General features: G+C 65.7%; 107 protein-coding genes and 1 pseudogene (1 of these 108 running past the window's edge). 63 read left to right on the plus strand and 45 right to left on the minus strand.

The annotated features are described in order from the left end of the window. The 5 genes from HMPREF1224_RS45405 to trpI all read right to left on the minus strand — a co-directional run. Positions 1 to 1,280: filamentous hemagglutinin N-terminal domain-containing protein (locus HMPREF1224_RS45405; protein WP_010793604.1), on the minus strand; the 1,280-nt coding region annotated here is incomplete at its 3' end. A 112-nt stretch (positions 1,281 to 1,392) separates the two neighbouring features. Beyond that, positions 1,393 to 3,081 carry a two-partner secretion system transporter TpsB2 gene (gene tpsB2 / locus HMPREF1224_RS27220; RefSeq protein ID WP_010793605.1) on the minus strand — a complete coding sequence of 563 codons (1,689 nt, stop codon included), beginning with the start codon at positions 3,079 to 3,081 and terminating at the stop codon, positions 1,393 to 1,395. Positions 3,082 to 3,377: 296 nt separating this feature from the next. Then, complete coding sequence (locus HMPREF1224_RS27225) at positions 3,378 to 3,605, minus strand: DUF1161 domain-containing protein (RefSeq protein ID WP_003097347.1); 228 nt, start codon at positions 3,603 to 3,605, stop codon at positions 3,378 to 3,380. 183 nt (positions 3,606 to 3,788) lie between these two features. Then, positions 3,789 to 4,004: a dodecin gene (locus HMPREF1224_RS27230; RefSeq protein WP_003097345.1), complete on the minus strand. Its 216-nt coding sequence runs from the start codon at positions 4,002 to 4,004 to the stop codon at positions 3,789 to 3,791. Positions 4,005 to 4,104: 100 nt separating this feature from the next. Next, positions 4,105 to 4,992 (minus strand): trpBA operon transcriptional activator TrpI, encoded by an 888-nt coding sequence (trpI, locus tag HMPREF1224_RS27235; protein WP_003114633.1) that lies wholly within the window; start codon positions 4,990 to 4,992, stop codon positions 4,105 to 4,107. 103 nt (positions 4,993 to 5,095) lie between these two features. Here trpI and trpB point away from each other — a divergent pair, with 103 nt between their 5' ends. From trpB to HMPREF1224_RS27255, 4 genes are all read left to right on the plus strand, one after another. Further along, complete coding sequence (gene trpB, locus HMPREF1224_RS27240) at positions 5,096 to 6,304, plus strand: tryptophan synthase subunit beta (RefSeq protein WP_003097340.1); 1,209 nt, start codon at positions 5,096 to 5,098, stop codon at positions 6,302 to 6,304. Then, a complete protein-coding gene (trpA, locus tag HMPREF1224_RS27245) occupies positions 6,301 to 7,107 on the plus strand; it encodes a tryptophan synthase subunit alpha (RefSeq protein ID WP_003115801.1) in 807 nt (268 codons plus the stop codon). Before trpB ends, trpA begins: the two co-directional genes overlap by 4 nt. Before the next feature lie 185 nt (positions 7,108 to 7,292). Beyond that, entirely contained in the window at positions 7,293 to 7,916 is a 624-nt protein-coding gene (locus HMPREF1224_RS27250; RefSeq protein WP_003111192.1) for a response regulator transcription factor, read from the plus strand. Positions 7,917 to 7,923: 7 nt separating this feature from the next. Beyond that, positions 7,924 to 8,289, plus strand: coding sequence for an Hpt domain-containing protein (locus tag HMPREF1224_RS27255; protein ID WP_003097330.1), 366 nt, complete (start codon positions 7,924 to 7,926; stop codon positions 8,287 to 8,289). Here HMPREF1224_RS27255 and HMPREF1224_RS27260 read toward each other — a convergent pair. Further along, positions 8,268 to 8,645, minus strand: a complete 378-nt coding sequence (locus HMPREF1224_RS27260; RefSeq protein ID WP_003114635.1) for a DOPA 4,5-dioxygenase family protein — start codon at positions 8,643 to 8,645, stop codon at positions 8,268 to 8,270. The two genes, HMPREF1224_RS27255 and HMPREF1224_RS27260, sit on opposite strands and share 22 nt — an antisense overlap. 10 nt (positions 8,646 to 8,655) lie before the next feature. Then, on the minus strand, positions 8,656 to 9,570 hold the full coding sequence (locus HMPREF1224_RS27265) for a choline sulfate utilization transcriptional regulator (RefSeq protein ID WP_016561462.1): 915 nt from the start codon (positions 9,568 to 9,570) through the stop codon (positions 8,656 to 8,658). 112 nt (positions 9,571 to 9,682) lie between these two features. On the opposite strand from HMPREF1224_RS27265, the gene betC reads away from it, so the two are divergent. From betC to HMPREF1224_RS27280, 3 genes are read left to right on the plus strand one after another with little or no spacing between them, the layout of a single operon-like run. Then, positions 9,683 to 11,194, plus strand: a complete 1,512-nt coding sequence (betC, locus tag HMPREF1224_RS27270) for a choline-sulfatase (protein ID WP_003097323.1) — start codon at positions 9,683 to 9,685, stop codon at positions 11,192 to 11,194. Positions 11,195 to 11,210: 16 nt separating this feature from the next. After that, positions 11,211 to 12,134 carry a choline ABC transporter substrate-binding protein gene (locus tag HMPREF1224_RS27275; RefSeq protein ID WP_003115797.1) on the plus strand — a complete coding sequence of 308 codons (924 nt, stop codon included), beginning with the start codon at positions 11,211 to 11,213 and terminating at the stop codon, positions 12,132 to 12,134. A 4-nt stretch (positions 12,135 to 12,138) separates the two neighbouring features. Further along, the gene (locus tag HMPREF1224_RS27280; protein ID WP_010793607.1) at positions 12,139 to 13,692 is read left to right on the plus strand and encodes a SulP family inorganic anion transporter; all 1,554 of its coding nucleotides are present in this window, start codon (positions 12,139 to 12,141) and stop codon (positions 13,690 to 13,692) included. A 3-nt stretch (positions 13,693 to 13,695) separates the two neighbouring features. Here HMPREF1224_RS27280 and HMPREF1224_RS0112250 read toward each other — a convergent pair whose 3' ends face one another. The 5 genes from HMPREF1224_RS0112250 to hemF all read right to left on the minus strand — a co-directional run bounded on the left by HMPREF1224_RS0112250 (position 13,696) and on the right by hemF (position 18,458). After that, positions 13,696 to 14,298: a hypothetical protein gene (locus tag HMPREF1224_RS0112250; RefSeq protein WP_014602328.1), complete on the minus strand. Its 603-nt coding sequence runs from the start codon at positions 14,296 to 14,298 to the stop codon at positions 13,696 to 13,698. Then, positions 14,295 to 15,581, minus strand: coding sequence for a peptidylprolyl isomerase (locus HMPREF1224_RS27285; protein WP_003114640.1), 1,287 nt, complete (start codon positions 15,579 to 15,581; stop codon positions 14,295 to 14,297). The genes HMPREF1224_RS0112250 and HMPREF1224_RS27285 overlap by 4 nt, the downstream gene beginning before the upstream one ends. Continuing rightward, complete coding sequence (locus HMPREF1224_RS27290) at positions 15,562 to 16,548, minus strand: phospholipase C (protein WP_003111200.1); 987 nt, start codon at positions 16,546 to 16,548, stop codon at positions 15,562 to 15,564. Before HMPREF1224_RS27290 ends, HMPREF1224_RS27285 begins: the two co-directional genes overlap by 20 nt. A gap of 110 nt (positions 16,549 to 16,658) precedes the next feature. Continuing rightward, positions 16,659 to 17,483 (minus strand): shikimate dehydrogenase, encoded by an 825-nt coding sequence (gene aroE, locus HMPREF1224_RS27295; protein WP_003111201.1) that lies wholly within the window; start codon positions 17,481 to 17,483, stop codon positions 16,659 to 16,661. Positions 17,484 to 17,540: 57 nt separating this feature from the next. After that, positions 17,541 to 18,458 (minus strand): oxygen-dependent coproporphyrinogen oxidase, encoded by a 918-nt coding sequence (hemF, locus tag HMPREF1224_RS27300; protein ID WP_003097311.1) that lies wholly within the window; start codon positions 18,456 to 18,458, stop codon positions 17,541 to 17,543. Between the two features lie 190 nt (positions 18,459 to 18,648). On the opposite strand from hemF, the gene HMPREF1224_RS27305 reads away from it, so the two are divergent. Further along, positions 18,649 to 19,626, plus strand: coding sequence for an NADPH:quinone reductase (locus HMPREF1224_RS27305; protein ID WP_003111202.1), 978 nt, complete (start codon positions 18,649 to 18,651; stop codon positions 19,624 to 19,626). A gap of 9 nt (positions 19,627 to 19,635) precedes the next feature. Here the strand turns inward: HMPREF1224_RS27305 and HMPREF1224_RS27310 are convergent, their stop codons facing one another. The 3 genes from HMPREF1224_RS27310 to HMPREF1224_RS27320 form a co-directional block, all read right to left on the minus strand. Then, entirely contained in the window at positions 19,636 to 20,193 is a 558-nt protein-coding gene (locus HMPREF1224_RS27310) for an L-threonylcarbamoyladenylate synthase type 1 TsaC (protein ID WP_003097300.1), read from the minus strand. A 40-nt stretch (positions 20,194 to 20,233) separates the two neighbouring features. Beyond that, entirely contained in the window at positions 20,234 to 21,322 is a 1,089-nt protein-coding gene (dprA, locus tag HMPREF1224_RS27315) for a DNA-processing protein DprA (RefSeq protein ID WP_003123764.1), read from the minus strand. A gap of 134 nt (positions 21,323 to 21,456) precedes the next feature. Then, positions 21,457 to 22,482 carry a LysM peptidoglycan-binding domain-containing protein gene (locus HMPREF1224_RS27320; protein WP_003097294.1) on the minus strand — a complete coding sequence of 342 codons (1,026 nt, stop codon included), beginning with the start codon at positions 22,480 to 22,482 and terminating at the stop codon, positions 21,457 to 21,459. Positions 22,483 to 22,620: 138 nt separating this feature from the next. Here HMPREF1224_RS27320 and def point away from each other — a divergent pair, with 138 nt between their 5' ends. From def to HMPREF1224_RS27350, 6 genes are all read left to right on the plus strand, one after another. After that, entirely contained in the window at positions 22,621 to 23,127 is a 507-nt protein-coding gene (gene def, locus HMPREF1224_RS27325; protein WP_003107059.1) for a peptide deformylase, read from the plus strand. Positions 23,128 to 23,181: 54 nt separating this feature from the next. After that, positions 23,182 to 24,126 (plus strand): methionyl-tRNA formyltransferase, encoded by a 945-nt coding sequence (gene fmt / locus HMPREF1224_RS27330; RefSeq protein ID WP_010793609.1) that lies wholly within the window; start codon positions 23,182 to 23,184, stop codon positions 24,124 to 24,126. Then, positions 24,123 to 25,427, plus strand: a complete 1,305-nt coding sequence (gene rsmB / locus HMPREF1224_RS27335; protein WP_003458403.1) for a 16S rRNA (cytosine(967)-C(5))-methyltransferase RsmB — start codon at positions 24,123 to 24,125, stop codon at positions 25,425 to 25,427. Before fmt ends, rsmB begins: the two co-directional genes overlap by 4 nt. 27 nt (positions 25,428 to 25,454) lie before the next feature. After that, positions 25,455 to 26,828, plus strand: a complete 1,374-nt coding sequence (trkA, locus tag HMPREF1224_RS27340) for a Trk system potassium transporter TrkA (protein ID WP_003107053.1) — start codon at positions 25,455 to 25,457, stop codon at positions 26,826 to 26,828. A 148-nt stretch (positions 26,829 to 26,976) separates the two neighbouring features. After that, positions 26,977 to 27,294: a tetratricopeptide repeat protein gene (locus tag HMPREF1224_RS27345; RefSeq protein ID WP_003120685.1), complete on the plus strand. Its 318-nt coding sequence runs from the start codon at positions 26,977 to 26,979 to the stop codon at positions 27,292 to 27,294. Between the two features lie 292 nt (positions 27,295 to 27,586). Next, on the plus strand, positions 27,587 to 27,859 hold the full coding sequence (locus HMPREF1224_RS27350) for a hypothetical protein (RefSeq protein ID WP_003114644.1): 273 nt from the start codon (positions 27,587 to 27,589) through the stop codon (positions 27,857 to 27,859). Between the two features lie 61 nt (positions 27,860 to 27,920). On the opposite strand, the gene HMPREF1224_RS27355 is transcribed toward HMPREF1224_RS27350, so the two are convergent. The 4 genes from HMPREF1224_RS27355 to HMPREF1224_RS27370 all read right to left on the minus strand — a co-directional run bounded on the left by HMPREF1224_RS27355 (position 27,921) and on the right by HMPREF1224_RS27370 (position 30,653). Beyond that, positions 27,921 to 28,574 carry a 7-cyano-7-deazaguanine/7-aminomethyl-7-deazaguanine transporter gene (locus tag HMPREF1224_RS27355; RefSeq protein WP_003097286.1) on the minus strand — a complete coding sequence of 218 codons (654 nt, stop codon included), beginning with the start codon at positions 28,572 to 28,574 and terminating at the stop codon, positions 27,921 to 27,923. 146 nt (positions 28,575 to 28,720) lie between these two features. Further along, positions 28,721 to 28,987 carry a PilZ domain-containing protein gene (locus HMPREF1224_RS27360; protein WP_003114645.1) on the minus strand — a complete coding sequence of 89 codons (267 nt, stop codon included), beginning with the start codon at positions 28,985 to 28,987 and terminating at the stop codon, positions 28,721 to 28,723. Positions 28,988 to 29,071: 84 nt separating this feature from the next. Beyond that, positions 29,072 to 29,959, minus strand: coding sequence for a lysophospholipid acyltransferase (locus HMPREF1224_RS27365; protein ID WP_003097282.1), 888 nt, complete (start codon positions 29,957 to 29,959; stop codon positions 29,072 to 29,074). Between the two features lie 142 nt (positions 29,960 to 30,101). Beyond that, on the minus strand, positions 30,102 to 30,653 hold the full coding sequence (locus tag HMPREF1224_RS27370; RefSeq protein WP_003097280.1) for a DNA-3-methyladenine glycosylase I: 552 nt from the start codon (positions 30,651 to 30,653) through the stop codon (positions 30,102 to 30,104). Between the two features lie 104 nt (positions 30,654 to 30,757). Here HMPREF1224_RS27370 and glyQ point away from each other — a divergent pair, with 104 nt between their 5' ends. Together glyQ and glyS are read left to right on the plus strand one after the other, a co-directional pair. Continuing rightward, complete coding sequence (glyQ, locus tag HMPREF1224_RS27375; protein ID WP_003097276.1) at positions 30,758 to 31,705, plus strand: glycine--tRNA ligase subunit alpha; 948 nt, start codon at positions 30,758 to 30,760, stop codon at positions 31,703 to 31,705. After that, positions 31,705 to 33,759 (plus strand): glycine--tRNA ligase subunit beta, encoded by a 2,055-nt coding sequence (glyS, locus tag HMPREF1224_RS27380; RefSeq protein ID WP_003114646.1) that lies wholly within the window; start codon positions 31,705 to 31,707, stop codon positions 33,757 to 33,759. Before glyQ ends, glyS begins: the two co-directional genes overlap by 1 nt. A gap of 56 nt (positions 33,760 to 33,815) precedes the next feature. On the opposite strand, the gene HMPREF1224_RS27385 is transcribed toward glyS, so the two are convergent. After that, a complete protein-coding gene (locus HMPREF1224_RS27385) occupies positions 33,816 to 35,522 on the minus strand; it encodes a di-heme-cytochrome C peroxidase (protein ID WP_010793611.1) in 1,707 nt (568 codons plus the stop codon). Between the two features lie 331 nt (positions 35,523 to 35,853). Between HMPREF1224_RS27385 and gmhB the strand changes: the two genes are divergently transcribed. Both gmhB and HMPREF1224_RS27395 read left to right on the plus strand, forming a co-directional pair. Further along, the gene (gene gmhB, locus HMPREF1224_RS27390) at positions 35,854 to 36,390 is read left to right on the plus strand and encodes a D-glycero-beta-D-manno-heptose 1,7-bisphosphate 7-phosphatase (RefSeq protein WP_003120688.1); all 537 of its coding nucleotides are present in this window, start codon (positions 35,854 to 35,856) and stop codon (positions 36,388 to 36,390) included. 11 nt (positions 36,391 to 36,401) lie between these two features. Continuing rightward, positions 36,402 to 37,175, plus strand: coding sequence for a lysophospholipid acyltransferase family protein (locus HMPREF1224_RS27395; protein ID WP_003100265.1), 774 nt, complete (start codon positions 36,402 to 36,404; stop codon positions 37,173 to 37,175). A gap of 311 nt (positions 37,176 to 37,486) precedes the next feature. Here the strand turns inward: HMPREF1224_RS27395 and gyrB are convergent, their stop codons facing one another. The 4 genes and pseudogenes from gyrB to dnaA all read right to left on the minus strand — a co-directional run bounded on the left by gyrB (position 37,487) and on the right by dnaA (position 43,699). After that, positions 37,487 to 39,907 (minus strand): DNA topoisomerase (ATP-hydrolyzing) subunit B, encoded by a 2,421-nt coding sequence (gene gyrB / locus HMPREF1224_RS27400; RefSeq protein ID WP_003097268.1) that lies wholly within the window; start codon positions 39,905 to 39,907, stop codon positions 37,487 to 37,489. 3 nt (positions 39,908 to 39,910) lie between these two features. After that, positions 39,911 to 41,013: pseudogene (gene recF / locus HMPREF1224_RS27405) on the minus strand (DNA replication/repair protein RecF). Between the two features lie 9 nt (positions 41,014 to 41,022). Next, a complete protein-coding gene (gene dnaN / locus HMPREF1224_RS27410) occupies positions 41,023 to 42,126 on the minus strand; it encodes a DNA polymerase III subunit beta (RefSeq protein ID WP_003097262.1) in 1,104 nt (367 codons plus the stop codon). A 28-nt stretch (positions 42,127 to 42,154) separates the two neighbouring features. Beyond that, positions 42,155 to 43,699: a chromosomal replication initiator protein DnaA gene (dnaA, locus tag HMPREF1224_RS27415; RefSeq protein WP_003109151.1), complete on the minus strand. Its 1,545-nt coding sequence runs from the start codon at positions 43,697 to 43,699 to the stop codon at positions 42,155 to 42,157. A 525-nt stretch (positions 43,700 to 44,224) separates the two neighbouring features. Between dnaA and rpmH the strand changes: the two genes are divergently transcribed. The 22 genes from rpmH to glmS all read left to right on the plus strand — a co-directional run bounded on the left by rpmH (position 44,225) and on the right by glmS (position 65,468). Further along, complete coding sequence (gene rpmH, locus HMPREF1224_RS27420) at positions 44,225 to 44,359, plus strand: 50S ribosomal protein L34 (protein ID WP_003100258.1); 135 nt, start codon at positions 44,225 to 44,227, stop codon at positions 44,357 to 44,359. Between the two features lie 14 nt (positions 44,360 to 44,373). After that, positions 44,374 to 44,781, plus strand: coding sequence for a ribonuclease P protein component (rnpA, locus tag HMPREF1224_RS27425; protein ID WP_003100251.1), 408 nt, complete (start codon positions 44,374 to 44,376; stop codon positions 44,779 to 44,781). A gap of 240 nt (positions 44,782 to 45,021) precedes the next feature. Then, a complete protein-coding gene (gene yidC / locus HMPREF1224_RS27430; RefSeq protein WP_003097255.1) occupies positions 45,022 to 46,758 on the plus strand; it encodes a membrane protein insertase YidC in 1,737 nt (578 codons plus the stop codon). 71 nt (positions 46,759 to 46,829) lie between these two features. After that, positions 46,830 to 48,197, plus strand: coding sequence for a tRNA uridine-5-carboxymethylaminomethyl(34) synthesis GTPase MnmE (mnmE, locus tag HMPREF1224_RS27435; protein WP_003100248.1), 1,368 nt, complete (start codon positions 46,830 to 46,832; stop codon positions 48,195 to 48,197). Between the two features lie 486 nt (positions 48,198 to 48,683). Then, a complete protein-coding gene (locus HMPREF1224_RS45655) occupies positions 48,684 to 48,908 on the plus strand; it encodes a hypothetical protein (RefSeq protein ID WP_003100246.1) in 225 nt (74 codons plus the stop codon). A 473-nt stretch (positions 48,909 to 49,381) separates the two neighbouring features. Next, entirely contained in the window at positions 49,382 to 51,274 is a 1,893-nt protein-coding gene (mnmG, locus tag HMPREF1224_RS27445; protein ID WP_003114649.1) for a tRNA uridine-5-carboxymethylaminomethyl(34) synthesis enzyme MnmG, read from the plus strand. Next, positions 51,274 to 51,918, plus strand: coding sequence for a 16S rRNA (guanine(527)-N(7))-methyltransferase RsmG (rsmG, locus tag HMPREF1224_RS27450; RefSeq protein WP_003100242.1), 645 nt, complete (start codon positions 51,274 to 51,276; stop codon positions 51,916 to 51,918). The genes mnmG and rsmG overlap by 1 nt, the downstream gene beginning before the upstream one ends. An 18-nt stretch (positions 51,919 to 51,936) precedes the next feature. Beyond that, positions 51,937 to 52,725 carry a chromosome partitioning protein Soj gene (soj, locus tag HMPREF1224_RS27455; RefSeq protein ID WP_003097243.1) on the plus strand — a complete coding sequence of 263 codons (789 nt, stop codon included), beginning with the start codon at positions 51,937 to 51,939 and terminating at the stop codon, positions 52,723 to 52,725. Between the two features lie 9 nt (positions 52,726 to 52,734). After that, positions 52,735 to 53,607: a ParB/RepB/Spo0J family partition protein gene (locus HMPREF1224_RS27460; protein WP_003100240.1), complete on the plus strand. Its 873-nt coding sequence runs from the start codon at positions 52,735 to 52,737 to the stop codon at positions 53,605 to 53,607. Positions 53,608 to 53,770: 163 nt separating this feature from the next. After that, positions 53,771 to 54,151, plus strand: coding sequence for a F0F1 ATP synthase subunit I (locus HMPREF1224_RS27465; protein ID WP_003097239.1), 381 nt, complete (start codon positions 53,771 to 53,773; stop codon positions 54,149 to 54,151). 16 nt (positions 54,152 to 54,167) lie between these two features. After that, entirely contained in the window at positions 54,168 to 55,037 is an 870-nt protein-coding gene (gene atpB / locus HMPREF1224_RS27470; protein WP_003100237.1) for a F0F1 ATP synthase subunit A, read from the plus strand. A 49-nt stretch (positions 55,038 to 55,086) separates the two neighbouring features. Continuing rightward, positions 55,087 to 55,344 carry a F0F1 ATP synthase subunit C gene (gene atpE, locus HMPREF1224_RS27475; RefSeq protein ID WP_003097235.1) on the plus strand — a complete coding sequence of 86 codons (258 nt, stop codon included), beginning with the start codon at positions 55,087 to 55,089 and terminating at the stop codon, positions 55,342 to 55,344. Between the two features lie 57 nt (positions 55,345 to 55,401). Next, on the plus strand, positions 55,402 to 55,872 hold the full coding sequence (locus HMPREF1224_RS27480; RefSeq protein WP_003100235.1) for a F0F1 ATP synthase subunit B: 471 nt from the start codon (positions 55,402 to 55,404) through the stop codon (positions 55,870 to 55,872). 11 nt (positions 55,873 to 55,883) lie between these two features. After that, positions 55,884 to 56,420 (plus strand): F0F1 ATP synthase subunit delta, encoded by a 537-nt coding sequence (locus HMPREF1224_RS27485; RefSeq protein ID WP_003097135.1) that lies wholly within the window; start codon positions 55,884 to 55,886, stop codon positions 56,418 to 56,420. 18 nt (positions 56,421 to 56,438) lie between these two features. Further along, complete coding sequence (gene atpA, locus HMPREF1224_RS27490) at positions 56,439 to 57,983, plus strand: F0F1 ATP synthase subunit alpha (RefSeq protein ID WP_003097134.1); 1,545 nt, start codon at positions 56,439 to 56,441, stop codon at positions 57,981 to 57,983. A gap of 50 nt (positions 57,984 to 58,033) precedes the next feature. Beyond that, on the plus strand, positions 58,034 to 58,894 hold the full coding sequence (atpG, locus tag HMPREF1224_RS27495; protein ID WP_003097132.1) for a F0F1 ATP synthase subunit gamma: 861 nt from the start codon (positions 58,034 to 58,036) through the stop codon (positions 58,892 to 58,894). 30 nt (positions 58,895 to 58,924) lie between these two features. Beyond that, positions 58,925 to 60,301, plus strand: a complete 1,377-nt coding sequence (gene atpD / locus HMPREF1224_RS27500) for a F0F1 ATP synthase subunit beta (RefSeq protein ID WP_003097130.1) — start codon at positions 58,925 to 58,927, stop codon at positions 60,299 to 60,301. Between the two features lie 41 nt (positions 60,302 to 60,342). Then, a complete protein-coding gene (locus HMPREF1224_RS27505) occupies positions 60,343 to 60,768 on the plus strand; it encodes a F0F1 ATP synthase subunit epsilon (protein WP_003097128.1) in 426 nt (141 codons plus the stop codon). Positions 60,769 to 60,888: 120 nt separating this feature from the next. Next, a complete protein-coding gene (gene glmU, locus HMPREF1224_RS27510; RefSeq protein ID WP_003114651.1) occupies positions 60,889 to 62,253 on the plus strand; it encodes a bifunctional UDP-N-acetylglucosamine diphosphorylase/glucosamine-1-phosphate N-acetyltransferase GlmU in 1,365 nt (454 codons plus the stop codon). Positions 62,254 to 62,266: 13 nt separating this feature from the next. Beyond that, complete coding sequence (locus HMPREF1224_RS27515; RefSeq protein WP_003114652.1) at positions 62,267 to 62,776, plus strand: M23 family metallopeptidase; 510 nt, start codon at positions 62,267 to 62,269, stop codon at positions 62,774 to 62,776. Positions 62,777 to 62,843: 67 nt separating this feature from the next. Then, positions 62,844 to 63,617, plus strand: a complete 774-nt coding sequence (locus HMPREF1224_RS27520; protein ID WP_003114653.1) for a DeoR/GlpR family DNA-binding transcription regulator — start codon at positions 62,844 to 62,846, stop codon at positions 63,615 to 63,617. 15 nt (positions 63,618 to 63,632) lie between these two features. Continuing rightward, on the plus strand, positions 63,633 to 65,468 hold the full coding sequence (glmS, locus tag HMPREF1224_RS27525; RefSeq protein WP_003114654.1) for a glutamine--fructose-6-phosphate transaminase (isomerizing): 1,836 nt from the start codon (positions 63,633 to 63,635) through the stop codon (positions 65,466 to 65,468). Between the two features lie 54 nt (positions 65,469 to 65,522). On the opposite strand, the gene HMPREF1224_RS27530 is transcribed toward glmS, so the two are convergent. Both HMPREF1224_RS27530 and HMPREF1224_RS27535 read right to left on the minus strand, forming a co-directional pair. Then, positions 65,523 to 66,728, minus strand: a complete 1,206-nt coding sequence (locus HMPREF1224_RS27530) for an MFS transporter (protein WP_003114655.1) — start codon at positions 66,726 to 66,728, stop codon at positions 65,523 to 65,525. A gap of 357 nt (positions 66,729 to 67,085) precedes the next feature. Beyond that, positions 67,086 to 67,709: an HAD-IB family phosphatase gene (locus HMPREF1224_RS27535; protein WP_004351894.1), complete on the minus strand. Its 624-nt coding sequence runs from the start codon at positions 67,707 to 67,709 to the stop codon at positions 67,086 to 67,088. Positions 67,710 to 67,946: 237 nt separating this feature from the next. On the opposite strand from HMPREF1224_RS27535, the gene cfaB reads away from it, so the two are divergent. From cfaB to HMPREF1224_RS27560, 5 genes are all read left to right on the plus strand, one after another. Beyond that, positions 67,947 to 69,131 (plus strand): C17 cyclopropane fatty acid synthase CfaB, encoded by a 1,185-nt coding sequence (cfaB, locus tag HMPREF1224_RS27540; RefSeq protein WP_010793612.1) that lies wholly within the window; start codon positions 67,947 to 67,949, stop codon positions 69,129 to 69,131. A gap of 163 nt (positions 69,132 to 69,294) precedes the next feature. Continuing rightward, positions 69,295 to 70,254, plus strand: a complete 960-nt coding sequence (locus HMPREF1224_RS27545) for a TAXI family TRAP transporter solute-binding subunit (protein WP_003118440.1) — start codon at positions 69,295 to 69,297, stop codon at positions 70,252 to 70,254. A 74-nt stretch (positions 70,255 to 70,328) separates the two neighbouring features. Continuing rightward, positions 70,329 to 72,353: a TRAP transporter permease gene (locus tag HMPREF1224_RS27550; protein ID WP_003099653.1), complete on the plus strand. Its 2,025-nt coding sequence runs from the start codon at positions 70,329 to 70,331 to the stop codon at positions 72,351 to 72,353. Then, complete coding sequence (locus HMPREF1224_RS27555; RefSeq protein WP_003099655.1) at positions 72,350 to 72,748, plus strand: DUF1850 domain-containing protein; 399 nt, start codon at positions 72,350 to 72,352, stop codon at positions 72,746 to 72,748. Before HMPREF1224_RS27550 ends, HMPREF1224_RS27555 begins: the two co-directional genes overlap by 4 nt. 86 nt (positions 72,749 to 72,834) lie before the next feature. Next, positions 72,835 to 74,079: a serine hydrolase domain-containing protein gene (locus tag HMPREF1224_RS27560; protein ID WP_003122311.1), complete on the plus strand. Its 1,245-nt coding sequence runs from the start codon at positions 72,835 to 72,837 to the stop codon at positions 74,077 to 74,079. Between the two features lie 44 nt (positions 74,080 to 74,123). Here HMPREF1224_RS27560 and HMPREF1224_RS27565 read toward each other — a convergent pair whose 3' ends face one another. From HMPREF1224_RS27565 to folE2, 3 genes are read right to left on the minus strand one after another with little or no spacing between them, the layout of a single operon-like run. Then, complete coding sequence (locus tag HMPREF1224_RS27565) at positions 74,124 to 75,461, minus strand: dihydroorotase (RefSeq protein WP_003122312.1); 1,338 nt, start codon at positions 75,459 to 75,461, stop codon at positions 74,124 to 74,126. Positions 75,462 to 75,463: 2 nt separating this feature from the next. Further along, on the minus strand, positions 75,464 to 76,024 hold the full coding sequence (locus tag HMPREF1224_RS27570) for a gamma carbonic anhydrase family protein (RefSeq protein ID WP_003099663.1): 561 nt from the start codon (positions 76,022 to 76,024) through the stop codon (positions 75,464 to 75,466). After that, on the minus strand, positions 76,021 to 76,917 hold the full coding sequence (gene folE2 / locus HMPREF1224_RS27575; RefSeq protein WP_003099665.1) for a GTP cyclohydrolase FolE2: 897 nt from the start codon (positions 76,915 to 76,917) through the stop codon (positions 76,021 to 76,023). The genes HMPREF1224_RS27570 and folE2 overlap by 4 nt, the downstream gene beginning before the upstream one ends. Before the next feature lie 99 nt (positions 76,918 to 77,016). Between folE2 and HMPREF1224_RS27580 the strand changes: the two genes are divergently transcribed. Next, positions 77,017 to 78,210 (plus strand): N-acetylmuramoyl-L-alanine amidase, encoded by a 1,194-nt coding sequence (locus HMPREF1224_RS27580; RefSeq protein ID WP_003114144.1) that lies wholly within the window; start codon positions 77,017 to 77,019, stop codon positions 78,208 to 78,210. Here the strand turns inward: HMPREF1224_RS27580 and HMPREF1224_RS27585 are convergent. Beyond that, positions 78,188 to 78,604 carry a hypothetical protein gene (locus tag HMPREF1224_RS27585; protein WP_003097088.1) on the minus strand — a complete coding sequence of 139 codons (417 nt, stop codon included), beginning with the start codon at positions 78,602 to 78,604 and terminating at the stop codon, positions 78,188 to 78,190. The two genes, HMPREF1224_RS27580 and HMPREF1224_RS27585, sit on opposite strands and share 23 nt — an antisense overlap. A gap of 112 nt (positions 78,605 to 78,716) precedes the next feature. Between HMPREF1224_RS27585 and dksA the strand changes: the two genes are divergently transcribed. Genes dksA through HMPREF1224_RS27600 form a run of 3 tightly spaced genes read left to right on the plus strand, consistent with a single transcriptional unit; the run spans position 78,717 to position 80,976 of the window. After that, on the plus strand, positions 78,717 to 79,121 hold the full coding sequence (gene dksA, locus HMPREF1224_RS27590; RefSeq protein WP_003097086.1) for an RNA polymerase-binding protein DksA: 405 nt from the start codon (positions 78,717 to 78,719) through the stop codon (positions 79,119 to 79,121). A 14-nt stretch (positions 79,122 to 79,135) separates the two neighbouring features. Then, on the plus strand, positions 79,136 to 80,338 hold the full coding sequence (gene zigA / locus HMPREF1224_RS27595; protein WP_003146840.1) for a zinc metallochaperone GTPase ZigA: 1,203 nt from the start codon (positions 79,136 to 79,138) through the stop codon (positions 80,336 to 80,338). Continuing rightward, entirely contained in the window at positions 80,335 to 80,976 is a 642-nt protein-coding gene (locus tag HMPREF1224_RS27600) for a DUF1826 domain-containing protein (RefSeq protein ID WP_003099676.1), read from the plus strand. Before zigA ends, HMPREF1224_RS27600 begins: the two co-directional genes overlap by 4 nt. Before the next feature lie 152 nt (positions 80,977 to 81,128). Here the strand turns inward: HMPREF1224_RS27600 and HMPREF1224_RS27605 are convergent, their stop codons facing one another. Beyond that, positions 81,129 to 81,497 carry a hypothetical protein gene (locus HMPREF1224_RS27605; protein WP_003099679.1) on the minus strand — a complete coding sequence of 123 codons (369 nt, stop codon included), beginning with the start codon at positions 81,495 to 81,497 and terminating at the stop codon, positions 81,129 to 81,131. Between the two features lie 102 nt (positions 81,498 to 81,599). On the opposite strand from HMPREF1224_RS27605, the gene HMPREF1224_RS27610 reads away from it, so the two are divergent. After that, positions 81,600 to 82,568 (plus strand): CobW family GTP-binding protein, encoded by a 969-nt coding sequence (locus HMPREF1224_RS27610; RefSeq protein WP_010793613.1) that lies wholly within the window; start codon positions 81,600 to 81,602, stop codon positions 82,566 to 82,568. A 92-nt stretch (positions 82,569 to 82,660) separates the two neighbouring features. Further along, complete coding sequence (tonB1, locus tag HMPREF1224_RS27615; RefSeq protein ID WP_010793614.1) at positions 82,661 to 83,692, plus strand: energy transducer TonB1; 1,032 nt, start codon at positions 82,661 to 82,663, stop codon at positions 83,690 to 83,692. 415 nt (positions 83,693 to 84,107) lie between these two features. Here the strand turns inward: tonB1 and HMPREF1224_RS27620 are convergent, their stop codons facing one another. Both HMPREF1224_RS27620 and HMPREF1224_RS27625 read right to left on the minus strand, forming a co-directional pair. After that, positions 84,108 to 85,415 (minus strand): MFS transporter, encoded by a 1,308-nt coding sequence (locus tag HMPREF1224_RS27620; protein ID WP_003097074.1) that lies wholly within the window; start codon positions 85,413 to 85,415, stop codon positions 84,108 to 84,110. 315 nt (positions 85,416 to 85,730) lie between these two features. Continuing rightward, entirely contained in the window at positions 85,731 to 87,488 is a 1,758-nt protein-coding gene (locus tag HMPREF1224_RS27625; RefSeq protein WP_010793615.1) for a cation:proton antiporter, read from the minus strand. A gap of 361 nt (positions 87,489 to 87,849) precedes the next feature. Here HMPREF1224_RS27625 and HMPREF1224_RS27630 point away from each other — a divergent pair, with 361 nt between their 5' ends. The 3 genes from HMPREF1224_RS27630 (at position 87,850) to HMPREF1224_RS27640 (ending at position 89,732) form a co-directional block, all read left to right on the plus strand. Then, on the plus strand, positions 87,850 to 88,704 hold the full coding sequence (locus HMPREF1224_RS27630) for a Tim44 domain-containing protein (RefSeq protein ID WP_003099685.1): 855 nt from the start codon (positions 87,850 to 87,852) through the stop codon (positions 88,702 to 88,704). Between the two features lie 196 nt (positions 88,705 to 88,900). Continuing rightward, a complete protein-coding gene (locus HMPREF1224_RS27635; protein WP_003099687.1) occupies positions 88,901 to 89,302 on the plus strand; it encodes an SMI1/KNR4 family protein in 402 nt (133 codons plus the stop codon). Between the two features lie 217 nt (positions 89,303 to 89,519). Next, the gene (locus HMPREF1224_RS27640; RefSeq protein WP_003097061.1) at positions 89,520 to 89,732 is read left to right on the plus strand and encodes a YgdI/YgdR family lipoprotein; all 213 of its coding nucleotides are present in this window, start codon (positions 89,520 to 89,522) and stop codon (positions 89,730 to 89,732) included. A 16-nt stretch (positions 89,733 to 89,748) separates the two neighbouring features. Here the strand turns inward: HMPREF1224_RS27640 and HMPREF1224_RS27645 are convergent, their stop codons facing one another. Both HMPREF1224_RS27645 and HMPREF1224_RS27650 read right to left on the minus strand, forming a co-directional pair. Continuing rightward, positions 89,749 to 90,429, minus strand: coding sequence for a GntR family transcriptional regulator (locus HMPREF1224_RS27645; protein ID WP_003097059.1), 681 nt, complete (start codon positions 90,427 to 90,429; stop codon positions 89,749 to 89,751). 64 nt (positions 90,430 to 90,493) lie between these two features. Then, complete coding sequence (locus HMPREF1224_RS27650; protein ID WP_003099690.1) at positions 90,494 to 91,276, minus strand: SDR family NAD(P)-dependent oxidoreductase; 783 nt, start codon at positions 91,274 to 91,276, stop codon at positions 90,494 to 90,496. 115 nt (positions 91,277 to 91,391) lie between these two features. Between HMPREF1224_RS27650 and HMPREF1224_RS27655 the strand changes: the two genes are divergently transcribed. The 3 genes from HMPREF1224_RS27655 to HMPREF1224_RS27665 all read left to right on the plus strand — a co-directional run bounded on the left by HMPREF1224_RS27655 (position 91,392) and on the right by HMPREF1224_RS27665 (position 95,008). Then, on the plus strand, positions 91,392 to 92,786 hold the full coding sequence (locus tag HMPREF1224_RS27655; RefSeq protein ID WP_003161094.1) for an aspartate aminotransferase family protein: 1,395 nt from the start codon (positions 91,392 to 91,394) through the stop codon (positions 92,784 to 92,786). 1 nt (position 92,787) lies between these two features. Then, positions 92,788 to 94,155, plus strand: coding sequence for a glutamine synthetase family protein (locus HMPREF1224_RS27660; protein WP_010793616.1), 1,368 nt, complete (start codon positions 92,788 to 92,790; stop codon positions 94,153 to 94,155). A gap of 94 nt (positions 94,156 to 94,249) precedes the next feature. After that, complete coding sequence (locus HMPREF1224_RS27665) at positions 94,250 to 95,008, plus strand: SDR family NAD(P)-dependent oxidoreductase (protein ID WP_003097046.1); 759 nt, start codon at positions 94,250 to 94,252, stop codon at positions 95,006 to 95,008. A 47-nt stretch (positions 95,009 to 95,055) separates the two neighbouring features. Here HMPREF1224_RS27665 and HMPREF1224_RS27670 read toward each other — a convergent pair whose 3' ends face one another. After that, positions 95,056 to 95,799, minus strand: coding sequence for a hypothetical protein (locus HMPREF1224_RS27670; protein ID WP_003114137.1), 744 nt, complete (start codon positions 95,797 to 95,799; stop codon positions 95,056 to 95,058). Between the two features lie 160 nt (positions 95,800 to 95,959). On the opposite strand from HMPREF1224_RS27670, the gene HMPREF1224_RS27675 reads away from it, so the two are divergent. The 3 genes from HMPREF1224_RS27675 (at position 95,960) to HMPREF1224_RS27685 (ending at position 99,110) form a co-directional block, all read left to right on the plus strand. Then, entirely contained in the window at positions 95,960 to 96,442 is a 483-nt protein-coding gene (locus HMPREF1224_RS27675; protein ID WP_010793617.1) for an acyl-CoA thioesterase, read from the plus strand. Positions 96,443 to 96,820: 378 nt separating this feature from the next. Next, entirely contained in the window at positions 96,821 to 98,524 is a 1,704-nt protein-coding gene (gene ybaL / locus HMPREF1224_RS27680) for a YbaL family putative K(+) efflux transporter (protein ID WP_003099695.1), read from the plus strand. Position 98,525: 1 nt separating this feature from the next. After that, positions 98,526 to 99,110 (plus strand): YqaA family protein, encoded by a 585-nt coding sequence (locus HMPREF1224_RS27685; protein WP_003097034.1) that lies wholly within the window; start codon positions 98,526 to 98,528, stop codon positions 99,108 to 99,110. A 37-nt stretch (positions 99,111 to 99,147) separates the two neighbouring features. Here HMPREF1224_RS27685 and pdxY read toward each other — a convergent pair whose 3' ends face one another. Then, a complete protein-coding gene (gene pdxY, locus HMPREF1224_RS27690; protein WP_009316037.1) occupies positions 99,148 to 100,014 on the minus strand; it encodes a pyridoxal kinase PdxY in 867 nt (288 codons plus the stop codon). A gap of 32 nt (positions 100,015 to 100,046) precedes the next feature. Here pdxY and HMPREF1224_RS0112255 point away from each other — a divergent pair, with 32 nt between their 5' ends. Further along, the gene (locus HMPREF1224_RS0112255) at positions 100,047 to 100,547 is read left to right on the plus strand and encodes a DUF3301 domain-containing protein (RefSeq protein WP_003121391.1); all 501 of its coding nucleotides are present in this window, start codon (positions 100,047 to 100,049) and stop codon (positions 100,545 to 100,547) included. A gap of 12 nt (positions 100,548 to 100,559) precedes the next feature. On the opposite strand, the gene HMPREF1224_RS27695 is transcribed toward HMPREF1224_RS0112255, so the two are convergent. Both HMPREF1224_RS27695 and poxA read right to left on the minus strand, forming a co-directional pair. After that, positions 100,560 to 101,348: an OXA-50 family oxacillin-hydrolyzing class D beta-lactamase OXA-847 gene (locus tag HMPREF1224_RS27695; RefSeq protein ID WP_010793618.1), complete on the minus strand. Its 789-nt coding sequence runs from the start codon at positions 101,346 to 101,348 to the stop codon at positions 100,560 to 100,562. 70 nt (positions 101,349 to 101,418) lie between these two features. Next, entirely contained in the window at positions 101,419 to 102,297 is an 879-nt protein-coding gene (gene poxA / locus HMPREF1224_RS27700) for an alpha/beta hydrolase PoxA (RefSeq protein ID WP_010793619.1), read from the minus strand. Between the two features lie 81 nt (positions 102,298 to 102,378). Between poxA and HMPREF1224_RS27705 the strand changes: the two genes are divergently transcribed. Both HMPREF1224_RS27705 and HMPREF1224_RS27710 read left to right on the plus strand, forming a co-directional pair. After that, positions 102,379 to 104,145 carry a sensor histidine kinase gene (locus HMPREF1224_RS27705; RefSeq protein WP_003097020.1) on the plus strand — a complete coding sequence of 589 codons (1,767 nt, stop codon included), beginning with the start codon at positions 102,379 to 102,381 and terminating at the stop codon, positions 104,143 to 104,145. Continuing rightward, on the plus strand, positions 104,142 to 105,485 hold the full coding sequence (locus tag HMPREF1224_RS27710; RefSeq protein WP_003099712.1) for a sigma-54-dependent transcriptional regulator: 1,344 nt from the start codon (positions 104,142 to 104,144) through the stop codon (positions 105,483 to 105,485). The genes HMPREF1224_RS27705 and HMPREF1224_RS27710 overlap by 4 nt, the downstream gene beginning before the upstream one ends. Positions 105,486 to 105,503: 18 nt before the next feature. On the opposite strand, the gene HMPREF1224_RS27715 is transcribed toward HMPREF1224_RS27710, so the two are convergent. The 6 genes from HMPREF1224_RS27715 to HMPREF1224_RS27740 form a co-directional block, all read right to left on the minus strand. Beyond that, positions 105,504 to 106,853: an APC family permease gene (locus tag HMPREF1224_RS27715; protein ID WP_003099715.1), complete on the minus strand. Its 1,350-nt coding sequence runs from the start codon at positions 106,851 to 106,853 to the stop codon at positions 105,504 to 105,506. A 101-nt stretch (positions 106,854 to 106,954) separates the two neighbouring features. After that, positions 106,955 to 107,623, minus strand: coding sequence for an N-formylglutamate amidohydrolase (locus HMPREF1224_RS27720; RefSeq protein ID WP_003121386.1), 669 nt, complete (start codon positions 107,621 to 107,623; stop codon positions 106,955 to 106,957). 67 nt (positions 107,624 to 107,690) lie between these two features. Further along, positions 107,691 to 109,022 (minus strand): glutamine synthetase family protein, encoded by a 1,332-nt coding sequence (locus HMPREF1224_RS27725; RefSeq protein ID WP_003097012.1) that lies wholly within the window; start codon positions 109,020 to 109,022, stop codon positions 107,691 to 107,693. Next, positions 109,019 to 109,672 (minus strand): cysteine hydrolase family protein, encoded by a 654-nt coding sequence (locus tag HMPREF1224_RS27730; RefSeq protein WP_003109125.1) that lies wholly within the window; start codon positions 109,670 to 109,672, stop codon positions 109,019 to 109,021. Before HMPREF1224_RS27730 ends, HMPREF1224_RS27725 begins: the two co-directional genes overlap by 4 nt. 4 nt (positions 109,673 to 109,676) lie before the next feature. Next, positions 109,677 to 110,534 carry a transcriptional repressor QapR gene (gene qapR, locus HMPREF1224_RS27735; protein ID WP_003099726.1) on the minus strand — a complete coding sequence of 286 codons (858 nt, stop codon included), beginning with the start codon at positions 110,532 to 110,534 and terminating at the stop codon, positions 109,677 to 109,679. A gap of 202 nt (positions 110,535 to 110,736) precedes the next feature. Beyond that, on the minus strand, positions 110,737 to 111,175 hold the 3' portion of the coding sequence (locus HMPREF1224_RS27740; protein ID WP_003099728.1) for a MetQ/NlpA family ABC transporter substrate-binding protein. The gene runs 344 nt beyond the window's last position; only the last 439 of its 783 coding nucleotides appear in the window; the start codon falls outside the window, past its right edge; the stop codon is at positions 110,737 to 110,739.

The following is a 111,175-nucleotide window of genomic DNA, read 5'->3' on the forward strand; positions in this document are numbered from 1 at the left end:
AGTTCGCCCTCGGCGAGCAGCTTGCCGCCACGGTTGTCCAGGTGCCCGGCGTCGACCCGGACGGTCGCCCCCTTCAGGCTGCCGCCCTGGTTGTCCAGCGCCTGGCTCGCCTTCGCTTCCAGCGCGCGGCTGGCCACCAGGCTGCCGGCGTTGCGCAGGGTGCCGCTGCGCAGCTCGAGGTCGCCGCGCGCGTTGCGTCGCTCGTCTGGCTCGACGCCGGCTTCGATCACCCCGGCGTTGTCGATATGCGCCGCCTCCAGCGCGATGCGTTCGCGCGCCGCCAGGCTCTGCCGGTTGACCAGTTCCTCCACGCTGCGAATCTCGGCGCTGCCGCCGGCGTAGGTCTTGCCGTTCAGCTCCACGGCCTGGGCCGCGATCTTCAGGTCGCCCTGGCTGGAGGCCTGGGCCAGGCTCAGCTTGCCGCTGGCGTCGATGCGGATGTCGCCGCCGCTGGCGGCCATGTCGCCGGCCAGCTTCACCCCCACGCCCTGCTCGGTGCCGACCAGGCGGATCGCCCCGGCGTACATCCCGCCCAGCGCCGAGCTGTCGATCGCCAGCTGTGGCTTCTCGCTGCCATCGGCGGCGCGCGGCGTGGCCTGCAGGCTGTCGGCCTGGACGTCGTTGCGGCCGGTGACGATGTTGAGGTTCTTCGCGTAGAGCTTGGCGTTGAGCTTGGCGCTGCGGGTGATCAGGTCGAACTGTTCGAGGTTGCCGACGTTCAGTTCGGCGCCTTCGACGACGATGTCGCCGCCGTCCACCTGGAAGCGCTCCAGGCGCTGGCCGTCCATGATCGGCTTGCCGGTGGTGAGGGTCGCGCGCGGCGTGTTGATGAAGCCGCAGCCCTGGCAGGTGATGCCGTGCGGGTTGGCGACGATCACCCGCGCCGGCTGCCCGGCCACCTCGGTGTAGCCGGCCAGGGTGCTGCGGTTGCCGCCGGTGACCTGGTTGAGGATCACCTGCGCCGCCTGGCCCTTGAGGTTGGGGTTGCCGAGGATGATCCCGCCGAGCTGGGTACCCTGGGTCTTGCCGGTGGCGTTGTTGAGGATCAGCCCGTTGGCGCCGACGTTGTAGTCGCGGAAATGGTTGTTCGACAGCCCGGCGCCGTTGGGCGTGGCGATATTGACGACGGGCACGCCGTTGCCCGCCTGGCCCAGGCCGGTGTTGCCGCCGGCGGCCTTGTCCAGCGCCAGCCCCGCCGCCGCGGCGACGATCGGGTTGAGGAACAGGATGCCGGCCAGGGACAGGGCGATGCACTGGTTCAGCGGGCTGCGGATGTCCATATCGTTACTCCTTGGCGGGTAGGGGCCCGGCGAGGTTAAGCAAGGTTTTCCAAGGAAAGGGCCTCGATGCAGGTAGGCGCTTTCCTAAAGCGTTCAGGAGGTCGCCGCGTCTTCAGAAGAACGCGTCGACCCGGAAATAGATCGGGTGCTCGCGCCGCTCGATGGCGCTGGGCCGCTCCAGCGAGCGGGCGAAGCCGACGCTGGCGGCGAAATAGCGGCCGCGGGCATCCAGTTCGATGGCGTTGCCGCTCATGCGCCCGCTGGCGCCGTCGTTGTAGCGGTCGTGGCGGATCACGCCGACGTCGTAGGCGAAGGCCACGCCGTATTCCTGCAGCCAGGGCCGCAGCGGCGCCCACTCCACCGCGCGCCGCCAGCGCAACTGGTTGCGCCAGTAGCCGCCGCTGTCGCCGGTCAGGGTCTGGTCCTTGAAGCCGCGCACCGAGCTGTTGCCGCCGAGGCTGATGCGCTGCGGGCTGAACAGCACGTCCTCGCTCCTTTGCCCGGTGGCCAGGCTGTCGAAGCTGAAGCGCTCGCCCCATAGCTGGAACGGCTGCAGGTAGCTGAGGGTCAGGCTGTACTTGTCGTAGCGCGCATGCGGATCGCCCGCGTGCGGGTGGCCGCGACCCTGCGCGCCAAGGGCGCCGATGCCCTGCTGCCAGCCGAGGTCGAGGTTGACGAAGCCGCTGCCGATCCGCCGGCCATGGTTGAAGCCGAGCTGGGTCTCGGTGATCCGCGTGCTCTGGTCTTCCAGGCGGGTGTCTTCGACATAGTTGTTGGTGCGCTGGTGGCTGAGCCCCAGGCTCATGGCGGTCTTGCTCACGCCGTCGCGGTGCAGCACGCGTTCGGCGCGGAACTGGTGGCTGCGGCTGTCGCCATCGAGCTTGAAGGGGAAGCCGCTGGCCTCGTTGCGCGTGCGGTAGTCGCTCTGGCTGTAGCCGTAGGTGAAGGTCCACCAGCCCCAGGGCAGGCTGTAGAACAGGCTCTGGCTGTCGGAATGGCGCCAGCGGTCGGTCACCGCGTCGCGGTTGGCGCGCAGGTTGAGCTGGTCGGCCAGGCCCAGCGGGCTGTCCCAGTCCAGGCCCAGGCCCATCTGCTGCTCGCCGGTACTGACGTCGCCGTCGTTGTTGCGCGTGGCGGAGACCCGCCAGGGCTTGTCGCGCTCGCCCTTGAGACGCACTCGGCTGCCGCCGACCTCGCTGCCGGGCACCAGCTCCAGTTGCGCCTGGCGCGACGGCAGGCGACTCAACTGGTCGACCAGTTGCTCCAGTTCGCGCAGGTCGAGCAACTCGCCGGTCCTGCCCGGAAAGCTCATCGCCAGTTCGCGCGGGCTGGCCAGCGCGGAGCTGTCCAGGCCCTCCAGGCGGCCTTCGACGACGATGATGCGCAGGGTCCCGGAGGCCAGGTCCTGCTGTGGCAGGTAGGCACGGGTGGTGACGTAGCCGCGATCCAGGTAATGGTCGGTGACGGCCTTGAGCAGCGCATTGAGCTGGCCGACGCCCAGGCAGCGCCCCTGGTAGGGCGCCAGCAGTTGGCGACGCGCGCTTTCGTCGAGGTGCCCGGCGCCTTCCAGCTCGATGCGGCGGATCTCGAAGCAGCGCTCGTCGTCGCCGGAGGCATCCGCAGCGGCGGGCGCTCCCTTGCCGGGCAGTTGCTGGAGTTCCTCCAGGCGCTTGCGCTGTTCGTCCAGCAGGCGCTGCTGGCGGTCGCGGATCAGGTCGCGGTCGCCGGGGGAGGTGAAGGGGGCGGCGCTGGCCATGAGCGGCAGGCACAGGAAGATAAAGGCCAGGCGATGGAGAGCCACGATTTCATTCCTTGAAATACAGAAAGGCGCGATGTTGGCCCAGCGGCTACAGCGGGTAAGCAGGAATATTCCGAAATCCGTCTTCCATGAGTCGGACAATCCGGAAGTAAGGCACAAGGCCATCTGGGCGTGCCGAAAAACCTAACACAGACTTTGGGATTAATCCGTTAGATGGCACGCTTTCTCGACGAGCTGCAACAAGACCCATCGTTGGCAGGGTACTCATCGCGGCAAAAAGAAAGGGCCGGCTCCCATGGGAAAGCCGGCCCCGGATACTGCTCGTCGCAGGCGCTGCATCAGCCGCGCTGGTAGACGATTTCCTTGGTGCCGCCGTCGCAGGTGCCGACTACCTTCTTGTCGGTGACGCTGCCCTTGTCGACGATTTCCAGGGTGTAGGCAGGAACGCCGTTGGCCTTGATCTTCGCATCGATCTCGGCTTTCAGTTCCTCACAGGGCTTGGCGGCGAATGCGCTGCCCGCCACGGCAAACAGGCCGACTGCCAACATCAACTTCTTCATGAACACATTCCCTCGTTGCATGGATGAAGACCCGAACGGGTCAGGCTTGCCAAATGCGGCAAGGTTGAGACGAGCGCGCCGCCCATGGAGGCACGCCGCCCTCATAGCCTGTGCATGATCCGGCGAAGCGGAAAGACACGGCGGCCTTTCCAGGGCGCAGGCGATCGTGGACAGGTTTCCAGGGTGCCATCAGCTATTGGCGATACGGAACCCTACTTTCAGGGTCACCTGGTAATGGCCGACGGCGCCGTTCTCGATGTGCCCGCGGGTATCCACCACCTCGAACCATTCCAGATGCTGGATGCTCTTCGCCGCTTCGGCGAGGGCGTTGTTGATGGCGTCCTCGATGCTGGTCTTGGACGAGCCGACCAGTTCGATCTTCTTGTAGGTGTGGTGATTGGACATGAACTCTCTCCCCGGACGATGCCTGGTTCTTCGCGCCCGACGGGCGCCTCTGTTCAATGGACACTAGCCGAGCCGGAAAAGTGCAGCAAATCGCCAGCGCTCAGCCTGCCAACTGCTCCCGCAACCATTGCGCCAGGCGCCCGGCACGCGGATCGTGGAGGCGTGCCGGTACCCACAGGGCCAGGCGCGCATCGGTCTCGATGAAGCCCCAGGGCGCCGCCAGGCGGCCCGCGGCGAGATCGTCGCGGACCAGCGGCTCCGGGGCGATGGCCACGCCGAGGCCCGCCACCGCCGCTTCCAGCAGGTAGTAGAGATGCTCGAACCCCTGGCCATAGCGCAGCGCCTCCGCCGCCAGCCCCTGGCTCGCGGCCCAGGCCGGCCAGGCCTGGGGTCGCGAGGCGGTATGCAGCAGCGGCTCCTGCAACAGCCGCGCGGCGGGCGCCTGGGCCAGGCCGGTTTCCTGCGCCAGGCGCGGGCTGACCACCGGGCCCATGCGCTCGGGCGCCAGTTCGAAGACCTGCATGTCCGCCGGCCAGGGCGGCTCGGCGAACCAGAGCATGGCGTCCAGGCCGGGACGACGCGGATCGAACTCGCCCTCGCTGGTGGACAGTTGCAGGCGCAGGTCGGGGAGGGCACGGTTGAGCTGGTCCAGCCGCGGGATGAACCAGCGCGCCAGCAGGCTGCCGGGTACGCCGAGGACGAACGGGGCCTCGGCGGTCTGCCGGCGCAGCTCGGCACAGACGCCACGCAGTCGCTCGAACGCATCGCCGCAGGCGTCACGCAGGCGAACGCCGGAATCGGTGAGTTTTACGCCGCGTCCATCCTTGCCGAACAGGGCCACCCCGAGATCGTCCTCGAGCAACCGCACCTGCCGGCTCACGGCGCCATGGGTAACGTGCAGTTCCTCAGCCGCCAGGCTGATGCTGTGCAACCGGGCAGCGGCTTCGAAAGCGCGCAGGGCATTCAGGGAAGGGAGGTCGCGGCTCATGGCTATTCGTGAGTTTTCCTGACAGGTTTGAGCAATCTTATCGGTTTCTTTTACCCGGCGGGGGGATTAGATTCTGCCCATACGTCATTTCCTGGAGCCCTCCATGACTTCCTATCGCAACGGCCCCGACGCCAAGGGCCTGTTCGGTCGCTTCGGCGGCCAGTACGTCGCCGAGACCCTGATGCCGCTGATCCTCGACCTCGCCCGCGAGTACGAGAAGGCCAAGGACGACCCGGCGTTCCAGGAGGAACTGGCCTACTTCCAGCGCGACTACGTCGGTCGGCCGAGCCCGCTGTACTTCGCCGAGCGCCTGACCGAGCACTGCGGCGGGGCGAAGATCTACCTCAAGCGCGAGGAGCTGAACCATACCGGCGCGCACAAGATCAACAACTGCATCGGCCAGATCCTCCTGGCCCGGCGCATGGGCAAGAAACGCATCATCGCCGAGACCGGCGCCGGCATGCACGGCGTGGCCACCGCCACTGTCGCCGCGCGTTTCGGCCTGCAGTGCGTGATCTACATGGGCACCACCGACATCGACCGGCAGCAGGCCAACGTCTTCCGCATGAAGCTGCTGGGCGCCGAGGTGATCCCGGTGACCGCCGGCACCGGTACCCTGAAGGACGCCATGAACGAGGCGCTGCGCGACTGGGTGACCAACGTCGACAGCACCTTCTACCTGATCGGCACGGTCGCCGGCCCGCATCCGTACCCGGCGATGGTCCGCGACTTCCAGGCGGTGATCGGCAAGGAAACCCGCGAGCAACTGGCCGAGAAGGAAGGGCGCCTGCCCGATTCGCTGGTCGCCTGCATCGGCGGCGGCTCCAACGCCATGGGCCTGTTCCACCCGTTCCTCGACGACGCCGGGGTGCAGATCGTCGGCGTGGAAGCCGCCGGCCACGGCATCGACACCGGCAAGCACGCGGCCAGCCTGAACGGCGGGGTTCCCGGCGTGCTGCACGGCAACCGCACCTTCCTGCTGCAGGACGCGGATGGCCAGATCATCGACGCACACTCCATCTCCGCCGGCCTCGACTATCCCGGCATCGGCCCGGAACACGCCTGGCTGCACGACACCGGCCGCGTCGAGTACACCTCGATCACCGACGACGAAGCCCTGGAGGCCTTCCACACCTGCTGCCGCCTCGAAGGCATCATCCCGGCACTGGAAAGCTCCCATGCCCTGGCCGAGGTCTTCAAGCGTGCGCCCAGCCTGCCCAAGGAGCACATCATGGTGGTGAACCTGTCCGGTCGCGGCGACAAGGACATGCAGACCGTCATGCACCACATGCAACAGGAGTCGAAAGCATGAGCCGCCTGCAGACCCGCTTCGCCCAGCTCAAGCAGGAAAACCGCGCCGCCCTGGTGACCTTCGTCACCGCCGGCGACCCGGACTACGCGTCTTCCCTGGAAATCCTCAAAGGCCTGCCGGCGGCCGGAGCCGACGTGATCGAACTGGGCATGCCGTTCACCGATCCGATGGCGGACGGCCCGGCCATCCAGTTGGCCAACATCCGCGCCCTCGACGGCGGCCAGACCCTGGCCAGGACGTTGCAGATGGTCCGCGAATTCCGCAGCGGCGACAGCGAGACGCCCCTGGTGCTGATGGGCTACTTCAACCCGATCCACCACTACGGCGTCGAACGCTTCATCGCCGAGGCGAAGGAGGTGGGGGTGGACGGCCTGATCGTGGTCGACCTGCCGCCGGAGCACAACGAAGACCTCTGCCACCCGGCCCAGGCCGCCGGCATCGACTTCATCCGCCTGACCACCCCGACCACCGGCGACCAGCGCCTGCCGACGGTGCTAGAAGGCAGTTCCGGGTTCGTCTACTACGTGTCGGTGGCCGGCGTCACCGGCGCCAACGCGGCGACCCTGGAACACGTCGAGGAAGCGGTGGCGCGCCTGCGCCGGCATACCGACCTGCCGATCGGTATCGGCTTCGGCATCCGCAGCGCCGAACACGCCGCCGCGGTCGCGCGGTTGGCCGACGGCGTGGTGGTCGGCTCGGCGCTGATCGACCGGATCGCCAAGGCCCGCGACAATGCCCAGGCGGTCAAGGATGTCCTCGCCCTGTGCGGCGAGCTGGCCGAAGGCGTGCGCAACGCACGCTGACAGACCCTGACAGCGGCATTCGCCAGGCGCAGGCAACCCGCTGCGCCTGGCCTTGCGTTGCACGCTGCCAGAACCGTGAGGAAAAATTCACGGTCACTTTCAGAAACGTCTTATTGTCCGCCGACTCTGCCGAAGCCTTGAATAGCGCCTCACCCAAATAGCCAACGCATTCAAAGAAGGTTCGCATGAGTAAGGTGCTGATCGTCGATGATCATCCCGCTATCCGCCTGGCCGTGCGCTTGCTGTTCGAGCGCGACGGTTTCACCATCGTCGGCGAGGCCGACAACGGTGCCGAAGCCCTGCAGGTAGCCCGCAAGAAGTCTCCCGACCTGGCCATCCTGGACATCGGCATCCCCAAGATCGACGGTCTCGAAGTGATAGCCCGCCTGAAGTCCCTGAAGCTGGACACCAAGGTCCTGGTCCTGACCCGGCAGAATCCGGCGCAGTTCGCCCCGCGCTGCCTGCAGGCCGGCGCCATGGGCTTCGTCAGCAAAAGGGAAAACCTCTCCGAGCTGCTGCTCGCCGCCAAGGCCGTGCTGGCCGGCTACATCCACTTCCCCACCGGGGCGTTGCGCAGCATCAACCAGCAGAGCCGCGACAACGAGGCCCGCATGCTGGAAAGCCTTTCCGACCGCGAGATGACCGTGCTGCAGTACCTGGCCAACGGCAATACCAACAAGGCCATCGCCCAGCAGCTGTTCCTCAGCGAGAAAACCGTGAGCACCTACAAGTCACGCATCATGCTGAAACTCAACGCCCATTCCCTGGCCGGCCTGATCGATTTCGCCCGCCGCCACGAGCTGATCTGAGGATCCCATGCGAACGTTCGACCTGACCGCCGCCCTGGGCGACCGCGCCAACCAACCGGAGATCAGCCGCCTGCTCGTCGCGCAGCTGATGACCAGCAACAACGAAGACACCCGCAAGCTGCGGCGCGCCCAGGAGCGCGAGCAGACCCAGGAACTCAACGAGCTGGCGCACCGCCTGGCGGGCATGGCCTCGCTGATCCACGCCCACGCCGTGGAACGCGCCTGCCACCAACTGGAGATCGCCTGCGGCGAAAGCTCCGTGCGCAAGCTCGCCGATGCCGTCGACGACCTGGTGACGGCACTGGGCGAGCTGCAATGCGAACTGCACGACTGGATGACGATGACCGCGCCTCAAGGCACGGCGAAGTCATAGCGTTGCGGGCCTTCGTCCAGGATCGACAGGTCCAGCGGGCGAATGGCTCCCATCCAGATGGCTCGGTCGCGATGGTCGAGCAGATCGTTGCCGGTGACCGGGTGGATGAACACCACCAGGTCCTGCCGATGGATGGCCAGCCAGGGCACCAGCTCGCCGAACACCTCGGGAGCGAATGCCAGCTGGCAGCTCCAGTCCGGATGCGGCCCTACCGGCCGCTCATGGACCCGCCCCATCTTCAGCGGAAAGCGCCGCGCCGCCTCTTCGCAAAGGGCGCGGGCTCGCTCGATGCTCTGCGCATCGAAATAGACGTGAGCATGGAAGCCCTGGATGCGGGGGGTGGAATACTCGTTCATCGTCAACTCTTCAAGCGCCGCCGGCCTGCAACTCGGCCTGCAGCCAGTCGACGAAACCGTCGACCAGCCGCTGGCGCCGCTTGCGCTCCGGCAATACCGCATAGTACCCGTATCGCGACAGGCAGCTCTCGCCAATGGGCCGGCAAAGCAGCCCCTGTTCGAGCAGGCCGTCGACCAGGTGGCGCCAGCCGATGGCCACGCCCTGGCCGGCGATGGCCGCCTGGATCAGCAAGGTGTAGTTGTCGAAGCTGAGCACCGCCGGAATCGGCTGCCGATCGATGGCCAACGCTTCGAACAACGCCGGCCAGTCGAACCAGCGGGCGTGCTGCGCCGGCTTCAGATGCAGCATCGGCAGGCGCGCCAGGTGCACCTTGGCCAGCGGCAACTGCAATCCCTCGACCAGGCGCGGGCTACAGACCGGGAACACCTCCTCGCGAAACAGCCGGTGCGCTTCGCCGTGCTTGGAACGACCGTCGCCGAACAGGATCGCCACGTCGATATCGCCGCGCTGGCCGGCCAGGCCGCGCTCGCTGGTCACCAGGCTCACGTCCAGATGCGGATGGGCCTGGTGGAAGCGCGGAAGGCGCGGCATCAGCCAGTAGGCGGCGAAGGCGTAGTCGGTGGCCACCTGGAGCACCTCGTGGCGCTGGCGCGCGCCCAGCGCGGCGATGCCGGCATCGATCGTCTCGAGGCCGGCGGCCACGTGGCGGAGCAGGAGCTGGCCGGCGTCGGTGAGCACGATGCCTCGATGGACGCGCTGGAACAGAGGGGTCGCCAGCTCCTTCTCCAGGCGTTTGATCTGCTGGCTGACCGCAGGCTGAGTGGTCCCCAGCTCCTCGGCGGCAGCGGTGAAGCTGAGCTGGCGGGCGGCGGACTCGAATACCCGGAGCAGGTCGAGGGACAGCGGCATGAGGCGTTCTCCCATAAGCCAGGCTTATCCAACGCATCCAGCCCCATGCGGTTTACCAGGGATTTCGATGCACTGATGATCGACGCAGCACTATCGCATAACCCAATCGCATGGGATAAGCCGCCCGATGAAGACCTCGCCGAACATCCTGTTCATCATGGCCGACCAGATGGCCGCGCCGCTGCTGCCGCTTCACGATCCGCGCTCGGTGCTGCGCATGCCTCACCTCTCGCGCCTCGCCGAACGGGCCGTGGTGTTCGACTCGGCGTACTGCAACAGCCCGCTCTGCGCGCCGTCGCGCTTCACCCTGGTCAGCGGTCGCTTGCCTACCCGCATCGGCGCCTGGGACAACGCCGCCGACTTCGCCGCCGATACCCCCACCTACGCCCACTACCTGCGCAACCTCGGCTATCGCACGGCGTTGTCGGGCAAGATGCACTTCTGCGGTCCCGACCAGTTGCACGGCTACGAGGAACGCCTGACCAGCGACATCTATCCGGCGGACTATGGCTGGGCGGTGAACTGGGACGAGCCGGAGGTGCGCCCGAGCTGGTACCACAACATGTCCTCGGTTTTGCAGGCCGGTCCCTGCGTGCGCACCAACCAGCTGGACTTCGACGAGGAGGTGGTGTTCAAGGCCCGCCAGTACCTCTACGACCATGTTCGCCAGCACGCCGGCCAGCCATTCTGCCTGACCGTGTCGATGACCCATCCGCACGACCCCTACAGCATCCCGGCGAGCTACTGGAATCTCTACCGCGACGAGGACATCCCGCTGCCGCGCCAGCGCTTCGCCCAGGAGGAGCAGGACCCTCATTCGCAACGCCTGCTGAAGGTCATCGACCTGTGGGACAAGCCGTTGCCCGAGGAGCGCATCCGCGCCGCCCGGCGTGCCTACTTCGGCGCCTGCAGCTACGTCGACGCGCAGATCGGTGCGCTGCTGGCGACCCTGGAGGAATGCGGGCTGGCCGACGACACCATCGTGGTGTTCTCCGGCGACCATGGCGACATGCTCGGCGAGCGCGGCCTCTGGTACAAGATGCACTGGTTCGAGATGGCCGCGCGCGTGCCGCTGCTGGTCCATGCGCCGGCGCGCTTCGCGCCGCGCCGCATCGGCGCTTCGGTATCCACCGTGGACCTGCTGCCGACCCTGGTGGAGCTGGCCGGCGGCCAGGTCGATCCACGCCTGCCGCTGGAAGGCCGCTCGCTGCTGCCGCACCTGCGCGATGGCAGCGGGCATGACGAGGTGATCGGCGAATACACCGCCGAGGGCACCCTCAGCCCGCTGATGATGATCCGCCGCGGCGACTACAAGTTCATCTACTCCGAGCAGGACCCCTGCCTGCTCTACGACCTGCGCAACGACCCGCAGGAGCGCGAGAACCTCGCCGCCAGTCCGGCCCATCGCGGAACGTTCGAGGCGTTCCTCGACGAGGCCCGGCGACGCTGGGACATCCCCGCGATCACCCGCGCCGTACTCGACAGCCAGCGCCGCCGACGCCTGGTGGCCGCCGCGCTGGCGCGAGGACGGCTGGCCAGCTGGGACCACCAGCCGTGGGTCGATGCCAGCCAGCAGTACATGCGCAACCATATCGACCTGGACGATCTCGAGCGCCGCGCGCGCTTCCCGCAACCCTGAGCACGAGGGCACCTCCATGAACCGGCTTCCCACCTGCCTGCTGGCCGCAACCCTGTTCCTGGGCAGCGCCTCGCTATACGCCGAAGACCCCGCCTGTGCCCGCGTCAGGCTGGCCGATCCAGGCTGGAGCGATATCGCGGTGACCAACGCCACCGCCGCGTTTCTCCTGGAAAGCCTCGGCTACCAGGTGAAGATCGATACCCTGTCGGTGCCGATCATCTATGGCGGCCTGCGCGACGGCCAGGTGGACGCCTTCCTCGGCGGCTGGATGCCCGCGCACCAGGACTATCACGACAAGTTCGTCGCCAGCGGCCAGGTCGAACGCCTCGGTCGCAACCTCGACGGCACCCGCTTCACCCTGGCGGTGCCGCGCTACGTCTGGGACGCCGGCGTACACCGCTTCGAGGACCTCGCCGCGCAAGGGCAACGCTTCAACCGCAAGCTGTACGGGATCGGCTCCGGCGCGCCGGCCAATCAGTCGATCCAGAAGATGATCGACGCCAACCAGTTCGGCCTCGGCGACTGGAAGCTGGTGGAGTCCAGCGAGCAGGCGATGCTCGCCGAACTCGGCCGGGCCGAGAAGCGCCAGCGCTGGCTGGTGTTCCTCGGCTGGACGCCGCACCCGATGAACATCCGCCATGACCTGCGCTACCTGGAAGGCGGCGAGCAGTACTTCGGCGACCGCGGCCAGGTCTACACCCTGGCACGCAAGGGCTACGCCGCGCAGTGCCCGAACCCGGCGCGGCTGCTGGCCAACCTGCGCTTCGACCTGGACATGGAGAACCGCCTGATGAGCGACGCGCTGGAAGGCACGGCGACTCCGGCCTCGGCGACCCGCGCCTGGCTCAAGGCCAACCCGCGGGTGCTCGAGGCCTGGCTGCAAGGGGTGACCAGCCGCGACGGCGGCGACGCCCTGGCCGCGGTTCGCGGCCAGCCATAGCGCCATGTGGACGCGCTTGCTGCCGTTCCTCGCCTGGCTACCGGGGCTGCACCGGGGCATGCTCGGGCGCGAGGCCTGGGTCGGCCTGAATGGCGCAATCCTGGCACTGCCGCAATCGATGGCCTATGCGCTGATCGCCGGCCTGCCAGCGGAGTACGGCCTGTACGCGGCGATGCTGCCAGTGGCGATCGCCTGCCTGTGGGGCTCGTCGCGCCACCTGGTGAGCGGTCCCACCGCGGCGATCTCGGTGCTGCTGTTCAGTTCGGTGGCCCCGCTGGCGCCGCTGGGCAGCCCGCAATACGTCCAGGCCGTGCTGCTGCTGACCTTTCTCGCCGGCGCCTTCCAGTGGCTGCTCGGCGTCCTGCGCGTCGGGTCGCTGGTCAATTTCGTCTCGCATTCGGTGATGCTCGGCTTCACCCTTGGCGCGGCGCTGCTGATCGTCCTCGGCCAACTGCCCTATCTTCTCGGCCTGGCCGCGAGCGGGGAGGGCGCAGCGCCGGGAAACGGCTGGCGGCTGCTGGCGCGGTTCGCCGAGTTCGATGGCCCATCGCTGCTGGTGGGCGGCTTCAGCTTCGCGCTCAGCCTGCTGGTCAGGCGCCTGCGACCGCGCTGGCCGGCCCTGCTGCTTGGCTTGCTGGGCGGTGCCACGCTGGTCTGGGCGCTACCCGGGACCTTCGCCTCGGTAGCCCATGTGCAGGCCTTATCGAGCGCACTGCCGGGCTGGAATCCGCTGGTCTTCGATTCCCGATCGATCCTCGACCTGCTACCTGCGGCGGTGGCCTGCGGCATGCTCGGGCTGGTCACCAGCCTATCGATCGCCCGCGCCCTGGCCGCGCGCCAGGGAGACGCGTTCGATGCCAACCAGGAGGTCCGCGCCCAGGGCCTGTCGAACCTGCTCGGGCCTTGGCTGTCGGCGAGCCTGTCGGCGGGCTCCTTCACCCGCTCCGGGCTGAATCTGGAAGCCGGTGCGCGCTCCCCGCTGGCGGGTGCGTTTTCGGCGCTCTGGGTGGCACTGCTGGCCGTGCTCGGTGCGCGCCTGATCGAGCATGTGCCGTTGCCGGCGATGGCCGCAGGCATCCTGCTGATCGCCTGGGGCCTGATCGACCGCCCAGCGCTCCGCGCGCTCTACCGCAGCGGCCGCGCCGAATGCCTGGTGGCCGGCCTAACCGCCCTGGCCACGCTGCTGTTGCCGCTGCAGAACGCCATCTACGCGGGAGTGCTGGCGTCGCTGGTCTTCTACCTGCGGCGCACCTCGACACCACGCGTACTGCGCCAGCACAACGACGAGGAAGAAGTGCTGCGCATCGAAGGCTCGATCTTCTTCGGCGCCTGCGACTACCTGCAACGCCTCATGCGCCAATGCGACAGGCCACGGCTGGTGCTGGACGCCCGCCAGGTGAACTTCATCGACTTCGCCGGCGCAGTGCTGTTGCAGCAGGAAGCCCGCCGCCTGCACGCCGAGGGCCGCCGCCTGGTATTGCGCCACGCCCGCCCGCAGGTCCGCGAAGCGCTGGGCCGGCAGGCCGACGAAGGCTGCCGCCTGCACTACGAAGGCTGACGCTCAGGGCGCCGCCGGCGATGTCGGTGCGCTGTCGCCGGGCAGCAGTTGCGGCGATTCCCGCTGCAGCTTGTCGCGCATCATCTCCAACTGTCCAAGGGCGGCGCGAGCCTCGTCGATTTCCTCGGCGCTGCGCTCGCCACCCTGTTCGGCCGCCTCGATCCGCGCGCGGATTTCCGGTATCTGCTGTACGCCGCTGGTGTAGGCCTGTACCAGTTCGCGGGTCTGTCGTTCCTCGAAGGCCTGGTACTGCTTCGGATCGGCCAGCTCCTGCGCCGTCGCGCCCTGGCGTGGTTGCAGGCCGCCGAGCGGCGGGCTGCGCGGGTCGCCCTCGTCGCGCAGCATCTGCATGAACTGGATCGCCTGCTCGCGATCCAGTTCCGCCGCCGGAGGCTCCGCCTCGTACGCCGGTGCTGCCGCTTGCGATCGCACCGGCGCCGGCGGCGGCGGACGGTCGTCGACCGCGGGCAGTGCCGCAACCGTCCTGGCTGGCGACGGAGAAGACGAGGAAGCGGCCATATCGGCAGGCGCCAGCAACACGCCGGCGCAGGCCAGGGCGATCGCCAGCCCGCTGCAGCCGAGGGCAACGCCGAGCCAGCGCTTCACAGGCCTTCCACCCTGGCGCCGGCCAGCAGGTTGCGCAGGCGCGTCTCGAACTGCGCTGCCAGTTGCTCGCGCGCCACCGCCTGGTTCACCTCGAAGCGCACGCTGCGGTCGTCGAGGGGCAACTGGCGATCCTCGCGGCTACGCACCCGGACGATCTCGAACGCGCCGTCGATGCGCATCGGCTGGGAAACCGTATCGGCCTTCTGGATCAGCGCAGTCTTGCGCAGCAGGTCGAGCCGGCCGTCCTGGGGCCGTATCAGGCCTAGGTCGCCGGGCGGGTCGCGGTCCCTGTCGTCGGCCAGGGAATAGCGGCGTACCGCCTCGTCGAAGGCCAGGCCGCCGCGCAACTCGGCGTAGACCTTGTCCGCGCTCGCCTGGTCGGCCAGGCGGATATGCGCCGCCTGCACCTGCGCGACGTTGCGGTAACGCTCCAGGTTGCGCCGATAGTAGGCCTCGGCGTCCTTGTCGCTGACCTTGCCGGCGAGTTCCCGCAGCGCATCGGACTCATGGTGGAAATCACTGTAGAGGCCGATCTGGTGCAGATAGCGATGGCGCACCAGCTTGTCCCGCACCAGGGTCCTCACGCCCTGCCGCTCTGCCGGGCCGAAGCCGTCCCGGGCCAGGCGGTACCAGAGGTAGTCGCGGCGGATGCGGGTCTGGACCTGGCGCGCCAGGTAAGCGAGGTTGCCCTGTTGCAATTCCACCTGGCCCTGGACGTTGTCGCCTTCGTACAGCGATAGCAGGTCGAGGACCTGTGCCGGCTGGCCGGGAAACTGCCAGCCGATCAGCTCGACCCCGGCCGCCTCGCGGCGCTGCGTCTCGTCCAGCAGCAGGCTGTTTTCCACCAGGCCGCGGCTCCTCGGCGCCAGCACCTCGCGCAAACGCTCCGCGCTCAGGGCCCGGGGCTGGCGCAGGTATGGCCCGAGGTCCTCGCGGTAGCGCCTGCCGTATACCTGTTCGAGCAGGTTGCCGGCCTCGATCTCCACGCTGGCGTCGAGATCGGCGCGGCTCTGCGCGGTGAGCTGGTCTTCCACCGCGCGCGCCAGCAGGCGGTTTTCCACCAGGCCACGGCGCAACTGCTGCGGGTCGGTGTTGAACTTGACCCGCGACAGGGCCTGCTCGAGCAAGTCGATGCTTCTCCCCGGCAGCACCTCGCCGTCGATCCGCAGATCCTGCGGCGCCTTGGCGGGGACGCCATGGGCGCTCCACGCCAGCAGCCCGAGGACGATCCCGCACAGTGCGCGACGCCAGCCCCGGGCGCGATCAGAGAGCAGTCGGTGCATCGAAGCTGTTGGCGCCCTTGGTCAGTACGGTGACGGTCAGGGCGATGGACTCGGGAATCAGCTCCTTCGCCACCCGCAGGCGCGTCTCGTAGCTGGTGTCGTAGAGCGGCTCGGGGCGCGCGTAGGCGACCTGGCCGGTCTGGGTGAGCAGGTCGCGGATGCTCTTGCTCGGGTCGTAGCGCCCCACCAGGTTGGCCACCGCCGCCGGGTCGTTGAGCTTCTCGCTGGCGTAGTGGTCGTCGACCCAGCCTTCCCAGCTGGAATGGCCGTTGGCCGAGGTGATCCACACATGGTGCGGCTGGGCCACGTCGCCGGTGGCATGCAGGGCATAGCCGATGGTCTGCAGCGAAGGCGCGGCGCGGAACTGCTCGAACCAGTAGGTGGCGAGGTTATCGATCGGCTGGAAGGCGGCGGTCTGGAAGTCGCCGTAGTGCTCCTGCCAGTCCGAGCGGGTGCCCTGGCGGTAGTGCGCCTCGGTGGTGTCGAAGTCCTCGCGCTTCAGCTCGCGGTTGTAGAGGTAGACCATGGCGTACCAGTCGACGTCGGCGATGCCGCCGTCGACCTTGTGGTAGCGGTAGTCGTAGCCGCCGTGGGGGTTGCCATGGGAGTCGCCGTCCCGGGCCAGGTTGAGGAAGTGCCAGTACGAGGTGTAGTTGACGATGCCCGAAGCCGCGCCCCACAGCGGCGCGTGTTCGTAGCCGACCCACCAGCCACCGAGACGGGTGTCCTTGAAGTCGTCCACGTCGAAGGCCGCCTGGCCGAGGATCTCCCCGGCCTGCGCCTCGCTGCCGGCGGCGCTCACGTAGAACCGGTAGGCCTGGCGCATCTCCTCGGTGGCGTAGGAGGAGTTCATGAAGGCCAGGGCATCCTTGACGATGTTCTTGTGGGTCGGTTGCGACCAGGCGTTGGCCTGGCTGGCGATGGCGCAGATGCAGAGACCGGCGGCCAGGCGGGCGAAGGTTTTCATCGGCAGCGCTCGAGAGTGAGTGAAGCCTGAAGTCTTAACCCGGTTTTGTGATTCCTACATGTCAGATGGAAGCCAATTTGAGACGTACGTCTCAAATGCCGCCTGACAACTCAGACAGTTGCCAACTGTCGGCGCAGCGTCTCCAACACTGGCGCCGAGGCAGGACGCACGCCGCGCCAGAGGAAGAATGCCTCGGCGGCCTGCTCCACCAGCATGCCCAGGCCATCCAGGGTACGCGCCGCACCGCGTTCGGCGGCCCAGCGGTTGAAGGCAGTCGGTTCCTTGGCATACATCATGTCGTAGCAGACGGTACGGCCGGGCTCGATCACGCTCTGCGCCAGCGGCGGCACGTCGCCGGCAAGACTGGCCGAGGTGCCGTTGACGATCAGGTCGAAAGGCCCTTCGACCTCGGCGAAACCGCAGCCGTGCACCGCGCCGAGGTCGGCGAACCGCTCGGCCAGGTCCACGGCCTTCCGCGCCGTGCGGTTGGCGATCAGCAACTCCGCCGGGCACTCGCCGAGGAAGGGTTCGAGCACCCCACGCACCGCACCGCCGGCGCCGAGCAGGAGAACCCGCTTGCCGCGCAGCTCGACCCCGGCGTTCGCCGTCAGGTCCCGCAGCAGGCCGGCGCCGTCGGTGTTGTCGCCGCGCAGGCGACCGTCGGCGAGGCGGATCAGGGTGTTCACCGCCCCGGCCCGGGTGGCCCGCTCGCTCAACTCGTCCACCAGACGATAGGCCTCTTCCTTGAACGGCACGGTGACATTGGCGCCCTTGCCCTGCTCGAAGAAGCGCCGGGCGAACCCGGGGAAATCGTCCAGCGGCGCCAGTTGCGCGTCATAGACCAGCGCCTCGCCGGTCTGCTCGGCGAACAGGCGGTGGATCAGCGGCGACTTGCTGTGGCCGATGGGGTTGCCGAATACGCAATAGCGGTCCATGGGTCGTTCCTTTGCCGGAGTGGGACGGGACGAGCGGACTCGTCCCCTGCGGGCGGGTCAGGGCTGGCCGGCGAGCCAATCGCGGTCGGCGAGGAAATACTCGGTCAGGCGCGCTTCCTCGCTGCCCGGCTCGGGTTTCCAGTCATAGCCCCAGCGCACCTGCGGCGGCAACGACATCAGGATCGATTCGGTACGGCCGCCGGACTGCAGGCCGAACAGGGTGCCACGATCGAAGACCAGGTTGAACTCCACATAGCGACCGCGACGATAGGCCTGGAACTCTCGCTGCCGTTCATCGAACGGCGTGTGCTTGCGGCGCTGGACGATCGGCAGGTAGGCGTCGATATAGGCATCGCCGATGGCGCGGATGAAGGCGAAGCAGGTGTCGAAGTCCCACTGGTTGAGGTCGTCGAAGAACAGGCCGCCGATGCCGCGCGGCTCGTTGCGGTGCTTGAGGTGGAAGTAGCGGTCGCACCATTCCTTGTAGCGCGGGTAGACGTCCGCGCCGAACGGCGCGCAGGCGTCGCGAGCGACCCGGTGCCAATGCACGCAGTCTTCCTCGTGGGCGTAGTAGGGGGTCAGATCGAAGCCGCCGCCGAACCACCAGACCGGCTCCTCGCCTTCCTTCTCGGCGCAGAAGAAACGCACGTTGGCATGGGAAGTCGGCACGTGGGGGTTTTCCGGATGGATCACCAGCGACACGCCGAGCGCCTGGAAACCGCGCCCGGCCAGTTCCGGCCGATGGGCGCTGGCCGAGGGCGGCAGGCTATCGCCGAAGACGTGGGAAAAATTCACCCCGCCCTTCTCGATCAATGCGCCGTCGCCGATTACCCGCGTCCGTCCGCCGCCACCGGCCGGACGCTCCCAGGCGTCCTCGGCGAAGCGGGCCTTGCCGTCCTCCGCCTCGAGGGCGGCGCAGATGCGGTCTTGCAGGTCGAGCAGGTAGGTTTTGACAGCGGCGATACGGTCGGTCACGGAGTTCACCTTGGAGCGGGGAGGCCGCGCGGGGCGCGGGCTGGCGACGAAACGAGGGCGCAAGCATACCACCCTGGATGGGTAGCCGGCGCTTGACGGCCGTCAAGGGGAAGGCTTGGATGAAGGCCTTTACCCAGGGTCGCCCACCCGGCGCGACCGTCCGAAACCCTGACGAAGCAGGAGTTCCAGCATGGCCAAGCGCATCCAGTTCGCTGCCTACGGCGGCCCCGAAGTCCTCGAATACCGCGACTACCAACCCGCCGAGCCGGGCCCCCGGGAAGTCCGCGTGCGCAATCGCGCCATTGGCCTGAACTTCATCGACACCTACTACCGCAGCGGCCTCTATCCGGCCCCCGGCTTACCCTCGGGACTGGGTAGCGAAGGTGCCGGCGAGGTCGAGGCGGTGGGCAGCGAAGTGACCCGTTTCAAGGTCGGCGACCGCGTCGCCTACGCCACCGGCCCGCTGGGCGCCTACAGCGAACTGCATGTGCTGGCGGAGGAGAAGCTGGTCCACCTGCCCGACGGCATCGACTTCGAACAGGCCGCCGCGGTGATGCTCAAGGGGCTCACCACCCAATACCTGCTGCGCCAGACCTACGAACTGCGGGGCGGCGAAACCATTCTCTTCCATGCCGCCGCGGGCGGCGTGGGCCTGTTCGCCTGCCAATGGGCCAAGGCCCTTGGAGTGCAGCTGATCGGCACCGTCAGCTCGCCGGAAAAGGCGCGCCTGGCCAGGCAGCACGGTGCCTGGGAGACCATCGACTATAGCCATGAGAACGTGGCGCGGCGGGTGCTCGAACTGACCGACGGGAAGAAGTGCCCGGTGGTCTACGACTCGGTGGGCAAGGATACCTGGGAAACCTCGCTGGACTGCGTGGCGCCGCGCGGCTTGCTGGTCAGCTTCGGCAACGCCTCGGGGCCGGTGACCGGGGTCAACCTGGGCATCCTCTCGCAGAAGGGTTCGCTGTACGTGACCCGGCCGACCCTGGGCAGCTACGCCGATACCCCGGAAAAACTCCAGGCGATGGCCGACGAGCTGTTCGGCCTGATCGAGCGCGGCGACATCCGCATCGAGATCAACCAGCGCTTCGCCCTGGCCGAAGCAGCCAGGGCGCATACCGAACTGGCCGCACGGCGAACCACCGGCTCGACCGTACTGTTGCCCTGAAGCGCGTACTCAGGCCGGGCGGATGACCTGTCCGGTCACCAGGTCGCGGATCAGGCTGGGGTTGCGGCGCCCGCCAAGGGCGCCGCCGAGGATAGCGTCCAGCTCGTCGTGGAAGTATTGCTCCACCCGCAGCCGCGTGCGCGCCGCCGGGCGCCCGGCCGGATTGGCCGAGGTGGAGATCAGCGGACCGGTGAGATGGCACAGTTCCTGTACCAGGGGATGGTCGGTGACCCGCACGGCGACGCTGTCGTGGACGCCGGTGACCCACTCCGGCAGGCGCTCCTGGTGCGGCACCAGCCAGGTGTTCGGCCCCGGCCAGGTACCGGCCAGGCGGTCCAGCCAGACGTCCGGCAGGTCTTCGAGAAGGAAGTCGAGCTGGTGGATGTTCGCCGCCACCACGATCAGGCCCTTTTCCACCGGCCGCGCCTTCAGCGCCAGCAGGCGATACACCGCATCCTCGTTCCACGGGTCGCAGCCGAGCCCCCATACCGCCTCGGTGGGATAGGCGATCACGCCGCCCTCGCGGACGACCCGGGCGGCGCATTGCGCACGAAAGCTGCTGATCATCGACTCACTCCAGCGGACAGGGTGCGCGAAGTGTACGGTTTCAGCCGGAGCGATGCACCCAGGTGCCGGCCTCGCAGGCGACCCGGCCGTCGAGTTCCAGTTCGCTGAGCGTCGCCAGCACATCGGGCAGCGTCATGCCGCTGGCGGCGGCCAGGCCTTCGCTGGTGTAGGGCGCGGCGCGCAGCAGCGCCAGCAAAGGGTGGGGCAGGGGCTGCGCCGGCGCTTCCGCTGGCTCCGCCTGCGCCCAGCCGCGCAGTGCTTCGAGCACGTGCCCGACGCTTTCCACCAGCAGCGCGCCATCGCGAATCAGTTGGTGGCAGCCACGTGCGCCGGGATGGTGGATGGAACCCGGAATGGCGTACACCTCGCGCCCCTGTTCCGCCGCCAGCCGCGCGGTGATCAGCGAGCCGCTGGCGGGACTTGCCTCGACCACCAGCACACCCAGCGAGAGTCCGCTGATGATGCGGTTGCGCCGGGGAAAGTTTGCCGGCAGCGGCGGGCTGTCCAGCGGCAGCTCCGAAACCAGCGCGCCGCCACCCTCGACGATGCGCCGCGCCAGCGCTTCGTGGCGCCGCGGATAGAGCCTGCGCAGGCCGGTGCCGAGGACTGCCACGGTCGCGCCGCCAGCCTCCAGCGCGCCCTCGTGGGCGGCGCCATCGATGCCCAGGGCCAGCCCGCTGGTGATGGCGAAGCCGCCCTGCGCCAGGCTGCGCGCAAAGCTCCGGGCGGTGCCCAGCCCGGCGGGGCTGGCGCGGCGGCTGCCGACCATCGCCAGTTGCGGCCGTTCCAGAGTCTCCGGAGCGCCTTCGACGTACAGCAGCGGCGGGGCATCGGCGACTTCGGCGAGCAGTGCCGGGTATCCCGGGTCGTCCCACATCAGCAGGTGCCTGCGCGGACCTTCCAGCCAGCGCAGGGCTTCACCCGCCGCTTCCCGCACCGCCGGGCTGCGCCGCGCGGCGGCGGCCTCGGCAGGCACTCCCAGGGTGCGCCAGGCGCCGGCTGGCGCGGCAAGCGCGGAAGAGGCCGAACCGAAGGCCTCGATCAAGCGCAGGAAGCGCATGGGTCCCAGTTCGGGCAGGCCATGCAGGCGCAGCCGTGCTTCCAGTTCGGCTGGAGAATGGTTCTTCATCGCGACTCATCCATAGCAGGCAGGTCCATCGCTGACAGGAAGAGGGGAAGGGTCCGGCTTCCATCCTGGAAACCGTCGTATGAAATTTCCTTCCCCCAGAAACGCGAAACCCCCGCCGAGGCGGGGGTTTCGAGTCAGGGATTCTGCACCCTGTCGGTTACCGAGAGCGGCCTGCTGGCCATCAGAACCAGGGCGTAGCTCAGCTTCTTGTAGGTACGGAACACCATCAGCAGGCCGGCGCGTTCGTCGGGAATCTTCACCGACTCACCGGTAACGCGGTCGCGCACCGTCTCGCCGACCTTGTAGATCGCCAGCACGTTGCCCTCGGCCAGCCCGTCGCGCTGGCCACGGTTCAGGGTGACCACGTCGAACTGGCCGATCTGGGTCACGCCGCGCGGTACGTCGATGATTTCGCCCTTCACCTCGCGGCTCGGCTCGCCGGGCATGAAGGTGGAATTCACCGCACGCTCCTCGGTGGGGAACAGGCGGTCGCCCAGGCGCACTTCCTGGGTGGTGCGGGTCAGCGCCAGGGTCGCGACGTCGCCTTCGGTGGCCACCACCTCGCCGCCGCCGATGTCGTCGGCGTTGATGCCGAGGACTTCCTTGGTCTTCGGATCGATGTAGACCTTGCCCTGGCGGAAGATGCCATAGGCCGGCTGGCCGTCGGCGAACTTGCCGCGGGCATAGATGCGGTCGCCGGTGCCGCTGACGATCCGCTCGGCGTTGCCGGCGACGATGTACGGCGCACTGGTGAAGGTCTTCTCGTCATCGACGATGCGGTTGGCCAGCAGGAAGCTGTTGATCTTGTCCAGCGGGATGGTCGGGATGGCCTCGGCGATCGGCGTGCTGCGGATCTTCGGCGACAGCTTGATGGTCCCGCGCGATTCGCCACGGTTCAGCACCAGGCGCGGCTGGCCATCGACGTAGACCAGGCTGAGTGTGTCGCCGGGGTAGATCAGGTGGGGATTCTGGATCTGCGGGTTGGCGTGCCAGAGTTCCGGCCACTTCCATGGCTGGCGGAGGAATTTCCCCGAGATGTCCCACAGGGTATCGCCCCTGACCACCGTGTAGCGGTCCGGATGCCCTTCCCTGAGGTCGACCTGGGCCTGCGCCAGACCGCTCGCGGCAAGGAGCAGAAGGGCGACTAGTGATTTCCTCATGCAGTGAATCCCTTTATCATGTCGACATACGCGAAACGCCCGAAGCCCGCGAGAATCGCGGTCTGAAGCCGTTTTCAAGCTGCGCGCCATCTTAGCAGCGGATTTTCAATCGATTCCACAAGTGCATCACAAACGCATATGGCCATCCTGAACATTCTCGAATTCCCCGATCCGCGCCTGCGGACCATCGCCAAACCGGTGGAGGTGGTCGACGACGCGGTGCGCCAGCTGATCGACGACATGTTCGAAACCATGTACGAAGCCCCGGGCATCGGCCTCGCCGCGACCCAGGTGAACGTGCACAAGCGCATCGTGGTCATGGACCTCAGCGAAGACAAGTCCGAGCCGAGGGTATTCATCAACCCCGAGTTCGAACCGCTGACCGAGGATATGGACCAGTACCAGGAAGGCTGCCTGTCGGTACCCGGCTTCTACGAGAACGTGGACCGACCGCAGAAGGTCCGGATCAAGGCCCTCGACCGCGATGGCAACCCCTTCGAGGAAGTCGCCGAAGGCCTGCTGGCGGTATGCATCCAGCACGAATGCGACCACCTCAACGGCAAGCTGTTCGTCGACTACCTGTCCACCCTCAAGCGCGACCGCATCCGCAAGAAGCTGGAAAAGCAGCATCGACAGCAGGCGTGACCCCATCCCCCAAAGGCTTGCCCCGGCAAGCCTTTTTCTTTTAGCGAGCCCCGCATGAGCCAAGCATTGCGCATCGTCTTCGCCGGAACCCCGGAATTCGCCGCCGAGCATCTCAAGGCCCTGCTCGACACCCCACATCGGATCGTCGCCGTCTACACCCAGCCTGACCGGCCGGCCGGCCGCGGGCAGAAACTGATGCCCAGCGCGGTGAAGAGCCTGGCCCTGGAGCATGGCCTGCCGGTCATGCAGCCGCAGAGCCTGCGTAATGCCGAGGCCCAGGCGGAGCTGGCGGCCCTGCGCGCGGACCTGATGGTGGTGGTCGCCTATGGCCTGATCCTGCCCCAGGCGGTACTCGATATCCCGCGCCTGGGCTGCATCAACAGCCACGCCTCGCTGCTGCCGCGCTGGCGCGGCGCCGCGCCGATCCAGCGCGCGGTGGAAGCCGGCGACGCGGAGAGCGGCGTCACCGTGATGCAGATGGAAGCAGGGCTCGACACCGGCCCGATGCTGCTCAAGGTGAGCACGCCGATTTCCGCCGCGGACACCGGCGGCAGCCTGCACGACCGGCTCGCCGCGCTCGGCCCGAAAGCGGTGGTCGAAGCCATCGCCGGCCTGGCCGCCGGCACCCTGCATGGCGAGATCCAGGACGACGCCCTGGCCACCTACGCGCACAAGCTGAACAAGGACGAGGCACGCCTCGACTGGAGCCGTCCGGCCGTCGAACTGGAGCGCCAGGTCCGCGCCTTCACCCCCTGGCCGGTCTGCCACACCAGCCTCGCCGATGCTCCGCTGAAAGTCCTCGGCGCCAGCCTGGGGCAGGGCAGCGGGGCGCCCGGAACCATCCTCGAGGCCAGCCGCGACGGCCTGCTGGTCGCCTGCGGCGAAGGCGCCCTGCGCCTGACCCGCCTGCAAGTGCCGGGCGGCAAGCCACTGGCCTTCGCCGACCTCTACAACAGCCGCCGCGAGCAATTCGCCGCCGGCCAGGTGCTCGGCCAATGAACCCGCGTCTCGCCGCCTGCCAGGCGCTGGCCGCGGTGCTCGCCGGACGCGCCTCGCTGTCTGGCGCGTTGCCGCCGCAACTGGACAAGGTCGCCCCGCGCGATCGCGGCCTGACCCAGGAGCTGGCCTTCGGCGCGGCGCGCTGGCAACCGCGCCTGCAGGCTCTGGCCGCGCGCCTGTTGCAGAAGCCGTTCAAGGCCGCCGACACCGATATCCACGCCCTGCTGCTGATCGGCCTCTACCAGTTGCTCTACACGCGGATTCCGCCGCACGCCGCGATCGGCGAGACCGTCGGCTGCGCCGACAAGCTGAAGAAGGGCTGGGCCAAGGGCGTGCTCAACGCCGTGCTGCGCCGCGCGCAGCGCGAAGGCGAGACGCTGCTGGCCGAGGTCGACCGCGATCCCTCAGCGCGCCTGGGACATCCGCGCTGGCTGCTGAAAGCGCTCAAGCAGGCCTGGCCGGAGCAGCTCGACGCGCTCTGCGCAGCGAACAACGCACACCCGCCGATGACCTTGCGGGTCAATCGGCGCCGCGGCGAGCGCGATGCCTACCTGGCCGAACTCGCCGAAGCCGGAATCGAGGCCCGCGCCTGCGACTACAGCCGCGACGGCATCCAGCTCGCCGCGCCGCGCGACGTGCGCGAACTACCGGGCTTCGCGGAGGGCCGCGTCAGCGTCCAGGACGAAGCCGCGCAACTGGCCGCCGAGCTGCTCGAAAGCGCGCCCGGCCAGCGTGTCCTCGACGCCTGCTGTGCGCCTGGCGGCAAGACCTGCCACCTGCTGGAAACCCAGCCGGAACTGGCCGAAGTGGTCGCCGTCGACCTCGAGGAGAGCCGCCTGGTAAGGGTCCGGGAAAACCTCCAGCGGCTCGGCCTGCAAGCCAGCCTGGTCGCCGCCGACGCCAGGGCCACCGGGGAGTGGTGGGACGGCAAGCCGTTCCAGCGCATCCTCCTCGACGCGCCGTGCTCGGCCACCGGGGTGATCCGCCGCCACCCGGACATCAAGCTGGCGCGCAAGCCGGAAGACATCGCCGCCCTGGCGCACCTGCAGGGTGAATTGCTCGACGCGCTGTGGCCTACCCTGGAAGTCGGTGGCGTACTGCTCTACGCCACCTGTTCGGTGATGCCGGCGGAAAACAGCGACAGCATCGCCGCCTTCCTCGCCCGCACGCCCGGCGCCCGCGAACTGGACCTTCCCGGCCCCTGGGGCATGAAACAGCCCCACGGCCGCCAGTTGCTGCCGCAGGTGGAGGGCCACGATGGCTTCTACTATGCCAAGCTGATCAAGATATCCGCCCGTTGATCGAAACCTGACGAGCCGTTTCCTGCCATGAAAATCATCATCCTCGGTGCCGGCCAGGTCGGCGGCACACTGGCCGAGCACCTGGCCAGCGAAGCCAACGACATCACCGTGGTCGACACCGACGGCGACCGCCTGCGCGACCTCGGCGACCGCCTCGACATCCGCACCGTGCAAGGCAAGGCCTCGTTCCCCACGGTGCTGCGCCAGGCCGGCGCCGACGACGCCGACATGCTGGTGGCGGTGACCAATAGCGACGAGACCAACATGGTCGCCTGCCAGGTCGCCTACACCCTGTTCAACACCCCGACCAAGATCGCCCGCGTCCGCGAGCCGGCCTACCTGACCCGTACCGGGCTGTTCGACAACGAGGCGATCCCGGTGGACGTGCTGATCAGCCCGGAGCAGGTGGTCACCAACTACATCAAGCGCCTGATCGAACACCCCGGCGCGCTGCAAGTCATCGACTTCGCCGAGGGCAAGGCGCAACTGGTCGGGATCAAGGCCTACTACGGCGGCCCTCTGGTAGGGCAGGAGCTGCGCCAGCTGCGCGAGCACATGCCGAACGTAGATACCCGCGTCGCCGCGATCTACCGCCGCAACCGGCCGATCATTCCCCAGGGCGACACGGTGATCGAGGCCGACGACGAAGTCTTCTTCATCGCCGCCAAGGCCCATATCCGCGCGGTAATGGGCGAGATGCGCAGGCTCGACGACAGCTACAAGCGGATCATCATCGCCGGCGGCGGCAATGTCGGCGAGCGCCTGGCCGAGGCCATCGAGAGCCGCTACCAGGTAAAGATCATCGAGCGCAGCCCGCTGCGCTGCCGGCACCTCTCGGATACCCTGGACAGCACCATCGTGCTCAACGGCAGCGCTTCCGACCGCGACCTGCTGCTGGAGGAAAACATCGGCGAGACCGACGTGTTCCTCGCCCTGACCAACGACGACGAGGCCAACATCATGTCCTCGCTGCTGGCCAAGCGGCTCGGCGCGAGCAAAGTGATGACCCTGATCAACAACCCGGCCTATGTCGACCTGGTGCAAGGCGGCGAGATCGACATCGCCATCAGCCCGCAACTGGCGACCATCGGCACCCTGCTGGCCCACGTTCGCCGCGGCGACATCGAGAGCGTACACTCGCTGCGCCGCGGCGCAGCCGAAGCGATCGAAGTGGTAGCCCATGGCGACGCCAAGTCGAGCAAGGTGATCGGTCGCTCGATCAACGAGATCAAGCTGCCGCCGGGCACCACCATCGGCGCGCTGGTGCGCGACGAGGAAGTGCTGATCGCCCATGGCGACACCCGCATCGAGAGCGGCGACCACGTGCTGCTGTTCCTGGTCGACAAGAAATACATCCGAGACGTCGAGCGACTGTTCCAGGCCGGCCTGACGTTCTTCTGAGGCACGCCCTATCGCGAACGGCGATAGGGCTTCGGCCTACGAACACCAAGGGGCCGCGTGCCTCCTTCGCAACGGCCGAATCCCTCTGTTCCGTGCAAAGCCTGGCCGGAGCCGGGCACAATGGCCGACATCGTTGGAAGAGGGCAGGATGATGATCGAAGGTCTGGAAAAGATGCTGGCCAAAGGCGTGGACAATGCGCTGCTGCGCTTCGGCCTGGGCAAGGGCTACCTGGACGCGGGCGACGCCGAACGCGCGGCGGAACACCTCCAGCGCTGCGTAGAGCAGGACCCGAAGTATTCCGCCGGCTGGAAGCTGCTGGGCAAGGCGCGCCAGGCTGCCGGCGATCTCGCGGGCGCCCGGCAGGCCTGGGAGCAGGGCCTGGCAACTGCCGCGACGCATGGCGACAAGCAGGCCGAAAAGGAAATGACGGTGTTCCTGCGCAAGCTCGACAGGGCGAGAACCTGAGCGTCCGGCCAAGGCTTGCGCAGCGCGTTCTCGCCACCCGCCGGCCGGAGTTCCGGCAGACGGGTCGGGCGTGCTCATCGAGCGCTGGCAGAACGGTTCGAGCACGCCCCGACGACACTTTTACAAAGACCTGTTCCACACATTCGTAGGCAACTTCTGTCAACGATGTAGCCTGCATCCCGAACGCCCAACACCCCATTGAGCGACCACTGCCGGCCCTCTAGCTTCGACTCATCGCTTCGGTCAAAGCCCGAACGCGACACCTGACTTCAACTACTTTTCCGGAGCCAACATGTCGAAGCAAGAGCGTTCAGTCCCGTCCTATGTCGAATACCCATACGAGCAAGCGATTCTCTACGTTCACCGGAACGCCTCCGCCAATGAGATGCTCGAATCCGTACAGGAGCGCCTCAGGGCTCTCCTCGGCCTCCTCCATGCCTTGGAAAGGATCGAAGTGCGGACAGGGCTGGGCGTTCCCATTCAGCGCGTGGCGCACATCCTGGTCACGCTCGGCGGCGATGCCCTGACGCTGCTCACGGCCGCGCACCGGGCTACCACCTCCTGAATGAAGAAGGGCGCAACGGTCACGGCCGTTGCGCCCTTCCTCCAGATTGCCTCGATAAGCCTCAAGCGTTGCTCTGCGGCCGCCCCGGCAGCATCTTCAGGATGCCGTTGAGTAGCATGCCGTAGAGCGGCACGAACAGCAGAAGGCTGATACTCAGCTTCACTCCGTAGTCCACCGTGGCGATTTCCACCCAGTGCTGCGCCATGAACGGATTGTCGCTACGCCAGAACGCCACGAAGAAGAAGGTGAAGGTGTCCAGCAGGTTGCCGAGGATGGTCGAGGCGACTGGCGCGGTCCACCAGTGCCGGGAACGACGGAGGCGGTCGAATACCTGGATGTCGAGGATCTGCCCGAGCACATAGGCGAGGAAGCTTGCCAGGGATATCCGTGCGACGAAGGTGTTGAACTCCAGCAGCGCGGAGAAACCACGGAACGCCGCTTCCTGGAACAACACCGAGACCACGTAGGAGGCGATCAACGCCGGGATCATGACCCGGGCGATGACCAGCCGGGCAGGGCCCTTGCCCAGCAAGCGCACGGTGAGGTCGGTAGCCAGGAAGATGAACGGAAAGCTGAAGGCGCCCCAGGTGGTGTGCCAGCCAAACAGGGTGATCGGCAACTGCACCAGGTAGTTGCTGGCGATGATGATGAAGATGTGGAAGGCGATCAGGCCGGCCAGGGTGCCGCGCCAGGCCGCCGGAGAAGAGGCTGACATGTGCTGTCCTTTTTGCGCGATGGGGTGAGGGAACCCATGCCCGGCACCATGCCGAGCGGCGCGCATTCTAGCCGATAACCGGCAGCGGTTTCGCCCACTCTGTGATCAGTGGCTCATGCCTGGGGTTCCACGTGGAACATCACCGTTCAGGCTTCGCTGAGAAAGCGCAGGCCGACGCCTTCCGCATCGACTCGCACGACTTCCATCTGCAGGATCGGCGCGTCGATCGGCAGATCCTGTACCTGGCCAGTAACGACACTGCCTGTTGGGAGCTGGGTCAGATCCGGGTGTTTGACATAGACCCCGGTGTCGGAGAGGTCGCGTGTCTGCGCCATCAGCTCGCCAAATAACGGGTGACTGATACGGATTCGGCACTTGAGCGGGGTTCGTGGGTATTGTCGTTGATTATCCATCGAGTCCCTCGGGACCTGCGGAGGAGGCGGCAGAGCTGAGCATAGTACCCGGATATGAAAAAGGCGTCTTCCGACGCCCTTTCCTCAATACCATTTTTTCTCGCCATCCGGGCGGTTCTTGAAGCGCTTCATGCTCCACATGTACTGGCTGGGATAGGCTCGTACATACTTCGCCAACTCGCGGCTCATGGCTGCTACAGACACTTCCAGGTCCTTGTCGTACATGTCCGCCGGAGCCGCTTCGAGGATCACCTTGTAACCGCTACCATCGGGCAGGCGCACCGCATGGAAGAACACTCCACGCGCCTTGCCGCGTGAAAGCAACTGCGGGACGAACTTGCTGATCAATGCAGTGGTGCCCAGGTAGGGCACGAAGAGCCCAGCGGTACGCGCGGGCTCGGGGTCGGCGGGAATCCCTACGCAACCGCCTTTCTTCACTTCCTTGATGACACTGAGGATACCCTCCGGAGTGGAAGGTGCGACGCGATTGCCCAATTGCACGCGTTGCTTCTTCAGCAACTCGTCCACTGCCTTCAGCTTGGGCGGACGATAGAAGATGATCGGCTTGGCGTAGGAGCAATAGAAGTGGTTGAGTACTTCCCAGTTTCCCAGGTGACTGGTAATGCCGACCAGGCCATCGCCGGAAGCCAGCGCTTCCTCCAGCACCTCCATGCCTTCGACCTCGCGGATGTATCTCAGCGACTTTTCAGGCGGCCAGATCCAGGCGCAGGCACTTTCGGTGAGGGTCCGGCCAATATCCATCAGGCTTTGTCCGACCAGCTTTTCCAGTTCGGTTTCAGACAACTCGGGGAAGCACTTGGACAGGTTGATCCGCACTACCTCGCGGGATCGATTCGGCAATTTCCACATCAGCCAGCCTATGCCGGCCCCGACGCCTTGCACGGCACGCCAGGGCAATAACGCGAACAGGCGTAGGGCCCCCACCACCAGGGCACCTTTGAATTTCTCCACGAAACACTCCTCGCTCGACTCGAACGCGCATTGTACGCCAGGAAGAAGGCGAGGGCGGCAGCCAAGGAAGCGGGGCGACCAGCTATGCTGCGCGCCGATGTTCCACGTGGAACATCCGAACGCATCCGTCAGGAGCGCCCGGCTAGCCGACGAGTTGGGCGTAACGGTCGCAGTCCTGGGTATGGTCCATGACCATGCCGCTGGCCTGCATGAAGGCGTAGCAGATGGTCGGCCCGACGAAGTTGAAGCCGGCCTTGCGCAGCGCCTTGCTCATGGCCTCGGCTTCCGGGGTAATCGCCGGCACCTCGGCGCGACCGGCGAAATGGTTGATCTTCGGCTGGCCGCCGACGAAGGACCAGAGGAACCCAGCCGGGTCGTCCAGCTCCAGCCAGGCCTGGGCGTTCTGCCGCGCAGCGTTGAGCTTGGCCCGATTGCGAATGATGCCGGGGTCGAGCATCAGTTCGTCGATCTCCGCGTCGCTCATCTGTGCCACCCGCTGCACGTCGAAGCCGAACAGCACCTCGCGGTAGCGCTCGCGCTTCTTCAGCACGGTGATCCAGGACAATCCGGCCTGGAAGCCCTCCAGCAGCAGAAGTTCGAACAGCGCGTCGGGATCGCGCTGCGGCACACCCCACTCCTCATCGTGGTAGGCCATGTAGAGGGGATCGTCGTTGCACCAGAAGCAGCGTGGCATAAGGCTTTCCGTGGTTTTCCAGGGATCGGGGGGACGGGCGAGGCGGCGCGGGAATCGGGTATACTTCCGCGTTTTGTATCGAAGCCTCAGCACAGGTGAATTTCGTGAGCCAGACTACGCCCGCCGTGCGCACCTTCCAAGACCTGATTCTCGCCCTGCAGAACTACTGGGCAGAGCAGGGCTGCGTGGTGCTGCAGCCCTACGACATGGAAGTGGGCGCCGGCACCTTCCACACCGCCACCTTCCTCCGCGCCATCGGCCCGGAGACCTGGAACGCCGCCTACGTCCAGCCGAGCCGCCGCCCCACCGACGGTCGCTACGGCGAGAACCCCAACCGCCTGCAGCACTACTACCAGTTTCAGGTGGTCCTGAAGCCGAACCCGGAGAACTTCCAGGAGCTGTACCTCGGCTCGCTGAAAGCCATCGGCATCGACCCGCTGGTCCACGACATCCGCTTCGTCGAGGACAACTGGGAGTCGCCGACCCTCGGCGCCTGGGGCCTGGGTTGGGAAATCTGGCTGAACGGCATGGAAGTCACCCAGTTCACCTACTTCCAGCAGGTCGGCGGCATCGAGTGCTATCCGGTCACCGGCGAGATCACCTACGGCCTGGAGCGCCTGGCCATGTACCTGCAGGGCGTGGACTCGGTCTACGACCTGGTCTGGACCGACGGCCCGTTCGGCAAGGTCACCTATGGCGACGTGTTCCACCAGAACGAGGTGGAGCAATCCACTTTCAACTTCGAGCACGCCAACGTGCCGAAGCTGTTCGAACTGTTCGACTTCTACGAAAGCGAAGCCAACCGCCTGATCGCGCTGGAGCTGCCGTTGCCGACCTACGAGATGGTCCTCAAGGCTTCGCATACCTTCAACCTGCTGGATGCGCGGCGCGCCATCTCGGTCACCGAGCGCCAGCGCTACATCCTTCGCGTGCGTACCCTGGCCCGCGCCGTGGCGCAGAGCTACCTGCAGGCCCGCGCGCGCCTCGGCTTCCCCATGGCCACCCCCGAATTGCGTGACGAAGTACTGGCCAAGCTGAAGGAGGCCGAATGATGAGCGCCAAGGATTTCCTGGTCGAACTGGGCACCGAAGAGCTGCCGCCAAAAGCCCTCAACAGCCTCGGCGAAGCCTTCCTCAGCGGTATCGAGAAGGGCCTCAAGGCTGCCGGTCTGAGCTATGCCGCTGCGCGTTTCTATGCGGCGCCGCGCCGTCTCGCCGTGCTGGTCGAGCAACTCGCCGTGCAGCAGCCCGACCGTACCGTCAACCTAGACGGTCCGCCGCTACAGGCCGCCTTCGACGCCAGCGGTAACCCGACCCAGGCCGCCCTGGGCTTCGCCAAGAAGTGCGGCGTGGATCTGCAGCAGATCGACAAGAGCGGTCCGAAGCTGCGCTTCATCCAGACCATCGCCGGCCAACCGGCCGCCGGCCTGCTGCCGGGCATCGTCGAGGCCTCGTTGAACGAACTGCCGATTCCCAAGCGGATGCGCTGGGCAGCTCGCCGCGAGGAGTTCGTGCGTCCGACCCAATGGCTGGTGATGCTGTTCGGCGACGATGTGGTCGAGTGCGAGATCCTCGCCCAGAAAGCCGGGCGCGAATCCCGTGGCCACCGCTTCCACAATCCGGACAATGTGCGTATTTCCAGCCCGGCAGCGTATCTGGAAGACCTGCGCGGCGCTCATGTGCTGGCCGATTTCGCCGAGCGCCGCGAGCTGATCGCCAAGCGCGTGGCCGAACTGGCCGCCGAGCAACAGGGCAGCGCCATCGTGCCGCCGAGCCTGCTCGACGAAGTGACTGCACTGGTCGAGTGGCCGGTGCCGCTGGTCTGCTCCTTCGAGGAGCGCTTCCTCGAGGTCCCGCAGGAAGCCCTGATCACCACCATGCAGGACAACCAGAAATACTTCTGCCTGCTGGACGCCAACGGCAAGCTGCTGCCTCGCTTCATCACCGTCGCCAACGTCGAGAGCAAGGCGCCGGAGAACATCGTCAGCGGTAACGAGAAGGTGGTTCGCCCGCGCCTCACCGACGCCGAGTTCTTCTTCAAGCAGGACAAGAAGCAGCCGCTCGAAAGCTTCAATGAGCGCCTGCGCAACGTAGTGTTCCAGGCCCAGCTCGGCACCGTGTTCGAGAAGGCCCAGCGCGTCTCCGGCCTGGCCGCCTACATCGCCGAACGTATAGGCGGCAATGCGCAGAACGCCTCGCGCGCCGGCATCCTGTCCAAGTGTGACCTGGCGACCGAGATGGTCGGCGAGTTCCCCGAAATGCAGGGCATCGCCGGCTACTACTACGCCACCCACGGCGGCGAAGCGGAAGACGTCGCCCTGGCCCTCAACGAGCAGTACATGCCGCGCGGCGCCGGCGCCGAGCTACCCTCGACCCTGACCGGCGCCGCCGTGGCGGTGGCCGACAAGCTCGATACCCTGGTCGGTATCTTCGGCATCGGCATGCTTCCCACCGGCAGCAAGGACCCCTACGCGCTGCGCCGCGCTGCGCTGGGCGTGCTGCGCATCCTCATCGAGAAGCAGCTCGACCTGGACCTGGTAGCCGCGGTCAACGCCGCCGTCGAGCAATACGGCGACAAGGTCAAGGCCGCCGGCCTGGCCGAGCAGGTGCTGGACTTCGTGTTCGACCGCCTGCGCGCGCGCTACGAGGACGAAGGCGTGGACGTGGCCGTGTACCAGTCGGTGCGCGCGCTCAAGCCAAGCTCGCCGCTGGACTTCGACCAGCGCGTACAGGCCGTCCAGGCCTTCCGCCAGTTGCCTGAAGCCGAGGCCCTGGCCGCGGCGAACAAACGGGTGTCGAATATTCTCGCCAAGTCCGAGGACGAGGTTCCGCCGAACGTGGATGCCAGCCTGCTGGTGGAAGCCGCCGAGAAGGCCCTGGGCAGCGCCGTGGCGAACGCCGAAAGCGAAGTCGCGCCGCTGGCAGCGGCACGCGACTATCGCGCCGCGCTGGCCCGCCTGGCGGCCTTGCGCGAGCCGGTGGATACGTTCTTCGCCGATGTGATGGTCAATGTCGACGACGCGGCGGTGCGCGCCAACCGCTATGCGCTGCTGGCCAAGCTGCGCGGGTCGTTCCTCGGGGTGGCGGACATCTCGCTGCTCGGCTGAGCCAGTCCCGCCTCGAAGAAAAGGCCCGGCGTCCTCGCGACACCGGGCCTTTTTCACTACAGGACCTTCAGATACTCCAGCAGCGCACGCTTCTCCTCGGCCGACAGGCTGGTGCCGTACTCATGGCCGCAGCGGCTGTTGCCGGAATCACGCTGCTCGCAGCCGGTGGTCTTCAGCACATAGCTGCCGAATTGGGTCTGCTGGGCGGCGAGGCCGACCTTGTCCACGTCGTAGGCCGTGCCCACCGGGAAGGATTCCACCCGCTCCGCGGCCGGCTTCAGCAACTCTTCCAGGGTCGGCACCGAGCCGTTGTGCAGGTACGGCGCCGCTGCCCAGATCCCCTGCAGGACCCGCGACTCGTAGGGGTAGGGGTCGGCCTGGGTACGCACCGGCTTCTGGAAGGCGGTCAGCAGTTGCCGGGTTTCGTCGGTCATCACGCTTTCCGGCTTGACCGCCGCCGCCTTGGCATCGTGCTTCTCACCGAGGATCGGCACGAAGTGCTGCAGGATCGAACCGGCCACCGCTACGGCGAGTACATCGAAGGCTCCGTCGGTCGCCTTCAGCGGCTGGCCGAACGGCATCCGCGCGCCCTCCATCACGCCGGTCTGCACCTGGCCATCGAGGATGGCGTGCTGGCGGCTGTCGCTGCCGACGTCCCTCAGCGGAGTGTCCCAAAGCACTAGGTCCTTGATCCGGATGCCGTGGCACTCCACGCAGCCACCTTCGTCGGTCTTGCGGGCGAAGATCAGCGCGCCTTTCCTGGCCAGGTGCTTGTCCACCGCCCAGGGCCACTTCGGCGGGCCGATCTTCTTGATCAGGTCTTCCAGCTTGCCCAGCCCGTGGAAGTTGGCCGAGTTGATCTTCAGGTAGTCCATGCCCAGCAGGTGGAACTTGCTCTTCTGCGGGTGGAAGGTGGCGAACACCCCGTAGACCTCGCCGACATTGCGCGCCAGGCCGAGCAGGTCGTTGCCGTTGGCGGCGAAGCCGGGCCACTGGGTCTTGTTCTGCCGCGCCGCGTTCCACAGGAACGGATAGCGCACCGGCGCATCGGCCGCCTTGATGTTGTCGGGAATCAGGTAGGGCGGCGCGGTGCCGATATCCAGCCCGGTAAGGCGGTTGAAGATCATCGATACCGCGTCCAGCCGCGCCGGTCCCCAGGTGTCCTTGGGCAGCGCGCGCTCGATCAGCGTGTGATAGGGCTCGTACCATTCCTTCACCGCCGCGAGCAGAGCGTCGCGCGCACCGGGAGGCGGATTGGCCCCGAGGATCGGCTTGGCGAAGGCGTCGAAGGCGGCGTCATCGCTGGTCAGCGGTCCCACGGCCCGATCGAGGTCGGCGAGGAATGCCTGGAAGTCGACGATCGCCGGACCGCCGTCGATCCGATAGGCAGTGCCCTTCACCTCGATCTGCCGGGTATGGCAGGCCGAACAGGTCATGCCGACCATCTGCCGGGCGCCCGTGCCGGCTACGGTGAAGCCCACCGGCAGGCCTTCCGCGGGCGCCTTGGGGTTGGGCAAATAGCCGTAGCGGGCCAGGCTGTCGGCGAGGAAAGGCGTTCCATCCGGCTGTCGCAACGCCTTGAGCCAGGGCAGGGGCATCACCTGCGAGCCCTGGTCGCGGCTGTAGAAGTCCTGGCGGTGGCTTTCGGTCCATTCCTTGCCCTGGTCGAGCATGACCGGAGCGGCCGCCAGGGCGGCGGAAGAAAGAGCCAGGGAAGCGAGGGACAAGCTTGAAAGGTGCAGTGTCTTTTTCAGGCGTTTCACGGTTACCGTCCTTGGGAACGGGCAGACGCCCCGGAACTCCCCGTCGTCATGCCCGCTCCACCTGTGGTGGAAACACGGCCGGTCGGCCGTGCTGGCATGCGATAGGCGCTTACTGCGTTACTCCGGTGATCCACCCGCCAAGGGGTTCGCACGTACTCCGAGACACCCACTGCTGCGTGCCAAATGACTCCCTGGCCTGGGATTGCCATTCCATTGCCATTATTGAATCTAGTACAGATTGTCCAGCGTAGGGGGCTCGTCGATCCATCCGCGATGCTCCGGCTGGCTGAGGTAGAATCGATCCTTTCCGTTCATGGCCAACTGCGCATCGATGTCCCGTTCCCTGCTGATTCTCGACCGCGATGGAGTCATCAACCTCGACTCCGACGATTACATCAAGACCCTCGACGAGTGGATCCCCATCCCCAGCTCGATCGAGGCCATCGCCCGCCTGAGCCAGGCCGGCTGGACCGTCGCGGTGGCTACCAACCAGTCCGGCATCGCCCGTGGCTATTACGACCTGGCAGTGCTCGAGGCCATGCATGCGCGCTTGCGCGAACTGGTCGCGGAGCAGGGCGGCGAGGTCGGCCTCATCGTCTATTGTCCGCATGGACCGGACGACGGTTGCGACTGCCGCAAGCCGAAGCCGGGTATGCTGCGGCAGATCGGCGAGCACTACGGGGTCGATCTGTCGGGTATCTGGTTCGTCGGCGACAGCATCGGTGACCTGGAGGCGGCGCGGGCCGTCGATTGTCAGCCGGTATTGGTAAAGACCGGAAAAGGTGTACGTACGCTGGGCAAGCCCTTGCCAGAGGGCACCCTGATATTCGACGATCTGGCGGCAGTCGCCAGCGCATTACTTCAGTAAGGTCAGAATACATGTCGACAGTGCAGGCCATCAGAACCGTCCTCTTTTACCTGCTGCTGTCCGCCAGCGCGTTCGTCTGGGGCACCCTCAGCTTCTTCATCGCGCCGATCCTGCCGTTCCGCGCCCGCTACCGCTTCGTGGTACAGAACTGGTGCCGCTTCGCGATCTGGCTGACCCGCGTGGTCGCCGGCATCCGCTACGAGGTGCGCGGACTGGAGAACATCCCGGAAAAGCCCTGCGTGATCCTCTCCAAGCACCAGAGCACCTGGGAAACCTTCTTCCTCTCCGGCTTCTTCGAGCCACTCAGCCAGGTACTCAAGCGCGAGCTGCTCTACGTGCCGTTCTTCGGCTGGGCCCTGGCCCTGCTCAAGCCCATCGCCATCGACCGCAGCCAGCCCAAGCTGGCCCTCAAGCAACTGGCCAAGCAGGGCGACGAGTGCCTGAAGAAAGGCGCCTGGGTGCTGATCTTCCCGGAAGGCACGCGTATTCCGGTGGGGCAGATGGGCAAGTTCTCCCGCGGCGGCACCGCCCTGGCGGTCAACGCCGGGCTACCGGTACTGCCGATCGCCCACAACGCCGGGCAGTATTGGCCCAAGGCCGGCTGGGCCAAGTACCCGGGCACCATCCAGGTGGTGATCGGCCCGGCCATGCACGCCGAAGGCGAAGGCCCGCGCGCCATCGCCGAGCTAAACCAGCGCGCCGAAGCCTGGGTCAGCGAGACCATGGCCGAGATCAGCCCCATCCAGCAGCGGGTCAGCCATCCGGAGCCGTCGGTGGTCTCGTGAAGGGCCGCAAAGCCCCCTGCAAGGCGCACTGTGCGCCGATTCGATAAAAGAAGCCCCGCCATAGCGGGGCTTCTTGTTTTCACGCGAGGCGCAAAGCAAGGCCGGCTGGAAACGATCGACCGAACCGACCGGCGACCGCTGCCCACAGAAGCGGTGCCACGCCGCCAGGAGGCCTGGGTCCAGGGTGCCAATGCTGGCGAGCAACCGGGGCTCGGCCACACCTTGGCAAGGCACATATCCAGGCTACCTGGCGCAAAAAGAAAACCCCGGCGCCAGGCCGGGGTTTCCATGAGGGTCGGTCTGCCGCCCCGTCACACGTCCAGGTTCGACACCGCCAGCGCGTTGCTTTCGATGAAGTCGCGGCGCGGCTCCACGGCATCGCCCATCAGGGTGTTGAAGATCTGGTCGGCGGCGATGGCGTCCTCGATGGTCACCTTGAGCATGCGCCGGACGTTCGGATCCATGGTGGTTTCCCACAGCTGCTCAGGGTTCATCTCGCCCAGCCCCTTGTATCGCTGGATGCTGTGGCGCTTGGTACCTTCGGCCATCAGCCAGTCCAGGCCGTCCTTGAAGGCGCTGATCGGGCGCTTGCGCTCACCCTTCTGCACGTAGGCGCCGTCTTCCAGCAGGCTGTTCAGCTGGTCGCCGAGCAGCGACACCGAGCGGTAGTCATTGCTGGCGAAGAAGTCACGGTTGAAGGTGACGTAGCTGGACAGGCCGTGGGCCACCAGCTCCACCTCGGGCAGCCACAGGTGGCGCTCGCGGTCTTCGCGCAGGCTGGCCTTGTAGGTCAGGCCGGACTTCTCGGCGGCGGTCAGGCGCGCCTGGAACTTCTCCAACCAGCCCTGCATGGCCGACTCGTTAGCCAGGTCGTCCACCGACACGGTAGGCAGGTAGATGAAGTGCTCGGTCAGCTCCTGGGGGTACAGGCGCGACAGGCGCTTGAGGGTGGCGATCACCCCGCGATACTCGTTGACCAGTTTCTCCAGCGCCGCCCCGGACAGGCCCGGAGCGTGCTCGTTGACGTGCAGGCTGGCGTCTTCCAGGGCCGACTGGGTCATGTACTCTTCCATGGCCTGGTCGTCCTTGATGTACTGCTCCTGCTTGCCGCGCTTGACCTTGTACAACGGGGGCTGGGCGATGTAGATGTAGCCACGCTCGATCAGCTCGGGCATCTGGCGGAAGAAGAAGGTCAACAGCAGGGTGCGGATGTGCGAACCGTCGACGTCAGCATCGGTCATGATGATGATGTTGTGGTAGCGCAGCTTGTCGATGTTGTATTCCTCGCGGCCGATGCCACAGCCCAGGGCGGTGATCAGCGTACCGACCTCCTGGGAGGAGAGCATCTTGTCGAAGCGCGCCTTTTCGACGTTGAGGATCTTGCCCTTGAGCGGCAGGATCGCCTGGGTCCGGCGATTGCGGCCCTGCTTGGCGGAACCGCCCGCGGAGTCACCCTCCACGATGTACAGTTCGGAGAGCGCCGGGTCCTTTTCCTGGCAATCGGCCAGCTTGCCGGGCAGGCCGGCGATGTCCAGTGCGCCCTTGCGGCGGGTCATCTCGCGCGCCTTGCGCGCGGCCTCGCGGGCACGGGCGGCGTCGATCATCTTGCCGACCACGGCCTTGGCTTCGTTGGGATTCTCCAGCAGGAAGTCGGCGAAGTACTTGCCCATCTCCTGTTCCACCGCAGTCTTCACCTCGGAGGAGACCAGCTTGTCCTTGGTCTGCGAGCTGAACTTCGGGTCCGGTACCTTCACCGAGATGATCGCGGTGAGGCCTTCGCGGGCATCGTCGCCGGTGGTGGCGATCTTGAATTTCTTCGCCAGGCCTTCGGCCTCGATGTAGTTGTTCAGGTTACGCGTCAGCGCCGAACGGAAACCGGCCAGGTGGGTGCCGCCATCACGCTGCGGGATGTTGTTGGTGAAGCAGAGCAGGTTCTCGTTGAAGCTGTCGTTCCACTGCAAGGCGACTTCCACACCCACGCCGTCCTCTTCACGCTGGACGTTGAAGTGGAATACCTCGTTCACCGCGGTCTTGTTGGTGTTCAGGTACTCGACGAAGGCCTTCAGACCGCCTTCGTACTTGAACAGCTCCTCCTTGCCGGTACGCTCGTCGCGCAGCAGGATGCCGACGCCGGAGTTGAGGAAGGACAGCTCGCGGATGCGCTTGGCCAGGATGTCCCAACTGAAGTGGATGTTGCTGAAGGTCTCCGGGGACGGCTTGAAGTGAACTTCGGTGCCGGAGCCATCGGTCTCGCCCACTTCGCGCAGTGGGAACTGCGGAACGCCGTGGTGGTAGACCTGTTCCCAGACCTTGTTGTGGCGACGGATGGTCAGGCGCAGTTCATGGGACAGCGCGTTCACCACCGAGACGCCCACACCGTGCAAGCCGCCGGACACCTTGTAGGTGTTGTCGTCGAACTTGCCGCCGGCGTGGAGGACGGTCATGATCACTTCCGCCGCAGAAACCCCTTCTTCCTTGTGGATATCCACCGGAATACCGCGTCCATTGTCGCGGACAGTGATCGACTCATCCGTATGGATGGTGATGCTGATTTCGCTGCAGTAACCGGCCAGCGCTTCGTCGATGGAGTTATCCACCACCTCGAACACCATGTGGTGCAGACCGGTGCCATCGTCGGTGTCGCCGATGTACATGCCGGGGCGCTTGCGTACGGCATCCAGCCCCTTCAGCACCTTGATGCTGGAAGAGTCGTACGTGTTGTTCTCGCTCATGCTTCACTCCCGATGGTCGTGGTCTGAGAGACTTTTCCATGTTCCACGTGGAACATGGATACCGGCGTATCCGTGCGCCAGCCGTCTTTCAATAGTTGCGGGTCCACGCAGGTGATGAATACCTGGCAACCCAAATCTTCAAGCAAGCGGCAAAGAGCCATTCGATGCTGCTCATCCAATTCCGAGGGCAGGTCGTCCACCAGGTAGACGCACTGTCCGCGCTTGGCGCGATTGATCAGATGGCCTTGGGCGATGCGCAGGGCGCATACCACCAGCTTCTGCTGACCGCGCGAGAGAATCTCCGCGGCGTTATGACCTGCCAACCGTATGCGAAGATCCGCACGCTGCGGTCCCGCCTGGGTGTGGCCCATCTGCTGGTCGCGCAACAGGCTGGAAGCCAGAACCTCCAGGAGGTCCCGGTCCTTGTCCCAGCCTCGGTAGTAGCTAAGGGTCAGGTCATCCAGTGAAACCAATTCGGCGAGTGTTTCCTCGAATACCGGTTTCAACGCCTGGATATAGCTTCTGCGGTAGGCATCGATCTCATCGCTGGCCAGGCTCAATTCCCGGTCCCAGGCCGCTTGCGACGCGGGATCCAGTTTACCATGCCGGAGCCAGGAGTTCCGCTGGCGCAGCGCCTTCTGCAGGCGCTGCCAGACGGGCAGAAACCGAGGTTCCACGTGGAACACTCCCCAATCGAGGAACTGTCGGCGGATCTTCGGCGCTCCCTCGAGCAACCGAAAGCTGTCCGGGTTGATCAGTTGCAGTGGAAGTGTTTCCGCTAATTGAGCCGCACTTCGGGCGTTCTGCCCATCGATGCGAATGGTGAACTCGCCCTGGCGTTCACGGGAAATCCCCAGGTTGCTGGCGATGCCGTTGGCCAACATCACCTGGCCGAATACGGTGCAGGCCGCTTCCTCGTACTGGATCACCGGCTGCAAGCGCGCACTGCGGAATGAACGCGCCAGGCCCAGCAGGTGGATGGCTTCGAGCACGCTGGTCTTGCCGCTGCCGTTGTCGCCGTAGAGGATGTTGATGCGGGGGGAGGGGGAGAGGGTCACCGGGTGCAGGTTGCGCACCGCGGTGACCGAAACGCGGGTCAGGGACATTCAGTGTGATTAGAGGCGCATCGGCATGACGACATAGGCAGAATCGTCATTGTCGGCCTCGTGGACCAGGGCGCTGCTGTTGGAATCGGAAAGGATGAAGCGGACCTGCTCGGTACCGATCACACCCAGCACGTCGAGCAGGTAACTGACGTTGAAGCCGATCTCCAGGTTGCCGCCGTTGTACTCGACCTGCACTTCTTCCTCGGCCTCTTCCTGCTCCGGGTTGTTCGCCTGGATTTTCAGCAAACCGTTGGAAAGCTGCAGGCGAATGCCGCGGTACTTCTCGTTGGAGAGGATCGCGGTGCGGCTGAAGGCTTCGCGCAGTTGCTGGCGGTCACCGACCACCAGCTTGTCGCCACCGCGCGGCAGTACGCGTTCGTAGTCCGGGAACTTGCCGTCCACCAGCTTCGAAGTGAAGGTGAATTCGCCAGTGGTGGCACGGATATGGTGCTGGCCCAGGACGATACCGACTTCGCCGTCCTGCTCGGTGAGCAGACGAGCCAGTTCGAGGATGCCTTTGCGCGGCACGATCACCTGGTGGCGGTCCTGCGACGGGATCTGCGCATCCAGCGAGCACATGGCCAGTCGGTGGCCGTCGGTGGCGACGGAGCGCAGGGTGCCACCGTTCACTTCCAGCAGCATGCCGTTGAGGTAGTAACGCACGTCCTGCTGGGCCATGGCGAAGCTGGTGCGGTCGATCAGGCGACGCAGCTTGCTCTGGGCAATGCTGAAGTTCAGCGAGCCGGGACCTTCCTCTACGGTGGGGAAATCGTTGGCCGGCAGGGTGGACAGGGTGAAGCGGCTACGCCCGGCCTTCACCAGGAGTTTCTGCTCTTCGACACGGATGTCGATCAGCACGTCGTTCGGCAGGCTCTTGCAGATGTCCATCAGCTTGCGCGCCGGTACGGTGATCTCGCCGGGTTCGGCGGCATCTTCCAGTACCACGCGACCAACCAGTTCGACCTCGAGGTCGGTGCCGGTCAGCGACAGTTGCTGGCCTTCGACCACCAGCAGGACGTTGGAGAGAACCGGCAATGTCTGGCGGCGTTCCACGACGCCGGCGACCAGTTGCAGCGGTTTCAACAGGGCTTCGCGTTGAATGGTGAAATGCATGGTCTAGTCCCTTGCCTCGTGGGCTGCGTCAGGTTGTCAGGGTACGCAGCAGGTTCTTGTAGTCCTCGCGGATATCCGCGTCGGATTCCCTAAGTTGAGCGATCTTACGACAGGCGTGCAACACCGTGGTGTGATCCCGACCGCCGAAGGCCACGCCGATCTCCGGCAGGCTGTGGTTGGTCAGCTCCTTGGAGAGCGCCATGGCCACCTGGCGCGGGCGCGCCACCGAGCGCGAACGCCGCTTGGACAACAGATCGGATATCTTGATCTTGTAGTACTCGGCGACGGTGCGCTGGATGTTGTCGATGCTGACCAGCTTGTCCTGAAGGGCCAACAGGTCCTTCAGCGACTCGCGAATCAGCTCGATGGTGATCGGCCGGCCCATGAAGTGCGAGTGGGCGATCACCCGCTTCAGCGCACCTTCCAGTTCGCGCACGTTGGAACGGATGCGCTGGGCGATGAAGAAGGCCGCATCGTGCGGCAGCTCGATCTTCGCCTGCTCAGCCTTCTTCATCAGGATCGCCACCCGGGTTTCCAGTTCCGGCGGCTCGACGGCCACCGTCAGGCCCCAGCCGAAGCGGGACTTCAGCCGCTCTTCCAGGCCTTCGATTTCCTTCGGATAGCGGTCGCTGGTGAGGATCACCTGCTGGCCGCCTTCGAGAAGGGCGTTGAAGGTGTGGAAGAACTCCTCCTGGGAGCGCTCCTTACGGGCGAAGAACTGGATGTCGTCGATCAACAGTGCGTCCACCGAGCGGTAGAAGCGCTTGAATTCGTTGATGGCGTTGAGCTGCAAGGCCTTCACCATGTCCGCGACGAAACGTTCCGAATGCAGGTAAACCACCTTGGCGTTCGGGTTCTTCTTCAGCAGGTGGTTGCCCACCGCATGCATCAGGTGGGTCTTGCCCAGGCCGACGCCACCGTAGAGGAACAGCGGGTTGTAGCCGTGCTTGAGGTTGTCCGCCACCTGCCAGGCGGCGGCGCGGGCCAACTGGTTGGACTTGCCCTCGACGAAGTTCTCGAAGGTGAAGGTACGGTTGAGATAGCTGGTGTGCTTCAGCGCGCCTTCGACCTGGACGTTGCGCTCGGTGCGTACCGCAGGTGCGGCTCCGGCCGGCATAGCGGCGGCCAGCGGATCGATGCTGGGCTCTTCCGGCTCGTAGGGATCGCTCGACACGCTGGGAGCCGTCGTCACTGGCGGCAGCTCTTCACGTGGCACTACCACGGGCGCGGCCGATACCGGCTGCACTGGCGCCGGCGGCGGAGCAACCGGAGGCGGGGGAGCCACGTGGGTCTGCGATGGGACGATGGCGGCGCGCGGCGTACGGCTACGCTTGCTGCCTATTAATAAGGAAAGCGCGGGCAACTGACCCTCGCCGCGTTCACCGAGCAGTTCCAGAAGCCGACCGAGGTATTTCTCGTTCACCCAATCGAGGACGAAACGGTTGGGTGCATACACACGCAATTCGTCGCCTTCGGCTTCGACCTGCAAGGGACGGATCCAGGTGTTGAATTGTTGGGACGGCAGCTCATCGCGGAGAAGATCCACGCACTGCTGCCAAAGTTCCACGGACACGGATATCCCCCAAAGATTGGAAAGGCGGCACAACGAAATAAGCGCCTATTGTAGCCGGACGGGCCGGACTTATCCACATGCCGATGCGCTGAGGCCCCAAGCAAATCAAGACCTTAATAAAAGCAGGCAGGCCGACGGACGGTCGTCCTGGACTTTGTGGATAACCCTTGCTTTGAAGGGGGTACATCCCTGCGCACAGCCGTGTGGAAAAAACCGCTGTGGATAACCATCTCGTTCATCCCCAGGCTTCGCTCAGGAAGGAAACAGCCTCGACACCGGTTCTCGACAACCTTTTGCCTGCCGGAGAAACACGCAATTGCTGGGCTTCATCGAGTTATGCACAGAAAAGCGCCGTCCCAAGAGCATTAACCGTTTCTATCCTTTAAAAGAAAAATGACTTCCTTGTATCTATCTATTACGTCATCGCTGGTTGGAAATTGACCTGCCCGTTCGATTTCACTAGAATCGCCGGTCTCTTTAAACGGGGTCACTGCGACCTCAAGTCGTCAACCCAGGTACCGAATCATGAAACGTACTTTCCAACCCAGCACCCTCAAGCGCGCTCGCGTCCACGGTTTCCGCGCCCGTATGGCCACCAAGAACGGCCGTCAGGTTCTGTCGCGTCGTCGCGCCAAAGGCCGTAAGCGTCTGACCGTCTGATTTATCCGGTACGGGTGGTGAGTCGGGACTTCGACCGGGACAAGCGTCTACTGACAGCCCGGCAATTCAGCGCAGTCTTCGACTCTCCGACCGGCAAGGTCCCCGGCAAGCACGTCCTGCTGCTGGCGCGCGAGAACGGTCTCGATCACCCCCGCCTGGGCCTGGTGATCGGCAAGAAGAACGTCAAGCTCGCCGTCCAGCGCAATCGCCTCAAACGCCTGATCCGCGAATCGTTCCGCCATAACCAGGAAACCCTGGCTGGCTGGGATATCGTGGTGATCGCGCGCAAAGGCCTGGGCGAACTGGAAAATCCGGAGCTGCACCAGCAGTTCGGCAAGCTCTGGAAACGCCTGTTGCGCAATCGACCTCGCACGGAAAGCCCTGCTGACGCCCCTGGCGTGGCCGACGGTACTCATGCATAGGTCGATGCCCGCGCATCCCGATCCCTGTAGTGTCATCCCCCCTTCGATGACCCGGCACCGTCGTTCCCAGCCAAGTTGTACTTCCCTAGCGTACGAGGCTATCGCGCAGCATGGCCCGCGACGCAATGGTCGCCCGAGTGCGGTTTCCTCCACTCGGCTCCATCACTGGCAATCCCGTAGCCGCGATCTGCTACTGTCAGTTTCCTTCAAGCACCGCCCTTTCTCGATGGCCGAGTAACCATGGACATTCAACGCTCGATTCTCATCGTCGCCCTTGCAGTCGTGTCCTACCTGCTGGTTCTCCAGTGGAACAAGGATTACGGTCAGCCTGAGCTGCCCGCCGCCAGCGCTTCGATGAACACCACGCAAGGCCTGCCGGACACTCCGTCCGCCTCGGGCACCAGCAGTGACGTTCCCACTGCCCAGAGCAGCGCGGCCGGCAGCGAAGCCGCCGACAAGCCGGTTGCGGTCAGCGACAAGCTGATCCAGGTGAAGACCGACGTCCTCGACCTGGCCATCGATCCCCGTGGCGGCGATATCGTCCAGCTCGGCCTGTTGCAGTATCCGCGCCGCCTGGACCGTCCGGACGTGCCGTTCCCGCTGTTCGACAACGGTCGCGAACGTACCTACCTGGCGCAGAGCGGCCTCACCGGTGCCGACGGCCCGGACGCCAGCAGCGCCGGCCGCCCGCTGTTCCACAGTGCGCAGAGCAGCTACCAGTTGGCCGACGGCCAGAACGAACTGGTCGTGGACCTGAGCTTCAGCCACGACGGTGTCAACTACATCAAGCGCTTCACCTTCCACCGTGGCCTGAAAGCCGATTGCTCGGACAAGGAAAAGGCCCAGAAGAAGATCGAGTGCATCAATGAAAACGCCTATCAGGTCGGCGTCAGCTACCTGATCGACAACCAGAGCGGCAAAACCTGGAGCGGCAACCTGTTCGCCCAGCTCAAGCGCGACGGCAGCGCCGACCCGTCCTCGACCACCGCCACCGGGGTGTCCACCTACCTCGGCGCCGCGGTCTGGACCCCGGATTCGCCGTACAAGAAGATCTCCACCAAGGACATGGACAAGGAACAGTTCAAGGAGTCCGTGCAGGGTGGCTGGGTCGCCTGGCTGCAACACTACTTCGTGACCGCCTGGGTTCCGACCAAGGGCGAGCAGCACCAGGTCATGACCCGCAAGGACGGCCAGGGCAACTACATCGTCGGTTTCACCGGCCCGACCCTGAGCGTTCCGGCGGGTAGCAAGGTGGAAACCGACCTGACCCTGTATGCCGGCCCGAAACTCCAGAAGCACCTGAAGGAACTCTCCCCGGGCCTGGAACTGACCGTCGACTACGGTTTCCTTTGGTTCATCGCCCAGCCGATCTTCTGGCTGCTGCAACATATCCACAGCCTGATCGGCAACTGGGGCTGGTCGATCATCGCCCTGACCGTCCTGATCAAGCTGGCCTTCTTCCCGTTGTCCGCCGCCAGCTACCGTTCGATGGCGCGCATGCGCGCGGTGTCGCCGAAGATGCAGGCGATCAAGGAACAGCACGGCGACGATCGGCAGAAGATGTCCCAGGCGATGATGGAGCTGTACAAGAAGGAGAAGATCAATCCGCTGGGCGGCTGCCTGCCGATCCTGGTCCAGATGCCGGTCTTCCTCTCCCTCTACTGGGTACTCCTGGAAAGCGTGGAAATGCGCCAGGCGCCGTGGCTCGGCTGGATCACCGACCTGTCGGTGAAGGATCCGTTCTTCATCCTGCCGATCGTCATGGGCGGCACCATGCTGATCCAGCAGATGCTCAACCCGACCCCGCCGGACCCGATGCAGGCCAAGGTGATGAAACTGATGCCGATCATCTTCACCTTCTTCTTCCTCTGGTTCCCAGCCGGTCTGGTGCTGTACTGGGTAGTCAACAACTGCCTGTCGATCGCACAGCAGTGGTACATTACCCGCAAGATCGAGGCAGCCGCGAAGACCGCCTGACGTCTATCGCGAAAACTGTCCACAACAAGACGCCCCCCTCGAGGGGCGTCTTGCTATCCGGAGATATCCACATGCAAGCCGCCACCGAAACCATCGTCGCGATCGCTACCGCCCAGGGCCGCGGCGGCGTGGGAATCGTCCGCGTCTCCGGACCTCTCGCCGGACAGATGGCCGTGGCCGTGAGCGGACGCCAGCTGAAAGCCCGGCATGCGCATTACGGACCGTTCCTCGATGCCGGTGGGCAGGTGATCGACGAAGGCCTGTCACTGTATTTCCCCGGCCCGAACTCGTTCACCGGCGAAGACGTACTCGAACTGCAGGGGCACGGCGGCCCCGTGGTACTCGACCTGCTGGTGCAGCGTTGTCTGGAACTGGGCGCCCGCCAGGCGCGACCGGGCGAGTTCAGCGAGCGCGCGTTCCTCAACGACAAGCTCGACCTGGCCCAGGCCGAAGCCATCGCCGATCTGATCGAGGCCAGCTCGGAGCAGGCCGCGCGCAATGCATTACGTTCCCTGCAGGGCGAATTCTCACGCCGGGTACATGCATTGACCGAGCAACTGATTTCCCTGCGCATCTATGTCGAAGCCGCCATCGACTTCCCCGAGGAAGAAATCGACTTCCTCGCCGATGGCCATGTACTGGGGCTTCTGGAAAAAGTACGCACAGAATTATCCACAGTGCAGCGCGAAGCTTCCCAAGGCGCCCTGCTGCGCGACGGCATGACCGTGGTCATCGCCGGACGACCGAATGCCGGCAAGTCCAGCCTGCTGAATGCCCTGGCCGGTCGCGAGGCGGCCATCGTCACGGACATAGCCGGCACCACCCGCGATGTATTGCGCGAACATATTCACATCGATGGCATGCCCCTGCATGTGGTGGACACCGCAGGCCTGCGGGATACCGAGGACCATGTGGAAAAGATCGGCGTGGAACGTGCGCTGAAAGCCATCGGCGAAGCCGATCGCGTGCTGCTGGTGGTGGACGCCACCGCCCCGGAAGCAGCGGACCCGTTTTCCCTATGGCCGGAGTTTCTCGACCAGCGACCGGAACCGGGCAAGGTCACCCTGATCCGCAACAAGGCGGATTTGTCCACAGAGTCCATTGGCCTCGAGGAAAGCGCGGACGGCCACGTCACCATCACCCTCTCGGCGCGCACCGGCGCCGGCCTGGAGCTGCTGCGCGAACACCTGAAGGCCTGCATGGGCTTCGAACAGACCGCGGAAAGCGGTTTCAGCGCCCGCCGGCGCCACTTGGAAGCGCTACGCCTGGCAGGGCAGGCGCTGGAGCATGGCCACAGCCAACTTATCCACAATGGCGCCGGCGAACTGCTGGCCGAGGATCTGCGCCAGGCCCAGCAGCACCTGGGCGAAATCACCGGCGCATTCACCCCCGACGACCTGCTGGGTCGCATCTTCTCGAGTTTCTGCATCGGCAAGTAATGGGGCTCGGCCCACGCCGAGTTGTGGATAACCAGGGCAAGGTTCGCTGCGTACTTTCCTTTCACTGTGCCCCTTGCCGCCGGCACTCAACCACGCAGGCATGGATTGCCGGCGCGCCGCTTCGTCCCCGAGAAAACCATCTGCGCCGATGTCGGTCTGCATGGGATGGATATCCACCTGGGAGAGGTTTATGCACAGGCACCGCGCTCCGATCCGGCGTCCGCGAAGGCGCTGCGCTGTGGTCAATCTCTATCTGCTCGCCCCTCTCGAACGGCGTATCTATCCCGTTGTCTCGCCTGGCGCTATCGCCACGCGCCGGGACGTTCCGTGCACGCAAGTCAACCCGGTAAGCGGTTTATCCACAAGCCTGGAAGAGATTCTGCGAAAAGAGCTGTTGCAGACCCTGGACTCCGTCGATACCGGCCAGGCGGGGCCCTCGCCTTCGGCTCCCAAGGCGTCCCACGGCGAGCACTCGGACACTACAGCATGGAGATCGTAGCCAACCTGGCGGTGTGGCTCGGCGGCGAATGCCAGGTCGGACAGATGATCGACTGGTTCGGCAGTTACGACCGCACTAGCGGGCTCAGTGCTCGGCTACTGCTGCGCAAACCCGCTAACGAGGGCTCCGAGCGGGATTTCCAGGTCTCCGCCAAGCGCCGCTTCGAGCGCCTGTCGTCATCCATCGATACGCTGGAAAGCGGCAACGACTGAGCCTTTCCCACGCCTTTCCATCTCCTTCTTCCTACCTGGCTGCGGTCCTGCCGCGGCCCGGATACGCTCGCCTGAAACCTGTGGAAAACCCCAGGGACAGGAGGGTAGATAAACCCGCCGAAGCTCTGTGCATAACTCCACATGTTGATAACGAGCCATTCCATCCACAGCTAAAAAACGCTTATCAACAGGGCCCAGATAGGGTTTGGGACAGCCTTATCATTCGCTACAGGCTATGTCTTTACTGGGCTCGAGGTACTTATCAACAGAAAAGCCGCTGCTAAGTAATAAACACAAGTTCTAAAAAGATATAAACATTCCTTTCCTTTTATTTTTTGTAAGCCCGCCGAGCCGTTTTGCTCCCTCGATCTGGATTGGCTATTTTTTGTCCAGGAGTCTTCATTCAGGTTCGCTAAATCCTTATACTGTCCGGCTTTCCTGAATTCCTGCTTCTGAACAGGCCGAGGTGCGTGGTGGATTTCCCTACCCGTTTTGACGTAATCGTGATCGGCGGTGGCCATGCAGGCACCGAAGCCGCACTCGCGGCTGCGCGCATGGGTGTGAAAACCCTGCTGTTGACCCACAATGTGGAAACCCTGGGGCAGATGAGCTGCAACCCCGCCATCGGCGGCATCGGCAAGAGCCATCTGGTCAAGGAAATCGACGCCCTTGGCGGCGCCATGGCCGAAGCCACCGACAAGGGCGGTATCCAGTTCCGCATCCTTAACAGCCGCAAGGGGCCGGCAGTGCGCGCCACTCGTGCACAAGCCGATCGCGTGCTCTATAAGGCCGCTATCCGCCATACACTGGAAAACCAGCCGAACCTGTGGATATTCCAGCAGGCCTGCGACGACCTGATCGTCGAGCAGGATCAGGTCCGCGGCGTAGTGACCCAGATGGGACTGCGCTTCCATGCCGACAACGTGGTCCTGACTACCGGCACCTTCCTCGGCGGACTTATCCACATCGGCCTGGAGAACTACTCAGGCGGACGCGCCGGCGACCCGCCGTCCATCGCACTGGCGCGTCGTCTGCGTGAATTGCCGCTGCGGGTCGGCCGGCTGAAGACCGGTACGCCGCCGCGGATCGACGGGCGCAGCGTGGACTTCTCGGTGATGACCGAGCAGCCGGGCGACACGCCGATCCCGGTGATGTCCTTCCTCGGTTCGAAGGAACAGCATCCCGAGCAGGTCAGTTGCTGGATCACCCATACCAACGCCCGGACCCACGAGATCATCGCCGCCAATCTCGATCGTTCGCCGATGTATTCCGGTGTGATCGAAGGCATCGGCCCGCGCTACTGCCCTTCGATCGAAGACAAGATCCATCGCTTCGCCGATAAGGAAAGCCACCAGGTCTTCCTCGAGCCGGAAGGCCTGACGACCCACGAGCTGTATCCCAACGGCATTTCCACGTCCCTGCCGTTCGACGTGCAACTGCAGATCGTGCGTTCCATCCGTGGCATGGAAAACGCCCACATCGTGCGGCCGGGCTATGCGATCGAGTACGACTTCTTCGATCCCCGCGATCTCAGGTACAGCCTGGAGACCAAGGTCATCGGCGGCCTGTTCTTCGCCGGCCAGATCAACGGCACCACCGGCTACGAGGAAGCTGGCGCCCAGGGCCTGCTGGCCGGCGCCAATGCTGCGTTGCGTTCGCAAGGCAAGGACAGCTGGTGCCCGCGCCGCGACGAGGCCTACATCGGCGTGCTGGTGGACGACCTGATCACGCTCGGCACCCAGGAGCCGTACCGCATGTTCACCTCGCGGGCGGAATACCGCCTGATCCTCCGCGAGGACAACGCCGACCTGCGTCTCACCGAGAAGGGACGCGAGCTGGGCCTTGTCGACGATCGGCGCTGGGCTGCCTTCGAAGCCAAGCGCGAAGGTATCGAACGCGAGGAACAGCGGCTGAAGAGCACCTGGGTGCGGCCGAATACCCCGCAGGGCGACGCCATCGCCGAGCGCTTCGGTACGCCGCTGACCCATGAATACAATCTGCTCAACCTGCTGAGCCGCCCCGAGATCGATTACGCCGGCCTGGTGGAGATCACCGGCAACGCTGTGGATAACCCCCAGGTGGCCGAGCAGGTGGAGATTCGCACCAAGTACGCCGGCTACATCGACCGCCAGCAGGAGGAAATCTCCCGTCTGCGCGCCAGCGAAGATACCCGCCTGCCTGTGGATATCGATTACCTGGGGATTTCCGGCCTGTCGAAGGAAATCCAGAACAAGCTGAACCAGGCCCGTCCGGAAACCCTCGGACAGGCTTCGCGGATCCCCGGCGTCACGCCGGCTGCGATTTCGCTGTTGTTGATCCACCTGAAGAAGCGTGCCTCTGGCCGCCAACTGGAGCAGAGCGCTTGATGTCTGCGGTAACCCAACACCACGCCGACGAACTCGCGCGCGGTGCTGACGAGCTAGGCGTCGCCCTCGACGCCGACAAGCAACGCCAGCTGCTGGCCTACCTGGCCCTGCTGATCAAATGGAACAAGGCCTACAACCTGACCGCCGTACGCGACCCGGACGAGATGGTTTCGCGCCACCTGCTCGACAGCCTGAGCATCGTGCCTTATGCCGAGGCTGGGGATAACTGGCTGGATGTCGGCAGCGGCGGCGGCATGCCCGGCGTGCCGCTGGCCATTCTGTTCCCGGAAAAGCGCCTGACCCTGCTCGACAGCAACGGCAAGAAGACCCGCTTCCTGACCCAGGTGAAGCTCGAACTGAAGCTGGCCAACCTCGAAGTCGTGCACAGCCGGGTGGAAGCCTTCCGTCCCGAGAGCCCCTTCGATGGCATCGTTTCCCGCGCTTTCAGCAGCCTGGAGGACTTCGCCAACTGGACCCGCCACCTCGGTGGCCAGGAAACCCGCTGGCTGGCGATGAAGGGCGTGCATCCGAACGAAGAGCTGGCGGCACTCCCGGAGGATTTCCGGGTCGAAGCCGAGCACGCGCTGGCGGTACCCGGTTGCCAAGGTCAGCGGCATCTGCTGATACTGCGGCGCACAGCATGAGGGGGAACAGGGATAACCATGGCTAAGGTATTCGCGATCGCCAACCAGAAAGGCGGTGTCGGCAAGACCACGACCTGTATCAACCTCGCGGCCTCCCTCGTGGCGACCAAGCGCCGCGTCCTCCTGCTGGACCTGGATCCCCAGGGCAACGCCACCACCGGCAGCGGCATCGACAAGCACAACCTGGAGCACTCCATCTACGACGTGCTCACCGGCGAGTGCAACCTCGCCGAGGCCATGCAGTTCTCCGAACACGGCGGCTACCAGTTGCTGCCGGCCAACCGCGACCTGACCGCCGCGGAAGTGGTGCTGCTGGAAATGGACATGAAGGAAAATCGCCTGCGCAACGCGCTGGCGCCGATCCGCGAGAACTACGACTACATCCTCATCGACTGCCCGCCGTCGCTGTCGATGCTCACCGTCAACGCGCTGACCGCCGCCGACGGCGTGATCATCCCCATGCAGTGCGAGTACTACGCGCTGGAGGGGCTGACCGACCTGATGAACAGCATCCAGCGCATCGGCCAGTTGCTCAACCCGACGCTGAAGATCGAGGGTCTGTTGCGGACCATGTACGATCCGCGCATCAGCCTGACCAACGATGTCTCCGCGCAGTTGCAGGAGCATTTCGGCGACACCCTCTACAGCACCGTCATCCCGCGTAACGTGCGCCTCGCCGAAGCCCCCAGCTTCGGCATGCCGGCGCTGGTTTACGACAAGCAATCCCGCGGCGCCATCGCCTACCTGGCGCTGGCCGGCGAGCTGGTCCGCCGCCAGCGCGCCAAAGGCCGCGCCGCAACCGCATAAGGAACCCGCATGGCAGCCAAGAAACGTGGACTGGGACGCGGGCTCGATGCCCTGCTGGGCGGCTCGAGTCCCGCCAAACTGCAGGAGGAAGCCGTACAGGCCGACCGCCGCGAGTTGCAGCAGATCCCCCTCGACCTGATGCAGCGCGGCAAGTACCAGCCGCGTCGCGACATGGACCCTCAGGCGCTGGAGGAACTGGCGCAGTCGATCAAGGCCCAGGGCGTGATGCAGCCCATCGTGGTGCGGCCGATCGCCAATGGCCGCTACGAGATCATTGCCGGCGAGCGGCGCTGGCGGGCCAGCCAGCAGGCCGGACTGGAAAAGATCCCGGCGCTGGTGCGCGACGTGCCGGACGAAGCGGCCATCGCCATGGCGCTGATCGAGAACATCCAGCGCGAGGACCTCAACCCGATCGAGGAAGCCGCTGCCCTGCAGCGCTTGCAGCAGGAGTTCCAGCTGACCCAGCAGCAGGTCGCGGAAGCGGTCGGCAAGTCGCGCGCGACCATTACCAACCTGCTGCGCCTGATCGGCCTGCCGGAAGAGATCAAGACCCTGCTTTCCCATGGCGACCTGGAGATGGGCCATGCCCGTGCGCTCCTCGGTCTGCCGGCAGAACGGCAGGTGGAAGGGGCGCGACATGTTGTCGCACATGGGCTGACCGTACGTCAGACCGAAGCCCTGGTTCGGCAGTGGACGCATGCCCCTGGCAAGCCTGCGGGACCGGTCAAGAGCGACCCGGACATCGCCCGCCTGGAACAGCGCCTGGCCGAGCGCCTGGGCGCTTCGGTGCAGATCCGGCATGGTCAGAAGGGCAAGGGACAGTTGGTCATCCGCTACAGCTCCCTGGATGAACTGCAGGGCGTTCTCGCCCACATCCGTTGACACACTTTGGGTTGTAGCGGGTAGTCGGAAATCACTACCAGCCAGTTGAACAGGGGGGACTCCCCCCCTATACTCTGCGCGCTATTTTGTGGGCACTTTTTATGCCAAGTCGTTGATTTGGCAGTGCCGACACCAGAAGACTGAGAGCGCGATGGAGTCCCGCATGCCAAGTCGCCTGCCGGCATTCAGATTGCTGCTCGTCCAACTGGTAGTAGTGCTTGTTGCTGCGATCTCCCTGTGGATTTCTTGGGGACCGGTAGCCGGATATTCCGGACTGCTGGGAGGGATGATCGCCTGGTTGCCGAATTGTTATTTCGCCTACAAGGCGTTCCGTTTCAGCGGAGCGCGGGCTGCCCGGGAAATCGTTCGCTCTTTCTATGCGGGCGAAGCCGGGAAACTGATTCTGACGGCGGTGCTCTTCGCACTGGCGTTCGCAGGCGTGAAGCCACTGATGGCGCCGGCTCTGTTCGGTGTCTATCTGCTGACCCTGATGGTCAGCTGGTGCGCACCCCTGCTGATGGGAAAAACATTTACAAGACCTTAGAGCGATTGAGGCAAACATGGCAGCAGAAACCGCTTCGGGTTACATCCAGCACCACTTGCAGAACCTGACCTTCGGGCGTCTGCCTAATGGTGATTGGGGGTTCGCCCACACCGCCGAGCAAGCCAAGGAAATGGGCTTCTGGGCATTCCACGTAGACACCCTGGGCTGGTCGGTACTGCTCGGCGTGGTGTTCCTGTTCATCTTCCGCCTGGCAGCCAAGAAGGCCACCAGCGGCCAGCCGGGTGGACTGCAGAACTTCGTCGAGGTGATGGTCGAGTTCGTCGACACCAGCGTCAAGGACACCTTCCACGGGCGCAACCCGTTGATCGCGCCCCTAGCCCTGACCGTGTTCGTCTGGATCTTCCTGCTCAACCTGATCGACCTGGTACCGGTGGACTACCTGCCGATGCTGGCCGCGAAGATCACCGGCGACGAGCACCTGTTCTTCCGCGCGGTGGCCACCACCGACCCGAACGCCACCCTCGGCCTGTCGATCTCGGTGTTCGCGCTGATCGTCTTTTACAGCATCAAGGTCAAGGGCATCGGCGGCTTCCTCGGTGAACTGACCCTGCACCCCTTCAGCAGCAAGAACATCGTCGTTCAGATCCTGCTGATTCCGGTGAACTTCCTGCTCGAGTTCGTGACCCTGATCGCCAAGCCGGTTTCGCTGGCGCTGCGTCTGTTCGGCAACATGTATGCCGGCGAACTGATCTTCATTCTGATCGCCGTCATGTTCGGTAGCGGAATGTTCCTGCTGAGTGCCCTGGGCGTAGCCCTGAACTGGGCGTGGGCTGTGTTCCACATCCTGATCATCACCCTGCAGGCCTTCATCTTCATGATGCTGACCATCGTCTACCTGTCGATGGCGCACGAAGACAACCATTAATCGATTCGCTTCAACCTTTAACCAACACGACAAAAAGTCGGGAGGAAAAATGGAAACTGTAGTTGGACTGACTGCTATCGCCGTTGCTCTGCTGATTGGCCTGGGTGCCCTGGGTACCGCCATCGGTTTCGGTCTGCTGGGTGGCAAGTTCCTGGAAGGCGCAGCTCGTCAGCCTGAAATGGTTCCGATGCTGCAGGTGAAAATGTTCATCGTCGCCGGCCTGCTGGACGCCGTGACCATGATCGGTGTGGGTATCGCCCTGTTCTTCACCTTCGCGAATCCCTTCGTTGGTCAAATCGCCGGCTAATCACTCGAATCATTCGATTTGAGTGTTTGACGGACAACGAACGAGCGAGGTGTTGGCGTGAACATTAATGCAACCCTGATTGGCCAGTCCGTTGCGTTCTTCATCTTTGTGCTGTTCTGCATGAAGTTCGTGTGGCCTCCGGTCATCGCGGCTCTGCAAGAGCGTCAGAAGAAGATCGCTGACGGCCTGGACGCTGCCAACCGCGCGGCTCGTGATCTGGAGCTGGCTCATGAGAAAGCGGGCCAGCAACTGCGCGAAGCCAAGGCTCAGGCAGCCGAAATCGTCGAACAGGCGAAGAAACGCGCTAACCAGATCGTCGATGAAGCCCGCGACCAGGCCCGTACCGAAGGCGAACGCCTGAAGGCCCAGGCCCAAGCGGAAATCGAACAGGAACTGAACAGCGTCAAGGACGCCCTGCGTGCCCAAGTGGGTGCCCTGGCCGTCACCGGCGCAGAGAAGATCCTGGGTGCTTCGATCGACGCAAACGCGCACGAGCAGCTGGTTTCCAAACTGGCAGCCGAGATCTAAGCGAGGGCGCTATGGCAGAACTGACCACGTTGGCTCGTCCCTACGCAAAGGCGGCTTTCGAGTACGCCCAGGCTCATCAGCAACTGGCCGATTGGTCGGCTGCGCTGGGTGTGCTGGCCGCAGTGTCGCAGGACGACACCGTGCGCCAGCTGCTCAAAGAGCCTCAGCTGACCTCTTCGGCCAAGGCCCAGAGCCTGATCGATGTGTGCGGCGACAAGCTGAATGCACCAGCCCAGAACTTCGTCCGGACTGTGGCTGAGAACAAGCGGCTCGAACTGCTGCCGACCATCGCTGAGATGTACGAGCAGTTGAAGGCCGAGCAGGAAAAGTCGGTCGAGGTAGAAGTCACCAGTGCCTTCACCTTGAGCAAAGAACAGCAGGACAAACTCGCCAAGGCTCTCAGCGCCCGGCTCAGTCGCGAAGTGCGGCTACATGCGTCGGAAGACGCGAGCCTGATCGGCGGCGTGATCATTCGCGCCGGTGACTTGGTAATCGATGGCTCGGTGCGCGGCAAGCTCGCGAAACTGGCCGAAGCGTTGAAATCTTGAGTTTGAAGGGGCAGCGGCATGCAGCAACTCAATCCTTCCGAAATTAGTGAAATCATCAAGGGGCGCATCGAGAAACTCGACGTCGCCTCCCAAGCACGAAACGAAGGCACCATCGTCAGCGTGTCCGACGGTATCGTGCGCATCTACGGTCTGGCCGACGTCATGTACGGCGAGATGATCGAGTTCCCGGGCGGCGTCTACGGTATGGCGCTGAACCTGGAGCAGGATTCCGTGGGTGCCGTGGTCCTGGGTGAATACCAGGGCCTCGCCGAAGGCATGAACGCCAAGTGCACCGGGCGCATCCTGGAGGTTCCGGTCGGTCCGGAACTGCTGGGTCGCGTAGTCGACGCACTGGGCAATCCGATCGACGGCAAGGGTCCGATCGACGCCAAGGCCACCGACGCGGTCGAGAAGGTCGCTCCGGGCGTGATCTGGCGTAAGTCGGTAGACCAGCCGGTACAGACCGGCTACAAGTCGGTCGACGCCATGATCCCGGTAGGCCGTGGCCAGCGCGAGCTGATCATCGGCGACCGCCAGATCGGCAAGACCGCCCTCGCGGTCGACGCCATCATCAACCAGAAAGACAGCGGCATTAAGTGCGTCTACGTGGCCATCGGCCAGAAGCAGTCCACTATCGCCAACGTCGTACGCAAGCTGGAAGAGAACGGTGCCCTGGCCAACACCATCGTGGTCGCCGCCAGCGCTTCCGAGTCCGCCGCCCTGCAATACCTGGCGCCGTACTCCGGTTGCACCATGGGCGAATACTTCCGCGATCGCGGTGAAGACGCCCTGATCGTCTACGACGACCTGTCCAAGCAGGCCGTGGCTTATCGCCAGATCTCCCTGCTGCTGCGCCGTCCGCCGGGTCGCGAAGCCTACCCGGGCGACGTGTTCTATCTCCACAGCCGTCTGCTGGAGCGCGCTTCCCGCGTTTCCGAAGAGTATGTCGAGAAGTTCACCAACGGCGCCGTGACCGGCAAGACCGGCTCGCTGACCGCGCTGCCGATCATCGAGACCCAGGCCGGCGACGTTTCCGCGTTCGTTCCGACCAACGTGATCTCGATCACCGACGGCCAGATCTTCCTGGAATCCGCCATGTTCAACTCGGGTATCCGTCCGGCCGTCAACGCCGGTATCTCGGTATCCCGCGTAGGTGGCGCGGCCCAGACCAAGATCATCAAGAAGCTGTCCGGCGGCATCCGTACCGCTCTGGCCCAGTACCGTGAACTGGCGGCCTTCGCCCAGTTCGCCTCGGACCTGGACGAAGCGACCCGCAAGCAGCTGGAGCATGGTCAGCGCGTTACCGAGCTGATGAAGCAGAAGCAGTACGCGCCGATGTCGATCGCCGAGATGTCGCTGTCCCTGTATGCCGCCGAGCGTGGCTTCCTGCAGGACGTCGAAATCGCCAAGGTCGGTAGCTTCGAGCAGGCGTTGATCTCCTACTTCCAGCGCGAGCATGCCGCTCTGCTGGCGAAGATCAACGAGAAAGGTGACTTCAACGACGAAATCGACGCGGGCATCAAGGCCGGCATCGAGAAGTTCAAGGCCACCCAAACCTGGTAAGCCGCAGCGGGAGCCGCGAGGCTCCCGCCTGCTAACCCGATAGGTGTCAAATGGCAGGCGCAAAAGAGATTCGCAGCAAGATTGCGAGCATCAAAAGCACGCAAAAGATCACCAATGCCATGGAAAAAGTGGCGGTGAGCAAGATGCGCAAGGCACAAATGCGCATGGCGGCCGGCCGTCCCTACGCGGAGCGTATTCGCCAGGTGATCGGCCATCTGGCCAACGCCAACCCGGAATACCGTCACCCGTTCATGGTCGAGCGTGAAGTCAAGCGCGTCGGCTACATCGTGGTGAGCAGTGACCGTGGTCTGTGCGGCGGTCTGAACATCAACCTGTTCAAGTCCCTCGTCAAGGACATGAGCGGCTACCGCGAGCAAGGGGCGGAAATCGACCTTTGCGTGATCGGTAGCAAGGGCGCTTCGTTCTTCCGCAGTTTCGGCGGCAACGTCGTGGCAGCTATCAGCCACCTCGGCGAAGAGCCTTCGATCAACGACCTGATCGGCAGTGTCAAGGTGATGCTCGACGCATACCTCGAAGGCCGTATCGATCGCCTGTTCGTGGTCTCCAACAAGTTCGTCAACACCATGACCCAGAAGCCGACCGTGGAACAGCTGATTCCGCTGGTGGCCGATGACGATCAGGAGCTGAAGCACCACTGGGACTATCTCTACGAACCCGACGCCAAGTCGCTCCTCGACGGGCTGCTGGTGCGTTACGTGGAATCCCAGGTGTACCAGGCCGTGGTTGAGAACAACGCCTGTGAGCAGGCGGCCCGGATGATTGCAATGAAGAACGCTACCGACAACGCCGGCGAGCTGATCAGCGATTTGCAGCTGATCTACAACAAGGCGCGTCAGGCGGCGATCACCCAGGAAATCTCGGAAATCGTCGGCGGCGCTGCCGCGGTGTAAGAACAGGTTCAAAATTCAGAGGAACCAGACATGAGTAGCGGACGTATCGTTCAAATCATCGGCGCCGTGATCGACGTGGAATTCCCGCGCGATGCCGTGCCGAGCATCTATGAAGCCCTGAAGGTTCAGGGCGTTGAAACCACCCTGGAAGTCCAGCAGCAGCTGGGCGACGGCGTGGTTCGTTCCATTGCGATGGGTTCCACCGAAGGCCTCAAGCGTGGCCTGAACGTGGACAGCACTGGTGCTGCCATCTCCGTGCCGGTCGGTAAAGCGACCCTGGGCCGGATCATGGACGTACTGGGTAACCCGATCGACGAAGCCGGTCCCATCGGCGAAGAAGAGCGCTGGGGCATCCACCGCGAAGCTCCGTCCTATGCCGACCAGGCTGGCGGCAACGAGCTGCTGGAAACCGGCATCAAGGTGATCGACCTGGTCTGCCCGTTCGCCAAGGGCGGCAAGGTAGGCCTGTTCGGCGGCGCCGGCGTGGGCAAGACCGTCAACATGATGGAACTGATCCGTAACATCGCCATCGAGCACAGCGGTTATTCCGTGTTCGCGGGTGTGGGCGAGCGTACTCGTGAGGGTAACGACTTCTACCACGAGATGAAGGACTCCAACGTACTGGACAAGGTAGCCCTGGTATACGGCCAGATGAACGAGCCGCCGGGCAACCGTCTGCGCGTCGCACTGACCGGCCTGACCATGGCCGAGAAGTTCCGTGACGAAGGCCGTGACGTTCTGTTGTTCATCGACAACATCTACCGTTACACCCTCGCCGGTACCGAAGTATCCGCACTGCTGGGCCGTATGCCGTCCGCGGTGGGCTATCAGCCGACCCTGGCCGAAGAGATGGGCGTTCTGCAGGAGCGCATCACCTCCACCAAGAAAGGCTCGATCACCTCGATCCAGGCCGTATACGTTCCCGCGGACGACCTCACCGACCCGTCCCCGGCGACCACCTTCGCCCACCTGGACGCGACCGTCGTACTGTCCCGTGACATCGCCTCGCTGGGTATCTACCCCGCGGTCGACCCGCTGGACTCCACCTCTCGCCAGCTCGATCCGCTGGTGATCGGCCAGGATCACTACGACACCGCTCGCGGCGTCCAGTATGTTCTGCAGCGCTACAAGGAGCTGAAGGACATCATCGCGATCCTGGGCATGGACGAACTGTCCGAAGCCGACAAGCTGCTGGTGGCGCGCGCTCGTAAGATCCAGCGCTTCCTGTCCCAGCCGTTCTTCGTAGCGGAAGTCTTCACCGGCTCGCCGGGCAAGTACGTTTCCCTGAAGGACACCATCGCTGGCTTCAAGGGCATTCTCAACGGCGACTACGATCACCTGCCGGAGCAGGCGTTCTACATGGTCGGCGGTATCGAAGAAGCAGTCGAGAAAGCCAAAAAACTGTAATCCTGTGCGCCCGGCGACGGGCGCTCATGTGAGGCAAGCGTATGGCCATAACAGTCCATTGCGACATCGTCAGCGCCGAGGCGGAGATCTTCTCCGGCCTGGTCGAGATGGTTATCGCGCACGGCGCTCTGGGTGACCTGGGTATCGCCCCGGGCCACGCGCCGCTGATCACCGACCTGAAACCGGGCCCCATCCGCCTGGTCAAGCAGGGCGGCGAGCAGGAGGTGTACTACATCTCCGGCGGTTTCCTCGAAGTCCAGCCGAACATGGTCAAGGTCCTCGCCGACACCGTGGTTCGTGCCGGCGACCTCGACGAAGCGGCCGCCCAGGAAGCCCTGAAGGCTGCCGAAAAGGCGCTGCAGGGCAAGGGCGCCGAGTTCGACTACAGCGCCGCTGCCGCGCGTCTGGCCGAAGCCGCAGCCCAGCTGCGCACCGTCCAGCAACTGCGCAAGAAGTTCGGCGGCTGATTTCCAGCCGGTACTTCTAGCGGTGTCAGGGAAAAGGGTAGCCTGTGGGCTACCCTTTTTTCGTTTTGCATCTTCACTCACAGGTTTTGCCTGTGACCACCAGGAACGGTAGTCCAGTCCATGTCCCTTGAAATCGTGATTCTCGCCGCCGGCCAGGGCACCCGCATGCGTTCGGCCCTGCCCAAGGTCCTCCATCCCATTGCCGGCAAGCCGATGCTCGGCCACGTCATCGACTGCGCGCGCCAGTTGCAGCCGGAACGGATCCACGTGGTGATCGGCCACGGCGCGGATCTGGTGCGTGAGCGGATGGCCGCCGACGACCTGAATTTCGTGCTCCAGGCCGAACAGCTCGGTACGGGCCATGCGGTGGCCCAGGCCCTGCCGTTCCTCAGTGCAGACCAGGTGCTGATCCTCTACGGCGACGTGCCGCTGATCCAGCTGGACACCTTGCAGCGCCTGCTGGCGCAAGTCACCCCGGACCAGTTGTCGTTGCTCACCGTCGACATGCTCGACCCCACCGGCTACGGCCGCATCGTCCGTGACGACCAGGGCGCGGTGCAGGCCATCGTCGAGCACAAGGACGCGACCCCGGCGCAGCGCCAGATCGGCGAGATCAACACCGGCATCCTCGCGGTGCCGGGCAAGCGCCTTGCCGACTGGCTCGGCCGCCTGTCCAACGACAACGCCCAGGGCGAGTACTACCTGACCGACGTGATCGCCATGGCGGTCGGCGACGGCCTGGTGGTGGCCAGCGCCCAACCGCTGGACGCGATGGAAGTGCAGGGCGTCAATGACCGCATGCAACAGGCCCAGCTGGAGCGTCACTACCAGCGCCTGCGCGCAGAGGAGCTGATGCGCCAGGGCGTGACCCTGCTCGATCCGCAGCGCCTGGATGTCCGTGGCGAAATCTCGGTCGGCCGCGACGTGCTGATCGACGTCAATGTGGTGCTGGAAGGCCGCGTGGTGATCGAGGACGACGTGCGCATCGGACCGAACTGCGTGATTCGCGACAGCGTCCTGCGGCGTGGCGCGGTGATCAAGGCCAACAGCCACCTGGAAGGCGCGGAGCTGGGCGAGGGTAGCGATGCCGGTCCGTTCGCCCGCCTGCGTCCGGGCAGTGTGCTCGGCGCTCGGGCCCATGTCGGCAACTTCGTCGAACTGAAGAATGCCCGCCTGGGCGAGGGGAGCAAGGCCGGCCACCTGAGCTACCTGGGCGATGCCGAGCTGGGCGCCAACTGCAACATCGGCGCCGGCACCATCACCTGCAACTACGATGGCGCGAACAAGTTCCGCACCGAGCTGGGCGATGATGTGTTCATCGGCTCGAACAACTCGCTGGTGGCGCCGCTGAAGATCGGCGATGGCGCGACGACCGCGGCCGGCTCCACCATCACCCATGAGGTTCCGGCGAAGAACCTGGCCTTCGGCCGCGCCCGGCAGAAGAACCTGGAAAACTGGAAGCGCCCGGAAAAAATCAAGAAGTAACGGAGCGGCACGGATGCCGAAGCCTGCGAAACGGATCGTGCTGGGGCTGCTCATAGCCTGGGCGGTGCTGCCCGAATGGCCGCGGATACCCGTCGAAGGCGCCAGTGCCCGCGACTGGAATCCGCGAACCTTCTGGTTCGAGCCCTGGGGGCGCTCCGGAGTGCACAAGGGCATCGACATCTTCGCCCGCAGCGGCACCCCCGTACGCTCCGCCAGCTACGGCCTGGTGCTCTATCGCGGGGAGATCGCCCTCGGCGGCAAGGTCGTCCTGGTGCTGGCGCCCAAGTGGCGCCTGCATTACTACGCCCATCTCGATAGCCTCGACGCCTATCCGGGCCAGCCGGTCCTTGCCGGTTCCCGCCTGGGTACGGTCGGCACCACCGGCAACGCGCGCGGCAAGCCGGCCCACCTGCACTACGCGATCATCACCTTGCTGCCCTATCCCTGGCTGGCCGACGACAGCACCCAGGGTTGGAAGAAGATGTTCTACCTCGATCCCGATACGGTACTGCCGAGCCGATGAAAAGTCATTGACGGGAAGCGCCGGATAAGTTTTGATTCGCACACTTTTCTTTCGAAACGAAACTTAAGTGATCTCGAAACGTAATACGCCGCAACGTCGCCATGCCATCCTCGCGCTGCTTTCCGAGCAGGGCGAGGTCAGCGTGGACGCACTCGCCAAGCGCTTTTCCACCTCGGAAGTGACCATCCGCAAGGACCTCGCCGCCATGGAAAGCCACGGCCTGCTGTTGCGTCGCTACGGCGGTGCGGTGCCGATGCCGCAGGAACTGATCGGTGAAGCTGCGCAGCCCGTCTCGCCCTACAAGCAGGCTATCGGTCGCGCCGCCGCGGCGCGCATCCGCGAGCATGCGCGGATCATCATCGACAGTGGCAGCACCACCGCGGCGATGATCCCCGAACTCGGGCACAAGCCGGGCCTGGTGGTGATGACCAACTCGCTGAACGTGGTCAACGCCCTGCGCGAACTGGAGCACGAGCCGGTGCTGCTGATGACCGGGGGGACCTGGGATCCGCATTCCGAGTCGTTCCAGGGGCAGGTTGCCGAGCAGGTGCTGCGTTCCTATGACTTCGACCAACTATTCATCGGTGCCGACGGCATCGATCTCGAACGCGGGACGACCACGTTCAACGAATTGCTGGGCCTGAGCCGGGTGATGGCCGAGGTCGCCCGCGAGGTGATCGTCATGGCCGAGGCCGACAAGGTCGGTCGGCGCATTCCCAACCAGGAATTGCCCTGGAGCAGCATCCATACCCTGATTACCGACGAGCGCCTGGAATCTTCCGCGCGCGAACAGATAACCGCCCGGGGCGTCACGCTGATCTGCACCCCGGTCGAGGCCTGAAAGGAGAAAGACCCCATGTGTGGAATCGTAGGCGCGATCGCCGAGCGCAACATCACCCCCATCCTTATCGAAGGCCTCAAGCGCCTCGAGTATCGCGGCTACGACAGCGCCGGCGTGGCGGTCTTCGATAACGAAGGCAGGCTGCAGCGCTGCCGCCGGGTCGGCAAGGTCGCCAGCCTGGAGGAAGGCCTGGCCGGTACGCCGCTGCTCGGCCGCCTGGGCATCGCCCATACCCGCTGGGCGACCCACGGCGCGCCAACCGAAGGCAACGCCCACCCGCATTTCTCCAGCGACGAAGTGGCGGTGGTGCACAACGGCATCATCGAGAACCACGAACCTCTCCGTGAGCGGCTCAAGGGCCTGGGCTACGTGTTCACCTCGCAGACCGACACCGAGGTCATCGTCCACCTGCTGCACCACAAGCTGCAGTCCATCGGCGACCTGACCCTGGCGCTGAAGGACGCGGTCAAGGAATTGCACGGGGCCTATGGCCTGGCAGTGATCAGCGCGGCGCAGCCGGACCGCATCGTCGCCGCTCGCAGCGGCAGCCCGCTGGTGATCGGCCTCGGGCTTGGCGAGAACTTCCTCGCTTCCGACCAACTGGCGCTGCGCCAGGTGACCGACCGCTTCATCTACCTGGAAGAAGGCGATATCGCCGAGATCCGTCGCGACAGCGTGCGCCTGTGGGATGTCCAGGGCAACGACGTGCAGCGCGAGACCGTGCAGTACCACGAAGGCGCCGAAGCCGCCGACAAGGGCGAGTACCGGCACTTCATGCTCAAGGAAATCCACGAGCAGCCCAGCGTCGTGCAGCGCACCCTGGAAGGCCGCCTCGGGCAGAACCAGGTACTGGTGGAAAGCTTCGGTCCGCAGGCGGCGGAGCTGTTCGCCAAGGTCCGCAACGTGCAGATCGTCGCCTGCGGCACCAGTTACCACGCCGGCATGGTCGCCCGTTACTGGCTGGAAAGCCTGACCGGGATTCCCTGCCAGGTGGAGGTCGCCAGCGAGTTCCGCTACCGCAAGGTCGCGGTGCAGCCGGATTGCCTGTTCGTCACCATCTCCCAGTCCGGTGAGACCGCCGACACCCTGGCTGCCCTGCGCAACGCCAAGGAGCTGGGCTTCCTCTCCAGCGTGGCGATCTGCAACGTTGCCACCAGTTCGCTGGTGCGCGAATCCGACCTGACCCTGCTGACCCAGGCCGGCCCGGAAATCGGCGTGGCCTCGACCAAGGCCTTCACCACCCAGTTGGTCGCCCTGCTGCTGCTGACCCTGGGCATCGGCCAGGTGCAGAAGCGCCTGGCCGATGGCGTCGAAGCCGAGCTGGTGGACGAACTGCGTCGCCTGCCGACCCGGCTGGGCGAGGCGCTGGCGATGAACCGGACGGTGGAGAAGGTTTCCGAGCTGTTCGCCGAGAAGCACCACACCCTGTTCCTCGGCCGTGGCGCGCAGTTCCCGGTGGCCCTGGAAGGCGCGCTGAAGCTCAAGGAAATTTCCTATATCCATGCCGAAGCCTACCCGGCCGGCGAACTCAAGCATGGCCCGCTGGCGCTGGTGGACAGCGACATGCCGGTGGTTACCGTGGCGCCGAACAACGAGCTGGTGGAGAAGCTCAAGTCGAACCTGCAGGAAGTCCGCGCCCGCGGCGGCGAACTGGTGGTGTTCGCCGACGAAGGCGCGGGCATCGAGGCTGGCGAGGGCACCCATGTGGTGGGCATGCCGCACATCGGCGACGTGCTCTCGCCGATCCTCTACACCATCCCGTTGCAATTGCTCTCGTACCATGTCGCCGTGCTCAAGGGCACCGACGTCGACCAGCCGCGCAACCTGGCCAAGTCGGTCACCGTCGAGTAACGCCGGCCGCGTGCCCGAGAAGCCGGGGCAGGCATGCGGCCCCGGCGCTCGCCGTCAATCGCGCAACGGCAGCGCTTCGTTGCTCCTGCGGCTGGCGAACCAGTCCAGCACGGTGAACCAGGCGCCGATGCCCAGGCCGATGCCCAATACCCACAGGGTGGCGGGCGGCCCCTTCAGCTCCAGCAGTCGCACAGCCAGGGGCACGCTGGCGAGAATGGCGATGTTGTTGAACGTCTCGGCGAACGACAGCACCATGCCCTTGTCCGGCCCGGAGCGCGAGGCGAGTACCACCGTGCCCGCCGGCGCGCCCAGGCCCAGCGCGGCGCCCCAGGCGCCCAGGCAGCAGAGCGCCACGGGTAACGGTAGCGGCAGGAGCATGAAGGTCGACATCGATAACACCAGGAGCGCCAGCACCAGCAGGAGCATGTCTTCGTCGCGCTTCAGATAACGTCGCAGGTAACCCGCGGCGAGGTTGCCCACGGCCAGGCCCACGCCGAAGGCGGCGATGCTGACGCCTATCTGCGCGGTGCTGAAGCCGTAGCGCTGGCGCAGCACCTCTCCCGAGAGAAGCAGGCCGGCGACCCCGGTGCCGTTCCAGGCACCCTTGGCGATCAGTGGCCTGAGGATGCTCCATTGCCTGCACCAGCCCAGCGCATGGCCCTCGGCGCGCGGTGCCACGGCTTGCACGGGAAGGCGCTGGCGTGCCATCAGGAAGACCAGCACGCAACCGCACGAGACCAACAGGAAGGGCGCCGCCCAGCCGAAGAAGTCCGAGAGGAGGCCGGCCAGTGCCGGGCCGGCGGCAATGCCGAGGGTCATGCCGAGCATCACCTGGCCCATGGCACCGGCCTGTCTTTGCGGGGCGACCACCTCCGCGACCAGGGCGAAGGTGGTCGGGATGATGATTGCCGAGGCGATGCCCCCGATCACCCGCAGGACGACGGCAATTTCCAGGGTCGGGGCGATGACGATGGCCAGAGTATCGACCGCGAAGAGGACCAGGGCGAGCAGCAGCAGCTTCCTGCGTTGCATGCGGTCGGAGAAGTAGCCCAGCAACGGCGCGGCGATCGCATAGGAGAACGCGTAGCTGGAGATCAGCCAAGCGGCGCCGCTGGTAGTGGTGTGGAACGCCTGCGCCAGCGGCCCGAGCATGGAGGACAGCATGAACTCGGTCACGCCGACGAAGAATACGGCCATCGACAGGGCCAGCAGGAACAGGCCGTCGAGCTTCTGTGAAGGCGGGGAAATTTTCTGGTTCATGATGTTCTCTTTGGCTGAATGAGCGGACGAACGCCAAGGGGGCGCCGGCTCGTGGAGCCGGCGCCAGGGTCAGGGATGAACCGCTCGGGCTATGGAGGGCATGGCTGTTTGGTTGATGCAGGAACGGCGGGGAGAAAAGAAGAGAACGGAGGGAGATTCTGGGGGCCAGTGCACGATTTCGAAGAAGGCTTCGGCGTATCGCCTCAAGCGGCTCTCCCCGGAATCCGCTCGGGGCTCGGGAGTGCTGGAGAAACTATCCTACCGGAACGTTAGCCGAATTTTGCACTCCTGCCGGATATGGCGACGTTCGCTCCCACTTTGGATTGATACTCGGATCAGACCATGTCCGGCAACCGGTCAGCGGAACGGTTTCCAGAAGCGCTCCAGCGCCGCCGCCAGCAGTTCCGTATCGCCGCGCGAGTCGCCCCAGGCGCGCAGGGAGTATTGGGTCAGCGGACCGTAGTGCCGCTCCAGGCGGCAGACTTTCTCGTCGCGCCGGCAGTTGCGGCCGACGATCCTGCCGGTCAGTACGCCGTCTACCACTTCCAGCTCGGTGGCGATCAGGTGCACGCCGAGCTTCTCGGCGAACGGCCTGAGTAGCAGCGAAGGGGAGGCGGAACAGATGGTCACGGTGCTGCCGCTGCTGACCTGGTCGGCCACCGCGGTCAATGCGTGGGGACGCATCAGTGTTTCCCAGAAGCGGTTCTGGTAGGCCAGCGCCCGCTCTTCCAGCACATCTACGGGCACATCGGTGAGGAAGGTGGCGATCAGGCGCGCCTTCAGGTCGTCGCGGTCGATACGCCGGCAGAGATAGGCCAGGCTGGGTCCTGCCATGCGCAGCATGCGGCGGACGAACACCCGGTTGCCGAAGGCGAAACGCAGGAAGGGCACGAAGCTGTCTCGGTATGTCAGGGTACCGTCGAAGTCGAACACGGAGAGAAAGCGTACTTCGCGTGTTTCGAGGGATACGGTCTCGTTCATCGGCATTCCTTATGTCGCTTCCGCTTCCTTTGACAGGGTGTATGCGTCATTCCGTTATTGCAGCAAGGGAAAGTTTGTATATCAGAACTGTCAACTATCCATGGGCAGACTGGCTGCTAACCTGAATCGGAGTGCTCAGGGGTTTTGCATCGATAGATAGGAGGCTAAGTAGTCGATAGCAAAACTCTATCAGGTACTGGACTATAGTGTTCCCGTCTTGTGACCAGGAGGTTTGGCATGATTGCACAGCTCCCCTCTGAGTTGCTGTCCCTGCAACTGCCGTTGCGGATCCGCATCGGCGATGCTCAGGCGTTCGATCTGGGGCCGGATCCACAGGTAACCATGGTCATTCGCGACCCCTCGCTGCTAACCGAGATCACCCATCCCAGCCTCGATGCGCTGGGCAAGGCCTACGTCGAGAAGCGTCTCGACATCGAAGGACCGATCAGCCAGGTCATCGGTATCGGCGATGCCCTCAGCGAAGCGCTCGGCGGACCCGATGGCGCCGCGCCGCCGGTTCGCGAAAGCCACGACAAGGTCACCGACGCCGAAGCCATCCATTACCACTACGACCTGTCCAACGACTTCTACCAGCTCTGGCTGGATCCGGAAATGGTCTATTCCTGCGCCTATTTCGAGACCGGCAAGGAAGACCTCGCCACTGCGCAACTGGCCAAGCTCCGCCACCTGTGTCGCAAGCTGCGACTGCAGCCGGGCGAGAAGCTGCTCGATGTCGGTTGCGGCTGGGGGGGCCTGGCGCGCCTGGCCGCTCGCGAGTTCGGCGTCGAGGTCACTGGCATCACATTGAGCAAGGAGCAGCTGGCGCTCGGGCGGAAGCGGGTCAAGGCCGAAGGCCTGGAGGACCGGGTCACCCTCAAGCTGCTGGACTACCGCGACCTGCCGCGCGATGGTCGCTTCGACAAGGTGGTCAGCGTCGGCATGTTCGAGCACGTCGGGCACGCCAACCTGGGGCTGTACTTCCAGCAACTCTACGATGCGGTGCGTCCCGGCGGCCTGGTGATGAACCACGGCATCACCTCGCGCTACACCGACGGCCGCCCGGTGGGCAAGGGGGCCGGCGACTTCATCGATCGCTACGTGTTTCCCCACGGCGAGCTGCCGCACCTGTCGCTGGCGGTGGCGCGGATGAGCGAAGCCGGGCTGGAAGTAGTCGACGTGGAAAGCCTGCGTCTGCACTACGCCCGGACCCTGGACTTTTGGAGCGCCAACCTGGAAGCCAGGCTGAAGGAGGCGGCTCGCCTGGTGCCCGAGGAAACCCTGCGGATCTGGCGGCTGTACCTGGCCGGATGTGCCTACGGCTTCAAGCGCGGCTGGATCAACCTGCACCAGATCCTCGCCATTCGCCCCCACGAGGATGGCTCCCACGAGCTGCCCTGGTCGCGGCGCGACCTGTACGCCTGAACGCCGGCGACCGGCTCCCTTGCGGAGCCGGTCGCGCAATCGGTCCTTGCTGATTGTCCTGCGTGGCGGGGCGGTCTAGTCTGCACGAAGTCCTGCGCGGTCGAAGGAAGCCGGGACGCTTCCGCGACAGCGCGACAACAACGATAAGAACAGGAGACTTCCCATGTCGCTGAGCAGACGCTTCGGTCTTTTCACGCTTGCCGCAACGGTGACCTTCAGTACCGTGGTCTTTGCCGCGCCGACCTTCATCAATATCCTCACCGGCGGCACCAGCGGGGTCTATTACCCCATAGGGGTCGGCCTCTCGCAGATCTACGGGCACGATATCCAGGGCGCGAAAACCTCGGTGCAGGCCACCAAGGCTTCGGTCGAGAACCTCAACCTGTTGCAGGCCGGGCGTGGAGAACTGGCGCTGGCGCTGGGCGACTCGGTCGCCGACGCCTGGAACGGGGTCGCCGACGCCGGCTTCAAGGCGCCGTTGAAGAAGCTGCGGGCTATCGGCAATACCTATCCGAACTATATCCAGGTAGTGGCCAGCCAAGCCTCGGGCATCAAGACCCTGGCCGACCTGAAAGGCAAGCGCATTTCGGTGGGCGCGCCCAAGAGCGGTACCGAGCTGAACGCCCGGGCGATCTTCAAGGCCGCCGGCCTGAGCTACGAGGACATGGGCAAGGTGGAGTACCTGCCCTACGCCGAGTCGGTGGAGCTGATCAAGAACCGCCAGCTCGACGCTACGCTGCAATCCTCCGGCCTGGGCATGGCGGCCATCCGCGACCTGGCCTCGACCATGCCGATCACCTTCGTCGCGATCCCGGCGGACGTGGTGGCGAAGATCGACAGCCCGGCCTACCACGCCGCGAGCATTCCCGCCGGCACCTACGACGGCCAGGAGCAGGACGTGCCGACGGTGGCGATCGACAATATCCTGGTCAGCCACTCCGGGGTCAGCGACGAGCTGGCCTACCAGATGACCAAGCTGATGTTCGACAACCTGCCGCGCCTGGTCACCGCCCATGCTGCCGCCAAGGACATCGCCCTGGACAAGGCGGCGAAGAACCTGCCGATTCCGCTGCATCCCGGCGCCGAGCGCTTCTACAAGGAGAAGGGCGTACTGCCCGAGTGAGGCCCGTTTCTCCGTAGCCCCGGTCCGTGCGGCGGACCGGGTTCCCCGCGTTTCCGGCTGTAGGGAGTCGATGCATGAGCGATCATCAGAACGGGCTGCACCTCGAGGCGGAAAACTGGCCGCGCGCGTTGTTCGCCGTGGCCCTGGCCTTTTCCGTGTTCCAGGTCGTCACCGCGGCCTTTCCCCTGATTTCCACCCAGGTCCTGCGGGCAATGCACGTCGGACTGCTGTTGCTGGTGGTGTACATCAGCTATCCCGCCTTCGGCATAGGTCGCCCCTGGCAGCCGCTGGCCTGGTTGCTGGGCATGGCCGGCCTGGGCACGGCGGTCTACCAGTGGGTTTTCGAGGGCGACCTGATCCAGCGCTCCGGAGAGCTGACCCAGGCCGACATGGTCGTCGGCGTGGTGCTGATCGTCCTGGTCTTCGAGGCGGCGCGACGGGTGATGGGCATCGCCTTGCCGATCATCTGCGCGCTGTTTCTTGCCTATGGCCTGTTCGGCGAACACCTGCCGGGCGACCTGGCCCACCGCGGCTACGGCTTCGACCAGATCGTCAACCAGCTGTCGTTCGGTACCGAAGGTCTCTACGGCACGCCGACCTACGTATCGGCCACCTACATCTATCTGTTCATCCTGTTCGGCGCCTTCCTCGAGCAGGCCGGCATGATCCGCCTGTTCACCGATTTCGCCATGGGCCTGTTCGGTCACCGGGTCGGCGGGCCGGCCAAGGTCTCGGTATTCTCCTCGGCGCTGATGGGCACCATCACCGGCTCCGGCGTGGCCAACGTGGTCACTACCGGACAGTTCACCATCCCGCTGATGAAGCGTTTCGGCTACAAGCCGGCGTTCGCCGGCGGCGTCGAGGCGACCGCGAGCATGGGCAGCCAACTGATGCCGCCGGTGATGGGGGCGGTGGCGTTCATCATGGCCGAGACCATCAACGTCCCCTACGTGGAGATCGCCAAGGCGGCGCTGATCCCGGCCCTGCTGTATTTCGGCTCGGTGTACTGGATGGTCCACCTCGAGGCCCGCCGGGCCGATCTAAAGGGCCTGCCGCGCGATCAGTGTCCCAGCGCCTGGGGTGCCGTCCGCGAGCGCTGGTTCCTGCTGATTCCGTTGCTGGTGCTGATCGCGCTGCTGTTCTCCGGGCGCACGCCGCTGTTCTCCGGAACCATCGGCCTGGCGCTGACCGCCATCGTCATCCTCGGTTCGGCGATCATCCTGCGGGTGTCCTCGCTCGGCCTGCGCATCGCCTTCTGGGTGGCGCTGGGGCTGCTCTGCGCGGGGTTCTTCCGCCTCGGCATCGGGGTGATCTTCGTCGTGATCGCGGCCCTTGCCCTGGCCTGCTGGTTCGTCCGTGGCGGCCGGGAAACCCTGCGCATCTGCGTCCGCGCCCTCGCCGAAGGTGCGCGACATGCGATTCCGGTGGGCATCGCCTGCACCCTGGTGGGAGTCATCATCGGGGTGATTTCGCTGACCGGCATCGCCACCACCTTCGCCAGCTACGTGCTCGACCTGGGACGGGAGAACCTGCTGCTGTCGCTGGTCCTGACCATGGTCACCTGCCTGGTCCTGGGAATGGGCATCCCGACCATCCCCAACTACATCATCACCAGCTCCATCGCCGCGCCGGCGCTGCTGGAACTGGGGGTGCCGCTGATCGTCTCGCACATGTTCGTCTTCTACTTCGGCATCCTCGCCGACCTCACCCCTCCGGTGGCGCTGGCCTGTTTCGCGGCCGCGCCGATCGCCAAGGAAAGGGGATTGAAGATCAGCTTCTGGGCGGTGCGCATCGCCCTGGCGGGTTTCGTGGTGCCGTTCATGGCGGTGTATTCCCCGGCGCTGATGCTGCAGGAAGGCGGTTGGGGGGCGACGCTCTATGTCACCTGCAAGGCGGTGCTGGCCATCGGCCTGTGGGGCATGGCTTCCATCGGCTACCTGCAGGGGCCGCTGGCCTGGTGGGAGCGCCTGGTGGCGTTCGCCGCCGGGGCCAGCCTGGTCCTGGCCTTGCCGATCAGCGACGAGCTGGGCTTCGTCCTCGGCGCGCTGGTGATCGGCTGGCACCTCTGGCGCCAGCGTGCGCGCGAGGCGGTGGCGTGATCGCGCTGTGTCTGGGCATGGCCGGCAGCGTCTGGGCGACGCTGCCGCTGCAGTCGTTCACCCTGGCCTGGCAACACACGGTCGAGAAGGTGCTCTGGGAAGAAGACTATCGCCTGAGTGAGCGCGGCCTGCTGCTGGAAGAGGCCCGGGTGCGGGGCAGCGGGGCGGGGATGGAGATTCCCGAGGGCGCCGTGCTGCGTGACGGCGCCTGGCATTACCACCGTGGGGTGCCGCCGTTGCAACCGTTGCGGCTGGGGCGCACACCGGAGGCCGGCGACTACCGGATCTGCCGTCAGGGGCGCTGCGATGCGCTGGCGCGCTGGATCGGTCCGCCGGACCCTGAGCGCCCGGCGGTCGAACTCTGGGCGTGTCCGATACGGGACCCGAGCGACTGAACGTCCTGTGGATAACCGTGAGACGCCAGTCCACATCCATAAAAACGACGAAGCCGGAGCTGCTTCCGGTCATAAGGAAAACGTCCATGCGTAGCTGTATATCAGTCTTCCGGCCGGCCCTGCTGGCGCTGTTCGTCTCGGCAAGCGGCTCGGCCGGCGCCGACGCGGCTGTGGAAAACCCGCGGATCGGCCGTGCCGCCGATCTCTATGAACTGATCCCGGAATACCAGCCGGACACCTACCGGAACATGGACAAGGTCTATCCGACCCGGGTTATCCACAAGGGGACCAAGGTCCGTCCGCTGCCGGCGGGTGTGGCCATCGCGCCGCGCTACCGGATCGGCGGCGAGGAATACGGCGTCGACGATTTCATGCGGCGCAACCGCGTTGGCGGGGTGCTGGTCCTCAAGGATGGCAAGGTCGCCCTGGAGCGCTACGGCCTGGGCAACGACGAACGCACGCGCTGGACCTCGTTCTCGGTGGTCAAGTCGATCTCCTCGACCCTGGTGGGCGCCGCCGTGCAGCAGGGCCTGCTGGCTCTCGACCAGCCTGTGGACAAGTACCTGCCGAGCCTGGCCGGCTCCGCCTACCAGGGGGTGACGGTGGAGCAGGTCCTGCAGATGAGTTCCGGGGTCCGCTGGAACGAGACCTATCGCGATCCGAAGTCCGACCGCCGGCAGATGTTCGACGCCCAGCTCGCCGAACGTCCCGGTGGCATCCTGCGGCTGCTGGCGAGCCTGCCGCGGCAGTACCCGAGCGGTACCCACTTCACCTACAGCACCGGCGAGTCGCACCTGCAGAGCGAGCTGCTGCACGCGGCGACCCGCATTCCGGTGAGCGACTACCTGTCCGAGCGGATCTGGGCGCGAATGGGCATGGAGAGCGACGGCTTCTGGCAACTGGAATCGCCGGCCGGGCAAGAGATCGGCAGCAGCGGCTTGAGCGCGACCCTGCGCGACTATGGCCGCTTCGGCCAGTTCGTCCTCGAGGACGGGGTGATCGATGGCGAACGTATCCTCCCCGAAGGTTGGGTCGATCGTGCCAGTCGCGTCGAGGCTTCTTCCCACCTGGCCCCGGGCAAGCTCTACGATGGCGAATACGCGCTCGGCTACGGCTACCAGTGGTGGACCTTCCCGGTGGGCGCCAAGGCCCTGCCCGAGCATGACGGCGGGGCCTTCGAAGCCCAGGGCATCTTCGGCCAGTACCTCTACATCAACCGCAAGGAGAAGATCGTGGCGGTGGTCTGGAGCGCCTGGCCGAAGCCGGAGATGGACGATCGCGAGGAGGAGACCTATGCCTTCCTTGGCGCGGCGGTGAAAGCCCTGCGCTAGGGCCGTGGGCGAACGGATATCCACAGCAGGCTGTGGACAAGACTTCAGCGGGAAAACCGCAGGGGCAGTCCCTGGCAATCGTCGGACAGGCGTCCCGCGTGCCAGGCGAGTTGCCCGGAGACGATGGTGGTATCGATCCGATGGTGGAATGCCCGGTGGCGGAACGGCGTCCAGTTGCAGCGCGACAGCAGCGGCATGGCGCTGGCCAGCGCCGGGTGCTCCAGTTCGCTGACCAGCACCAGGTCGGCCCAGTAACCTTCGCGGAGGAAACCGCGATCGGCGATGGCGAACAGTTCGGCGACCCGGTGGCTGGTCTTCGCCACCAGGGTGGCCAGCGACAGCCAGCCTTCGCGGACCAGCTCCAGGAGTGCCGGCAACGCATGCTGGACCAGTGGCAGGCCGGCCGGCGCCTGTGGATAAGCCTGCTGCTTCTCGGCCCAGGCGTGCGGCGCGTGGTCGGTGCCGATCACGTCCAGGCGGTTGCCGGCCAGCGCCCTGCGCAGGGCGTCGCGGTCCTCGCGGCTCTTGATCGCCGGGTTGCACTTGAGCAGATGGCCGAGGCGGGCGTAGTCGCTGTCGTCGAACAGCAGATGGTGGACGCAGACTTCCGCGGTGATGCGTTTCTGGCACAGCGGCTTGTCCTCGAACAGGGCCAGTTCACGCGCTGTGGATAAGTGCAGGACATGCAGCAGCGTGCCATGTCGTTGCGCCAGTTCCACCGCCAGGGCGGTGGAACGGTAGCAAGCCTCGGCGTCGCGAATGCGCGGGTGGGCGGCTGCCGGAATACGTTCACCGAAGCGTTGTCGCCAGCGCGCGAGGTTGGCTTCGATCCGCGGTGTGTCTTCGCAATGGCTCAGCAGCAGGGTCGGAACGCTGGCGAACAGGCGCTCCAGGGTCGGCAGGTCGTCCACCAGCATGTCGCCGGTGGAGGCGCCCATGAACACCTTCACCGCGGCGACCTCGCGTGGATCGAGGGCGGCCACGGTGTCGAGGTTGTCGCGGCTGACGCCGAAGTGGAAACCGTAGTTGGCCACGCTATGGGCGGCGGCGAGGCGCTTCTTTTCCGCCAGCGCTTCGAGGCTCAGCGTCGCCGGGCGGGTATTGGGCATGTCCATGAAACTGGTGATGCCGCCCGCCACGGCGGCGCGGGATTCGCTGGCGATCGAGCCCTTCTGTGGATAACCCGGCTCGCGGAAGTGCACCTGGTCGTCGATCATTCCCGGCAGCAGGTAGCGTCCGGCGGCATCGATCTCCCGGCTGGCGCCGCAGTTTTCCAGGCAGCCGGCGATGCGTTCGATGCGACCGTGGCGGACCAGCAGATCGCCTTCGCGTACCTGCCCCTCGTTGACCATCCGGGCATTGCGGATCAGCAGGCTTCGCATGTTCAGAACTCGTTCTGCAGCGACTTGTAGCCGCGTACCAGGTCGACGTTGGTGCGCGCCACGTCTTCCGAGAACTCGCTGGCGGAAACGCTGACCCGCGGCATGCTCGCCAGGTCGGTGCGCGGACCGATGCGCTCGGTGGACGGTACGTAGAAACCCGCTGGCAGGTCGCAGCCGTCGACCACCGCGTTGTGGCGGACCACGCAGCCATCGCCGACCCGGCAGTTGAACAGCACGCTGTTGAAGCCGATGAAGACCCGGTCGCCGACTTCGCAAGGACCGTGGACGATGGAGCGGTGGGCGATGGAGCTGTGCTCGCCGATGGTCACCGCGGCACCCGACTTGGAATGGATCACCACGCCGTCCTGGATGTTCGAGTTGGCGCCGATCACGATCGGTTGCATGCCGCCGTCGGCGTCGACTTCGTCGGCACGGATCACTGCGTAGGGACCGACGAAGACGTTGGCCTGGATGATCACCTTGCCGCAGATGATCGCGGTCTTGTCCACATAGGCCGATTCGTCGATCACCGGCAGGTCGCCGGAGGGATTCTTGCGGATCATGCTGCACCTCGCTGCCAATGGCTTTCGGCGACGGCGTCATGGGCATGCAGGCTTTCCGCATGGACGACCCGTATGGAGAACCGGCTCGCCTGTGGATAACCCTGCAGGGCGCGGTGCAGCCGGCGCACCGCGTCCTCGCAGAACATCAGGTTCTGCCCGTTGGCGAGGGCGAAGGCCTGCTCGTCGGCGCGTTTCACCGCAGTCTGCACCGCGGTGCCGAGGGCGCTTTCGCCGAGATCCGCCAGCTCTTCCAGGGGCAGTCCGATGCAGTCTTCCGCCAGGCCGATGCGCAGGTGCGCGCTGCTGCGCTGGCTGTGCGGGGTGGCGACGATGCCGGCGCTGCTGCCGAGCCAGGCGAGCACGCTGGCATGATCGAGCGGCTGTCCGGCGAAGTCCTGGTCGAAGCGCTCCTGGATCAATTGCCGGGCCAGTGCCGCCGAACAGGGGCAGGTCGAGGAGTAGGTCAGCTCGAGATGGACTTCGGCCTGGAAGTCATCGCCTTCCAGGCGCGTGTCCAGCACCAGTGGATAACGTTTCCAGCCGCTCAGCGGGCTGACCAGCGCCGGACGCCGCAGCAGCGGCGCGAGGCGTAGGCGCAGGTAGGCGCGACGCGACAGGCCGGCGTGGCTGTCGAGGAAGCGTTGCAGGACGGCGCGCAGGCAGGAAAGGTCCAGCTCGCCCTGTTCCAGTTCGGCCAGCGCCAGGTAGAGGCGCGACATATGGATGCCGCGGGCCTGCGGGTCGTCCAGGCTGACACCGGCATCGGCTTCGGCGGCGACCCTCTGCCCGCCGATCTGCACGGGAAGGGCGATGCCCTGCATGCCGACCCAGTCCAGGGGAAGATCGGCGGTGGTGGTCTGGCGGGCGATATCGGGAAGCGTCAAGGCATTCATGGAGAACTCGAAGAAGGGTAGGCAAGGCCTGGAAATGGCTTGAATGTTATAATATAACGTATTAGCTAATGCCGACCCTTGCAATCGGGTATTTCGTCGATGAAGCGCCGTCGTCTCCTGCAAAGCCTGCTCGCCGGCCTGGCCCTCCAGCCGTTCCTGGCCGCCAGCGCCAATGTACGAATCCGCCAGGCCCGGGCCTGGAATTCCTCGGAAAGCTGGCGCCTGGTGCTGGAACTGGACGGCCCGCCGCGTTATCGAACCTTTTCCCTGCAGGCCCCCGAGCGGTTGATCCTCGACCTGCCCGACGCGCAATTGCTCGCAACGCTCTCCGAGCTACCGCTGGACGGCCCCGTGCGCGCCATACGCAGTGGCCAACTGGGTGGCGGCGGGACGCGCATCGTCCTCGATCTGCGCCAAGCGGTCAGGCCGCGCAGCTTCGCCCTGGAACCGCAGGCGGGAAAGGGCCATCGCCTGGTCCTGGACCTATATCCACAGGCGCTGGCGGCGCCCCCCGAGCCAATGCTGGCGCTGGCCCGCCCGCTACCCTCGACGGGCCGCGACATCCTCGTGGTGGTCGATGCCGGCCATGGCGGCAAGGACCCCGGCGCGGTCGGTAGCAAGGGCGAGCGCGAAAAGGACGTGGCGCTGGCCATCGCCCGCCTGCTGGCGCGGCGGATCGACCGTGAGAAAGGCTTCAAGGCGCGCCTGGTGCGCAACGGCGATGTGTTCGTCCCGCTGCGCAAGCGGCCGGAAGTGGCCCGGCGCTACAACGCCGACATGTTCGTTTCGGTGCACGCCGACGCGGCGCCGCGACTGACCGCCTCCGGCGCGTCGGTATATGCCCTCTCCGAGCATGGCGCCAGCTCGACCATGGCGCGCTGGATGGCCGAGCGCGAGAACGGCGCCGACCTGATCGGCAACAGCGGCAACCTGCCGCTACAGGGCCGCGACAAGGTACTCGCCGGGGTGATCCTCGACATGGCCCTGAGTTCGACCATCGCCAGCAGCCTGGACCTCGGCCACAGCGTTCTCGGCCAGTTGTCGGATGTTACCGCGCTGCACCAGAAGCGTGTCGAGCAGGCCGGCTTCGCCGTGCTCAAGTCGCCGGACATCCCTTCGATCCTGGTGGAGACCGGCTTCATCTCGAATCGCGGCGATTGTCGCCGGTTGATGGACGAACGCCATCGCCAGCGCCTGGCCGAGGCGATCTTCGCTGGCGTGCAGGGCTACTTCCGGCAACGCCCTCCCGCCGGCAGCTACCTGGCGGCGCTCAGCGCGCAGCCTCCCGGCTAGGGCCTTCGCTGCAGCCGCTGACCCGCCCGCAGGTCAGGCGTTGGCGCTGGCCCGATGAACTGCTCAGGCGGCTGACGCTGGTCCAGCCGATGTTGCGGCTGAGGCCGACCCAGATTTCCCCATCGCTGGCGATGCCGCTGAAGAAGGTCAGGCGCCCGTAGCGCGTATTGGTCTGGGCCCAGCGTCGTCCGCTCGCCGCGTCGTAGCCGCGCAGCCAGGTGTCGTTGCCGCCGGTGGCGACGCTGTAGTGGTTGCCCAGCCGATCCATGCAGGCCAGAACGGTACGCAGGTAGGCGCATTCCGCCGGGCGGGTGCCGGGAAGAAAGCCCTGCGCCTGTGCCGCCGGAGCGAGCAGCAGGAGGGCCAGGCAGTAAAGGCGGAGGACGCGGCGCATCGGTGGATCCCGGGATGACGTGGGCCCAGGGTAGCCGGAAGGCGATTGGCGGGCCATCGATTGTGGTGTTAATTGTTATAGTATAACGTTTTAAGTTTCCCAGGTTCAGCCCATGACCGAACAGGAACTGCTTGCCCAGCCCGACGCTGCCTACATGGACGAAGCCCAGCAGGACTTCTTCCGCGACCTGCTGCTGCGTCAGCGCCAGGAACTTCAGGCGCGCATCGAAGGCGAATTCGGCGAGCTGCGCGATCTCGAACGCCCCAGCGACGAGGCCGACCTGGCTTCCCGCGAGGAACAGCGGCAATGGCAACTTCGCCTGCTGGAGCGGGAGAAGAAGCTGCTCGACAAGATCGACGAAGCGCTGGAGCGCCTGGCCCGCGGCGACTACGGCTGGTGCCAGGAAACCGGCGAGCCGATCGGCCTGCGCCGCCTGCTGTTGCGTCCCACCGCCACCCTCTGCATCGAGGCGAAAGAGCGCCAGGAGAAGCGCGAACGCCACGTGCGGCACAACTGAAGAGGTTACCAACCGTGAACCAACGCCTACCTGTCACCGTGCTGTCCGGCTTTCTCGGCGCCGGCAAGAGCACGCTGCTCAACCATCTGCTGAAGAACCGCGAGAACCGCCGGGTTGCGGTGATCGTCAACGATATGAGCGAAATCAATATCGATGGCAGCGAGGTCCAGCGCGATGTCAGCCTGAACCGCGCTGAAGAACGCCTGGTGGAGATGAGCAACGGCTGTATCTGCTGCACCCTGCGCGAAGACCTGCTGGAAGAGGTCGGCCGTCTCGCCCGGGAAGGCCGCTTCGACTACCTGCTGATCGAGTCCACCGGGATTTCCGAACCGATGCCGGTGGCCGAGACCTTCACCTTCCGCGACGAGCTGGACCGCAGCCTGTCCGACGTGGCGCGACTGGATACCATGGTCACGGTGGTCGACGGGATGAATTTTCTCCGCGACTACCAGGAGGCCGCCAGCCTGGCCAGTCGTGGCGAAACCCTCGGTGAGGAGGATCAGCGCTCGATCACCGACCTGCTGATCGACCAGGTCGAATTCGCCGACGTGATCCTGGTCAGCAAGATCGACCTGATCTCCAGCGAGCAGCGCGAGGAACTGCTGGCGATCCTGCGCCAGCTCAATGCCGAGGCGGAGATCCTGCCGATGGTGATGGGTCAGGTGCCGCTGGCGAAGATCCTCGATACCGGTCGCTTCGATTTCGATCGCGCGGCGTCCGCGCCGGGCTGGCTGAAGGAACTGCGCGGCGAGCACCTGCCGGAAACCGAGGAATATGGCATCGCCTCCATGGCCTACCGGGCGCGCCGGCCGTTCCACCCCGCGCGCTTCCACGCCTTCCTGCACAATCCGCTGAAGCAGGGGCGGCTGCTGCGCTCCAAGGGCTTCTTCTGGCTCGCCAGCCGGCCCCGCGAGGCCGGCAGCTGGTCGCAGGCCGGCGGCCTGATGCGCTACGGCCTGGCGGGCCGCTGGTGGCGCTTCGTGCCGACCGGACAGTGGCCACAGGACGAAGAGGGCCTGCGGGCGATCATGCGGCACTGGGAGGAAGGCGTCGGCGACTGTCGCCAGGAGCTGGTTTTCATCGGTCAGAACCTGGACTTCGCGGCCCTGCGCGCAGCCCTGGACGCCTGCCTGCTGGATGACGCCGAGATGAACCTGGGCATCCCCGGCTGGCAGGGCCTGGACGACCCCTTCGAGGACTGGGGGCACGCCGCATGAGCGCACTGCCGCAGGAAAAACCGTTGCCGTGCCAGGCGTTCGATGACGACCCCCAGGTGCTGGCCGAGGTGCTTCGCGAGGGCGTCAACCTGGCGGTCTGGACACGCCGGTTGAGCCCGGCGCTGCGCGACTTCGCCGCCGCCCTGGTGCGCAACCGGCCGGGACTGGCGCTGAGCCAGACGCTGGAGATGGAAGAGGAACGGCTACCCGTCTTGGACGGCCTGCTCGACGCGCAGCAACTGCCGGGACAAACCGATTTCCTCGACGACCTGGGCTGGCTGGTCGAGGCCTTCTCCTGCCTGACCGGGGCGCGGCGTATCGGCCTGCGCCTGCGCGTTCTGGATAAACCGATGTGCCCGCGTTTCCACGTCGACCACGTGCCGCTGCGGCTGGTCACCACCTACCAGGGCGCCGCCAGCGAATGGCTGGACGAGTCCGGCCTGGACCGTCGGCTGCTTGGCGGAGCGCAGGCCGAAGTTGTCGACGAACAGCTTATCCACAGCTTGTCCACGGGCGACGTGGCGCTGCTCAAGGGCGAACGCTGGGAGGGTAACGAAGGTGCCGGGCTGGTGCATCGCTCGCCGCGAGCGGAGCCTGGGCTGGCGCGCCTGCTGTTGACCCTGGACTGGCTTGCCTGAGCCTGTGGACAAGTGTCTTTCGAGGAATAAAAAAAGGCCATCCGCAGATGGCCTATCACCAAAAAGTCGTCCTACCTTGGGGATGGGGACGAAGGGTGCTGAGGTACCCGACTCCCATTTAGCCCTGACGCTGTGACAGGCTGATGACGCGCTCAGGGCTTTTTCGCGGCGCTAGGCTCTTCCCAGCGACCTTGGCTCTGGCTGGCGCAGAACGGCTCCAGGTAGCGTGCGTCGGTCGCGATGCCGTAGTAGAAGATGTCCTGCCGATAGGGCGCGTTGGGTACCCTGGCGTCGCGGCAGACACCGAAGGCGCCCGTCGGACATTCCTCGGCGAACGTCACCTCGACCTTCTGGCCCTGCAGTTGTGGCTGGCAGAAGCCTTCGCGGAACAGCTTGGCCGGGATGCTGCGGTTCTGCTGGCAGACCTTCACGTCGAGATTCTTCGCCTGGCTATGGACGATGCAGGCTTCGGCCAGGGCCAGGCCCGGCAGGCAGGACAGGAAGAACAGGAACGGACGCATGCGAGGACTCCATTGCAGACGGGCGCGACTCTAGCACGGGGCCGGGCTCCCCGCAGGCAAGGACCGCATTGATCCACAGGCTTTCACATTCCGGTTGCGCAGATGCTTCGAGAGATACCCACACACCTGATCGGCGGCCCCCTGGGGGCCGGCAAGACCAGCCTGATCCGCTCGCTGCTGGCGCAGAAGCCGGCGGGCGAGCGCTGGGCGGTTCTGGTCAACGAGTTCGGCGAGATCGGCCTGGATGCCGCGCTGCTGGCCACGGACGTCGACGGCGTGGCCATCGGCGAGGTGGCGGGCGGGTGCCTCTGCTGCGTCAATGGCGTGCCGTTCCAGGTGGGGCTCGGTCGCTTGTTGCGTCGGGCACGGCCGGACCGGCTGTTCATCGAACCCTCCGGGTTGGGACATCCGCTGGCGCTGTGGAAACAGCTGCAGGCTCCTCCCTGGTCCGGCGTCCTGGCCCTGCAACCCCTGGTAGTGGTGCTGGATGCCGCCGCGCTGGCCTCCGGCCAACCGCTGCCGGAGGCACAGGAACAGGCGCTGGAAGCGGCCGGCATGTTGCTGCTGAACAAATCCGAAACGCTCGACGCGACGCAGCGCTGCGCCGTGCGTGCGCGCCTGCCGGTCCTGCCGTTGCGCTGGAGCGTGCGCGGTCACCTGGCATTGCGCGATCTGCCGACCAGCGTTGCCGGGGACGGTAGCGCGACGACCTGGGCGGCCCTGCCGGAGGCGCCTGCTCAGTTGGGAACGGTGCTGCCCGCCGAGCGACCGCTGCGCGCCGTGCGCGAGCAGGACGGCCAGTTCGCCATCGGCTGGCGGCTGGCGCCGTCGGTGCGTTTCGATCGGGTCGCAGTGGACGCCTGGCTGAACCGTTTGTCCGGACTGCGGCGGGCCAAGGCGGTGCTGCATTGCGCGGACGGTTGGTATGCAGCGAATGCCGCGCCGTTTGTGGATAACTGGGGCAAGTCCTCGTGGCGGCGGGATAATCGGCTGGAACTGATCCTCGCCGCAGGCGCGGATGAAGAGGCGCTCGAAGAGGCGTTCCTGGCGTGTCGGATGGTCGCGGAATGATCCGCCAAGGTTGCCCTGAGGACGCGACTGAATGATAATAATTATCAGAAGACTCTACTTCCTTACCTTTCACTTCTCCGCAGGTCGCCCTCATGTCGCCACAGCCTTCACGGTCGCCTGACCGTTTTTCGCTGGCCGCGCTCGCCGAAGACCACCCCACCGCTCCCGCCCAGGGAGACGAAAGCGAGTCCCTGCCATGCGTGAATGCCCAGCGCGGAGAACCCAACCTGCGCGTGGTGGACTGCTCCGGCGCGCGCCGCGACGAGGAAGTGGCGGTCGAGGAAGTGCTGATCCCCTACGCCCATGGCAGCGATCCCGAAGACGTCCCCGGCGAGCCGCCCAAGTCGCGCTGGTGGTTGTCCTCCGGCGCGGCGGTGGCGATGCATGTGGCGATCATCGGTGCGCTGGTGTGGGTGATGCCGACCCCGGCCGAACTCAACCTTGGCCACGGCGAACTGCCGAAGACCATGCAGGTGAATTTCGTCCAGCTCGAGAAGAAGGCCGAGCCGACCCCGCAGCCGCCGGCTGCCGCGCCGGAGCCGACGCCGCCGAAGATCGAGGAACCCAAGCCGGAGCCGCCGAAGCCGAAGCCGGTGGAAAAACCCAAGCCCAAGCCGAAACCCAAGCCCAAACCGGTGGAAAACGCCATTCCCAAGGCCAAGCCGAAGCCGGAACCCAAACCCAAGCCGGAACCCGAGCCGAGCACGGAGGCATCCAGCCAGCCCAGCCCGTCCAGCGCCGCCCCGCCGCCGCCCGCACCTACCGTCGGGCAGAGCACGCCCGGCGCGCAGACTGCGCCCAGCGGCTCGCAAGGCCCGGCCGGCCTGCCCAGCGGCAGCCTCAACGACAGCGACATCAAGCCGTTGGGCATGGCGCAACCGGTCTATCCGCGAATGGCCCAGGCACGGGGAATTCAGGGCCGGGTGAAGGTGCTGTTCACCATTACCACCGATGGCCGCATCGACGATATTCAGATACTCGAGTCGGTGCCGTCAGGCATGTTCGACCGTTCGGTGCGCCAGGCCATGGCTAAGTGGCGTTTCGAGCCGCGTGTCAGCGGTGGCAAGATCGTCGCCCGCCAGGCGACCAAGATGTTCTTCTTCAAGATCGAGAAGCGCCGCTGAGGCGGTTCTCTGACAACGAAAAGAGCCGCGCCTTCGAGCGCGGTTTTTTTATTCCCGGTAGGTCTCGCAGACGGGGCTTCGCTGCCTGGGGACGGCAGGCCCCTTGCGCTGTTCCACCGTGGGAACGCGAGGAGATCGGCGTTTGCGCGCCAAGGTTCCAGCCCCGCCGGAATGACGAGCCGCAGGGCGAATAACCGCTTGCGGTTATCCGCCGTGGAACGCAGGGACACCGGATGATTACGCCGCCGGCGTTGCGCGCCTTAGGGCTCCGGTCGGGATGCCGTGCCGTAGACCAACAGTCGGCGGGTGTGGGGGAATCGGTTGCCGCGCCAAAAAGCAGGACGGCGACCCGAAGGTCGCCGTCCTGTGGATAAAAAGGCCCGGAGTGTGTCGGGGCCATGAGCACGAGGCTCAATCAATCGGTCGTGATCTTCGAGTGCTTCTGGGTGTCCTTCATGAACACATAGACCAGCAGCGAGCAGGCGATACAGGCGGTGACGTACCAGTAGAAGCCGCTCTCCAGGCCGACGCTCTTGAACCACAAGGCAACGTATTCGGCGGTGCCGCCGAAGATCGACACGGTCAGGGCATACGGCAGGCCGACGCCCAGGGCGCGGATCTCGGTGGGGAACAGTTCGGCCTTCACCACCGCATTGATCGAGGTGTAGCCGCTGACGATCACCAGCGCCGCCATGATCAGGAAGAACGCTCCCCACCAGCTGTCGACGCTGTGCAGGGTGCTGAGGATCGGGTAGGTGAAGACGGTGCCGAGTACGCCGAAGGCGATCAGGATCGGCCGCCGGCCGATCTTGTCGGAGAGGGCGCCGACGATGGGCTGCAGCAGCATGAAAAGGAACAGGGTGGCAGCCGAGATCATGGTCGAATCGGTCTTGCTCATGCCTACCGTGTTCACCAGGTACTTCTGCATGTAGGTGGTGTAGGTGTAGAAGGCCAGGGTGCCGCCCATGGTCAGGCCGACCACGGTCAGCACTTCCTTCGGGTGGCGCAGCAGGGTGCGCAGCAGGCTTTCCTTCGGCTCTTCCTTCTTCTTCGAGAAGGACTCGGTCTCTTCCATGCCGCGACGCAGGAACATCGCCACCACTGCGCACAGCGCGCCGATGAAGAAGGGGACGCGCCAGCCCCAGCTTTCCAGTTGTTCTACGGTCAGGGTCTGTTGCAGGACGATCAGCACCGCCAGGGCGATGAGCTGGCCGGAAATCAGGGTCACGTACTGGAAGCTGGAGAAGAACCCGCGCTGTTCCTTGTTCGCCATCTCGCTCAGGTAGGTGGCGGAGGTGCCGTATTCGCCGCCGACCGACAGGCCCTGGAGCAGGCGCGCGACCACCAGCAGGATCGGCGCGGCGACGCCGATGGTTTCATAGCTGGGGGTCAGGGCGATGATCAGCGAGCCAAAGCACATCAGCAGCACCGAGGCCAGCAACGCCGCCTTGCGGCCCTTGCGGTCGGCATAGATACCCATCAGCCAGCCACCGATCGGGCGCATCAGGAAGCCCACGGCGAAGATAGCTGCGGTGTTCAGCAGTTGGGCGGTCATGTCGCCCTGGGGGAAGAATGCCTTTGCGAAGTACAGCGAGAAGGCGGCGTAGACGTACCAGTCGTACCACTCGACCAGGTTGCCGACGGAACCGCTGAAGATCGACTTGATGCGTTGCGAAGTGGTGCGGGGCTGGGCAGACGCGGAAATGGCGTTGGCGCTTTCCATCGTGTTTCCTCTTTTCGTTGTTGTCTTGGATGTGCTGATCAGGGCGCAGCACACCGGCACATCGCGAGGGCGACGTATTGGATGGCTCGATAGCAGGTGCCGTGCCAACGCGGGAAAGCCGCGTGGGGACTGGGTTGGAAGAGGAGCGGGGTGGTCTTGGCCGAGCGGGAGTCCGCCGACCGGGAGAGTGGATAAGCGGAAATCCGCCGATCCTTCAGGGCAAAGGGTCCGATAGCGACACCAGGTGCAGGCGAGGGCGAATAACCGCAGCGTGGTTATCCGCCGATTCGACGGCAGGCCGGGATCGCTTGGCTCTCAGTGGCTGCCCTTTTCCTGGTCGAGGGTTTCCATCAGCGCGATCTGCATCCGCGAATGCACGCGGATCAGCCAGCGCCAGAGCACTGCGATCACCAGGCCGGCGACCAGCACCACTACGACCAGCAACTCGCCCGGCGGCAGGATGCTCGAGCTGAGCGCCGCCAGCAGCACCATCATGCCGGCCAGCGACAGCAGCGGGATTATCTCGGAGATCACCCGACGTACCCGCGCCGTATGGCGTCCGGCTTTCTCCGGCTTGACCCCGAGTTCGGCCAGCAGCATCGACAGGGCCTTGAGCTTGCGGTACGCGGCGATCAGGAAGGCCAGCGAGACCAGCAGCGCGCCGCCCCAGATCAATGCCTTGTGTAGCCCGTCGTAGGCGACCCACTGGCTCATCCAGGCGGAAAGCGTATCGGCGAAATAACCGCCGGCGAGGAAGATCGCGATCACCAGCGCCAGGTTCACCCCGACCTGCAGCAAGATGCGCCGGATCATCGCCGCCAGCACCGCACGGTCGCCCTGCGGCTGGATGCTGCGCAGCCAGTCGCCGTAGTGGCCGAAGATCCTCGCCATGCGCTGCGGCATGGCGTTGGCCAGGTGCTGCGAGAGCGGGTCGGCGGCGCGGATCAGGTACGGGGTGAGCAGGGTGGTGATGGCCGAGACCGCTACCGCCACCGGGTAGAGGAAGTCGCTGGTGACTTTCAGAGTCATGCCCAGGGCGGCGATGATGAAGGAGAACTCGCCGATCTGCGACAGGCCCATGCCGACCCGCAGCGAAGTGCGTCCGTCGTTGCCGGCGATGAACGCACCCATGCCGCAGGAGAACATCTTGCCGAGCACCACCGCGACGGTGATCAGGGCGATCGGCCAGGCGTACTCGACGAGGATCTTCGGGTCGATCAGCAGGCCGATGGCGACGAAGAAGATCGCACTGAACATGTCACGGACCGGCTCGATCAATCGTTCGATCTGCACCAACTGGCGCGACTCGGCCATGATCGCGCCGATCAGGAAGGCGCCGAGCACCATGCTGTATTCCAGCTTCACCACCAGCAGGCAGAAGCCGAAGCACAGGCCGAGCACGGTGACCAGCAGCATCTCGTTGCTCTCGAACTTCGCCACGTAGGCCAGCAGGCGTGGCACCAGGAGGATGCCGACGACCAGCGCGACGATCATGAACAGGCTGAGCTTGCCGACCGTGGAGAACACCTCGCCGGTTTCCACCGAACCGCTCACGGCGATTCCCGACAGCAGGGCGATGATGCCGATGCCGAGGATGTCCTCGACGATCAGCACGCCGAAGATCAGTTGGGCGAAGCGCTCGTTCTTCATCTTCAGGTCGCCGAGCGCCTTGACGATGATGGTGGTGGAGGAGATCGCCAGGATCGCGCCGAGGAACAGCGAGTCCATGGTGCTCCACTCGAAGAAGCGACCGACCTCGAAGCCGATCCAGATCATCAGGACGATTTCCAGGAACGCCGCGATGAACGCCGTGGCGCCGACCTGGAAGAGCTTGCGCAGGCTGAACTCCAGGCCGAGGCAGAACATCAGGAAGATCACCCCGAGTTCGGCCAGGGTCTTGATCGTGTCTTCGTCGTGGATCAGTCCGAAGGGCGGGGTGTGCGGGCCGATGATGAAGCCGGCGACGATGTAGCCGAGGACCACCGGTTGGCGCAGGCGGTGGAAGAGGATAGTGACCACACCCGCCACCAGCATGATCACGGCGAGGTCCTGGATGAAATCGACGGCATGCATGGCGGCGGTCCTCGCTCGGGGAATGGGTCGGCAGACGCGGCGACCGGGCGGCCTCGCAGACCCGCAGACTAGCATCCGCAAGTGCTTGATCGGTGGGCTGAAAAAAACTGTAACAGACGTTTCGGCGAGGCTCTGCGTTGTGCTTCCCGGGTCGCCGGGCGGATCTTCGCGCGCCGATCCGCGTGCATGCCTGTCGTCCCCGGCAACGAAGGTGTACCCTGGCGCCGACCCGCGAGCCAGACGCGGCGGGCGAAAAAACGGCGGCCGGGGAGCAATAGCCCGAAACAAAATCCGGCTGGTCCTGTCGCCCGTACCGCCGCAACATGGCGCGCGTCGATTCCCCCAAGAGAGAAAGACTACAATGCAGCGTGTTCTCAGCATCGCCCTCGCCTTCTGCCTGGCGCTGACCGTCAGCCTGGATGCCAATGCCAAGCGCTTCGGCGGCGGCAAGAGCCTCGGCTCGGCACCCAGCCACCAGACCCGCCAGGCGCAGCCGGCCACTGCGCCGAACGCCACTGCTGCCGCCCCCAACGCCGCTCGTCCCGCCGCTGCCGCCAGCGGTGCTTCGCGCTGGCTCGGCCCGCTGGCCGGTATCGCCGCGGGCGGCCTGCTCGCTTCCATGTTCATGGGCGACGGCTTCGAGGGCATCCAGATGCTCGACATCCTGTTGATCGCCCTGGTGGCCTTCATCGCCTTCCGCTTCATCGCCGCTCGCCGGCGCCAGCAGAACCAGGGCCAGCCTGCGATGGCCGGGCACGCGCCGATGCAGCGCGAAATGCCGGCCCAGGCGCCGATCTTCGGTGGCGCCGCCGCTGCTGCCGCTGCGCCGAGCCCGGTGATCAACGCGCCGAGCTGGTTCAACGAGGAGCGCTTCGTCGGTGCCGCTCGCGAACACTTCATGTCCCTGCAGCAGCATTGGGATGCCAACGAGATGGACAAGATCGCCGAGTTCGTCACCCCGCAGATGTTGCAATGGCTGAAGCAGGAGCGCGCCGAGATCGGCGACGCCTACCAGTCCACCTACATCGACAACCTGGTCGTGCAACTGGACGGCGTCGACGACCAGGCCGACAAGACAATCGCCACCCTGACCTTCAGCGGTGTGTCGAAGACCTCGCGCTTCGACCAGGGCGAAGCCTTCAGCGAAAGCTGGCGGATGGAGCGCGCCCAGGGCGAGAACCAGCCATGGCTGGTGGCCGGTATCCGGCAGAACTGATCCCGAGTGGTTGCGGTCCCTTCGGGGGCCGCCGAAACCCCCGCTTCCGCCAGGGAACGGGGGTTTTTTCATCTCCGTTGGCGGGTTGACCGACCATTCGTCCGGCGCCATGGCCGAAGGCCAGCCGCGACACTTGTCTTGCGCTCGGTGCGGCTACTGTATAAAAAGCGCGCCACCCGTTGCGAGAGAGCCTGTCGTGGAAGACGTCATCGAAAAACTGCGTGAACTCAACGAACCGGTTCCGGTGCCCCTGGAACTGCCGGAAGAAGAACTGCTGGTGGAAATCGAGGAAGAGCTGCTGATCGGCATTCCCGCCGAGTTCCGCGAATTCCTCCTGCTGGTCAGCGATGTGGTCTACGGCCGCCTGGAGCCGGTGACCGTGACCGATCCGCACTCGCACACCTACCTGCCCGAAGTGGCGGCCACTGCCTGGGACCTGGGCGTTCCGCGCGAGCTGATCCCGCTTTGCGAGGACGACGGCAGCTACTACTGCGTGGCGGAGGACGGCGAGGTGGTGCTCTGGGCCGATGGCGACCTCACCGATGAAAGCTGGGATTCGGTGTGGGTCTGGGCTCGCGACGTCTGGCTGGAGAGCTGAGCCTGAACCGCCGCAAAGGCTCTGCAACGCGCCTTTGCCGCTGACTTCCCGACGTCGCGCGAGGCTGCCTGGAGGCCCTGCGCGTCGCCGTCGGCGCTTCGTCTCCGACAAAGCGCCGCTGCGCTAAGGAATTTCCCTCGATTGCGACGGTCACAAGGGCAATTCCGCACTTGTCGCTCCGGATGTAGGCAAGTGCGCTGCCCCGTGTGGAGATTCTATGAAGTTCAAAGCTCTGTTCGCTGCATTGCTGCTGACCAGCCTGGCGGGTTGCGCCAACCAGGCGGTGGTCACTTTGCAAGATGGCAGCGAGGTCCTGGTCAAGGATCAGTCGGATTACGACAAATACAATGACTACTACGAGTTCGAACAGCTGAATGGCGACACCATCCTGATCAAGAAGGACAATGTGCGCACCATTCGCCCGCAGTAGCGGCGCTTATCTCCCGTCAGGCGTGCTCGCCGGAACGGTGTCGCTTTCGTGGCCGGGCCTCCAGCTCCAGGAGGTTCAGCAGGTACTGGCCGAAGTAGGCCAGGTCCTGTTCGATCGCCGCGCGCGCGGCCGGGCCGTCGCCGCGGCGTAGCGCGTCCAGGGCGTCCTCGTGGAAATCGTTCAGACGTAGGGAGAGGTCGGCCTCGGTGAACAGCCGGTTGAAGAACGGCCCGACCTGTAGCCAGAGCGTCTCGATGAGACGCAGCAGCACCGGGTTGCCGCAGGCGCGGTAGAGCGTCAGGTGGAATTCGCTGTTGGCTTCCAGGTAGGCCTGTACCTCGCGTCGGCGCAAGGCGTCCTCCATTCGCCGCAGACAACCTTCGAGTCCTTCCAGTGCCTGCTCGTCCAGCCGGCCGCTGGCGCTTTCGGCCGCCAGCCCTTCGAGGGACAGGCGCACCTGGAGGATCTGCAGGAAACGCTCGCGGGTCATCAGCGGCACCCTGAGCGAGCGTTGTGCCTCGCCCTCCAGCGCCCCTTCCGCCACCAACCGTTGCAGGGCGGCGCGAACCGGCATCGGGCTGGTGCCCCATTGGTTCGCCAGGTCGCGGATCTTCAGTCGCTCGCCGGGCTGGAAACGTCCGGCCAGCAAGTCTTCCCGCAGTCGTTGGTAGAGTCGTTCCTGGAGATTCTCGGCCATGGTCAGCTCCGGGTCGCCGGTGGCGCCGGAAGCTGGGAAAGCGTCAGGTTGCAGTTGCGCATGTTCAGCTCCGTTTGTTTTCGATCAGGCAGTTGCCGCCGTCCACCACCAGCAGTTCGCCGTTGACGAAGCTGGCTTCGGGCGAGGCGAGGAAGGCCACCGCGGCGGCCACCTCTTCGGGCCGGCCGGCACGTCCGCTGGGGCTGGCCAGGGCGGCCTGGCGTTCTTCGGCGGTGCTCGAGGCGGTGGCGATCCAGCCCGGGGCGACGCTGTTCACCGTGATGCCGCTCTTCGCCACCTCCAGCGCCAGGCCCATGCTCCAGCCGACCAGACCGGCCTTGGCCGCGCTATACGCGGCTTCGCCCGGGTTGCTGCCGCGGGTTCCGGTGGTGGAGGCGACGTTGACGATCCGCCCGTAGCCGCGCTCGCGCATGCCCGGCAGCAGGCCGCGGGTGAGCAGGAAAGCGCTGGTCAGGTTGCGCGACAGGGACAGTTGCCAATCCCGCAGCGAGGTCGCTTCCACTGCGCTGAAGGGCTCCGCGCTGTCCAACTGGGCCATGCCGGCATTGTTCACCAGGATGTCGACCCGTCCCCACTGGGCTTCGGCCCAGTCCAGCAGGCCCTGCACCTGGGCTTCGTCGGTCAGGTCGGCGCTCGCGGCGCGCACGTCGTGACCACATGCGCTCAGTTCCTCCGCTCGTTGCCTAATCCGCTCGCTGCTGGCGGTGATCAGCAGACGCACGCCTTCGCGGGCCAGCCGCCGGGCAATGGCGAAACCGATGCCGAGTTCGCTGCCGGCGCCGCTGATGAGCGCGACCTGGCCTGTCCACTTCGAAAAGTCATTCATTTTTGTGATCACAAAATTGACATGGAAAACAGATTATCAGTGCTTTCAAATACTGTATTGACTTTTTTGTGATCACAAATGAAAGTTGTGCGAAATAAAAAACGAGGTGTTCGAAATGACCGCCAGTGGCATCGCCGAAGCCGCCGTGGAAACCTTCATGGCCCGCGAGCAGCAACGTTTCCTTGCGCAGAATCCACAGTCCGTCGCGCTCGCCGAGCGAGCCCGGCGCGCCTTGTTCGACGGCGTACCGATGCACTGGATGAGCGATTGGTCAACACCCTGTCCGCTGTTCGTGGCGCGTGCCCACGGCGCGCGTTTCCATGATGTGGACGGCCACGCCTACGTGGACTTCTGCCTGGGCGATACCGGCAGCATGTTCGGCCATTCTCCGGCGCCGATCGCCCGGGCGCTCGCCGAGCAGGGCGCGAACGGCCTGACCACCATGCTTCCGGGGGAGGATGCCATCGTCGCAGGCGAGCTGCTGGCGCAGCGCTTCGGCCTGCCGTTCTGGCAGGTAGCGACCACCGCCACCGACGCCAACCGCTTCGTCCTGCGCTGGGCGCGTGCGATCACCGGTCGCAAGGTGGTGCTGGTATTCGACGGTTGCTACCACGGCACGGTCGACGACACCCTGGTTCGCTGCCGCGACGGCCGCACCGTGCATCGCTCCGGCCTGCTCGGCCAGGCCCACGACCTCACCCAGTTCAGCCGCGCGGTGCCGTTCAACGACCTCCAGGCCCTGGAGCGGGCGCTGGCCAGCGAAGACGTGGCCGCCGTGCTCTGCGAGCCGGCGATGACCAACATCGGCATGGTCCTGCCGCAACCCGGCTTCCACCAGAAGCTGCGCGAGCTGACCCGTCGTCACGGCACGCTGCTGATCATCGACGAGACCCACACCATCTCCACAGGTCCTGGCGGCTGTACCCGCGCCTGGAAGCTCGAGCCGGACTTCATCACCCTCGGCAAGCCGATCGCCGGCGGCGTACCGTGCTCGGTGTATGGTTGCAGCGCGGCGATGGCCAGCGCCATGCAACTGGCCAGGGCACGTGCCAGCGAGCAGAGCGAAGGCCACGGCCACAGCGGCATGGGTACCACGCTGTCGGCCAACGCCCTGGCGATGCGCTGTATGCGCGCCAACCTGGAAGAGGTGATGACCGATACCGCCTACGCCCACATGCTGCCCCTGGCGGCGCGTCTGGCCGAGGGCTTCCGCAGGATTATCCACAAGCACGGCCTGGCCTGGTCGGTGACCGAGCTCGGCGCGCGCAGCGAGTTCCAGTTCTGCCCGCAACCCCCACGCGACGGCGCGGCCGCCGAGGCGGCGTTCCACGACAGCCTGCAGATGGCCTTGCACCTGTATCTGATCAACCGCGGCATCCTCATCACGCCGTTCCACAACATGACCCTGTGTTGCCCGGACACTCGCGAAGAAGATGTCGACCGCCTGCTCTTCAGCCTCGACGAGGCGCTCGGCGAGCTGCTCGCCATACCCGGCGCGCGGGAGGCCTGAGATGCATTTCGCCGATCCGCGGGAAGCCCGCGAGTTCCTCGCCGCACACCCCGAGGTGCGCAGCATCGAGCTGTTCCTGATCGACGCCAACGGCGTGCCGCGCGGCAAGCTGCTGCATCGCGACGAGCTGCTGGCGGTCTACGAAAGCGGGCGGCCGCTGCCGAGCACCATCCTCGGCCTGACCATCAATGGCGATGACGTCGAGGAGACCGGCCTGGTCTGGGACGTCGGCGATGCCGATTGCTGGACCTTCCCGCTGCCCGGCAGCCTGACCCTGCAACCCTGGCGGCAGTCACCGACCGGACAGGTGCAGGTCAGCATGCATCCCGAGCTCGGGCTACCGGCCGCGGCGGGCGATCCCCGGCATGTGCTGCAGCGGGTTATCCACAGCCTGCAGGCGGAGGGTTTCCACCCGGTGATGGCGGTGGAACTGGAGTTCTACCTGCTCGACCGCGAACGCGACAGCGACGGCCGGCCGTTGCCGGCGTTGCAGATGAATGGCCAGCGGCCGCGGGCGACCCAGGTCTATGGCGTCTACGAGCTGGAGCAGTTGCAGCCATTCCTCGATGACTTGTATGCCGCCTGCGAGGCCCAGGGCCTGCCGGCGCGCACGGCGATCTCGGAGTACGCGCCGGGGCAGGTGGAGATTACCCTGCAGCACCGCTTCGACGCGCTCCAGGCGATCGACGAAGGCGTGCGCTACAAGCGCCTGGTCAAGGGTGTGGCGAATCGCCATGGGTTGCAGGCCTGCTTTATGGCCAAGCCGTTCGCCGATCTATCCGGCAACGGCCTGCACCTGCACGTCAGCCTGGCCGACGCCGCTGGCAACAATCTGTTCGCCAGCGAGGACCCGGCCGGGACCCCGCTGCTGCGCCAGGCCATCGGTGGAATGAAGGCGTGCCTGCTGGAGTCTTTGGCGCTGTTCTGTCCGAACGCCAACTCGTTCCGCCGCTTCCAGGCGAACAGCTACGCGCCGCTGGCGCCGACCTGGGGAATCAACAACCGCACCGTGTCGCTGCGGGTTCCCGGCGGCCCGGCGTCCAGCCGGCACATCGAGCACCGCATCTGCGGCGCCGACGCCAATCCCTACCTGGCGGCGGCGGCGTTGCTCGCGGCGGTGCGCCTGGGGATTCGCGAGCGACTCGACCCCGGTGCGCCGATCACCGGCAACGGCTACGCTCAAGCCACCCAGGCGTTGCCGAGCGACTGGCTGACCGCGCTGCGCGCGCTGGAGGGCTCGGCCTGGGCGCGCGAGGCGCTCGGCGAGGATTTCCTGAAGATCTACCTGGCGATCAAGCAGGCCGAATACCGTGCCTTCATGGGCGAGGTCGGCGAGCAGGACTGGCGCTGGTATCTCAACCAGGCCTGAATGAACGGCTGCCGGCGTTGCCGGTCAGTCATTGAAGCGGGCGGCCGATTGGCCGTCGGTGTTTTCCACGCGGCACAGGAGTAAGGAAAAGCAGATGAGCACGCCCGTCGTTCTTATCACTGGTGCAGCCGGCGGCTTGGGCCGGGCAATCGCCAAGCGTTTCGCCCAGAGTCATTGGCGCATCGCCGCCACGGATGTGGATAAGGAGGGCCTGCACGCGCTGAACGCGCAGGTGCCGTTGGACGCCAGCGGGGTCGCCGACCTGCGCAGCGCGGATAACTGCCATACCCTGATGTCGAAGATTCTCGCCCGTACCGGACGTCTCGACGCCCTGGTGAATGCCGCGGGCGTCTGGCGCGAGGGGCCTGTGGAAAATTTCACCGAGGAGGATTTCGACCTGGTCCTGGGAGTCAACCTCAAGGCCTCCTTCTACATGTGCCAGGCCGCGATTCCCTACCTGAAGGAAAACCAGGGCAGCATCGTCAACATCTCCAGCGACTCCGGACGCCAGGCCTACCGGGGTTCGGCGGCGTATTGCGCGAGCAAGGCGGCGCTGACCATGCTGAGCAAGACCCTGGCGCTTGAACTGGCCGAGCAGGGCGTGCGGGTCAACGCCGTGTCGCCGGCGGATATCGCCACGCCGATGCTCGACTACCAGGCCGAACGCTATGGGATGGGCAATCCGGATGGCTACAAGCGCGCGCTGCTGAAGGACTATCCACAGGGCAAGGCGGCGCGCTTCATCCGCCCGGAAGAAGTCGCCGAGCTGGTCTGGTATCTCTGCGGCCCTCAGGCCGAAGCGATCACGGGCGCCGACCTGGCGGTGGACTTCGGCCTGTCCGCTGGCCGCTGAGTGGATTTTCCACGGGTCGCTCCGCTGGAGCGGCCTGTGGAAAAGTTTCAGTCGTCCCTGGCCTGACTGGATATCTTCACCCAGTTACCGGCGGCGGCGATGCCCATGCCGCCGTAACCCTGGCAGTCCCCGCCAAGGCTCTCCACCACTCGCAGGTCGATGCCTTCCTGCCATACCAGCAGGCTGCAGCCGGCGCCCAGTCCTTCGCTGCGCAGCCGGTAGAGGGCGCCTTGCCCCTCCAGCCGACCGGACAACTCGCCGACCGCCGCGGGCCCATATTCCATCAGTTTCTCCGGATTGCCGATGCGCATCAGGGCGAAGCTCGCCTGGTAGCCGCCCTTCACCGGTTCGATCTGCAGGCTTTCCCATTCGGCCTGCCCGGCGTAGCGCAGGTAGTGCCCGGCGAGGCCCTGGAGGGACGGATAGTCGACTTTCAGGGCAACCTGTTCCAGGTTGTAGCGCGTGGCCTTGCCGCTGTAGCCGCGATCCAGCGCCAGGTTCATCCAGGCGCGGGCGCGTCCCGGTTGCCCGGCCTTGAGGCTGGTCAGCGCGAGATTGTTCAGCGCCTGTTCCGAGTCGGCTCCGCCCTGCTCCTGGCGCTCGGCCAGGCGCAATTGCCAGGCGAAGGCGTCCAGCGCCTGTGGATAACTCCCCTGTCGATAAGCCTGGGTGCCGCGCGTGTTGCATTCCGCGGCGGTGGCGCAGGGCGTATCCTCGGCCTGGATGGCAGCGGCACCGATGCCGGCAAGCACGGCCAGGGCCAGGAGAAGGATGCGTATGGCGGCAGGCATTGGAGCGATTCCCGGTGGAAAAGGGCCAGTCTAGAAAAGCCCGCGGATGTCTGCACGACCCGGCGCGATTTCGATCATGACGATTGAAAATTTGTGGCCGCTGCCGTCTTCGTTTGCGTCTATGGTGTCCCCCGCCCGTCCTGATGAGAGAAAAAGCGCTATGCAACCCGGAAACAACCAACTGTCGATGACCGTGCTGATGACTCCGGACATGGCCAATTTCTCCGGCAATGTCCATGGCGGCACCCTCCTGAAGTATCTCGACGAAGTCGCCTATGCATGCGCCAGTCGCTATGCCGGTCGCTACGTGGTGACCCTGTCGGTGGATCAGGTGATCTTCCGCGAGCCGGTGCATGTCGGCGAACTGGTGACCTTCCTCGCTTCGGTCAACTACACCGGGCGGACTTCCATGGAAATCGGCGTCAAGGTCATCACCGAGAACATCCGCGAGCAGTCCGTGCGTCATACCAACAGCTGTTTCTTCACCATGGTCGCCCTGGATGACGAGCGCAAGCCGGTGGCCGTCCGCCCGCTGGAGCTGGAAACCGCCGAGCAGAAGTGCCGCTTCGCCCAGGCCCAACAACGCCGCCAGCTGCGCGCGGAGCTGGAGGCCCGCTACCAGGCGATTCGCGAAGACGGATGAGGAAGGCTGCCGGTGTCCGGTCGAGCCCGCTTCGGACCTGCTGCCGTTTCGCGAATTTTCGCAGCTTTTCATAAGAAAACGCAGAGGTTTGCCTCTGCTGGCGTCCATTCCTGACATTTCTTGATAAGAAACCGGCGTGCCTGTTAAAACTCCAGCAACGTCAACGGGTTAACCTGTCGGTATCGCGCCGGGTTTCGCCACGAACCATAGCCGCCGTCGGGTCGCTCGAATGCCATGGGCCGGTCGCTCTGCCCGGCTCCGTTGGCGGAAAGCCTTTCCGCCTTGCCGTCACGGGCGCGGGTCCGTGATCCATTTCGAACGTCGTCGTCCGCCGGCCAGGCCGCGGAGGACGCGTTCCCCGTGTTGCCGGGAGTCCTGATGCACCATACGCCGTTACTCACTACACTCGCCGCGGGGTTCGTCCTCGCCTTCCTCTTCGGGGCCCTGGCCAATCGCCTGCGCATTTCGCCGCTGGTCGGCTACTTGCTCGCGGGCGTCCTGGCCGGGCCGTTCACTCCCGGTTATGTCGCCGACCAGGCGCTGTCGCAGGAAATCGCCGAACTCGGCGTGATCCTGCTGATGTTCGGCGTCGGCCTGCACTTCTCGCTCAAGGACCTGCTCTCGGTGAAGGCCATTGCCATTCCCGGGGCGCTGGTGCAGATCGGCGTCGCCACGCTGCTTGGCATCGGCCTGGCCAAGCTGCTCGGCTGGAGCTTCGGCGGCGGCCTGGTATTCGGCCTGAGCCTGTCGGTGGCCAGTACCGTGGTGCTGTTGCGCGCCCTGGAGCAGCGCCAGTTGCTGGACACCAAGCGTGGCAGGATCGCCATTGGCTGGCTGATCGTCGAGGACCTGGCGATGGTCCTGACCCTGGTGCTCCTGCCGGCGCTCGCCGGCACCCTCGGCGGCAAGACCGACGGCGGCGACGCCGGTCTGCTCTGGCCGCTGCTGATTACCCTGGGCAAGGTCGCCGCCTTCGTCGCCCTGATGATCTTCGGCGGTCGCCGGGTGGTGCCCTGGGTGCTGGAGAGGATCGCCGCCAGCGGTTCGCGGGAGCTCTTCACCCTGGCCGTGCTGGCCATTGCCCTGGGCATCGCCTATGGCTCGGCGGTGCTGTTCGGGGTGTCCTTCGCGCTAGGTGCCTTCTTCGCCGGGATGATTCTCAACGAGTCCGAGCTCAGCCACGAGGCGGCGGAGAACTCGTTGCCGCTGCGCGACGCTTTCGCGGTGCTGTTCTTCGTCTCGGTGGGGATGCTGTTCAATCCGATGATCCTGTTGCAGGAGCCACTGACGGTCCTGGCCACTTTCCTGGTCATCGTCTTCGGCAAGTCGGTGGCCGCCTACCTGATCGTCCGCGCTTTCGGCCATCCGAACAGCACCGCACTGGTGATCGCCGCCAGCCTGGCGCAGATCGGCGAGTTTTCCTTCATTCTCATCGGCCTGGGCATTGGCCTCGAACTGGTGCCGGAGCAGAGCCGCGACCTGGTGCTGGCCGGGGCGATCCTGTCGATCCTGGTCAATCCGCTGCTGTTCATCGCCATCGATCGCCTGCAGCAACGCAAGGAGCAGCGCCTGGCGGAGGCCGCTGGCGGGGTCCGCGAGATGCCGGCGCAGGACCTGCCGCCGCCGATCCTGGAGCGCGAGCATGCGGTGCTGATCGGTCATGGCCGGGTTGGCGGGTTGGTCAGCGCTCGCCTGCGCGCCGCCGGGACGCCCTTCGTGGTAGTGGTGGACAAGCGCGACAAGGCCGACGAACTGCGCGAACAGGGCTACAGCGTGGTCCTCGGCAATGCCGCCAGTCCCGGCGTGCTGGAGCTGGCCAACATCGCCGAGGCGCGCTGGTTGCTGATCGCCATTCCCAACGGCTTCGAGGCCGGGCAGATCGCCAGCCACGCCCGCGCGGTGAACCCGCCGCTGGACATCGTCGCCCGGGCGCATTTCGACGCCGAGGTGGACTACCTGGAGCAGAACGGCGCCAACCTGGTGATCATGGGCGAGCGCGAGATCGCCTGCGGCATGGTCCATCGCCTGGGACTCGACCGTGACGAGCGCGGCGCCGACGCACCGCTGCCGCAGTCGGCCTGACATGTTGCGCCGTCTCTACGACTGGACCCTGCGCCTGGCCGGCCATCCCCGCGCGGAGCTGGCCCTGGGCGGGGTGACCTTCGCCGAAAGCTCGTTCTTCCCGATTCCGCCGGACGCCTTGCTGGTGCCGATGGTCCTGGCCAACCGGGCCAAGGCCTGGCGTTACGCGACGATCTGCGCGATCAGCTCGGTGCTGGGCGGCATCGCCGGCTATTTCATCGGCTTGCTGCTGTTCGAGAGCGTGGCCATGCCGATCCTGGCGTTCTATGGCTTGCTGGAGAACTTCGAACAGGTCGCCGAACGCTACAACGAACTGGGCTGGCTGATGGTGCTGCTGGGCGGCGGCTTCACGCCGCTGCCGTACAAGGTGATCACCATTACCAGCGGAGTGACCCAGCTCGACCTCTGGCTGTTCGTCGGCCTCAGCCTTGTCGCCCGCAGCCTGCGCTTCGCCGCTACCTGCGCTTTGCTGTTCTGGGCTGGCCCACGCCTGAAGACCCTGATCGAGCGGCGTCTGGGCATGGCTTTCGTGCTGATGGCGGTGATGGTGGTCGGTGGGTTGATGTTGGGGAAATACGTTCTTTGAGCCGCCTGTGGATGATTTTCACCCACAGGGGCGGAGACTAAAGGCGCACTGCGTCGAAACGAACCCTTGGGTGTGCGATCCGATCCTGCGCCCGCACCAGTTCCAGCTCGTAGCTGCCGCAGGCCTGGGTTTCCAGCAGCACTTCATGGACCGCGGCGCCGGTGAATTCGAAGGCGTTACGCAGGTCGTCGCCGAGCAGCAGGCGAGAGAGGAACAGCCCCGAGGCCAGGTCGCCGACTCCGACCGGTTGCCGCGGGAAGGCCAGCAGCGGGCGTTGCAGGTGCCAGGCCTGATCGGCGGCCACCAGCAGCATCTCGAAGGTGTCGCCGGACTTGCCCGGATAGTTCAGGTGCTTTACCAGGATTGCCCTGGGACCGCGTGCCAGCAGGCTCCGTGCCATTTCCACGCAGTCGGCGAGGGAGTTCGGCTGGCGGTCGCAGAAGCTGTCCAGCTCCAACTGGTTGGGGCACAGGTAGTCGGCGACCGCGGCGGCTTCTTCCAGCAGGAAGTCGCTGACTTCCGGGGCCACGATGCAGCCTTTTTCCGGGTGGCCCATGACCGGGTCGCAGAGGTACAACGCCCGAGGGTTGGCCTGTTTGATCCGTGCCACCACATCGAGAATGGCGCGGCCCTGGGCGGCGCTGCCGAGATAGCCGGACAGCACCGCGTCGCAGTTGCCCAGTTCGCCGATGCCGGCAATACCGTCCACCAGCGCCGGAATCTGCTCCGGCGGCAGCACCTGCCCGGTCCATTGACCGTACTGGGTGTGGTTGGAGAATTGCACCGTGTTCAACGGCCAGACGTTGATTCCGATGCGCTGCATCGGGAACACCGCCGCGGCATTGCCGGCGTGGCCGAAGACCACATGGGACTGGATGGCGAGCAGGTGGGGTGTACGTGGCATGAGACGACTTCCTACAGCTGAGTCGGCGCAGTATGGGGGCTAATTCACATGGCGAAAACACCCCCCACTCGCTGCCTGCCGGGAGAACGGGTAAGCTGGCCGTCCCCCTACACCGGATTCCGCTCGTGACCCTGGGTAACCTTTTCGTCATGCTCCTGTTGGGCGCCGCCGCAGCCTGGTGGTGGCGCGCCCATGGCGTACGCGAGCGGGCGTTGCTGCTGGCCAAGCAGCATTGCGCCAAGCAGGGCGTGGAACTGCTCGACGAGAATGTCGCGCGCCGGCGCCTGCGCCTGGCCCGTGACCACCGTGGTCAGTGGCGGCTGAGCCGCGAGTTCGGTTTCGAATTCACCGTCAGCGGCGAGGAACGCTACGCCGGGCGCATCGTCATGTATGGCTATCACCTCGGCGCCATCGAATTGGCCCCGCATCGCTTCGAGGCGGCCGCCGAGGTCGACAACCCGCCGGTGCATAGCGCCGAGGTGATTCGCCTCGACGAGTGGCGGCAGTCCCGGCAGAAAAAGGTCGGCGACTGAGGCGGCAGAGCGTCAGGGCAGTATCCCGAGAGCCTTGAGACTGGCCTTGCCCAGTTCGACGCGCTTGCCGATGTCGGCCTCGCCGCCGGGCATGTCGATGTTCAGGGCGAAGCCGTAGAGCCGCTCGTTGCGCTTCACCCAGCCCACCCACCAGCCGAGTTCCGGCGTGCAGTCGAAGCACCAGCCGGTCTTGCCGTGCAGCTCCCAGCCCGGGCCGCTTTCCAGCAGGGTCATGGCGCGCACGGTGGACTGCACCGGGGCGGGGAATGGCAATTCTCCCTGCGCCAGTCGGAGCAGAAAGTGGGTCTGTTCCATCGCGCTGATCTTCAGCGGTCCCACCAACCAGAAGTTATCCACAACCTGGCCGATTTCCGCGTTGCCGTAACCCAGGCGCGAGACATTGGCGCGCATCCGCTCCAGGCCGATGCGCCGCGCCAGTTCCTGGTAGACCGGTACGTTCGATGCCTTGATCGCCTCGCGCAGGCTCATGTCGTGCTCCCAGGCCTTGAAGCGCTGGGGCTTGCCGCCATAGGGAAGAACCTCGTCGGCGGATCTAACCGCCCCTGTGGATAAGCCGATCAGGCTGTTCGCCACCTTGTAGGTGGAAGCGGGAACGAAGCGGGTTTCCGCGCGCTCCCGGTCATGGCCGACATAGCACTGCCGCTGCACATCGTAGAGGACGAAGGTGCCTTTCACCCCGGCCGCGCCGAATAGCTTGTCCACGGCCTGGCTGTCGTTCCATTCGCTGGCCTGGGTATGCCCGGAAAGCAGGAGAAGGGCACTGAAGAGGAGGGGGCGCATGGCTCGGTCCTGTGGGGTCATCCTCCCTGGGACCGATGAATGAGCGCCGGATTCCCCACGGAAGGAGCGTTCATGGATTGGGCAGGAGAAAGTCGCGTACGCGTTCGGCGGCATCGGCCGGGTCTTCCTGCATGAAGCAGTGGCCGCCGACCACCACGTGGGCGCTGACCTGGGGGTTGAGCGAGCACCAGCGCGCCACCGACTTGGCGACGAAAGGGTAGGTGCGGTCACCGTAGAGCACGCGGGTCGGCGTGATGATCTTGCCCAGCGACGGCCACAGCCGCCTGGGGAAGGAGCTGAAGATCTCCGCTTCGCGGCTTGGCCGGCACTTCAGCTCGACTCCGCCGTCGCTCTCCTTCAGCGCATATTCCACGTAGGCCCACAGCGCCTCGTCGGTCCAGCCCTTGAAGATACCGCGGCCGCGCAAGCCGGCGTAGGCGGCTGCGCGATCCGGCCACTGGCTGCGGCGCAGGCGCGCCTTCTTCGCCAGGCTGCCGCGCAATTGCAGGCCGAGGGTCTCGGAAAGCGCCATCACGCCGATCATCGCCGGGGTGAACAGTACCGGGTCGAGCAGCACGGCGCGGGCGAACAGGGTGGGATGGCGGGCCAGGACGAGGCTGCTGAGGACGCCGCCGAAGCTGTGCCCGCAGGCCAGTCGCTGGACATCGCCATAGGGACCGCGCCCGGCCTCGAAGGCCTCCACCGCCATCTCGGCGTTGCGGTTCCAGCCGTGGAAGCGGCCGCCATGGTCGCTTTCGCCGTGGCCCTGGATGTCGCACAGCCAGAGGTCGAAATCCTCCGCCAACAGACGCAGCATCGGTTCGTAGGTGCGGCCGCAGAAGCCGTTGCCATGGAGGAAATGCAGCAACGGCTTGCCGCTCGGTTCGCTGCGCCAGCCGCGCAGGGTGAAACCGGCCGAGCAGGAATGGGACCAGGGGGATAGCGACATGGGCAGACTCCTCGTACGGCGCGCAGTGTAACCGGGCGCCGTGCTATCGTCGCCGCTTCCCGCCGCCGTTTCGATCCGCCGATGTCCTTGTCCCGTCCGCTGCGCCTGTTCCTGCTGTTGCTGCCGCTGCTCGGCGGCCTGCTGCTGTCCATGGACTGGGCGGGACGCCAGGCGCGGCAGCAGGCGCTACGCGCCGAGGGCGAACAGGTGCGCAAGCAGCTGGACCTCTACGCCGGCTCGCTGCAGACCCTGATCGAACGCTTCCGCAGCCTGCCGGCGGTGCTGGCGCTGGATCCGGACCTGCGCGCGGCGCTGGCCGGGCCGATCGACGGCGAGTTGCAGCAGCGCCTCAACCTCAAGCTGGAAAGCATCAACCTGGCCGCCCGCTCCTCCACCCTGGAGCTGCTCGACCGTACCGGGCTGGCCGTGGCGGCGAGCAACTGGAACCTGCCGACCAGCTACGTGGGCCACAACTACGGTTTCCGTCCCTATTTCCGCCAGACCATCGCCCAAGGCTCCGGACGTTTCTATGCGGTCGGGGTGATCAGCGGGATTCCCGGTTATTTCCTGTCCCACGCGGTGCGCGCCGAGGACGGCAGCTTCCTGGGCGCAATCGTGGTCAAGCTGGAGTTTCCCGATCTGGAACGGCAGTGGAACCAGACCCCCGACCTGGTCCTGGCCAGCGACGCCAAGGGCATCGTGTTCCTCGCCAACCACGCCGGTTGGCGCTACCGCGAACTGGAACCGCTGGATACCGTGGACCGCTTCGAACTGGCGGAGACCCGGCAATACGATCGCCAGCCCCTGACACCCCTGCGCCACCAGACCTTGCGCAGCTACGGCGAAGACAGCCGTCTGGCGCGGGTGGAAAGCGCCGACGGCGAGAAGGACTACCTCTGGCAATCGCTGGACCTGCCCAACGACGGCTGGACCCTCCACTTGCTGCGCGACACCGCGAGCATCCAGGACGACGTCGCCACCGCGCGCCTGGCCGCCGCCGGCACCTGGCTGGCGCTGGTCTTCCTCGGCTTGTTCCTGCACCAGCGCTGGCGTATCGCCCGCCTGCGGCAACGTAGCCGGGAGGAGCTGGAGCGCCTGGTCGAGCAGCGCACCGCCGACCTGCGTACCGCGCAGGACGGCCTGGTGCAGGCGGCCAAGCTGGCCGCCCTGGGGCAGATGTCGGCGGCCCTGGCCCATGAGATCAACCAGCCGCTCACCGCCCAGCGCATGCAACTGGCCAGCCTGCGCCTGCTGCTCGACGCCGGACGCCACGACGAGGCGCGCCAGGCGTTGCCGCGCATCGACCAGATGCTCGAACGCATGGCCGCGCTCACCGGCCACCTGAAGACCTTCGCGCGCAAGAGCGCCGGCGGCCTGCGCGAGCGTATCGAGTTGGGCCACGTGGTCGAACAGGCGCAGCAGTTGTTGCTACCGCGAATCCGCGCCGAACGGGTGGAGATCGAGCAGGCGCTGCTCTGGCCGGCCTGGGTGATGGGTGACGCGATCCGCCTGGAACAGGTGCTGGTCAACCTGCTGCGCAACGCCCTGGATGCCGTTGCCGGCCAGGAGCGGCCATGGATCCGCCTGGCCCTGCAACGGCTTGGCGGCGACTGGGTGCTGAGCGTCGCCGACAACGGCGGCGGGATTCCCGCCGAGCACCTGGGCAGCGTCTTCGATCCGTTCTTCACCACCAAGCCGGTGGGAGAGGGACTCGGCCTCGGCCTGGCGGTATCCTATGGGATCGTCCACGAACTCGGCGGCCGCCTGCAGGTCGCCAATGCCGAGGCGGGAGCGGTGTTCAGCCTGATCCTGCCGGCGGCCCCCGATGACACGAGCGTAACGACATGAGCGACCAGGTGATCTTCGTCGACGACGAAGCGACGATCCGCGAAGCGGTGCAGCAATGGCTGGAGCTGTCCGGCTTCGAGGTGCGCCTGTGCCTGCGCGCCGAGGAATGCCTGGGAGCATTGGACAAGTCCTTCGCCGGGGTGGTCATCAGCGATGTGCGCATGCCCGGCATGGACGGCCTGCAACTGCTCGCCAACCTGCAGGCGGTCGATCGCGACCTGCCGGTGATCATGGTCACCGGGCACGGCGACGTGCCGATGGCGGTGGAGGCCATGCGCCAGGGTGCCTACGACTTCATCGAGAAACCCTTCACGCCCGAGCGCCTGCTCGGCAGTTTGCGGCGCGCGCTGGAAAAGCGCCGCCTGGTGCTGGAGAACCGGCGCCTGAAGGAGCAGGCCAGTCTCAAGGACCAGGTCGATGCGCGTCTGCTCGGCGTGTCCAAGCCGATGGAAGCGTTGCGCCGGCAGGTTCTGGCCCTGGCGCCGACCCCGGTGAACGTCCTGATCCGTGGCGAGACCGGCAGCGGCAAGGAACTGGTTGCCCGCTGCCTGCACGACTTCGGGCCGCGCGCCGACAAGCCGTTCGTGGCGCTGAACTGCGCGGCGATTCCCGAGCAACTGTTCGAGAGCGAGCTGTTCGGTCATGAGAGCGGCGCCTTCACCGGCGCGCAGGGCAAGCGCATCGGCAAGCTCGAGCATGCCCATGGCGGCACCCTGTTCCTCGACGAGATCGAAAGCATGCCGTTGGCGCAGCAGGTCAAGCTGCTGCGCGTCCTGCAGGAGCAGCAACTGGAGCGGCTCGGCTCGAACCAGAGTATCCACGTCGACCTGCGGGTGATTGCCGCGACCAAGCCCGACCTGCTGGCCGAAGCACGTGCCGGACGCTTCCGCGAGGACCTGGTGTATCGCCTGAACGTCGCCGAGCTGCGCCTGCCGCCGATCCGCGAGCGTCGCGAGGACATCCCGCTGCTCTTCGAACATTTCGCCAGCGTTGCCAGCCAGCGCCTCGGCCGCGAGCCGCAGCCCGCCGCGCCGGCGGAACTGGCGCGGCTGATGGCCCACGACTGGCCGGGCAATGTACGCGAGCTGGCCAACGCCGCCGAGCGTCATGTCCTCGGCCTGGAGCGTGGGGACGCCGAGGAAGGCGGCGGCCTTACCTCGGGGCTGGCGGAACGCATGGAAGCCTTCGAGGCGGAGTGCCTGCGCCAGGCGCTCGGCCAGTGCCGCGGGGATATCAAGGCGGTGATGGAGTTGCTGCAACTGCCGCGCCGGACACTCAACGAAAAGATGCTGCGGCATGGCCTCAGCCGCAGCGATTTCGTCGGCGAAGAGCCGGCTTGAACCAGCCCTCGCGAGGCGTCAGAGATCCTTCGCCAACTCCGTTGGCGCCTGGCGCCCGCCGCGTTGCAGCAACGCCAGGTAGACCAGCCCCACCGCGATCCAGGCCAGTCCGAGCAACTGTGCGTCGAGGCTCATGCTGTACAGCACGTAGGCGATGATCGCCAGGCCCACCAGCGGGAACAGTAGATGCCGCAACCACTGGCCGGAGCGCTGGCGGCGGTAGTAGTGGTTGATCACGCTCAGGTGCAGCAGGCAGAAGCCGGTGAGGGCACCGAAGTTCACCAGTGAGGTGAGCACGTCCGGTGCGTCGAGGAAGGCCCAGCCGATTCCCAGCGACAGCACCGCCACCAGGTACAGGCTGACGTGCGGCGTCTGGTAGCGCGGATGGACCCTGGCCAGCGCGCGCGGCAGCCTGCCGTCGCGGGCCATCGAGTAGAGCAGGCGCGAGACCGCTGCCTGCGAGGTGATCGACACGGTGACACCCCAGGCCAGCGCGGTGGCTACCGCGGTCAGCATCGACAGCCACTGGCCACCGGCCGCTTCGGCGATCTCGTAGAAGGCGGTGTCCGCCGACTTGAAGTTCATCCCGGCGGCGAGGTCGGTGGCCAGCCAGGTCTGCGCGATGAAGATGCCGCCCATGATGAACAGCGCGATCAGCGCGGCGCGGCCGATCTGTCGCGCGGGATCGCCCTTGACCTCCTCGGCGAGGGTGGAGATGGCGTCGAAGCCGAGGAACGACAGTACGGCGATCGAGGCGGCCTTCATCACCAGGCCGAGATCGAAGGCCTCCGGGCGATACAGCGGCTCGAGGGTCAGCCGGCCGTTGCCCAGGCCGCCTTCCAGCGCCTGGTAGCCGACCACCAGGAAGATCGCCAGGACCACCAGCTCTCCGATCAGGAACAACAGGTTGGCGCGGGCGGCGAAGGTGATGCCGCGCAGGTTGACCAGGGTCGCCGAGACCAGGAACAGCAGCATCCAGGCCAGCTTGGGGATCGCCGGGAACAAGTGGTTCAGCGCCAGCGCGCTGAACACGTAGAGCAGCGGCGGGATCAGCAGGTAGTCGAGCAGCAGCACCCAGCCGGCGATGAAGCCGACATGGGGGTGGATGCCGCGCTGGGCGTAGGAATACACCGAGCCGGCAATCGGAAAGGCCTTGGCCATGGCTCCGTAGCTGAGGGCGGTGAAGAGCATCGCCAGCATGCCCACCAGGTAGGCCATCGGCACCATGCCGTGGGCATCGGCATGGACCCAGCCGTAGACCCCGAACGGGGCGATGGGGATCATGAAGATCATCCCGTAGATGATCAGGTCGCTCAGGGACAGGCTGCGGCGCAGCTGTTGCCGGTATCCGAACTGTTCGATGGCCATGACGGGCTCCTCGGGAAAAGGCAGCGTATTGTCGTTATCGGCGCCGCACGCGAAGCGGGCCTCTTTCTCGTTATTGGCGACCGGCGGTGCCGGTCATCGCATCAGAGCCAGGGATACAGACGCTCGGCCCAGGCGTACACCGCATCCGGCGTGCGCAATCCATCGTTGCGGATCTCCAGCAGCACCGCTTCCAGACCGCGTGCGTCGCCATGCACCGGAACGGTAGTGTCTTCCGCCGGGTCGATCGCATAGGGCTGGTTGCCGGCGACTTCCAGGCCGTGCCGGCGCAAACCGTCGAGGATGCGCCTGGCGTAGGCGCCGGCGTTGCGATAAAGCACCCCGGCAACCAGCGGGCGGGGTCTGCCGTGGTACACCGGGGTAAAACTGTGCACGCCGACCACGCGGGTCGGCACGCCGGCGGCCTGGCGCTCGTCGAGCAGTTGCGTCAGGCGCTGGTGGAACGGATGGAACAGGCAATCCTGGCGATAGCGGCGCACCGTCTCGGACAGCTCGCGGTTGCCGGGAACCGGGTAGATCTCGCTGTGCGGCGGAATGCTGTCGGGTGCCTCCAGCGGTCGGTTCAGGTCGATCAGCAGGCGCGAGTAGCCGGCCGCCAGCAATGGCGCGTCGAGCCGCCGGGAAAGCTCTTCGGCCAGCGCCAGGGCGCCGATATCCCAGGCGATGTGTTCTTCCGCCGCGGCCTGGTCCAGGCCGAGGCGCTGCAACTCCAGCGGGATGTGCCGGCTGGCGTGCTCGCAGACCAGGACCACCGGGCTGCGCCCTTCGGGGTTGAGCAGGCGGTAGGGAGGCAGCTGGTAGATGCCGAGTTCGGGGTTGTCAGTAAAGCTCGGCATAGTGGCGGCACAGGTCGTCGTCGGAAAGGCCCGCCGTCAGCGCCAGTTCGTGGCGCTTCATGGCGAGGTAGGTGTCCAGCAGCGGCTTTGGCAGCTCGGCGCAGAGCGTCTCGTCGCGCTGCAGGCAGTCGAGCGCATCGCCGAGGGTCGCCGGCAGGGCCTGGATGCCGCGGGCCTGGCGCTCTTCGTCGCTGAGGCCGTGCGGATCGACATCGGCCAGGGCGCGCAGCGGCAGGCGTCGTTCGATGCCCAGGCGGCCGGCGATCAGCACCGCGGCCATCGCCAGGTGCGGACAGGCGGTGGCGTCCATCGGCCGGAATTCCAGGTTGTACTGCTTGCCCAACGGCTTGCCGCCGACGCTCACCACCGGACAGATGCGCAGCGCCGCTTCGCGGTTGCGCAGTCCCAGGCAGGCGTAGGCGGCGCTCCAGTGGTGGGGTTTCAGGCGCAGGTAGGAGGCGGCGGTAGGCGCGGTCAGCGCGCACAGCGCCGGCAGGTGCGCGAGCACGCCGGCGGCCCAGTGCTCGCCGAGTTCGGAGAGATCGTTGGGTCGACCGGGCTCGTACAGCAGCGGGCTGCCGTCGGCATGTTGCAGGCTCAGGTGCAGGTGCACCCCGTTGGTCACCGCGCCGGGTGCCGGCAGCGGTGCGAAGCAGGTACGCAGGCCCATCTGCCGCGCCACTTCGCGAGTGACCTCGCGGACGTTCACCGCGCGGTCGGCGGCGGCCACGCCCTGCGCCGGGCGGCAGGTGACCTCGTACTGGCGCTGGCCGTATTCGGGGAGGAACATCTCCGGCTCGGTGCCGGCCTGGGCCAGGGCGCTGACCAGCCAGCCGGGGAACTGCCCGGCGGCACGCTGGGCCTGCAGCGAAAACGCCGCGGCCGGACGCTCGCCGGGCAGGCCGAGCAGGCTGAATTCGTGTTCGAACGCCGCGATGACCTGCAGGCCGCTGTCGCGATAGCGTTCCACCTCGGCCAGCAGCAGGCCGCGCGGGCAGGCCGGCCACGGCGTGCCGTCGGTTTCCACCAGGTTGCCGTGTAGGTAGTCGAGCGCCGGCGCAGCGGCGTCGGGACCCTGCTCGACGCGCACCCGGCTGTTCGGGTCGGGCAGCAGGCGCAGGTCGCCGTGGCTGCCCCAGGGGCTGCTCTCGTCGATCAGGTCCTGCGGGGTCAGCGAGCTGTTCGCCGGTACCCAGCCGCAACCGCTGGCCAGTTGCTCTTCCAGGGTCGCCAGGGGCAGCGAGCGCCCGCGGGTGATGCCGGCCAGGTCGGTGGTGACGAAGCTGACCAGGCGTACCGGCTGCAGGCGGTTCACAGGTTGCTCCGGCCGAGGGCGGCGATGCGTTGCAGGACGGTCTCGGTGTCGCTGATCCAGCAGTAGCCCTTGATCGCTTCCAGGCAGGCCTGGTGGCGTTCCGGGGTATGGGTGGCACAGGCATCCTCGACCAGGGTGACCAGGTAGCCGCGGTCGGCGGCATCGCGCACGGCCATGTCCACGCACTGGTCGGTGACCACCCCGCAGACGATCAGGTGGCGGGTGCCGAGGTTGCGCAGTACGTAGTCGATGGCGGTGGAGTTGAAAACGCCGGAAGAGGTCTTCGGCAGCACGATCTCGTTGGCGGTCGGCTCCAGGGCGTCGATCACCCTGGCGTCCGGGCTGCCCTTGGGCAGGTGCATCTCCGACAGCTTGTGATCCAGCGAGCGGTCGCGGCCATCGGCGGTGAGGCTCTCGATGATGGTGTGCAGGACGTTCTCGTCCACTGCGCGCATGGCCCCGAGCAGGCGCTGCTGGTTGGGGATCACCTGGTTCTGCACGCGCTCGTAGAAGTAGCCGGCCGCCTGCGGATCGACGTGCGGGTCGCGCCCCGGCTCGACCCAGGCGCGCTGCATGTCGACGAACAGGATGGCGGTCTGCCGGCGGCCGAACGGCAGGTCGCGCGGCGAGTGGTGGGGCAGGCTGAACATCGGGTCATTCCTCCAGAATATGACTGCTGAACGCGTTGCGGAGCTGGTCGATGCCCTCCAGGCGTTCGTCGAGCGGCGCGCCCATGCGCGCCACCAGGGTCGCTACCAGTGCCTCGACCTGGGCCATGGCCGGCACCAGCGAGTCGAAGGGCGAGGCGGATTCCACTGGCGAACTGACGATCAGGTCGGCGTGTTCGCGCAGCGGCGAGGCGTAGATGTCGGTGAACAGCACCAGCCGTGTGCCGCGTGCCTTGGCGGCCTGGGCCACGTGCTGGGCCTGGCTCTGGTAGCGGCGATAGTCGAACAGGACCAGCAGGTCCTGGCGGCCGAGGTCGTAGAGCTGGTCGGGGAGCAGGGCGCCGTCGTCGAGCAATCGGCACTGCGGGCGCAGCAGGCGCAGATGGGTGACCAGGTAGCCGGCGAGGAAACGGCTGAAGCGTCCGCCGTGGCAGTGCACGCGCAGGCGGCTGTCGAGCAGCCAGTCGGCGAGGCGCTGGATGTCATCGGGACGGGTCAGGCCGAGGGTCTGTTGCAGGCTCTGGCCAGCCTGGTCGAGGTAGCGCGCCCAGGTGTCGTCGCGGCCCATCCGCTCGCGGCGTTCGGCGAGCAGGGTGCGCGGCGAGCGCAGGCGGTCGTCGACGTCGGCCAGCAGCGCTTCCTGGAAGTCGCCGTAGCCGGCGAAGCCGAGCTTTTTCACCAGGCGCATGATCGTCGGGTCGCTGACTCCGGCGTGCCGGGCCAGGCGCGTCATCGGACCGAGGCCGAGGCGCGGGTAGTCATCGAGCAGGGCACGCACCACCTTGCGCTCCGCGGGCGTCAGTTCGGCGGGCGGGGAGGCCAGGCGTTGTTTTAGTTCTTGCATGGGGCATCCTCGAAGGTGGGTCGATTGTGTAGTGAATTTTTCAGATTGTTCAATATGTGACGGAATGTTTTTTTCACTACATTTCCCGCAAACGGCCGAATGACCTCTGTCGTGGCACGGCAGGCAGACGTACGGCCGGGACGGAAAAGAAAAAGCCCGGTCGAAGACCGGGCTTTTTCCAGGGGCGGTTACGCGGCTTGGCTCAGAACGCCGGTACCACCGCGCCTTTGTACTTCTCCTGGATGAACTGCTTGATCTCGGCGCTGTGCAGGGCCTTGGCCAGCTTCTGCATGGCGTCGCTGTCCTTGTTGTCCGGCCGCGCGACGAGGATGTTCACGTAGGGCGAGTCGCTGCCTTCGATGGCCAGCGCATCCTTGGTCGGGTTCAGCTTGGCTTCCAGGGCGTAGTTGGTATTGATCAGCGCCATGTCGACCTGGGTCAGCACGCGCGGCAGGGTCGCGGCTTCCAGTTCGCGGATCTTGATGTTCTTCGGATTGTCGACGATGTCCTTCGGCGTGGCGGTGATGCTCTTGTTGTCCTTGAGCTTGATCACCCCGGCCTTGTCCAGCAGGAGCAGGGCGCGGCCGCCGTTGGTGGCGTCGTTGGGGATCACCACGGTAGCGCCGGAAGGCAGTTCGTCG

Origin of the sequence: Pseudomonas sp. P179 (genome assembly GCF_000478485.2) — a bacterium.
Classification (GTDB): Bacteria; Pseudomonadota; Gammaproteobacteria; order Pseudomonadales; family Pseudomonadaceae; genus Pseudomonas; species Pseudomonas aeruginosa.

Excerpts from the sequence above, each read along its gene's own strand:
- HMPREF1224_RS27230 (WP_003097345.1), bottom strand. The coding sequence starts at position 4,004 with ATGTCCAATCACCACACCTACAAGAAGATCGAACTGGTCGGCTCGTCC.
- trpI (WP_003114633.1), bottom strand. The coding sequence starts at position 4,992 with ATGAGCCGCGACCTCCCTTCCCTGAATGCCCTGCGCGCTTTCGAAGCC.
- trpB (WP_003097340.1), top strand. The coding sequence starts at position 5,096 with ATGACTTCCTATCGCAACGGCCCCGACGCCAAGGGCCTGTTCGGTCGC.
- trpA (WP_003115801.1), top strand. The coding sequence starts at position 6,301 with ATGAGCCGCCTGCAGACCCGCTTCGCCCAGCTCAAGCAGGAAAACCGC.
- HMPREF1224_RS27250 (WP_003111192.1), top strand. The coding sequence starts at position 7,293 with ATGAGTAAGGTGCTGATCGTCGATGATCATCCCGCTATCCGCCTGGCC.
- HMPREF1224_RS27255 (WP_003097330.1), top strand. The coding sequence starts at position 7,924 with ATGCGAACGTTCGACCTGACCGCCGCCCTGGGCGACCGCGCCAACCAA.
- HMPREF1224_RS27260 (WP_003114635.1), bottom strand. The coding sequence starts at position 8,645 with ATGAACGAGTATTCCACCCCCCGCATCCAGGGCTTCCATGCTCACGTC.
- HMPREF1224_RS27265 (WP_016561462.1), bottom strand. The coding sequence starts at position 9,570 with ATGGGAGAACGCCTCATGCCGCTGTCCCTCGACCTGCTCCGGGTATTC.
- betC (WP_003097323.1), top strand. The coding sequence starts at position 9,683 with ATGAAGACCTCGCCGAACATCCTGTTCATCATGGCCGACCAGATGGCC.
- HMPREF1224_RS27275 (WP_003115797.1), top strand. The coding sequence starts at position 11,211 with ATGAACCGGCTTCCCACCTGCCTGCTGGCCGCAACCCTGTTCCTGGGC.
- HMPREF1224_RS27280 (WP_010793607.1), top strand. The coding sequence starts at position 12,139 with ATGTGGACGCGCTTGCTGCCGTTCCTCGCCTGGCTACCGGGGCTGCAC.
- HMPREF1224_RS27285 (WP_003114640.1), bottom strand. The coding sequence starts at position 15,581 with ATGCACCGACTGCTCTCTGATCGCGCCCGGGGCTGGCGTCGCGCACTG.
- HMPREF1224_RS27290 (WP_003111200.1), bottom strand. The coding sequence starts at position 16,548 with ATGAAAACCTTCGCCCGCCTGGCCGCCGGTCTCTGCATCTGCGCCATC.
- aroE (WP_003111201.1), bottom strand. The coding sequence starts at position 17,483 with ATGGACCGCTATTGCGTATTCGGCAACCCCATCGGCCACAGCAAGTCG.
- HMPREF1224_RS27305 (WP_003111202.1), top strand. The coding sequence starts at position 18,649 with ATGGCCAAGCGCATCCAGTTCGCTGCCTACGGCGGCCCCGAAGTCCTC.
- HMPREF1224_RS27310 (WP_003097300.1), bottom strand. The coding sequence starts at position 20,193 with ATGATCAGCAGCTTTCGTGCGCAATGCGCCGCCCGGGTCGTCCGCGAG.
- dprA (WP_003123764.1), bottom strand. The coding sequence starts at position 21,322 with ATGAAGAACCATTCTCCAGCCGAACTGGAAGCACGGCTGCGCCTGCAT.
- HMPREF1224_RS27320 (WP_003097294.1), bottom strand. The coding sequence starts at position 22,482 with ATGAGGAAATCACTAGTCGCCCTTCTGCTCCTTGCCGCGAGCGGTCTG.
- def (WP_003107059.1), top strand. The coding sequence starts at position 22,621 with ATGGCCATCCTGAACATTCTCGAATTCCCCGATCCGCGCCTGCGGACC.
- fmt (WP_010793609.1), top strand. The coding sequence starts at position 23,182 with ATGAGCCAAGCATTGCGCATCGTCTTCGCCGGAACCCCGGAATTCGCC.
- rsmB (WP_003458403.1), top strand. The coding sequence starts at position 24,123 with ATGAACCCGCGTCTCGCCGCCTGCCAGGCGCTGGCCGCGGTGCTCGCC.
- trkA (WP_003107053.1), top strand. The coding sequence starts at position 25,455 with ATGAAAATCATCATCCTCGGTGCCGGCCAGGTCGGCGGCACACTGGCC.
- HMPREF1224_RS27345 (WP_003120685.1), top strand. The coding sequence starts at position 26,977 with ATGATGATCGAAGGTCTGGAAAAGATGCTGGCCAAAGGCGTGGACAAT.
- HMPREF1224_RS27350 (WP_003114644.1), top strand. The coding sequence starts at position 27,587 with ATGTCGAAGCAAGAGCGTTCAGTCCCGTCCTATGTCGAATACCCATAC.
- HMPREF1224_RS27355 (WP_003097286.1), bottom strand. The coding sequence starts at position 28,574 with ATGTCAGCCTCTTCTCCGGCGGCCTGGCGCGGCACCCTGGCCGGCCTG.
- HMPREF1224_RS27360 (WP_003114645.1), bottom strand. The coding sequence starts at position 28,987 with ATGGATAATCAACGACAATACCCACGAACCCCGCTCAAGTGCCGAATC.
- HMPREF1224_RS27370 (WP_003097280.1), bottom strand. The coding sequence starts at position 30,653 with ATGCCACGCTGCTTCTGGTGCAACGACGATCCCCTCTACATGGCCTAC.
- glyS (WP_003114646.1), top strand. The coding sequence starts at position 31,705 with ATGAGCGCCAAGGATTTCCTGGTCGAACTGGGCACCGAAGAGCTGCCG.
- gmhB (WP_003120688.1), top strand. The coding sequence starts at position 35,854 with ATGTCCCGTTCCCTGCTGATTCTCGACCGCGATGGAGTCATCAACCTC.
- HMPREF1224_RS27395 (WP_003100265.1), top strand. The coding sequence starts at position 36,402 with ATGTCGACAGTGCAGGCCATCAGAACCGTCCTCTTTTACCTGCTGCTG.
- gyrB (WP_003097268.1), bottom strand. The coding sequence starts at position 39,907 with ATGAGCGAGAACAACACGTACGACTCTTCCAGCATCAAGGTGCTGAAG.
- dnaN (WP_003097262.1), bottom strand. The coding sequence starts at position 42,126 with ATGCATTTCACCATTCAACGCGAAGCCCTGTTGAAACCGCTGCAACTG.
- rpmH (WP_003100258.1), top strand. The coding sequence starts at position 44,225 with ATGAAACGTACTTTCCAACCCAGCACCCTCAAGCGCGCTCGCGTCCAC.
- yidC (WP_003097255.1), top strand. The coding sequence starts at position 45,022 with ATGGACATTCAACGCTCGATTCTCATCGTCGCCCTTGCAGTCGTGTCC.
- mnmE (WP_003100248.1), top strand. The coding sequence starts at position 46,830 with ATGCAAGCCGCCACCGAAACCATCGTCGCGATCGCTACCGCCCAGGGC.
- HMPREF1224_RS45655 (WP_003100246.1), top strand. The coding sequence starts at position 48,684 with ATGGAGATCGTAGCCAACCTGGCGGTGTGGCTCGGCGGCGAATGCCAG.
- rsmG (WP_003100242.1), top strand. The coding sequence starts at position 51,274 with ATGTCTGCGGTAACCCAACACCACGCCGACGAACTCGCGCGCGGTGCT.
- soj (WP_003097243.1), top strand. The coding sequence starts at position 51,937 with ATGGCTAAGGTATTCGCGATCGCCAACCAGAAAGGCGGTGTCGGCAAG.
- HMPREF1224_RS27460 (WP_003100240.1), top strand. The coding sequence starts at position 52,735 with ATGGCAGCCAAGAAACGTGGACTGGGACGCGGGCTCGATGCCCTGCTG.
- HMPREF1224_RS27465 (WP_003097239.1), top strand. The coding sequence starts at position 53,771 with ATGCCAAGTCGCCTGCCGGCATTCAGATTGCTGCTCGTCCAACTGGTA.
- atpB (WP_003100237.1), top strand. The coding sequence starts at position 54,168 with ATGGCAGCAGAAACCGCTTCGGGTTACATCCAGCACCACTTGCAGAAC.
- atpE (WP_003097235.1), top strand. The coding sequence starts at position 55,087 with ATGGAAACTGTAGTTGGACTGACTGCTATCGCCGTTGCTCTGCTGATT.
- HMPREF1224_RS27485 (WP_003097135.1), top strand. The coding sequence starts at position 55,884 with ATGGCAGAACTGACCACGTTGGCTCGTCCCTACGCAAAGGCGGCTTTC.
- atpA (WP_003097134.1), top strand. The coding sequence starts at position 56,439 with ATGCAGCAACTCAATCCTTCCGAAATTAGTGAAATCATCAAGGGGCGC.
- atpG (WP_003097132.1), top strand. The coding sequence starts at position 58,034 with ATGGCAGGCGCAAAAGAGATTCGCAGCAAGATTGCGAGCATCAAAAGC.
- atpD (WP_003097130.1), top strand. The coding sequence starts at position 58,925 with ATGAGTAGCGGACGTATCGTTCAAATCATCGGCGCCGTGATCGACGTG.
- HMPREF1224_RS27505 (WP_003097128.1), top strand. The coding sequence starts at position 60,343 with ATGGCCATAACAGTCCATTGCGACATCGTCAGCGCCGAGGCGGAGATC.
- glmU (WP_003114651.1), top strand. The coding sequence starts at position 60,889 with ATGTCCCTTGAAATCGTGATTCTCGCCGCCGGCCAGGGCACCCGCATG.
- HMPREF1224_RS27515 (WP_003114652.1), top strand. The coding sequence starts at position 62,267 with ATGCCGAAGCCTGCGAAACGGATCGTGCTGGGGCTGCTCATAGCCTGG.
- glmS (WP_003114654.1), top strand. The coding sequence starts at position 63,633 with ATGTGTGGAATCGTAGGCGCGATCGCCGAGCGCAACATCACCCCCATC.
- HMPREF1224_RS27530 (WP_003114655.1), bottom strand. The coding sequence starts at position 66,728 with ATGAACCAGAAAATTTCCCCGCCTTCACAGAAGCTCGACGGCCTGTTC.
- HMPREF1224_RS27535 (WP_004351894.1), bottom strand. The coding sequence starts at position 67,709 with ATGAACGAGACCGTATCCCTCGAAACACGCGAAGTACGCTTTCTCTCC.
- cfaB (WP_010793612.1), top strand. The coding sequence starts at position 67,947 with ATGATTGCACAGCTCCCCTCTGAGTTGCTGTCCCTGCAACTGCCGTTG.
- HMPREF1224_RS27545 (WP_003118440.1), top strand. The coding sequence starts at position 69,295 with ATGTCGCTGAGCAGACGCTTCGGTCTTTTCACGCTTGCCGCAACGGTG.
- HMPREF1224_RS27550 (WP_003099653.1), top strand. The coding sequence starts at position 70,329 with ATGAGCGATCATCAGAACGGGCTGCACCTCGAGGCGGAAAACTGGCCG.
- HMPREF1224_RS27560 (WP_003122311.1), top strand. The coding sequence starts at position 72,835 with ATGCGTAGCTGTATATCAGTCTTCCGGCCGGCCCTGCTGGCGCTGTTC.
- HMPREF1224_RS27565 (WP_003122312.1), bottom strand. The coding sequence starts at position 75,461 with ATGCGAAGCCTGCTGATCCGCAATGCCCGGATGGTCAACGAGGGGCAG.
- HMPREF1224_RS27570 (WP_003099663.1), bottom strand. The coding sequence starts at position 76,024 with ATGATCCGCAAGAATCCCTCCGGCGACCTGCCGGTGATCGACGAATCG.
- folE2 (WP_003099665.1), bottom strand. The coding sequence starts at position 76,917 with ATGAATGCCTTGACGCTTCCCGATATCGCCCGCCAGACCACCACCGCC.
- HMPREF1224_RS27580 (WP_003114144.1), top strand. The coding sequence starts at position 77,017 with ATGAAGCGCCGTCGTCTCCTGCAAAGCCTGCTCGCCGGCCTGGCCCTC.
- HMPREF1224_RS27585 (WP_003097088.1), bottom strand. The coding sequence starts at position 78,604 with ATGCGCCGCGTCCTCCGCCTTTACTGCCTGGCCCTCCTGCTGCTCGCT.
- dksA (WP_003097086.1), top strand. The coding sequence starts at position 78,717 with ATGACCGAACAGGAACTGCTTGCCCAGCCCGACGCTGCCTACATGGAC.
- HMPREF1224_RS27600 (WP_003099676.1), top strand. The coding sequence starts at position 80,335 with ATGAGCGCACTGCCGCAGGAAAAACCGTTGCCGTGCCAGGCGTTCGAT.
- HMPREF1224_RS27605 (WP_003099679.1), bottom strand. The coding sequence starts at position 81,497 with ATGCGTCCGTTCCTGTTCTTCCTGTCCTGCCTGCCGGGCCTGGCCCTG.
- HMPREF1224_RS27610 (WP_010793613.1), top strand. The coding sequence starts at position 81,600 with ATGCTTCGAGAGATACCCACACACCTGATCGGCGGCCCCCTGGGGGCC.
- tonB1 (WP_010793614.1), top strand. The coding sequence starts at position 82,661 with ATGTCGCCACAGCCTTCACGGTCGCCTGACCGTTTTTCGCTGGCCGCG.
- HMPREF1224_RS27620 (WP_003097074.1), bottom strand. The coding sequence starts at position 85,415 with ATGGAAAGCGCCAACGCCATTTCCGCGTCTGCCCAGCCCCGCACCACT.
- HMPREF1224_RS27625 (WP_010793615.1), bottom strand. The coding sequence starts at position 87,488 with ATGCATGCCGTCGATTTCATCCAGGACCTCGCCGTGATCATGCTGGTG.
- HMPREF1224_RS27630 (WP_003099685.1), top strand. The coding sequence starts at position 87,850 with ATGCAGCGTGTTCTCAGCATCGCCCTCGCCTTCTGCCTGGCGCTGACC.
- HMPREF1224_RS27640 (WP_003097061.1), top strand. The coding sequence starts at position 89,520 with ATGAAGTTCAAAGCTCTGTTCGCTGCATTGCTGCTGACCAGCCTGGCG.
- HMPREF1224_RS27645 (WP_003097059.1), bottom strand. The coding sequence starts at position 90,429 with ATGGCCGAGAATCTCCAGGAACGACTCTACCAACGACTGCGGGAAGAC.
- HMPREF1224_RS27650 (WP_003099690.1), bottom strand. The coding sequence starts at position 91,276 with ATGAATGACTTTTCGAAGTGGACAGGCCAGGTCGCGCTCATCAGCGGC.
- HMPREF1224_RS27655 (WP_003161094.1), top strand. The coding sequence starts at position 91,392 with ATGACCGCCAGTGGCATCGCCGAAGCCGCCGTGGAAACCTTCATGGCC.
- HMPREF1224_RS27660 (WP_010793616.1), top strand. The coding sequence starts at position 92,788 with ATGCATTTCGCCGATCCGCGGGAAGCCCGCGAGTTCCTCGCCGCACAC.
- HMPREF1224_RS27665 (WP_003097046.1), top strand. The coding sequence starts at position 94,250 with ATGAGCACGCCCGTCGTTCTTATCACTGGTGCAGCCGGCGGCTTGGGC.
- HMPREF1224_RS27670 (WP_003114137.1), bottom strand. The coding sequence starts at position 95,799 with ATGCCTGCCGCCATACGCATCCTTCTCCTGGCCCTGGCCGTGCTTGCC.
- HMPREF1224_RS27675 (WP_010793617.1), top strand. The coding sequence starts at position 95,960 with ATGCAACCCGGAAACAACCAACTGTCGATGACCGTGCTGATGACTCCG.
- ybaL (WP_003099695.1), top strand. The coding sequence starts at position 96,821 with ATGCACCATACGCCGTTACTCACTACACTCGCCGCGGGGTTCGTCCTC.
- HMPREF1224_RS27685 (WP_003097034.1), top strand. The coding sequence starts at position 98,526 with ATGTTGCGCCGTCTCTACGACTGGACCCTGCGCCTGGCCGGCCATCCC.
- pdxY (WP_009316037.1), bottom strand. The coding sequence starts at position 100,014 with ATGCCACGTACACCCCACCTGCTCGCCATCCAGTCCCATGTGGTCTTC.
- HMPREF1224_RS0112255 (WP_003121391.1), top strand. The coding sequence starts at position 100,047 with ATGGGGGCTAATTCACATGGCGAAAACACCCCCCACTCGCTGCCTGCC.
- HMPREF1224_RS27695 (WP_010793618.1), bottom strand. The coding sequence starts at position 101,348 with ATGCGCCCCCTCCTCTTCAGTGCCCTTCTCCTGCTTTCCGGGCATACC.
- poxA (WP_010793619.1), bottom strand. The coding sequence starts at position 102,297 with ATGTCGCTATCCCCCTGGTCCCATTCCTGCTCGGCCGGTTTCACCCTG.
- HMPREF1224_RS27705 (WP_003097020.1), top strand. The coding sequence starts at position 102,379 with ATGTCCTTGTCCCGTCCGCTGCGCCTGTTCCTGCTGTTGCTGCCGCTG.
- HMPREF1224_RS27710 (WP_003099712.1), top strand. The coding sequence starts at position 104,142 with ATGAGCGACCAGGTGATCTTCGTCGACGACGAAGCGACGATCCGCGAA.
- HMPREF1224_RS27715 (WP_003099715.1), bottom strand. The coding sequence starts at position 106,853 with ATGGCCATCGAACAGTTCGGATACCGGCAACAGCTGCGCCGCAGCCTG.
- HMPREF1224_RS27730 (WP_003109125.1), bottom strand. The coding sequence starts at position 109,672 with ATGTTCAGCCTGCCCCACCACTCGCCGCGCGACCTGCCGTTCGGCCGC.
- qapR (WP_003099726.1), bottom strand. The coding sequence starts at position 110,534 with ATGCAAGAACTAAAACAACGCCTGGCCTCCCCGCCCGCCGAACTGACG.